General features: G+C 65.6%; 100 protein-coding genes and 5 pseudogenes (2 of these 105 only partly in view). 53 read left to right on the top strand and 52 right to left on the bottom strand.

Features of this window, described 5'->3' with window-relative positions; all coding sequences use genetic code 11:
• A protein-coding gene (locus tag HMPREF9710_RS17190; protein ID WP_005668403.1) for a S9 family peptidase crosses the window boundary here: on the top strand, positions 1 to 989 show its end. 1,396 nt of this gene lie to the left of the window's left edge; only the last 989 of its 2,385 coding nucleotides appear in the window; the start codon falls outside the window, past its left edge; it ends in the stop codon at positions 987 to 989.
• A gap of 154 nt (positions 990 to 1,143) precedes the next feature.
• Here HMPREF9710_RS17190 and HMPREF9710_RS17185 read toward each other — a convergent pair whose 3' ends face one another.
• Entirely contained in the window at positions 1,144 to 2,385 is a 1,242-nt protein-coding gene (locus HMPREF9710_RS17185) for a M20/M25/M40 family metallo-hydrolase (protein ID WP_005668401.1), read from the bottom strand.
• Positions 2,382 to 3,638: a urate hydroxylase PuuD gene (locus HMPREF9710_RS17180; protein ID WP_005668400.1), complete on the bottom strand. Its 1,257-nt coding sequence runs from the start codon at positions 3,636 to 3,638 to the stop codon at positions 2,382 to 2,384. Before HMPREF9710_RS17180 ends, HMPREF9710_RS17185 begins: the two co-directional genes overlap by 4 nt.
• 120 nt (positions 3,639 to 3,758) lie before the next feature.
• Between HMPREF9710_RS17180 and HMPREF9710_RS17175 the strand changes: the two genes are divergently transcribed.
• A complete protein-coding gene (locus tag HMPREF9710_RS17175; RefSeq protein ID WP_005668398.1) occupies positions 3,759 to 4,697 on the top strand; it encodes a LysR family transcriptional regulator in 939 nt (312 codons plus the stop codon).
• A 12-nt stretch (positions 4,698 to 4,709) separates the two neighbouring features.
• Positions 4,710 to 6,485 (top strand): allantoate amidohydrolase, encoded by a 1,776-nt coding sequence (locus HMPREF9710_RS17170; protein ID WP_005668396.1) that lies wholly within the window; start codon positions 4,710 to 4,712, stop codon positions 6,483 to 6,485.
• Here the strand turns inward: HMPREF9710_RS17170 and HMPREF9710_RS17165 are convergent.
• The 4 genes from HMPREF9710_RS17165 to aptA form a co-directional block, all read right to left on the bottom strand.
• On the bottom strand, positions 6,448 to 7,497 hold the full coding sequence (locus HMPREF9710_RS17165) for a serine hydrolase domain-containing protein (RefSeq protein ID WP_005668394.1): 1,050 nt from the start codon (positions 7,495 to 7,497) through the stop codon (positions 6,448 to 6,450). The genes HMPREF9710_RS17170 and HMPREF9710_RS17165 overlap by 38 nt on opposite strands.
• Before the next feature lie 30 nt (positions 7,498 to 7,527).
• Entirely contained in the window at positions 7,528 to 8,994 is a 1,467-nt protein-coding gene (locus HMPREF9710_RS17160) for an NCS1 family nucleobase:cation symporter-1 (RefSeq protein WP_005668392.1), read from the bottom strand.
• A 64-nt stretch (positions 8,995 to 9,058) separates the two neighbouring features.
• Positions 9,059 to 10,036 carry an FAD-dependent oxidoreductase gene (locus HMPREF9710_RS17155; protein WP_005668390.1) on the bottom strand — a complete coding sequence of 326 codons (978 nt, stop codon included), beginning with the start codon at positions 10,034 to 10,036 and terminating at the stop codon, positions 9,059 to 9,061.
• 61 nt (positions 10,037 to 10,097) lie between these two features.
• Entirely contained in the window at positions 10,098 to 11,414 is a 1,317-nt protein-coding gene (aptA, locus tag HMPREF9710_RS17150) for an omega-aminotransferase AptA (protein WP_005668389.1), read from the bottom strand.
• Positions 11,415 to 11,625: 211 nt separating this feature from the next.
• Here aptA and HMPREF9710_RS17145 point away from each other — a divergent pair, with 211 nt between their 5' ends.
• From HMPREF9710_RS17145 to HMPREF9710_RS17125, 5 genes are all read left to right on the top strand, one after another.
• Positions 11,626 to 12,189, top strand: coding sequence for a GNAT family N-acetyltransferase (locus tag HMPREF9710_RS17145; RefSeq protein WP_005668387.1), 564 nt, complete (start codon positions 11,626 to 11,628; stop codon positions 12,187 to 12,189).
• Positions 12,189 to 12,827: a TonB family protein gene (locus HMPREF9710_RS17140; protein WP_005668386.1), complete on the top strand. Its 639-nt coding sequence runs from the start codon at positions 12,189 to 12,191 to the stop codon at positions 12,825 to 12,827. Before HMPREF9710_RS17145 ends, HMPREF9710_RS17140 begins: the two co-directional genes overlap by 1 nt.
• Positions 12,828 to 12,986: 159 nt before the next feature.
• Entirely contained in the window at positions 12,987 to 13,265 is a 279-nt protein-coding gene (locus HMPREF9710_RS17135; protein WP_005668385.1) for a hypothetical protein, read from the top strand.
• A gap of 5 nt (positions 13,266 to 13,270) precedes the next feature.
• Positions 13,271 to 14,167: a sensor histidine kinase gene (locus HMPREF9710_RS17130; RefSeq protein ID WP_005668384.1), complete on the top strand. Its 897-nt coding sequence runs from the start codon at positions 13,271 to 13,273 to the stop codon at positions 14,165 to 14,167.
• Positions 14,167 to 14,961, top strand: a complete 795-nt coding sequence (locus tag HMPREF9710_RS17125; protein ID WP_005668383.1) for a LytR/AlgR family response regulator transcription factor — start codon at positions 14,167 to 14,169, stop codon at positions 14,959 to 14,961. Before HMPREF9710_RS17130 ends, HMPREF9710_RS17125 begins: the two co-directional genes overlap by 1 nt.
• A 7-nt stretch (positions 14,962 to 14,968) precedes the next feature.
• On the opposite strand, the gene HMPREF9710_RS17120 is transcribed toward HMPREF9710_RS17125, so the two are convergent.
• Positions 14,969 to 15,511 carry a gamma carbonic anhydrase family protein gene (locus HMPREF9710_RS17120; protein ID WP_005668382.1) on the bottom strand — a complete coding sequence of 181 codons (543 nt, stop codon included), beginning with the start codon at positions 15,509 to 15,511 and terminating at the stop codon, positions 14,969 to 14,971.
• An 87-nt stretch (positions 15,512 to 15,598) separates the two neighbouring features.
• Between HMPREF9710_RS17120 and chrA (HMPREF9710_RS17115) the strand changes: the two genes are divergently transcribed.
• Positions 15,599 to 16,807: a chromate efflux transporter gene (chrA, locus tag HMPREF9710_RS17115; protein WP_005668381.1), complete on the top strand. Its 1,209-nt coding sequence runs from the start codon at positions 15,599 to 15,601 to the stop codon at positions 16,805 to 16,807.
• On the opposite strand, the gene HMPREF9710_RS17110 is transcribed toward chrA (HMPREF9710_RS17115), so the two are convergent.
• On the bottom strand, positions 16,802 to 17,245 hold the full coding sequence (locus HMPREF9710_RS17110) for a hypothetical protein (protein ID WP_005668380.1): 444 nt from the start codon (positions 17,243 to 17,245) through the stop codon (positions 16,802 to 16,804). The two genes, chrA (HMPREF9710_RS17115) and HMPREF9710_RS17110, sit on opposite strands and share 6 nt — an antisense overlap.
• Before the next feature lie 146 nt (positions 17,246 to 17,391).
• Entirely contained in the window at positions 17,392 to 18,087 is a 696-nt protein-coding gene (locus tag HMPREF9710_RS17105) for a DUF2076 domain-containing protein (RefSeq protein WP_005668379.1), read from the bottom strand.
• Between the two features lie 188 nt (positions 18,088 to 18,275).
• Between HMPREF9710_RS17105 and HMPREF9710_RS17100 the strand changes: the two genes are divergently transcribed.
• On the top strand, positions 18,276 to 18,812 hold the full coding sequence (locus HMPREF9710_RS17100; protein ID WP_005668378.1) for a DUF2058 domain-containing protein: 537 nt from the start codon (positions 18,276 to 18,278) through the stop codon (positions 18,810 to 18,812).
• A 48-nt stretch (positions 18,813 to 18,860) separates the two neighbouring features.
• Here the strand turns inward: HMPREF9710_RS17100 and HMPREF9710_RS17095 are convergent, their stop codons facing one another.
• From HMPREF9710_RS17095 to xapA, 7 genes are all read right to left on the bottom strand, one after another.
• Positions 18,861 to 19,187, bottom strand: coding sequence for a hypothetical protein (locus tag HMPREF9710_RS17095; RefSeq protein WP_005668377.1), 327 nt, complete (start codon positions 19,185 to 19,187; stop codon positions 18,861 to 18,863).
• 77 nt (positions 19,188 to 19,264) lie between these two features.
• The gene (locus HMPREF9710_RS17090; protein WP_005668376.1) at positions 19,265 to 19,669 is read right to left on the bottom strand and encodes a cytidine deaminase; all 405 of its coding nucleotides are present in this window, start codon (positions 19,667 to 19,669) and stop codon (positions 19,265 to 19,267) included.
• A 14-nt stretch (positions 19,670 to 19,683) separates the two neighbouring features.
• Complete coding sequence (gene deoA / locus HMPREF9710_RS17085) at positions 19,684 to 21,006, bottom strand: thymidine phosphorylase (protein WP_005668374.1); 1,323 nt, start codon at positions 21,004 to 21,006, stop codon at positions 19,684 to 19,686.
• A 133-nt stretch (positions 21,007 to 21,139) separates the two neighbouring features.
• Complete coding sequence (locus HMPREF9710_RS17080) at positions 21,140 to 23,518, bottom strand: aldehyde dehydrogenase family protein (protein ID WP_005668372.1); 2,379 nt, start codon at positions 23,516 to 23,518, stop codon at positions 21,140 to 21,142.
• 14 nt (positions 23,519 to 23,532) lie between these two features.
• Positions 23,533 to 24,489 carry a deoxyribose-phosphate aldolase gene (gene deoC, locus HMPREF9710_RS17075; RefSeq protein WP_005668371.1) on the bottom strand — a complete coding sequence of 319 codons (957 nt, stop codon included), beginning with the start codon at positions 24,487 to 24,489 and terminating at the stop codon, positions 23,533 to 23,535.
• Positions 24,486 to 25,679: a phosphopentomutase gene (locus HMPREF9710_RS17070; protein WP_005668370.1), complete on the bottom strand. Its 1,194-nt coding sequence runs from the start codon at positions 25,677 to 25,679 to the stop codon at positions 24,486 to 24,488. Before HMPREF9710_RS17070 ends, deoC begins: the two co-directional genes overlap by 4 nt.
• Before the next feature lie 32 nt (positions 25,680 to 25,711).
• On the bottom strand, positions 25,712 to 26,548 hold the full coding sequence (xapA, locus tag HMPREF9710_RS17065) for a xanthosine phosphorylase (protein WP_005668368.1): 837 nt from the start codon (positions 26,546 to 26,548) through the stop codon (positions 25,712 to 25,714).
• Between the two features lie 288 nt (positions 26,549 to 26,836).
• Here xapA and HMPREF9710_RS17060 point away from each other — a divergent pair, with 288 nt between their 5' ends.
• From HMPREF9710_RS17060 to crtB, 8 genes are all read left to right on the top strand, one after another.
• Positions 26,837 to 27,952: a carbohydrate kinase gene (locus tag HMPREF9710_RS17060; RefSeq protein ID WP_005668367.1), complete on the top strand. Its 1,116-nt coding sequence runs from the start codon at positions 26,837 to 26,839 to the stop codon at positions 27,950 to 27,952.
• Between the two features lie 14 nt (positions 27,953 to 27,966).
• A complete protein-coding gene (locus HMPREF9710_RS17055) occupies positions 27,967 to 28,884 on the top strand; it encodes a pseudouridine-5'-phosphate glycosidase (protein ID WP_005668365.1) in 918 nt (305 codons plus the stop codon).
• A 22-nt stretch (positions 28,885 to 28,906) separates the two neighbouring features.
• Complete coding sequence (locus HMPREF9710_RS17050) at positions 28,907 to 29,815, top strand: LysR family transcriptional regulator (RefSeq protein ID WP_005668363.1); 909 nt, start codon at positions 28,907 to 28,909, stop codon at positions 29,813 to 29,815.
• A gap of 198 nt (positions 29,816 to 30,013) precedes the next feature.
• Complete coding sequence (locus HMPREF9710_RS17045; RefSeq protein WP_005668362.1) at positions 30,014 to 31,012, top strand: polyprenyl synthetase family protein; 999 nt, start codon at positions 30,014 to 30,016, stop codon at positions 31,010 to 31,012.
• 14 nt (positions 31,013 to 31,026) lie between these two features.
• Positions 31,027 to 32,349 (top strand): glycosyltransferase, encoded by a 1,323-nt coding sequence (locus HMPREF9710_RS17040; protein WP_005668360.1) that lies wholly within the window; start codon positions 31,027 to 31,029, stop codon positions 32,347 to 32,349.
• A complete protein-coding gene (crtY, locus tag HMPREF9710_RS17035) occupies positions 32,342 to 33,526 on the top strand; it encodes a lycopene beta-cyclase CrtY (RefSeq protein ID WP_005668358.1) in 1,185 nt (394 codons plus the stop codon). The genes HMPREF9710_RS17040 and crtY overlap by 8 nt, the downstream gene beginning before the upstream one ends.
• Positions 33,523 to 35,049 carry a phytoene desaturase gene (locus HMPREF9710_RS17030; RefSeq protein WP_005668357.1) on the top strand — a complete coding sequence of 509 codons (1,527 nt, stop codon included), beginning with the start codon at positions 33,523 to 33,525 and terminating at the stop codon, positions 35,047 to 35,049. Before crtY ends, HMPREF9710_RS17030 begins: the two co-directional genes overlap by 4 nt.
• Positions 35,046 to 36,041 (top strand): 15-cis-phytoene synthase CrtB, encoded by a 996-nt coding sequence (gene crtB, locus HMPREF9710_RS17025; RefSeq protein ID WP_005668355.1) that lies wholly within the window; start codon positions 35,046 to 35,048, stop codon positions 36,039 to 36,041. Before HMPREF9710_RS17030 ends, crtB begins: the two co-directional genes overlap by 4 nt.
• Here the strand turns inward: crtB and HMPREF9710_RS17020 are convergent.
• On the bottom strand, positions 35,935 to 36,471 hold the full coding sequence (locus HMPREF9710_RS17020) for a sterol desaturase family protein (protein ID WP_005668353.1): 537 nt from the start codon (positions 36,469 to 36,471) through the stop codon (positions 35,935 to 35,937). The two genes, crtB and HMPREF9710_RS17020, sit on opposite strands and share 107 nt — an antisense overlap.
• 135 nt (positions 36,472 to 36,606) lie before the next feature.
• On the opposite strand from HMPREF9710_RS17020, the gene HMPREF9710_RS17015 reads away from it, so the two are divergent.
• A complete protein-coding gene (locus HMPREF9710_RS17015) occupies positions 36,607 to 37,035 on the top strand; it encodes a DUF2141 domain-containing protein (protein ID WP_005668352.1) in 429 nt (142 codons plus the stop codon).
• Between the two features lie 489 nt (positions 37,036 to 37,524).
• Here HMPREF9710_RS17015 and HMPREF9710_RS17010 read toward each other — a convergent pair whose 3' ends face one another.
• The 5 genes from HMPREF9710_RS17010 to HMPREF9710_RS16990 all read right to left on the bottom strand — a co-directional run bounded on the left by HMPREF9710_RS17010 (position 37,525) and on the right by HMPREF9710_RS16990 (position 40,508).
• Positions 37,525 to 37,761: a hypothetical protein gene (locus HMPREF9710_RS17010; RefSeq protein WP_005668350.1), complete on the bottom strand. Its 237-nt coding sequence runs from the start codon at positions 37,759 to 37,761 to the stop codon at positions 37,525 to 37,527.
• 22 nt (positions 37,762 to 37,783) lie between these two features.
• Positions 37,784 to 38,446 carry a pyroglutamyl-peptidase I gene (pcp, locus tag HMPREF9710_RS17005; protein ID WP_040777297.1) on the bottom strand — a complete coding sequence of 221 codons (663 nt, stop codon included), beginning with the start codon at positions 38,444 to 38,446 and terminating at the stop codon, positions 37,784 to 37,786.
• Between the two features lie 10 nt (positions 38,447 to 38,456).
• Positions 38,457 to 39,413 carry a DUF979 domain-containing protein gene (locus HMPREF9710_RS17000; RefSeq protein WP_005668346.1) on the bottom strand — a complete coding sequence of 319 codons (957 nt, stop codon included), beginning with the start codon at positions 39,411 to 39,413 and terminating at the stop codon, positions 38,457 to 38,459.
• A complete protein-coding gene (locus HMPREF9710_RS16995) occupies positions 39,410 to 40,126 on the bottom strand; it encodes a DUF969 domain-containing protein (RefSeq protein ID WP_005668345.1) in 717 nt (238 codons plus the stop codon). The genes HMPREF9710_RS17000 and HMPREF9710_RS16995 overlap by 4 nt, the downstream gene beginning before the upstream one ends.
• A gap of 79 nt (positions 40,127 to 40,205) precedes the next feature.
• Positions 40,206 to 40,508 (bottom strand): YciI-like protein, encoded by a 303-nt coding sequence (locus tag HMPREF9710_RS16990; RefSeq protein WP_005668343.1) that lies wholly within the window; start codon positions 40,506 to 40,508, stop codon positions 40,206 to 40,208.
• A 189-nt stretch (positions 40,509 to 40,697) separates the two neighbouring features.
• Here HMPREF9710_RS16990 and HMPREF9710_RS16985 point away from each other — a divergent pair, with 189 nt between their 5' ends.
• The 6 genes from HMPREF9710_RS16985 (at position 40,698) to HMPREF9710_RS28845 (ending at position 48,573) form a co-directional block, all read left to right on the top strand.
• Positions 40,698 to 41,636 (top strand): alpha/beta hydrolase, encoded by a 939-nt coding sequence (locus HMPREF9710_RS16985; RefSeq protein ID WP_005668341.1) that lies wholly within the window; start codon positions 40,698 to 40,700, stop codon positions 41,634 to 41,636.
• Between the two features lie 365 nt (positions 41,637 to 42,001).
• Positions 42,002 to 43,018, top strand: a complete 1,017-nt coding sequence (locus HMPREF9710_RS16980; protein ID WP_005668339.1) for a BMP family lipoprotein — start codon at positions 42,002 to 42,004, stop codon at positions 43,016 to 43,018.
• A gap of 94 nt (positions 43,019 to 43,112) precedes the next feature.
• Positions 43,113 to 44,639 carry an ABC transporter ATP-binding protein gene (locus HMPREF9710_RS16975; RefSeq protein WP_005668337.1) on the top strand — a complete coding sequence of 509 codons (1,527 nt, stop codon included), beginning with the start codon at positions 43,113 to 43,115 and terminating at the stop codon, positions 44,637 to 44,639.
• The gene (locus HMPREF9710_RS16970; protein WP_005668335.1) at positions 44,636 to 45,730 is read left to right on the top strand and encodes an ABC transporter permease; all 1,095 of its coding nucleotides are present in this window, start codon (positions 44,636 to 44,638) and stop codon (positions 45,728 to 45,730) included. The genes HMPREF9710_RS16975 and HMPREF9710_RS16970 overlap by 4 nt, the downstream gene beginning before the upstream one ends.
• Before the next feature lie 3 nt (positions 45,731 to 45,733).
• On the top strand, positions 45,734 to 46,699 hold the full coding sequence (locus HMPREF9710_RS16965) for an ABC transporter permease (RefSeq protein ID WP_005668334.1): 966 nt from the start codon (positions 45,734 to 45,736) through the stop codon (positions 46,697 to 46,699).
• Between the two features lie 254 nt (positions 46,700 to 46,953).
• Entirely contained in the window at positions 46,954 to 48,573 is a 1,620-nt protein-coding gene (locus tag HMPREF9710_RS28845) for a methyl-accepting chemotaxis protein (protein ID WP_005668332.1), read from the top strand.
• Positions 48,574 to 48,623: 50 nt separating this feature from the next.
• On the opposite strand, the gene HMPREF9710_RS16955 is transcribed toward HMPREF9710_RS28845, so the two are convergent.
• The 11 genes and pseudogenes from HMPREF9710_RS16955 to puuE form a co-directional block, all read right to left on the bottom strand.
• A complete protein-coding gene (locus tag HMPREF9710_RS16955; RefSeq protein WP_005668331.1) occupies positions 48,624 to 49,499 on the bottom strand; it encodes a MipA/OmpV family protein in 876 nt (291 codons plus the stop codon).
• A 92-nt stretch (positions 49,500 to 49,591) separates the two neighbouring features.
• Positions 49,592 to 50,653, bottom strand: a complete 1,062-nt coding sequence (locus HMPREF9710_RS16950; RefSeq protein ID WP_005668328.1) for a S1/P1 nuclease — start codon at positions 50,651 to 50,653, stop codon at positions 49,592 to 49,594.
• A 17-nt stretch (positions 50,654 to 50,670) separates the two neighbouring features.
• On the bottom strand, positions 50,671 to 51,333 hold the full coding sequence (locus tag HMPREF9710_RS29035; protein WP_503826225.1) for a bifunctional metallophosphatase/5'-nucleotidase: 663 nt from the start codon (positions 51,331 to 51,333) through the stop codon (positions 50,671 to 50,673).
• 177 nt (positions 51,334 to 51,510) lie between these two features.
• Positions 51,511 to 52,308 (bottom strand): annotated as a pseudogene (locus tag HMPREF9710_RS29030) (metallophosphoesterase); the annotation flags it as partial.
• Between the two features lie 250 nt (positions 52,309 to 52,558).
• Positions 52,559 to 55,975 (bottom strand): TonB-dependent receptor, encoded by a 3,417-nt coding sequence (locus HMPREF9710_RS16940; protein ID WP_005668326.1) that lies wholly within the window; start codon positions 55,973 to 55,975, stop codon positions 52,559 to 52,561.
• A 511-nt stretch (positions 55,976 to 56,486) separates the two neighbouring features.
• Positions 56,487 to 57,980, bottom strand: coding sequence for an adenosine deaminase family protein (locus HMPREF9710_RS16935; RefSeq protein ID WP_005668324.1), 1,494 nt, complete (start codon positions 57,978 to 57,980; stop codon positions 56,487 to 56,489).
• A gap of 72 nt (positions 57,981 to 58,052) precedes the next feature.
• The gene (gene guaD / locus HMPREF9710_RS16930; protein ID WP_005668322.1) at positions 58,053 to 59,369 is read right to left on the bottom strand and encodes a guanine deaminase; all 1,317 of its coding nucleotides are present in this window, start codon (positions 59,367 to 59,369) and stop codon (positions 58,053 to 58,055) included.
• Entirely contained in the window at positions 59,369 to 60,370 is a 1,002-nt protein-coding gene (xdhC, locus tag HMPREF9710_RS16925; RefSeq protein WP_005668321.1) for a xanthine dehydrogenase accessory protein XdhC, read from the bottom strand. Before xdhC ends, guaD begins: the two co-directional genes overlap by 1 nt.
• Positions 60,367 to 62,691: a xanthine dehydrogenase molybdopterin binding subunit gene (xdhB, locus tag HMPREF9710_RS16920; RefSeq protein ID WP_005668319.1), complete on the bottom strand. Its 2,325-nt coding sequence runs from the start codon at positions 62,689 to 62,691 to the stop codon at positions 60,367 to 60,369. The genes xdhC and xdhB overlap by 4 nt, the downstream gene beginning before the upstream one ends.
• A gap of 10 nt (positions 62,692 to 62,701) precedes the next feature.
• Positions 62,702 to 64,165, bottom strand: coding sequence for a xanthine dehydrogenase small subunit (xdhA, locus tag HMPREF9710_RS16915; RefSeq protein ID WP_040776976.1), 1,464 nt, complete (start codon positions 64,163 to 64,165; stop codon positions 62,702 to 62,704).
• A 131-nt stretch (positions 64,166 to 64,296) separates the two neighbouring features.
• Complete coding sequence (puuE, locus tag HMPREF9710_RS16910; protein WP_005668316.1) at positions 64,297 to 65,244, bottom strand: allantoinase PuuE; 948 nt, start codon at positions 65,242 to 65,244, stop codon at positions 64,297 to 64,299.
• 193 nt (positions 65,245 to 65,437) lie between these two features.
• Between puuE and uraH the strand changes: the two genes are divergently transcribed.
• The 8 genes from uraH to HMPREF9710_RS16870 all read left to right on the top strand — a co-directional run bounded on the left by uraH (position 65,438) and on the right by HMPREF9710_RS16870 (position 75,010).
• Positions 65,438 to 65,791 carry a hydroxyisourate hydrolase gene (gene uraH / locus HMPREF9710_RS16905; protein WP_005668315.1) on the top strand — a complete coding sequence of 118 codons (354 nt, stop codon included), beginning with the start codon at positions 65,438 to 65,440 and terminating at the stop codon, positions 65,789 to 65,791.
• Between the two features lie 73 nt (positions 65,792 to 65,864).
• The gene (locus tag HMPREF9710_RS16900) at positions 65,865 to 67,703 is read left to right on the top strand and encodes a DUF4153 domain-containing protein (RefSeq protein WP_005668314.1); all 1,839 of its coding nucleotides are present in this window, start codon (positions 65,865 to 65,867) and stop codon (positions 67,701 to 67,703) included.
• 54 nt (positions 67,704 to 67,757) lie between these two features.
• On the top strand, positions 67,758 to 68,315 hold the full coding sequence (locus HMPREF9710_RS16895) for a ClpP family protease (RefSeq protein ID WP_005668312.1): 558 nt from the start codon (positions 67,758 to 67,760) through the stop codon (positions 68,313 to 68,315).
• 190 nt (positions 68,316 to 68,505) lie between these two features.
• A complete protein-coding gene (locus tag HMPREF9710_RS16890) occupies positions 68,506 to 69,747 on the top strand; it encodes a hypothetical protein (RefSeq protein ID WP_005668311.1) in 1,242 nt (413 codons plus the stop codon).
• A 10-nt stretch (positions 69,748 to 69,757) separates the two neighbouring features.
• Positions 69,758 to 70,162: a hypothetical protein gene (locus HMPREF9710_RS16885; protein WP_005668310.1), complete on the top strand. Its 405-nt coding sequence runs from the start codon at positions 69,758 to 69,760 to the stop codon at positions 70,160 to 70,162.
• Positions 70,163 to 70,256: 94 nt separating this feature from the next.
• A complete protein-coding gene (locus HMPREF9710_RS28840) occupies positions 70,257 to 71,825 on the top strand; it encodes a methyl-accepting chemotaxis protein (RefSeq protein ID WP_005668308.1) in 1,569 nt (522 codons plus the stop codon).
• 202 nt (positions 71,826 to 72,027) lie between these two features.
• Complete coding sequence (pilB, locus tag HMPREF9710_RS16875) at positions 72,028 to 73,755, top strand: type IV-A pilus assembly ATPase PilB (protein ID WP_005668307.1); 1,728 nt, start codon at positions 72,028 to 72,030, stop codon at positions 73,753 to 73,755.
• Positions 73,756 to 73,777: 22 nt separating this feature from the next.
• A complete protein-coding gene (locus HMPREF9710_RS16870) occupies positions 73,778 to 75,010 on the top strand; it encodes a type II secretion system F family protein (RefSeq protein WP_005668306.1) in 1,233 nt (410 codons plus the stop codon).
• Between the two features lie 170 nt (positions 75,011 to 75,180).
• Here the strand turns inward: HMPREF9710_RS16870 and HMPREF9710_RS16865 are convergent.
• The 9 genes and pseudogenes from HMPREF9710_RS16865 to HMPREF9710_RS16825 form a co-directional block, all read right to left on the bottom strand.
• Positions 75,181 to 76,089, bottom strand: a pseudogene (locus tag HMPREF9710_RS16865) (IS3 family transposase); the annotation flags it as partial.
• Positions 76,090 to 76,098: 9 nt separating this feature from the next.
• The gene (locus HMPREF9710_RS16860; RefSeq protein WP_005667535.1) at positions 76,099 to 77,460 is read right to left on the bottom strand and encodes an IS110 family RNA-guided transposase; all 1,362 of its coding nucleotides are present in this window, start codon (positions 77,458 to 77,460) and stop codon (positions 76,099 to 76,101) included.
• Positions 77,461 to 77,690: 230 nt separating this feature from the next.
• A pseudogene (locus HMPREF9710_RS16855) lies at positions 77,691 to 77,933 on the bottom strand (transposase); the annotation flags it as partial.
• Between the two features lie 60 nt (positions 77,934 to 77,993).
• A pseudogene (gene chrA / locus HMPREF9710_RS16850) lies at positions 77,994 to 78,845 on the bottom strand (chromate efflux transporter); the annotation flags it as partial.
• Entirely contained in the window at positions 78,842 to 79,507 is a 666-nt protein-coding gene (locus HMPREF9710_RS16845) for a chromate resistance protein ChrB domain-containing protein (protein ID WP_051205130.1), read from the bottom strand. The pseudogene chrA (HMPREF9710_RS16850) and the gene HMPREF9710_RS16845, both read right to left, overlap by 4 nt.
• Before the next feature lie 110 nt (positions 79,508 to 79,617).
• Positions 79,618 to 80,403, bottom strand: coding sequence for an IS21-like element helper ATPase IstB (gene istB / locus HMPREF9710_RS16840; protein WP_005663619.1), 786 nt, complete (start codon positions 80,401 to 80,403; stop codon positions 79,618 to 79,620).
• Positions 80,400 to 81,479 (bottom strand): IS21 family transposase, encoded by a 1,080-nt coding sequence (gene istA, locus HMPREF9710_RS16835; protein ID WP_005663623.1) that lies wholly within the window; start codon positions 81,477 to 81,479, stop codon positions 80,400 to 80,402. The genes istB and istA overlap by 4 nt, the downstream gene beginning before the upstream one ends.
• A 67-nt stretch (positions 81,480 to 81,546) precedes the next feature.
• Complete coding sequence (locus HMPREF9710_RS16830; RefSeq protein ID WP_157225633.1) at positions 81,547 to 81,816, bottom strand: Chromate resistance protein ChrB; 270 nt, start codon at positions 81,814 to 81,816, stop codon at positions 81,547 to 81,549.
• Positions 81,817 to 82,020: 204 nt separating this feature from the next.
• Positions 82,021 to 82,200: a hypothetical protein gene (locus HMPREF9710_RS16825; protein ID WP_005668299.1), complete on the bottom strand. Its 180-nt coding sequence runs from the start codon at positions 82,198 to 82,200 to the stop codon at positions 82,021 to 82,023.
• A gap of 259 nt (positions 82,201 to 82,459) precedes the next feature.
• Between HMPREF9710_RS16825 and HMPREF9710_RS16820 the strand changes: the two genes are divergently transcribed.
• From HMPREF9710_RS16820 to HMPREF9710_RS29025, 6 genes are read left to right on the top strand one after another with little or no spacing between them, the layout of a single operon-like run.
• The gene (locus HMPREF9710_RS16820; RefSeq protein WP_005668297.1) at positions 82,460 to 83,686 is read left to right on the top strand and encodes a TolC family protein; all 1,227 of its coding nucleotides are present in this window, start codon (positions 82,460 to 82,462) and stop codon (positions 83,684 to 83,686) included.
• On the top strand, positions 83,683 to 84,240 hold the full coding sequence (locus HMPREF9710_RS16815) for a hypothetical protein (protein ID WP_005668296.1): 558 nt from the start codon (positions 83,683 to 83,685) through the stop codon (positions 84,238 to 84,240). The genes HMPREF9710_RS16820 and HMPREF9710_RS16815 overlap by 4 nt, the downstream gene beginning before the upstream one ends.
• A gap of 1 nt (position 84,241) precedes the next feature.
• Positions 84,242 to 85,357: an efflux RND transporter periplasmic adaptor subunit gene (locus tag HMPREF9710_RS16810; RefSeq protein WP_005668294.1), complete on the top strand. Its 1,116-nt coding sequence runs from the start codon at positions 84,242 to 84,244 to the stop codon at positions 85,355 to 85,357.
• A 6-nt stretch (positions 85,358 to 85,363) separates the two neighbouring features.
• Positions 85,364 to 88,462: an efflux RND transporter permease subunit gene (locus HMPREF9710_RS16805; protein WP_005668293.1), complete on the top strand. Its 3,099-nt coding sequence runs from the start codon at positions 85,364 to 85,366 to the stop codon at positions 88,460 to 88,462.
• Between the two features lie 60 nt (positions 88,463 to 88,522).
• A complete protein-coding gene (locus HMPREF9710_RS16800; protein WP_005668292.1) occupies positions 88,523 to 88,897 on the top strand; it encodes a hypothetical protein in 375 nt (124 codons plus the stop codon).
• Between the two features lie 60 nt (positions 88,898 to 88,957).
• Positions 88,958 to 89,071, top strand: a complete 114-nt coding sequence (locus tag HMPREF9710_RS29025) for a hypothetical protein (RefSeq protein ID WP_503826223.1) — start codon at positions 88,958 to 88,960, stop codon at positions 89,069 to 89,071.
• Positions 89,072 to 89,107: 36 nt separating this feature from the next.
• On the opposite strand, the gene HMPREF9710_RS16795 is transcribed toward HMPREF9710_RS29025, so the two are convergent.
• Together HMPREF9710_RS16795 and HMPREF9710_RS16785 are read right to left on the bottom strand one after the other, a co-directional pair.
• Positions 89,108 to 90,357, bottom strand: a protein-coding gene (locus HMPREF9710_RS16795; protein ID WP_229409725.1) for an IS3 family transposase whose coding sequence is annotated in 2 segments (ribosomal slippage) — positions 89,108 to 90,072 and positions 90,072 to 90,357 — 1,251 coding nt in all. Because the reading frame shifts where the segments join, the coding sequence is not laid out codon by codon here.
• Positions 90,358 to 90,385: 28 nt separating this feature from the next.
• Positions 90,386 to 91,000, bottom strand: a complete 615-nt coding sequence (locus HMPREF9710_RS16785) for an RNA-guided endonuclease InsQ/TnpB family protein (RefSeq protein WP_005668290.1) — start codon at positions 90,998 to 91,000, stop codon at positions 90,386 to 90,388.
• 432 nt (positions 91,001 to 91,432) lie between these two features.
• On the opposite strand from HMPREF9710_RS16785, the gene HMPREF9710_RS16780 reads away from it, so the two are divergent.
• From HMPREF9710_RS16780 to HMPREF9710_RS16745, 8 genes are all read left to right on the top strand, one after another.
• Positions 91,433 to 92,314, top strand: coding sequence for a DMT family transporter (locus HMPREF9710_RS16780; RefSeq protein WP_005668289.1), 882 nt, complete (start codon positions 91,433 to 91,435; stop codon positions 92,312 to 92,314).
• Positions 92,315 to 92,340: 26 nt separating this feature from the next.
• Complete coding sequence (locus HMPREF9710_RS16775) at positions 92,341 to 93,630, top strand: D-tagatose-bisphosphate aldolase, class II, non-catalytic subunit (RefSeq protein ID WP_005668287.1); 1,290 nt, start codon at positions 92,341 to 92,343, stop codon at positions 93,628 to 93,630.
• Positions 93,631 to 93,632: 2 nt separating this feature from the next.
• Positions 93,633 to 94,850: an SIS domain-containing protein gene (locus HMPREF9710_RS16770; protein WP_005668285.1), complete on the top strand. Its 1,218-nt coding sequence runs from the start codon at positions 93,633 to 93,635 to the stop codon at positions 94,848 to 94,850.
• Positions 94,834 to 95,802 carry a BadF/BadG/BcrA/BcrD ATPase family protein gene (locus tag HMPREF9710_RS16765; RefSeq protein ID WP_005668284.1) on the top strand — a complete coding sequence of 323 codons (969 nt, stop codon included), beginning with the start codon at positions 94,834 to 94,836 and terminating at the stop codon, positions 95,800 to 95,802. The genes HMPREF9710_RS16770 and HMPREF9710_RS16765 overlap by 17 nt, the downstream gene beginning before the upstream one ends.
• A gap of 12 nt (positions 95,803 to 95,814) precedes the next feature.
• A complete protein-coding gene (locus HMPREF9710_RS16760; RefSeq protein ID WP_005668282.1) occupies positions 95,815 to 96,879 on the top strand; it encodes an amidohydrolase family protein in 1,065 nt (354 codons plus the stop codon).
• Positions 96,880 to 97,099: 220 nt separating this feature from the next.
• Entirely contained in the window at positions 97,100 to 97,879 is a 780-nt protein-coding gene (locus tag HMPREF9710_RS16755) for a DeoR/GlpR family DNA-binding transcription regulator (protein WP_040776964.1), read from the top strand.
• 54 nt (positions 97,880 to 97,933) lie between these two features.
• Positions 97,934 to 100,021 (top strand): glycoside hydrolase family 36 protein, encoded by a 2,088-nt coding sequence (locus HMPREF9710_RS16750; protein ID WP_005668279.1) that lies wholly within the window; start codon positions 97,934 to 97,936, stop codon positions 100,019 to 100,021.
• Positions 100,022 to 100,116: 95 nt separating this feature from the next.
• Positions 100,117 to 101,487 (top strand): hypothetical protein, encoded by a 1,371-nt coding sequence (locus HMPREF9710_RS16745; RefSeq protein WP_005668278.1) that lies wholly within the window; start codon positions 100,117 to 100,119, stop codon positions 101,485 to 101,487.
• Between the two features lie 140 nt (positions 101,488 to 101,627).
• Here HMPREF9710_RS16745 and HMPREF9710_RS28420 read toward each other — a convergent pair whose 3' ends face one another.
• From HMPREF9710_RS28420 to HMPREF9710_RS16725, 4 genes are all read right to left on the bottom strand, one after another.
• Positions 101,628 to 102,191, bottom strand: coding sequence for a PAS domain-containing protein (locus HMPREF9710_RS28420; RefSeq protein WP_040776961.1), 564 nt, complete (start codon positions 102,189 to 102,191; stop codon positions 101,628 to 101,630).
• A 159-nt stretch (positions 102,192 to 102,350) separates the two neighbouring features.
• A complete protein-coding gene (locus HMPREF9710_RS16735) occupies positions 102,351 to 103,568 on the bottom strand; it encodes an IS481 family transposase (protein WP_005668277.1) in 1,218 nt (405 codons plus the stop codon).
• A gap of 93 nt (positions 103,569 to 103,661) precedes the next feature.
• Positions 103,662 to 104,708 (bottom strand): IS256 family transposase, encoded by a 1,047-nt coding sequence (locus HMPREF9710_RS16730; protein WP_267871914.1) that lies wholly within the window; start codon positions 104,706 to 104,708, stop codon positions 103,662 to 103,664.
• 275 nt (positions 104,709 to 104,983) lie between these two features.
• Positions 104,984 to 105,226 carry a DUF3147 family protein gene (locus HMPREF9710_RS16725; protein WP_005668275.1) on the bottom strand — a complete coding sequence of 81 codons (243 nt, stop codon included), beginning with the start codon at positions 105,224 to 105,226 and terminating at the stop codon, positions 104,984 to 104,986.
• Positions 105,227 to 105,288: 62 nt separating this feature from the next.
• Here HMPREF9710_RS16725 and HMPREF9710_RS16715 point away from each other — a divergent pair.
• From HMPREF9710_RS16715 to HMPREF9710_RS16690, 6 genes and pseudogenes are all read left to right on the top strand, one after another.
• Positions 105,289 to 106,538, top strand: a protein-coding gene (locus HMPREF9710_RS16715; RefSeq protein ID WP_229409725.1) for an IS3 family transposase whose coding sequence is annotated in 2 segments (ribosomal slippage) — positions 105,289 to 105,574 and positions 105,574 to 106,538 — 1,251 coding nt in all. Because the reading frame shifts where the segments join, the coding sequence is not laid out codon by codon here.
• Between the two features lie 115 nt (positions 106,539 to 106,653).
• A pseudogene (locus tag HMPREF9710_RS27235) lies at positions 106,654 to 107,145 on the top strand (RNA-guided endonuclease InsQ/TnpB family protein); the annotation flags it as partial.
• Positions 107,146 to 107,318: 173 nt separating this feature from the next.
• Positions 107,319 to 108,194 carry a prepilin peptidase gene (locus HMPREF9710_RS16705; protein WP_005668274.1) on the top strand — a complete coding sequence of 292 codons (876 nt, stop codon included), beginning with the start codon at positions 107,319 to 107,321 and terminating at the stop codon, positions 108,192 to 108,194.
• Complete coding sequence (gene coaE / locus HMPREF9710_RS16700) at positions 108,191 to 108,808, top strand: dephospho-CoA kinase (RefSeq protein ID WP_005668272.1); 618 nt, start codon at positions 108,191 to 108,193, stop codon at positions 108,806 to 108,808. The genes HMPREF9710_RS16705 and coaE overlap by 4 nt, the downstream gene beginning before the upstream one ends.
• Before the next feature lie 87 nt (positions 108,809 to 108,895).
• Positions 108,896 to 109,651: a cell division protein ZapD gene (gene zapD / locus HMPREF9710_RS16695; RefSeq protein ID WP_005668270.1), complete on the top strand. Its 756-nt coding sequence runs from the start codon at positions 108,896 to 108,898 to the stop codon at positions 109,649 to 109,651.
• A 19-nt stretch (positions 109,652 to 109,670) separates the two neighbouring features.
• The gene (locus HMPREF9710_RS16690) at positions 109,671 to 109,853 is read left to right on the top strand and encodes a DNA gyrase inhibitor YacG (RefSeq protein ID WP_005668268.1); all 183 of its coding nucleotides are present in this window, start codon (positions 109,671 to 109,673) and stop codon (positions 109,851 to 109,853) included.
• On the opposite strand, the gene HMPREF9710_RS16685 is transcribed toward HMPREF9710_RS16690, so the two are convergent.
• The 4 genes in view from HMPREF9710_RS16685 to argJ are tightly spaced (at most 29 nt apart) and all read right to left on the bottom strand, a layout consistent with a single transcriptional unit that may run on beyond the window.
• A complete protein-coding gene (locus HMPREF9710_RS16685; RefSeq protein WP_005668265.1) occupies positions 109,850 to 111,145 on the bottom strand; it encodes a D-amino acid dehydrogenase in 1,296 nt (431 codons plus the stop codon). The genes HMPREF9710_RS16690 and HMPREF9710_RS16685 overlap by 4 nt on opposite strands.
• A gap of 29 nt (positions 111,146 to 111,174) precedes the next feature.
• The gene (locus HMPREF9710_RS16680) at positions 111,175 to 111,591 is read right to left on the bottom strand and encodes an NUDIX domain-containing protein (protein ID WP_005668264.1); all 417 of its coding nucleotides are present in this window, start codon (positions 111,589 to 111,591) and stop codon (positions 111,175 to 111,177) included.
• Positions 111,584 to 112,474, bottom strand: coding sequence for an ATP-binding protein (locus HMPREF9710_RS16675; RefSeq protein WP_005668261.1), 891 nt, complete (start codon positions 112,472 to 112,474; stop codon positions 111,584 to 111,586). The genes HMPREF9710_RS16680 and HMPREF9710_RS16675 overlap by 8 nt, the downstream gene beginning before the upstream one ends.
• Positions 112,474 to 113,427, bottom strand: the 3' portion of a protein-coding gene (gene argJ / locus HMPREF9710_RS16670; protein WP_005668258.1) for a bifunctional glutamate N-acetyltransferase/amino-acid acetyltransferase ArgJ. It continues 285 nt past the right edge of the window; only the last 954 of its 1,239 coding nucleotides appear in the window; its start codon lies off the right edge, out of view; its stop codon occupies positions 112,474 to 112,476. Before argJ ends, HMPREF9710_RS16675 begins: the two co-directional genes overlap by 1 nt.

Genomic DNA, 113,427 nt, shown 5'->3' with positions numbered 1-113,427 from the left:
GCGCGAATGGTGCGACCAAGGTACGCGAAGTGACGAAGCTCGATGGCGTCGAGAAGTTCGCCCTGTCGCCGGACGAGAAGAAGCTGCTGGTGCACTGGTCGTCCAGCTACACGCCGATCCAGATCGCGACCGTGCCGGTCTCGGGCGGCGAAGCGAGCAAGCTCACCGACACCCGCACGCCGGACTTCAAGGCGCGCGAGTGGATCCAGCCAGAGTACGTGGCCGTGCCTTCCAGCGCCGGCGGCGATCCGGTGTGGGCCAAGCTGTATCGTCCGGCCCAGCTCGAGCCGGGCAAGAAGTATCCGGTCGTGATGTTCGTGCACGGCGCCGGCTACCTGCAGAACGTGAGCAAGCGCTATCCGAACTACTTCCGCGAGCAGATGTTCCATAACCTGCTGGTGCAGAACGGCTACGTGGTGCTGGACATGGACTTCCGCGCCTCGAAAGGCTACGGCAGCAAGTGGCGCACCGCGATCTACCGCCAGATGGGCCATCCGGAACTGGAAGACTACGTCGACGGCGTCAAGTACATGGTGAACCAGCACCAGGGCGACGCCGCCAACGTCGGCATCTATGGCGGCAGCTACGGCGGCTTCATGACCTTCATGGCCCTGATGCGCGCGCCGGACACCTTCAAGGCCGGCGCCGCGCTGCGCCCGGTGACCGACTGGACCACCTACAACCACGAGTACACCGCCAACATCCTGAACACCCCGGACATCGATCCCGAGGCGTACAAGAAGTCGTCGCCGATCGAGTACGCGCAGAACCTGAAGGGCCACCTCTTGATCTCGCACGGCATGATCGACGATAACGTGTTCTACCAGGATTCGGTGCGCATGGCGCAGCGCCTGATCGAGATGAAGAAGGACAAGTGGGAACTGGCGAGCTATCCGCTGGAGCGTCACGGCTACGTGCAGCCGGAGGCGTGGTATGACCAGTACCGCCGGATCTATGAGCTGTTCGAGCGCTCGCTCAAGCAGAAATAATCCGCAACCTTGACCCGTCGTTCCCGCGCAGGCGGGAACCTCGTTCTTCAGCTTCGCCACTTCGCTTGACTATGTGGCGCGCTAAATAACTTAGGTTCCCGCCTCCGCGGGAACGACGTTTTTGGGCTAGCAATAGAATCGGGCCGGCGGTGTTTCAGGGCCGCGGACCGAGAAAATCGAGCAGGGTCAGCGCCACCACCTTGGTCGCGCGGCGCAAATCTTCCAGCAGCAGACGTTCGTCGGCCTTCTTGGCGTTCGATTCCTCCACCGTGCGCGGCCCTGCGCCATACAGCACCGCCGGGATGCCATGTTCACCATACAGCCGCGCATCCGCATACAGCGGCGTGCCATGCGCGGGAATCTCCTCGCCCATGACGGCGCGCCCATGGCGCTGCAAGCGCTCGACCAGCGGCGCCACGCCCGGCAAGGGCCGCAGCGCCTGCGACAGCAGCAGGCGCCGGATCTCGAGGCGGATGCCGGGCAGGCCGCGCACCGCGTTCTCGATCAGGGCGCGCACCTGCGCCTCCACCAGCGCCGGGTCTTCTTCCGGGATCATGCGCCGGTCCATCCGTAACACCACCTTCCCCGGCACCACATTGGTATTGGTCCCGCCATCGATGCGGCCGACGATCATGGTCGGCGAGCCGATGCCTGCTACGGCGCTGCGGATCTTCTTCAGCGCCGGCAGTTCGCCATAGATCGCGTTCAGCACTTGTGTGGCGGCCTGCAGGGCGTCGACCGCCGTCTCGGGCATCGCGCCATGGCCCGCCCTGCCGTGCACGGTCACTTCGAGCTGCAGGCAGGCGTTGTGGGCGGTGACGATGCCATGGCCGAAGCCGGCCGCGATCACGTAGTCGGGGCGGGTCAGGCCCTGCTCCAGCAGCCAGCCCGGTCCCAGCAGGCCGCCGACTTCCTCGTCGTAGGTGAAGTGCAGTTCGACCGCGCCCGACAAGGCCACGTCCATTGCCTCCAGCGCGCGGGTCGCGAACACATAGGTGGCGAAGTCGCTCTTGGAGACCGCCGCCGCGCGCCCGTACAGGTAACCATCGTCGATCACGGCGCCATACGGCGGTCGGGTCCAGCCTTCGCCCGGCGGCACCACGTCGCCGTGGGCGTTCAGCGCCAGCGTGGGGCCGTCCCCGCCATAGCGGCGGCGCACGATCAGGTTGGTGATGCTCTCCAGGCCATGGTCGCGCACCTGCTGCGCCGGCACCGCATGGCGCTCGACCGGCCAGCCGGCGCTTTCCAGCATTCCCGCGATTGCCTCGGCATGCGGCGCGTTATTGCCCGGAGGCGTATCGGTCGGGATGCGCACCACCTCCTGCAGGAAGGCGACCTGTTCGTCGAAGTGGGCGTCGATCCAGCCGGTGAGACGATCGTGCAAGGGATTGTTCATGGCGCCTTTCCTGTGTTTGTGCCGGTGACCGCGCCGGCCTCGAACCAGGCCCCCACCTGGGCGCGTTCGGCATCGGTCATGTGGGTGAGATTCGCCAGCGGCATGGCTTTCAGTTGCACCGTCTGCTGGTAGATGCGGGCCGCATGCTGGCTCACCAGCTCCGGCGTGTCGAGCATCACGCCGCCCGGCGCCGCCGCGAAACCGGGCTGGGTCGGCTGCTGCGCGTGGCAGGACACGCAGCGCTGGTCCATGATCGTGCGCACCGCCGCAAAGCGCGTGGCAGCGTCGACACCGGCGGCGGCCGCCGGATCGGCGCTTGCGCGCGGCCTTGGGGCCAGCACGACCGCCAGCGCCAGGAGCAGCGCCACGCCGGCGGCCGGATACCGCCATTCGATGCGGCCCTTGTGGCGCAGGTTGAAGAAGTGGCGGATCAAGACCCCGGCCAGCATGATCACGCCCAGCACGGCCCAGGCATGCGGATGGTTGTAGGTCATCGCATAGTGGTTGCTGATCATGATGAACAGCACCGGCAGCGTGAAATAATTGTTGTGGACGCTGCGCTGCTTGGCCTTGATGCCGTGGCTCGGGTCGGGCTTGGCGCCGGCCAGCATGGCATTGACCATCTTGCGCTGTCCCGGAATGATCAGCATCGCCACGTTCGCCACCATGATGGTGCCGATCATCGCGCCCACGTGCAGGTAGGCGGCGCGTCCGCTGAGCAGGTGGGTGAGCACCCAGCTGCTGCCGACCAGCAGCAGCCAGATGGTGGCGCCGAACGCCAGTTGGTGCTGCACCAGCTTCGACCGGCACAGCAGGTCGTACACGATCCAGCCGACCACCAGGCTGCCGATGCCGATGCCGACCGCCTGCCAGCCCGTGAGGTCGGCCACGCTGCGGTCGACCATCATCGCCTTCGCGTTCATGTAATAGACGACGGTCAGCAGCGCAAAGCCCGACAACCACGTGGAATAGGCTTCCCACTTGAACCAGTGCAGCTCCGGCGGCAGCTCGGCGGGCGCCACCAGGTATTTCTGCGGGTTGTAGAAGCCGCCGCCGTGCACCGCCCACAGCTCGCCGGACACGCCCTTGCGCTCCAGGTCGGAACCTGGGGCCGGCGGTTTGATGGTGTTGTCGAGCCAGACGAAATAGAACGAGGCCCCGATCCAGGCGATGCCGGTGATGATGTGCAGCCAGCGCAGCAGCAGATTGAACCACTCCAAAGCATATGGCGCCAGGTATCCGGTGTCGAACATGGGCTTCCTCGTGAACGCTGAGATGGATCGAAGATACGCCGATTCCAATTTCTCCGACATGAAATTTAGCGTATATTCAACATATCTTCATTGATATACGTGCCACCCCGCCCGCCCGCGATGTCCAGCCTGCCCCGCAACCTCGACCTGCACCTGATCCGCATCCTCTACCTGCTGCTGGTGGAGAAGAACGTCTCGCGGGTGGCGCTCAAGCTGAACCAGCCGCAACCCTCGATCTCGGCTTCGCTGCGTAAACTCCGCGAGCTGACCGGCGACCCGCTGCTGGTGCGCGGCGCGCGCGGCATGGTGCCGACCCAGCACGGCGAGAGCCTGCTCAAGCCGGCCAAGCGCATCCTCGACGAAGCCGAGAGCCTGTTCGTGCGCAAGGCGCCGTTCGTGCCCGAGCAGGCGACACGCACCTTCCACATCGCCGCCCCCGACTATCTCGACGCGCGCTTCCTGCCGAACGTGGTGGCGCTGCTGCGGCGCGGCTCGCCCGGCAGCAAGGTCGTCATCCACGCCCTCGGCCCCGGCCTGGACTACCTGCGCATGCTGTCCGACGGCGACATGGACCTGGTGATCGCCAACTGGGACGAACCGCCCGCCCACCTGCACATGTCCAAGCTGTTCGAAGATCCGATCATCTGCACCATGCGCGCCGACAGCCCCTACGCCAGGCGCACGGCGCCCGACGCGATGACGCTCGAGGATTACCTCGACCTGCCGCACGTGGCCCCGACCCAGATGCTGCCGGGCTACCACGGCGTGATCGACGCATACCTCGAGCGCCACGGCCTGCAGCGCCGGGTGGCGGTCGAGTCGCCCTATTTCGGCGTGATTCCGTATATGCTGACCCAGAGCGACCTGGTGCTGACCACCGGCCGCCAGTTCATCCGCGCCTTCGAAAAGACGCTGCCGCTGAAAAGCTTCACGGTGCCGCTCAAGTTTCCGCCGATGCGCTTCTACCAGCTGTGGCACCAGCGCGTGCACCAGTCCACCGAACACAAATGGCTGCGCGACCAGGTGAGCAGCGCGGCGCGGGCCCTCAATCAAGAATAGCCAGGAGCAGACATGCCGACGATCCAGGAGCTGAACCAACTCGACGCCGACGCTTTCACCAAGGCGCTGCATGGCATCTACGAGCATTCACCCTGGATCGCGCAGCGCGCCGCCGCGGCCCGCCCCTTTGCCACCCTGGCGGCGCTCAAGCTGGCCTTGCAGGCGGCGGTCGACGGCGCGACCGATGCGCAGCAGCTGTCGCTGCTGCGCGCCCACCCGGAGCTGGCCGGCAAGGCCGCCATCGCCGGCGAGCTGACGCCTGAATCGACCGGCGAACAGGCCGCATCAAACCTGGATCGCTGCACGCCCGAAGAATACGCCCGGCTGCACGCGCTCAACGCGCAGTACAACGAACGTTTCGGCTTTCCCTTCATCCTGGCCGTGAAAGGTCCGACCGGACGCGGCCTGGCGCGGCAAAGCATCATCGACACCTTCGTGCGCCGCCTCGACAACGCCCCTGGCGACGAGCTGCGCGAAGCGCTGCGCCAGGTGCACCGCATCGCCGAGATCCGGCTCAATGCCCTGCTCGGCATCGAACCCGCCATCGGCGTCACCGTGATGGACTGGTGCGAGACCCTCGGCGCCATCAGCGACAGCGACGCCGACCTGACCTGCGCCTACATGACGCCGGCCCACCGGCGCACCGCCGCCGCCATCGCCGGCTGGATGCGCGACGCCGGCATGGCGGTCCACATCGACGCCGTCGGCAACGTGGTCGGCCGCTACGCCGCCGCCCGGCCGGGCGCGCAGACCTTGATCACCGGCTCGCACTACGACACCGTGCGCAATGGCGGCAAGTACGACGGCCGGCTCGGCATCCTGCTGCCCATCGCGCTGGTCGGCCGGCTGCACGAACGCGACGAGCGCTTGCCCTATGACCTCGAAGTGATCGCCTTCGCCGAAGAAGAAGGCGTGCGCTTTCGCAGCACCTTCCTCGGCAGCAGCGCGGTGGCCGGCGGCTTCGACCCGGCCCTGCTCGATGCGCGCGACGCCGACGGCGTTCCGATGCGCGAGGCGCTGGCCGCCGCCGGCCACGATCCGGCCGCCATCCCCGCCATCGCGCGCGATCCCGCCGGCGTGCTCGGCTTCGTCGAGGTGCATATCGAGCAGGGGCCGGTGCTGCTCGAGCGCGGCCTGCCATTGGGCGTGGTGAGCGCGATCGCGGGCAGCTCGCGCTACCTGGTCGAACTGAAGGGCGTGGCCAGCCACGCCGGCACCACGCCGATGGGCATGCGGCGCGATGCGGCGGCGGCCGCTGCCGAGATCGTGCTGCTGGTGGAACGCCGCTGCAGCGGCCCGGCCTCCCTGGTGGGCACGGTCGGCCAGCTGGAAGTGCCGGCCGGCTCGGTCAACGTGGTGCCCGGCGCCTGCCGCCTGTCGCTCGACATCCGCGCCGCCGACGACGCAACCCGGCTGGCGGCGGTGGACGACATCCTGGCCGGCATTAGCGCCATCTGCGCGCGGCGCGGCATCCAGGAAAAACTGTACAAGCTGCTCGAGATCGACGCCGCGCCGTGCGCGCCGCGGCTGATGGCGCAGCTGGAAGCCGCGGTCGAACGCGCCGGCCTGCCATCCTTTGCATTACCCTCCGGCGCCGGCCACGACGCGATGCGCATGGCGCAGCTGACCGAGGTCGCGATGCTGTTCGTCCGCTGCGGCAACGGCGGCATCAGCCACAATCCGCTCGAGACCATGAGCGCCGACGATGCCGAAGTCGCCGGCGCGGTGATGCTCGACTTCCTGCGCAACTTTACTCCGGTGGCAGCGCCGGCAGGATCAGCGTCGTGAGCAGCTTCTCCGTCAGCGGATGCGGCCCCGGAACGCGGAAGTTGGTGGTGGTGATGACCACCACCGTGTTCCATTCCGGCAGCACGTAGACCTTGTTGCCGCCCAGGCCAGACATCGCATAGGTGGCCACCTTCCTGTCGCCCACGGTGAAAGGCTGCAGCCACCACAGGTAGCCGTAGTCGACGCCCTCGCGCACCCGCGCATGCGGCTTGATCGAGCGCTCGACCCAGCCTTGCGGCAGCACCTGCTTGCCGGCCCACTTGCCGCCGTTCAGGTAGAGCTGGCCCAGCTTCCAGAGGTCGCGGCTGCGCAGGCTCAGGCTACCGCCGGTCATCGCCGTCCCCGACGGCTGCAGCTGCCACTTGACCGGCTCGATGCCCAGCGGCTTGAACAACACCTCGTCGGCGAAGTCCTGCACGCTGCGTCCGGTCGCGCGCTCGAGCAGCGGCGCGATCAGGGCGGTGCCCGCAGTGCAGTAGCTGAAGGCGCGGCCATACGGCTGCTTGTCGGGCGGCGGCGTCCACTCCGGGAAGCCGCGCACCGGCAGGTCGAGGTAGAAGCGGCTCCAGTCCTCGATCAGGTACATGCGCTCTTCGTGCCCGCGCGAGAACTCGTTGAAATCGTCGCACTCGACGATGGAACTCATGGTGAGCAGGTCTTCGACCGTGATGCGGTCCTTGCGCGGATCGGGGTGCGCGACCGGCATCTTGTCCTTGAAGAAGGGCATGATCGGCGCATCGACCGTGAGCAGCTTGCGCTCGACGGCCGCCCCGACCAGCATGCCGCCCACGGTCTTGGTCACCGAACGCGTGTTGCGCAGCCCTTGCGCCCCTTCGCCGTCGAAGTACTGCTCGTAGAGCACCTTGCCGTGGCGCGCCACCAGCACGCTCGTGATCTGCTTGAAGTTGCCGGCCTTGATCTCGCCCGTCACGGCGTCGAAGCTCGCCGCGCCGGCGCCGCCCGCCGCCAGGGCGCAGGCCCCGGCAATCGCACATCGAAGATACTTGCGCATGCATTCCTCCTCGTCATGGAAACCGGCAATCTAGTGCGCGCCCCGCCCCTTCATCATGAGACCGTAGACCACGGCGGCGATCGCGACGCCGACGAACCAGGCATACGTATAGATCGTCTTGAAGGCCTCGCCGACATCGGGGAAGCTGGCCGGGAAGGCGGCGTTCAGGAAGCCCGGGATGTTGGGCAGCACGCCCAGCGCGAAGGCGGCCAGCGCCGCCTTGTTCCAGCCATTGCCATAGCCGTAGATGCCGTCGTGGCGGTACAGCTGGTCGACCTCCAGCACGGTCTTGCGCACCAGGTAGTAGTCGACCACCAGCACGCCGGCGATCGGTCCCAGCAAGGCCGAGTAGCCGACCAGCCAGGTCATGATGTAGTTCTGGGTCGACTCCAGGATCTTCCACGGCATCATGAGCAGCGCCAGCCCGGCCGTGATATAGCCGCCGGTCCGATAGCTGATGCGGCGCGGCGCCAGCGCCGAGAAATCGTAGGCCGGGCCGACCAGGTTGGCCGCCAGGTTCACGCTGACCGTATCGACCAGCAGCACGATCAGGGCCACCAGCACCGCGATGCCGGTCATGCGGCTGGCCAGGTCGACCGGGTCCCATAGCGCCTTGCCGTACAGGACCACGGTGGCCGAGGTGACGATCACCGCCAGCGCCGCCAGCAGGCCCATGGGCAGCGGCAGGCCGACGGTCTGGCCGACCACCTGGTCGCGCTGCGACTTGGCGAAGCGGGTGAAGTCGGGGATGTTCAGCGCGAGGGTCGCCCAGAAGCCGATCATGGCGGTCAGCGACGGCCAGAAAGTGGACCAGAACCGCCCTTCTTTCGGCCCGCCGGGCACGAACTGCGAACGCTGCTCGAGCAGCGGGCCGAAGCCGTCGGCCCCGACCTGCCTGTGCACCCACCACAAGAGCACGAAGCAGATCGCGATTTTCAAAGGGGCGGTCCAGGTCTCGAGCTGGCGGATCGATTCCATGCCGTGCACCACGAAGTACAGCTGGATCGCCCAGAACGCGAGGAAACAAACCAGCTGCGCCAGATTGATGCCGAGCCAGGCGAGCGGCTCGCCGCCGATCGGAGCGCCGTTCATTACGCCCAGCAAGGTATAGATCATGCTGCCGCCGAACCAGGTCTGGATGCCGTACCAGCCGCAGGCGACGATGGCGCGCATCAGCGCCGGCAGCCTGGCGCCCCGGGTGCCGAACGAGGTGCGCGCCAGCACCGCGTAGGGAATGCCGTACTTGGCGCCGGCATGGCCGATCAGCAGCATCGGCACCAGTACGATGGCGTTGGCCAGGAATACGGTGAGCACCGCCTGCCAGCCTGACATTCCCGCCTCCACCAGGCTGGCGGACAGCGTGTAGGCGGGGATGCACATCACCATGCCCACCCACAGGGCGGCGAAGTGGTACCAGCGCCAGGTGCGCTGCGCTGCGGTGGTGGGAGCGAGGTCGTCGTTCCAGAGGTCGTTGCTTGTAGAGGTCGGATGAGTCACGGTGCACGTCGGTTGAAATCGATGCGCGCGAGTGTAACGCAAACGTCAATACGACGCGAAGACCTCAGGCCTGCAGGTCGGCATGGATCGCCTGCGCCGCCTGCAGGCCATGGCGGCGCGCCTGCATCGATTCCAGGAGCGGGGCCACGCAGTCGCCGCCGGCATAGATGCCCGGCAGCGCGGTGCGGAAGCACCCGTCGACCTGGATGCGGTCGCCCTCGCGCGACTGCTGGCGCACGGACGGGTCGAGCTCGGCCCCGGCCGCGCGGCCCACCGCCTTGAACACGGCGTGGGCGGCGATCTCGGTGAAGCCGCCGGTGTCGACCACCCGGTCGCCCAGCAGGCGGGTCTGCTCGAAGCGCACCGACCCGACCGCGCCGCGTTCGTCGCGCAGCACCTCGAGCGGCGCGACCCAGCCGCGCACCCGCACGAAGCAGGCGCGCGCGACTTCTTCTTCGCGGCCGTCGGGCGCCAGGGCGTGGCGCAGCGCCAGGGTGACGTCCTGGGCGCCCAATTGCTTGAGGCGCGCCGCCATGCCGACCGCGCCGCGGCTGGCGCCGATCACGATCGCGCGTTGCGGCACCGGCAGCGCCAGCAGGTCGTCCAGCGCATACACGGCGGCCAGCCGGCGGCCGGCGTCGACCAGGCCCGCCGGATCGCTGCCGGACAGCGCCAGCACGCGGCTGGACGCCAGGCCGACGCCGATGAAGATCGCGTCGTGCCACAGGTGCAGGTCGGCCAGCTCGAGATCGACGCCCAGCTTGCGGCCGTATTCGCAGCGGATGCGGCCCTGCGCCACCAGGCGCTCGAACAGCGCCTGGTCGGATGCGCTTGCCGCCATGGCCTCGCCCATGCGCTCGCGCGAGCGCGCCTCGTACAGCACGACGCCATTGCCGAGCAGCGCCAGCCGGATGGCGCAGGCCATGCCGGCCATGCCGGCGCCGACCACGGCGACCTGCTTGCCGGTCGGCGGCGCCGGCTCGCCGGCCAGGAGGGAATGCTCTTCGGATGCGAGGTCCGGGGCGTCGGTGGTGGCGGTCATCAGTCTCTCTTTCCTTTCATGCGGGGCGTGGCGCGCCCTCTTTCTTGGTGTCAGCCAGGTATCAGGCCAGTTGCGTCAAGACCTTGGCCAGCTTGCCGAACAATTCGTCGACGTGCTGTTTTTCCAGCACCAGCGGGGGCGACAGCGCGATGATGTCGCCCGTGATGCGGATGAGCAGGCCGTCGGCGAAGGCCTGCTTGAGCGCCGCATAGCCGCGCGCGCCGGGCTGGCCCGCGATCGGCGCCAGCTCGATGCCGGCGATGATGCCGATCGAGCGCAGGTCGATCACGTGCGGCAGGCCGCGCAGCGATTGCAGCGCTTCCTCGAAATACGGCTGCATGCGCGCCGCGTTCTCCAGCACCCCCTGTTCGCGGAACACGTCCAGGGTGGCCAGCGCGGCGGCGCAGGCCAGCGGGTGCCCGGAATAGGTATATCCGTGGAACAGCTCGATCCCGGCCGGCCCCTCCATGAAGGCGTCATGGATGAAGGACTTGCTGAACACCGCGCCCATCGGCACCGCGCCGTTGGTGATGCCCTTGGCCGTGGCCATCAGGTCGGGCTCGACGCCGAACCAGTCGCCGGCGAACGGCGTCGTCAGGCGTCCGAAGCCGGTGATGACTTCGTCGAAGATCAAGAGGATGCCGTGGCGGTCGCACAGCTCGCGCAGGCGCTTGAGGTAGCCCTTGGGAGGAATCAAGACGCCGGTCGAGCCGGATACCGGCTCCACGATCACCGCCGCGATGGTCGACGGGTCGTGCAGGGTCACCAGCCGTTCCAGGTCGTCGGCCAGTTCGACGCCGTGTTCGGGTTCGCCGCGTGCGTAGGCATTGCGCTCCAGGTCATGCGTGTGGCGCAGGTGGTCGACGCCCGGCAGCAGGGGCCCGAAATGCTTGCGGTTGGCGCCGATGCCGCCCACCGAGATGCCGCCGAAGCCCACGCCATGGTAGCCGCGCTCGCGGCCGATCAGGCGCGTGCGTCCGCCCTCGCCGCGCGCGCGGTGGTAGGCCAGCGCGATCTTGAGCGCGGTGTCGACCGCTTCCGATCCCGACCCGGTATAGAACACGTGGCCGAAGCGGTGGCCGCTGAACTCCATCAGGCGTTCGGCCAGCTCGAAGGCGGCCGGGTGGCCCATCTGGAAAGTGGGCGCGTAGTCGAGCTGGCCGGCCATGGCGGCGATGGCTTCGGCGATCTTCGGCTGGCCGTGGCCGCAGGGCACGCACCACAGGCCAGCGGCGCCGTCGAGCAGCTCGCGGCCATCGACGTCGCGGTAATACATCCCCTTGGCGGAGACCAGCAGGCGCGGATCGCGCTTGAAGTCGCGGTTATTGGTGAATGGCATCCAGAAGGATGACATCGCGGCAGGCCTGGATTCGTACATATTGCGCTCCTCGTTCGATGGCGCCCTGAAGCATTTAAGTTTGAACAAGAATGGCGAGTCTGGCAACAGGCACGCGGCATCGGGCATGCGCCATCGCAAAACCATGCACGACGCATCGTGTTAGCGAGAAGAAATAATCGTGGTGCGCAGTCATGTCTACAGGCGTCACGGCAGTGGTATGCTAGCGCTTATCACACTGGCAATGCGAACCATGTCGACTTATATCACCCCTGTCCTGACCACCGAACGCCTGGTGCTGCGCCCGCTGGCCGCGAGCGACGCGCCGGCCCTGTACACCATCTTCTCCGACCCGGCCGTGGTGCGCTACTGGAGCGCCGAGCCGTGGACCGACATCTCCTTCGCCGAAGCCGCGATCGCCCGCGCACTCGAGGCCTACCGCGACGAGACCGAGCTGCGTTTCGCGATCGAACTGGCGTCGAACCGCGAGCTGATCGGCACCGTGGGCCTGCACCACTTCTTCAACCAGAACAATCGCTGCGAACTCGGCTACGCGCTGGGCAGCGCGCACTGGGGCAAAGGCTATGCCTTCGAAGCGCTGCAGGCGGCGCTGGACCATGGTTTCCGCGAGGTCGGCCTGAACCGGGTCGAGGCCGACATCGACCCGCGCAACGAAGCCTCCGGCCGCGTGCTGGAAAAACTGGGCTTTCGCAAGGAGGGCTTCATGCCGCAGCGCTGGCTGGTGCACGGCGAGTATGCCGACACCGTCTTTTACGGCCTGCTGCGCGACTATTGGAACGACAGGACGGCGCACTGATGGCAAGGCGCACTCCCACGATGAAGGCCCTGGCGGCATGTTCGAGCCTGGCGCTGTCCCTGCTGGCCATGGCGCCGCAATCGGCCGCGGCCCAGGCCACGGTGCCGACCTGGCGCGAGATCACGATCTATGCGAGCGACGCCGGCTATCCGCCGGCGCTCGCGCGGCGCGGCGTGCAGGGCAATGTGACGGTCGAACTGGCCCTCGACGACAAGGGCCGCAAAGCGGTGGTGGCGGTGCGCGATTCCTCGCGCTCGGCCGAACTCGACGCGCTGGCGCTGGCCATGGCCAGGCGGCTGGACATCCCCGCCAGCGGCGCGCACCGCACCGGCCTGGTGACCTTCAAGTTCAAGAAAGACCACAGCGCCACCATCGCCACCAAGAGCTGCGCCGATTTCAACGTCGACGCCGCCTGGCAGGCCGCCACCTTCCCGGAACGCAGCCTGCGCGAGTTGCCGGTGACCTATGAGAGCGTCGGCACGCTGATCTACAGCCTGCACCGCGAAGGCTCGGCGCGCCAGTCCTTCCCGGCGCTGGAACCGATCCTGAACGCCACGGTGGCCGCCTGCGCGCGCACGCCCGAGGCCGGCATGCTCGACGTGATGCGGCAAGAGGCGCTCAAGCTGATCGAGCAATAAAGCGCGTAAAACAGCGTATTGACGGGGTCGAAAGCGCCCCCGTTCATCCGCCCTCACGACCGTCCGTCGCCGAAATCGCACCGTTTATCGGATCGCTCTTGGCGTAACATGGGTGCATCCCTACAGTAGGGTCATCTTTGTTAGAAAGGACTTGCACGCATGAAAACCATTCATACGCCCACCAGTCGCTTCCAATCGATCCTGCGCAATATGGAAGTGGCCGGCCGCACTACCTGGCGCCTGGCGAAGTCCAGCGCCCGTTCGCTGCGCCGCATGCCGTGGCCGGTGCTGCTGGTGATCGCGATCGTGCTGGCGGCCCTGATCACCATCGTGCCGATCGTGCTGGCGCTGTTCGTCGGCCTGCTGCTGCTGAAATTCCTCGCCATCGCCATCTTCGGCCGCGAACCGCGCCGCATCAAGCACTACACCGGAGAATAACGCCGATGGCCGCCACCCAGATCAACCGCGCACTCGACTTCGTCCGCGACGCTTTCCGCGAAGCGGGCGTGCTGTGGTGGCGCTTCTTCGACTGGCTGGCGCTGATCGAGTGGCGCCAGTTGTACCTGGTCTGGTTCCTGGTGTTCGTGACCGGCATGTTCGTCAAGCTGACGGAGCCGGCGATCTGGTTCATCCTGATCTCGTTCGGGGTCAAGGTGCTGGCCGGCGGCAAGCGCCGCGCCGAGCTGCTGGCGCGCGACGCCTCGACCAAGGCCGACGTCGCCAATCTCGAGCGGCGCCTGACCGAGGCGCAGATGGCCACGCTCCAGGCCCAGGTCGAGCCGCACTTCCTGTTCAACACCCTGGCCCTGATCGGCCAGCTGATCGAGACCGACCCGAAGGAAGCGGCGCGCGTGCACGGCTACCTGATCGAATACCTGCGCGCCTCGCTGCCGCAGATGCGCGCCGCCAAGGGCGCCGGCGGAACCCTGGGCAAGCAGGTCGAATTGTCGCGCGCCTACCTGTCGATCATGCAGGCGCGCATGAAGGAAAGGCTGGCGGTGCGCTTCGAGGTGCCCGACTTCCTCGGCAGCTCGCCGTTCCCGCCGATGATGCTGCAGACGCTGATCGAGAACGCGATCAAGCACGGCCTGGAGCCGAAGGTCGCCGGCGGCACGATCACGGTGCGCGCGCGGGTCGAAGGCGCCACCCTGTGCGTCGACGTGTGCGACGACGGCGTCGGCTTCAACCTGCATGCCGGCAGCGGCGTCGGGCTGGCCAATATCCGCGAGCGGCTGGCGCTGTTGTATGGCAAGGATGCCGAACTCGTGATCGAAGCCCTGCCCGGCGGCGGCGCCTGCGTGTCGATCCGCCTGCCCTATCGCATGACGGAAGACGGCTGATGGCGCCCATGCACCCGACGGCCCTGATCGCCGACGACGAAGCGCCCATGCGCGACCAGCTGCGCGCGCGCCTGCACGAGGCGTGGCCGGCGCTGCGCATCGTGGCGGAGGCGGCCAACGGCGCCGAAGCGGTGGCGCTGGCGCGCGAACACAAGCCGGATATCGCCTTCCTCGACATCCGCATGCCGGGCATGGGCGGCATCGACGCGGCGCGCCAGATGTACGAGCGCTGCCACATCGTGTTCGCCACCGCCTATGACCAGTATGCGGTCGAGGCCTTCGAGCACGGCGCCATCGACTACCTGCTCAAGCCTGTCACCCTGGCGCGCCTGGAAACCACGGTGGCGCGCCTGCGCCGCCGGCTCGACCACACGCCGCAGGACATCGGCGCGCAACTGGCCCGCCTGGCGCAGCTGGGCGACCAGTTGCTGATGCAGAACGGGGCCGCCGCGGCCGCCGCCAGACCTGCTTATCTGCGCTGGATCCAGGCCCAGGCCGGCAACAGCCTGCGCATGGTGAGCACGCGCGAAGTGCTGTTCTTCCAGTCGGACGACAAGTACACGCGGGTGCAGACCGCCACCGGCGAGCACCTGATCCGCAAAACGCTCAAGGAACTGGAAGAAGAGCTGGACCCGGACGAGTTCTGGCGCATCCACCGCTCGACCCTGGTGCGCGTGGATGCGATCGCGGAAGTGCGGCGCGACCTGCGCGGACGCCAGATGCTGCGCCTGCGCGGCTACCCGGAAGAACTGGAAGTGAGCCGCAACCACGGCGCGCTGTTCCAGCAGATGTAAAGCGACGTCAACGCTGCGCCGGCGTATTCAGGTAGTTGTCCTTGACCCGCACGTAGTGCTCGGCCGAGTAGCGCAACCAGGCCTTTTCGGCATCCGTCAACGGACGCACCTTCTCGGCCGGCCGGCCCATGTATAAAAATCCGCTTTCGAGCCGCTTGCCCGGCGTGACCAGGCTGCCGGCGCCCAGCATCACCAGGTTCTCGATCACGGCGTCGTCCATCACGATGCTGCCCATCCCGACCAGGCAGTCGTTGCCGATGCGGCAGCCGTGCAGGATGACCGAGTGGCCGACCGTGACGTAGTCGCCAATGACCAGGGGCGAACCCTGCGGCTTGTGGGGCGTGCGGTGGGCGACATGGCCCATCGTCAGGTCCTGGATATTGGTGCAGCTGCCGATGACGATGTCGTTGACGTCGCCGCGCAGCACGGCGTTGCACCAGACCGAGGAATCGGCGCCGATGCGCACGTTGCCGATGACCTGGGCCGATTCGTGAAGATAAACGCCGTCGGCGAGTTGCGGCAGGGCGTCGAGGTAGGGGGCGATCGGCATGACGGTCTATTGGATGACAGGAATTCGTCATTTTAACTTGGGCATGTTTACTGCTATGCTGGGCCGGTCTCGCCCACGGTCCACGCCATGCCGCTCCAAGCCACCGCTACCGCCACCTTGCCCATCTGGTCCATCTTCCGGACCTTCCTGAAGCTCGGCCTGACCTCGTTCGGCGGCCCGATCGCCCATCTGGGCTACTACCGCAACGAGTTCGTCGTGCGCCGCCAGTGGCTCGACGATGCGCGCTACGGCGACCTGGTGGCGCTGTGCCAGTTCCTGCCCGGGCCGGCGTCGAGCCAGGTCGGCTTCGCGCTCGGCGTCCTGCGCGGCGGCGGCCTGGCCGGCGGCCTGGCGGCCTGGATCGGATTCACGCTGCCTTCGACGCTGCTGATGTTCGCGTTCGCGCTGGGCGCCGCGAGCCTTGTCGGCTTAGGGGCGGCGGGCGTCGTGCATGGCCTGAAGCTGGTGGCGGTGGCCGTGGTGGCCCAGGCGGTATGGGGCATGGCGCGCACGCTCACGCCGGACCGCCGGCGCATCGCGATCGCGCTCGGCGCCATCGCGATCGTGATCCTCGTCGATGGGCCGACCGGGCAATTGGCCGCCATCGCCGCGGGCGCCGGCGCCGGGTACTGGCTGTGCCGGGGACCGGTCGCGCAGTCCGGCCCGGAACTGTCGATGCCGGTCAGCCGCAGCGCCGGCATCGCGGCGCTCGTGCTGTTCGGCGTCCTGCTGCTCGGGCTTCCGCTATTGTCCGGCCTGACCGGGCATCGGCCGCTGGCGCTGTTCGATGCCTTCTACCGCTCCGGCGCGCTGGTCTTTGGCGGCGGCCACGTGGTGCTGCCATTATTGCAGGCCGAGACGGTGGCCACCGGCTGGATCCCGAACGAGACCTTCCTGGCCGGGTATGGACTGGCGCAGGCGCTGCCCGGCCCGCTGTTCGCCTTCGCCGCCTTCCTCGGCGCCCAGGCCGGCATGACGGCGGGCGCGCCCACGGGCGCCGCGCTCGCCCTGCTCGCGCTCTTTCTTCCCGGCCTGCTGCTCGTCTATGGAACCTTGCCGTTCTGGGACGGCTTGCGCCGTCACGCGGCCGCGCGCCACGCCATGATGGGCGCGAACGCGGCCGTGGTCGGCATCCTCGCCGCCGCCTTGTACCACCCGGTATGGACCGCCGCCGTGTTCGACATCCGCGACGCCGGCATCGCGCTGGGCGGCTTCATGCTGCTGACGCTGTGGAAGGCGCCATCGTGGATCGTCGTGATCCTGCTGGTGGCGCTGGGGGCTGTTGGCGCGTCATAGCTTCTTGTATATCTCTGGATTCAAACCTGCCGGCCCCGGCCCCTCGCTGCCGCGATTCAGGTCGATCAGCGTCCGTCCACGCAAGGGCAGCCCGGCGCCATGCAGTTCGACTTCGAGCGTGATGCCCGATTCGAACACGATCCGGTTGGTCTGGAACACCTTGGTCACGGTCACCGTTGCCCCCTTGGGCACCGGGGCTTCGAACACGACTTCGGACCCGCCGATGCCTGGGCGGGGAATCAAGGTGAGATAGTCGGCCGGCGCGCGCGAGTGCCGGCCGATGCCATAGGCGTCGACCTCGCCGATGATCTCGTACCGGGAGCCCACGACCTTCCTGAATTCCTCGTGGTGGCTGACATCGGCATAGGTGACCTCGCACGAACAGCCGGCAAGCATGGACGCGCAGGCACACAGGACAATGCAGGGAAGCGGACGCATGGGGTGGTCTCCTCGACGGCAAGGAAGCGGCTGGCGTGCCACAACCGGAAAGGCCATCCTGCCGCTTTCGCCGCGACGCTTCCACGAAAGCCGGCAAGGTGCCGTCATCTGCGCCTGCAAGGAGCGTGCGACGATCCCGGGTATCGTCAGCCGAACAGCCCTTCGTCGGAACCGTCGCCGTCGAAGAAGCCGCCCAGGCTATCCTCGCTGCTGTTGTCGGCCAGGCTGTCGTCGGCGCCGCCGCCTGGCTCGTCGATCGCCCCGATGCCGGCCTGGTCCGCCAGCGCCCCGCCCCCGGCCGCCTCGGCCGCGCCACCGTCGGCCGCGTTGTCCGCCAACAAGTGGTTCGAGGCGCCCTGCCCGTCATTGCCCAGCAGGTTGCCGATGCCGTGGAACAGGAAGCTGCCGGCCGCCACCCCGGCCGCCGTGGCCGCCATCGTGCCCAGCATGCTGCCGCCGGCGCCGCCCAGGAAGCCGCCGCTTCGCGCCGGCTGGGCCTGCGGTGCCAAGCCGGTCGGTCCGTTCTGCTGGTAAGCCCCCTGCTTGACTCCCGGGACCGGATTCGATGGCTGGCTCTGCGCGGAGTTTCCCCATTGGTTCGCGTCGAGGAATCCCCCGCTTCCTCTCCCGCCCTGGCTTTCGAGCTCGGCGATACGGGCCTTGGCATTGCCCAGCGCCTGCTCCACCAGCAGTGCGCGCTGCACCAGCAGGTAGGCGGCGTCCGGCTGCTGGGCCACGGCGCGCTGGATCAGTGCGTCGGCTTCCGGATCCTTGGCCACGCCACGGGCCTGCACCAGCTGGCCCAGGAAATCCTGCAACATCTTTTCGTCGGATGGGTTCATTGTCGAGCTCCTGTCTGATGGACGGTATTCCACTATGTTGTGGATCAGTCATCGCTATTTCAAGTCGTACGGCAGGCGCGAGTTCGCCTGCGCCATCCCGGCCGGCATGTGATCGCTTTCCGCCGCGCTTGTTGCTATGCTATCGGCTGGCGCCGCGAGCGGCATTCATCATTTCAAGGAAGCACAACATGGTCTCGCTGCAAGAGCAGTTATTGAAAGCCGGCCTGGTCGACAAGAAGAAGGTCAAGCAGGTCAACCAGGACAAGAGCAAGCAACACAAGGAAGTGTTGCGCACCGGCGTGGAAAAGGTCAACGAATCGCGCGAAGCCGCGCTCGAGATGCAGCGCAAGAACGCGGAACGGGCGCGCGAACTGAACGCCCAGCGCGACGCCGCGGCGACCCAGAAAGCCATCCTGGCGCAGATCGCCCAGCTGGTGCAGCAGAACAAGCAGTCGAAGGGCAAGGGCGACGTGCCCTACAACTTTACCTTCGGCACCAAGATCGAGCGCATCCACGTGACGTCGCAGATCGTCGAGCATCTGGTGGCGGGACGCCTGGTGATCGTCCACATGAATGGCAGCTTTGAACTGGTGCCGCGCGTGATCGGCGAAAAGATCGCCCAGCGCGATGCCTCGATCGTGGTGCAGATCAAGAAGAAGGTGCAGGAAGTGGAAGAAGACGATCCGTACGCGGATTACAAGATTCCGGACGACCTGATGTGGTGATCGAAGGCGGCCCCAACGCAGACCCCGATGGGGCCGCTGTGACGAAGCTTACTGTTTCGTCTTGTTTTCCACGTCCTGCACGTCCGAACCGCTCTTCTTCGAAGACCGCTCGCCTTCCTTCTTCGGCTGCCCCAGGCCGGATGCGGTGGTTTCCTGCTTGCTGCTGCCCTGGAAATCGGGGTCGACGATGTTCGCGCTTTCCGGCCCTTCCGCGGCCGGATTCTCCCGCTTGTCGCGGTCGGTATTGGCCGGAATCTGCCGATCGACGGTTCCCGTCCGTTCAGCCTGGGTTGTATTCGAACTGGTCTTGTCCGCCTGGGCCGCGGCGCTCGCCGCGATGATCACACCACTCAACAGCACGATGACTTTCTTCATGACTACCTCCAATTCCAGGTTAAAGCATATAAGGATGTCATCATGGTGGTGACCGAATCGCGGATCACAAGGCCTGTTTAATTGCCCAGGTCACGCCCGCCGAAGGCATTCGGCAACTGCGCCGCCGCAGTGGTCTCGAATACGTCGCCGCCCAGGTTGGTCAGCACCACCGGCAATTCGTTGCCGCCCAGCTCCAGGATCACCTGGCGGCAGGCGCCGCAAGGCGCGATCGGGCCCTCGGTCTGGCCGATCACGGCCAGGGCCGCGAAATCGCCCGGCTGGTAGCCGCTGGCGATGGCGCTGAACAAGGCGGTGCGCTCTGCGCAGTTGCACAGGCCGTAGGCGGCGTTCTCCACGTTACAGCCGCGGAAGATGCGGCCATCCTTGCACTCCAGCGCGGCGCCTACCTTGAACTTCGAGTAGGGGGCATAGGCCAGCTCGCGCGCGGCGCGCGCTTCATCGATCAGTTTCGCGTATTTCATGATTGGTCCTCAGCTCAGGGACGAACGGTGCGGTGGATCATCGGCTCGACGGCCGGCTTGTCAAGAGCGATGCGGTAGGCGGCCTGCACCTGGCGGATGGCCTGCTCGGCGGCTTCCCGGGTGCGCGCATGCACCATCGCCAGCGGCTGGCCGACGACGATCGCATCGCCCAGTTCCACCAGCCCGGTCAGGCCGACGGCGAAGTCGATCGCATCCTGCGGACGCACGCGGCCACCGCCCAGCGCCACCACGGCCAGGCCCAGTTCGCGGGTGTCGACCGCGCTCGCATAGCCGGCCTGCAGCGCAGGCGCGGGCACGATGACCGGCGCCGTTTCCAGGTAGGCATCGGGCTTGTCCATCAGGTCGGCCGGGCCGCCCAGGGCGGTCACCATGCGCGCGAAACGCTCGGCGGCTCCTCCCGAATCGAGAGCCGCCTGCAGCCTGGCGCGCGCTTCCTGCTCGCTCGACGCCAGGCCCGAGATGACGAGCATCTCGGCGCACAGCGCCATCGTCACCTCGTGCAGGCGCGCCGGGCGCGATTTGCCGCTCAGGTAGTCGATCGCGACGCGCACTTCGACGGCATTGCCGGCGGCGTGGCACAGCGATTCGTTCATGCCGGTGAGGATGGCCGAGGTGCGGGTGCCGGCGCCGTTGCCGACGCTGACGATCGATTCGGCCAGCTCCAGCGATTTGGCCGGAGTCGGCATGAAGGCGCCGCTGCCGACCTTCACGTCCATCACCAGCGCATCCAGGCCCGCCGACAGCTTCTTGGACAGGATCGAGCCGGTGATCATGGCCACCGATTCCACGGTCGCCGTGGTGTCGCGGATGCTGTAGAAACGCTTGTCGGCCGGCGCCAGCTGGGCGGTCTGGCCGATGATGGCCACGCCCACGTCCCGCACCACCTGGCGGAACTTTTCGGGTTCCGGCACGGTGCTGTAGCCCGGGATCGAATCGAACTTGTCGAGCGTGCCGCCGGTGTGGCCCAGGCCGCGCCCCGAGATCATCGGCACGAAGCCGCCGCAGGCCGCGATCATCGGTCCCAGCATCAGCGATACCACGTCGCCGACGCCGCCGGTCGAGTGCTTGTCGACCACCGGGCCGGGCAAATCCAGCGATTTCCATTCCATGACCTGGCCCGAGTCGCGCATCGCCAGCGTGAAGGCGACGCGTTCATCCATCGTCATGTCGTTGAAATAGACCGCCATGGCGAAGGCCGCGATCTGGCCTTCGGTGACGCTGCCGTCAGGGATGCCGCGCACGAAGAACTGGATCTCTTCGGCGGAAAGGACGCCGCCGTCGCGCTTCTTGCGGACGATTTCTTGGGGGAGGAACATGATTGTGTCCGTTTTCGCTAATAGCTTGAAAACGTCATTCCCGCGGAGGCGGGAATCCAAGTCGTTCGCGATACGCTAGCTTGCTTGGATTCCCGCCTGCGCGGGAATGACAGGGTTTGAGGTTCCGGGCTGATTACACGCCGTACGGAATCCAGACATTCTTGACCTGGCTCGCATGCTGCAGCACCGTGCGGCCGCAGGCCTGCTTCGGATCGAACCAGTCGCGGCCCTTGGCGCCGCCGGTCCAGGTGCGCTTGAGCGATTCGGCCGACAAACGCTCGACTTCGGCACAGCCTTCCGCCGAACCATCATGACGCCACACCGCATCGATATCGCCATGCGTCGCCAGTGTGCGCGCCAGCTCGTCGGCGGAGCCAGTGACGATGTTCAGCGCGCCGCCCGGCAGGTCCGAGGTATCCAGCACCTGGTACAGGTCGATGCTCGATAACGGATGCTGCTCCGACGGCACCGCCACCACGCGGTTGCCCAGCGCCAGCGCCGGCGCCACCAACGAGATGAAGCCCAGCAGCGGGTTCTCGTTCGGGCACACGATGCCGATCACGCCGACCGGCTCGTTGAGCGCGACGGTGATGCCGTGCATCGGCGGCTGGTGCGCCGCGCCGTCGTACTTGTCGGCCCACGCCGCCCAGTAGAACAGGCGCTCGATCGAGGCGGCCACTTCGCGCGCCGCATCCTTCGAACCGGTCTGCTGCGCGATGCGCTGCGCGAATTCGTCGGCGCGGATCGCCAGGTTCTCGGCGATGTAGTACAGCACCTGCGCGCGGTTGTGCGCGGTCGCCCTGGTCCAGCCGGCGGCCTTGTGCGCCGCTTCCACGGCGTTGCGGATGTCCTTGCGGCTGCCTTCGCCGATGTCCGCCAGGAAGTCGCCATTGGCGCCATGGATGGCGCGGCTGTAGGCGCCGTCAGGGCGGGCCTGCTTGCCGCCGATGTACAGCTTGGCGGTGCGGTCGACCGCGAACGGGCTGTCTTCCTGCGCCGGCCTGGCCTTGGCTTTGTCGGCCACGATTGGCGCCGCTGGACGCGCATCTTCCGCCAGCGGCGTCAGGTACTCGACCATGCCCTCCTTGCCGCCTTCGCGGCCATAGCCCGATTCCTTGTAGCCGCCAAAGCCGCAAGCCGCGTCGAACTGGTTGGCGGTGTTGATCCACACCACACCGGCCTTGATCTGCGGGACCACGTCCAGCGCCAGGCTGATCGACTCGCTCCACACGCAGGCCCCCAGGCCATACACGGTGTTGTTGGCCAACTGAACCGCCTCGGCCGGGGTGCGGAAGCTCATCGCCACCAGGACCGGTCCGAAGATCTCGGCCTGGGCCACGGCAGCCGAGGTCGACGCGCCCGTGATCAGGGTCGGCAGATACCACGAGCCGGTGGTCGCCAGCTCGACGTTCGGCTGCCACACTTCGCAACCCTCGGCGCGCGCCGATTCGACGAGGCCGTGGATGCGCTGCTGCTGCACCGGATCGACCAGTGCGCCGATATCGTTCGATTTGTCCAGCGGCGAGCCGACGCGCAGGTTCTGCATGCGCGCCTTCACCTTGGCGATGAAGCGGTCATAGACCGACTCCTGCACCAGCAGGCGCGAACCGGCGCAGCACACCTGGCCCTGATTGAACCAGATCGAATCGACCAAGCCTTCGACCGCCGCATCCAGGTCGGCGTCGTCGAACACGATGAACGGCGACTTGCCGCCCAGTTCCAGCGACAGCTTCTTGCCGCTGCCTGCGGTGGCCTTGCGGATCAGGCGGCCGACTTCGGTCGAGCCGGTGAAGGCGATCTTGTCGATGCCAGGGTGATTCACGATCGCTTCGCCCACGCGGCCGTCGCCGGTGACGATGTTGACCACGCCGCTTGGGACGCCGGCGCGCTGGCAGATCTCGGCGAACAGCAGCGCGCTCAAGGGCGTGTACTCGGCCGGCTTGAACACGACCGTGTTACCGGCGGCCAGCGCCGGCGCGATCTTCCATGCCAGCATCAGGAGCGGGAAATTCCACGGCACGATCTGGCCCACCACGCCGACGGCGCGGTAATCCGCGAATTCTTCGGACTGCAGCTGCGCCCAGCCGGCGTGATAATAGAAGTGCCTGCTTGCTAACGGCAGGTCGGCGTCGCGGGTTTCGCGGATGGTCTTGCCGTTGTCGAGCGTCTCGAGCACCGCGAACAGGCGCGCGTGCTTTTGCAGCAGGCGCGACAAGGCATACATGATCTTGGCGCGGCCATGGCCGCCGAGGGCGACCCAGCCCGGCTGCGCGCGGCGCGCGGCGGCGACGGCGCGTTCGACGTCGTCCTGCGTCGCCTGCGTCACCTGCGCCAGCTCGCTGCCGTCAGCCGGATTGTTGGTGGCGAAGGTCGCGCCGGCCTCGCTCCAGGCGTTGTCGATGAACAGGCCGAAGCGGCGGCCACGCTGGTCCAGCCACGCGAGCGCTTCCTTGGTACTCTCTGGTGCAGGACCGTAATCCATGGTGTTCAGAATCTCTTTGATTGTTGGCATGACGAAGTCCGGAATTAAGGTTGCGCGTGGCGATGGGCGGCCGAGTAGTTCCCGGTCACGTAGTGCTCCAGCTGGCGCTCGATGTCGGTCAGCAGGCTGGAAGCGCCGATGCGGAACAGGTGCGGCTGCAGCCAGTCGTTGCCCAGTTCTTCCTTCATCACGGTCAGGTATTGCAGCGCCGACTTCGCGGTCGACACGCCGCCGGCCGGCTTGTAGCCGATCTGGAAGCCGGTCTGTTCGTAGTAATCGCGGATCGCGCGCACCATCACCAGGGACACCGGAATGGTGGCGTTGACGCCTTCCTTGCCGGTCGAGGTCTTGATGAAGTCGGCGCCGCCCATCATGCACACCCAGGAGGCCTTGGCCACGTTTTCCAGGGTCACCAGGTCGCCGGTGGCCAGGATCGCCTTGACGTGCGCTTCGCCGCACGCCTGGCGATACGCCACCATCTCGTCGTACAGCGCTTGCCAGTTACCGGTCAACACGTGCTGGCGGGTGATGACGATGTCGATCTCGGTGGCGCCCGCGGCCACCGACAATTCGATTTCGCGCACCTTGGTTTCCATGCTCGACAGGCCGGCCGGGAAAGCGGTCGACACGGCGGCGATCGGCAGGCGGCCCTGGATCACTTTCACCGCGGGCTGGATCATCTCGTGGTACACGCACACGGCGCCGGTCGACAGGGTCTCGAGGCCGAGGGCCTGCATCAGATCGGCGCGCAGCGGACGCATCGCCTTCATGCACAGGCGCTCGACGCGGCCCGGCGTGTCGTCGCCGCTCAGCGTGGTCAGGTCCATGCACTCGATGGCGCGCACCAGCCAGGCGGCCTGGTATTCCTTCTTGACCGTGCGGCGGTTCGCCAGGCTGGCGGCGCGGCGGTCGGCCGCGTTGCGGTTGACCTTGAGGCTGTTCACCAGGCCCAGGTCCAGCGCAATGCCGGTATTACGTTTGAAATCCAGGGGCTGGCTCATAACAGTGCGGTTCCGTTCGAAAGTGGTTTGACGCCGAGGTGCTGCGCCAGCGTGGCGCCGATGCTCGAGAAGGTGTCGGCGGTCGGCAGTTCCTGCGCCTTCACGCCCGGGCCGAAGAAGATCATCGGGATGTGCTCGCGGGTGTGGTCCGAGCCAGGCGCGGTCGGGTCGCAGCCGTGGTCGGCGGTGATCACGACCAGGTCGCCATCCTTCAGCTTGGCCATGAATTCCGGCAGGCGCGCGTCCAGCTCGTGCAGCGCGTTCGCATAGCCGGCGACGTCGCGGCGGTGACCGAAGTGCATGTCGAAGTCGACGAAGTTGACGAAAGTGAGCGACTTGTCGCCCGCTTCGTCGGCCACTTCCAGCAGGCGGTCGAACAGCGCCATATTGTCCGGGCCCTTGACCAGGCGGGTGACGCCCTGGCCGGCGAAGATGTCGCTGATCTTGCCGAGCGCGATCATCTCGCCGCCCGCTTCCTTGACGTGGTCGAGCAGGGTCGGCGCGATCGGCGGCACGGCGTAGTCGTGGCGGTTCGACGTGCGCTTGTAGTCGCCGTTGGCGCCCACGAATGGACGCGCGATCACGCGGCCGATATTGTAGGGCTTGACCAGCTCGTAGGCCGCTTCGCAGACTTCGTACAGGCGCTCGAGGCCGAAGTGTTCTTCGTGGGCCGCGATCTGCAGCACCGAGTCGGCCGAGGTATACAGGATCGGCTTGCCTGTGGCGACGTGCTCGTCGCCCAGCTCGTTGATGACGGTGGTGCCCGAGGCGTGGCAGTTGCCCAGCCAGCCCGGCACGCCGGTCAGCGCTTGCAGCTTGTCGGTCAGCTCGGCCGGGAACGACGGCACGGTCTTGGGGAAGTAACCCCAGTCGAACAGCACCGGCACGCCGGCGATTTCCCAGTGGCCGCTCTGCGTGTCCTTGCCGGTCGACTGCTCGCGGGCGACGCCCCAGGCGCCAGTGAAGCCATCGCGCAGGTCGAAGCCGGGCGCCCACTCGCCGCTCGCCTTGTGCGCGGCAGCCGCGAGACCCAGTTTCTCCAGGTTCGGCAGCGACATCGGCTTGCCCTCTTTCGCCGCCCACTTGGCGATGTGGCCGAAGGTGTTGGCGCCCGCGTCGCCGTATTTGTCGGCGTCCGGCAATGCGCCGAGGCCGAAGGAATCAAGCAGGAGGATGAATGCGCGTGACATGGTCTTCGCTTTCAAAAAAGGATGGATTACGCTCAAACGCGCGGGGTCGAACCCAGGCGCTCGATGTACGCATGGATCAGCTTGACCATGTCCTGCGCCGCGACGGCGGCGTACTTCAGGGTCTGCTCGTGCGACAGCGCGAACGGCGACAGGCCTTCGGCCAGGTTGGTGATGGCCGAGACGGCGGCGACCTTCAGGCCGCAGTGGCGCGCGGCGATCACTTCCGGGATCAGCGACATGCCCACCACGTCGGCGCCCAGCGTCTTGAAGGCGCGGATTTCGGCGACGGTCTCGAAGTGCGGGCCGGCGGCGGCCAGGTACACGCCTTCGTGCAGGGTGATGCCCTTCTCGGCCGCGACAAGCTTGACCTGCTCGCGGATCTCCGCGTCATAGGCGTTGGACATGCTGAAGAAGCGCGGGCCGAAGCGCTCGTCGTTCGGGCCGGCCATCGGGCTGCCCGGCAGGAAGTTGATATGGTCGGTGATCGCGACCAGGCTGCCGGCGTCGGCTTCGACGCGCAGCGAACCGGCGGCATTGGTGACGAACAGCAGTTCGCAGCCGATTTCCTTGAGCGTGCGGATGGCCGAGGTCATCACGCCCGGACCGTAGCCTTCATAGAAGTGGCCGCGGCCCTTCATGCAGGCGACCGGGACGCCGGCCAGGGTACCCAGCACCAGTTCGCCGGCGTGGCCATGCACGGTGGAGATCGGGAAGCCCGGCAGGTCGGCATAGCTGATCGACACCGCGTCGACCAGCTGTTCGGCCAGCACGCCCAGTCCGGAACCGAGGATCAGCGCCACACGCGGGGCGAAACCCGGCTTGCGGGCGCGGATGATGTCGGCGGCTTCGAATGGGGTATTGCTGGACATGATATTCCTTGTTGAAAACTGGGTGATGTGGGATCGCGGATGAGAGAGGCAGCTGCCCAGCGCACACGAGTGCGGCGCATTTGGACAACTAGATATTATAACTATGCATGATTGGCGATATGTATGGCAAATACACTTTTTCTTCCCGATTTATATCTTTTATAGATAAATTATGCGAAGCGAGAGAGAGGTGCTTACACTGGGGGAAAGATTCGTTGACATGCTCCAAACAATTGTCTAGCATGATAAAACAATTGTCCTGGGCGCCTGACGGCGCATTTGAACGCGATGCCGAAAAAAGAACAGTTATACGAGCTGATCCGTTCTAACCCCTTCATCTCGCAACAAGACCTGGCCGGCCATCTCGGCCTGTCGCGCTCCGCGGTCGCGAACTACATCGCCACCCTGGTGCGCGAGCGCCGCATCCTCGGCCGCGCCTACGTGCTGCCCGACCATCGTCCGATCCTGTGCGTCGGCGCGGCCAACCTCGACCGCAAGCTGCGCACCATCGGCAAGCTGACCCTGAATACCTCGAACCCGGCGCGCCAGACCGAATCCTTCGGCGGCGTCGCGCGCAACATCGCCGAGAACCTGGCGCGCCTGGGCGCCCCCACGGCGCTGGTCACGGCGGTCGGCGGCGATTCGTCCGGCCGCGCCCTGCTCTCCTACGCCGACGAAGCCGGCATCGACACCCGCGGCGCGCTGCGCGTGGACGGCGCCGCCAGCGGCACCTATACCGCGGTGCTCGACGAGGACGGCGACATGCGCGTGGCGCTGGCCGACATGGAGATCAACGAGTCGCTCACGCCCGATTTCCTCGCCACCCGCGAACAGCAGCGCGCCGGCGCCGCCCTGATCGTCGCCGACCTGAACCTGCCGCGCGAGACGGTCGCCACGCTGCTGGAGGGCAGCCGGCGCGACGGTGTGCCAATGGTGATCGTCGCCGTCTCGGAACCGAAGATCGACCGCCTGCCGCGCGACCTGACCGGCCTGCGCCTGTTGATCCTGAACGTGGGCGAGCTGGCGGCCCGCGCCGGCCGCCCGCTGGCGACCGCTGCCGACATCGCCGCGGCCTGCGCCGAACTGCGGCGCGACGGCGTCCGGGACGTGATCGTCACGCGCGGCGCGCAAGGCGCCATGTTCACGACCGCGACCGGCATCGCGGCGCTCGAAGGCCAGCCTGTCGACGCGCCAGCCGTGGTCGACGTCACCGGCGCCGGCGACGCCTTCGGCGCCGCCGTCTGCTGGAGCCTGTACAACGGCCAGCCCGAGCTGGACCTGGAAACGGCCTGCCGCCGCGGCCAGCTGCTCGCCGCCATGACCATCGCCTGCGCGCAGACCGTCTGCCCGCAACTGGCGCCGGGGCTGTTCGACGCCCCGGTCCAGGACCTCGTTACCGACTGAATAAAGACCCGACCATGCAATCCTTCCTCCTGTTTTCGCCCGAAGTGGCGGCCGCCCGCGCCGCCGGCAAGCCGATCGTCGCCCTCGAATCGACCATCATCTCGCACGGCATGCCCTACCCGCAGAACGTGCACACCGCGCGCGAAGTCGAGCAGGTCATCCGCGACGCCGGCGCCGTGCCGGCCACCATCGCCATCATTGGCGGCAAGATCTGCGTCGGCCTGTCGGAAGACCAGCTCGAGACGCTGGGCTCCTCGCCCGACGCCATCAAGGTCAGCCGCCGCGACCTGCCATACGTGCTGGCGCAGGCCCGGCTGGGCGCGACCACCGTCGCCGCCACCATGATCTGCGCCGAACTGGCCGGCATCGAGGTCTTCGTCACCGGCGGCATCGGCGGCGTGCACCGCGGCGCCGAGACGAGCTTCGACATCTCGGCCGACCTGCAGGAGCTCGCCCAGACCAGCGTGGCCGTGGTGTGCGCCGGCGTGAAGTCGATCCTCGACATCGGCCTGACGCTCGAATACCTCGAGACCCACGGCGTGCCGGTGCTGGCCGTCGGCCAGCCGGGCTTCCCCGCCTTCTTCACGCGCGACAGCGGCTTCAAGGCCGACTTCCAGCTCGACTCGCCCGAGGAACAGGCCGCCTTCATCCGCACCAAGTGGCAGCTCGGCCTGAAGGGCGGCGTGGTGGTCAGCAACCCGGTGCCGGCGGAGTCGGCGATGGCGCCCGACGAGATCGACGCCATCATCCACCAGGCCCTGGGCGAAGCGCAGCAGCAGGCGGTGACCGGCAAGCAGGTCACGCCCTTCCTGCTGGCCCGCATCAAGGAGCTGACGGGCGGGCGCAGCCTGGCCACCAATATCGCGCTGGTCAAGCACAACGCCCTGGTCGGCGCGCGCCTGGCCGTGGCGCTGCACCACAAGGCTGCCTGATGAAAACGAAGAGCGGCGCGCCATGTCGATCGACCTGAAACAGCTCAAATACTTCCTGGCGGTGGCCGAAGAAAAAAGCTTCAGCCGCGCCGCCGAGCGCCTGCACATCTCGCAGCCGCCGCTGTCGCAGCAGATCATGAAGCTCGAGAGCGAGCTGGGGGTGAAGCTGTTCACCCGCACCACGCGCAGCTTCGAGCTGACCGTGGCCGGCCGCGCGCTGATGGTCGAGGCGGCCGAGCTGCTCGGCAAGATGCGCATGACGATCGACACGATCCGCCAGATCGACCGCGGCGAGGTCGGACGGCTACGGGTCGGCATCGTCGGCTCGGCGATGTGGGGCCCGATCCCCGGCCTGCTGGAGCAGTTCCAGAGCCAGTTTCCGCGCGTGAGCTGGACCATCCACGAGCTGGGCCCGAACGACCAGTGGGAAGCGCTGCGCAGCAAGCAGATCGACGTCGGCTTCTGGCGCGAGCCGCGCATCGAGCAGGACGTGCTCAAGCAGGCCAACCTGCGCCAGGAACTCTGTTTCAGGGAGCAGTTCTGCGTGGCGGTCAATGCCCGCCATCCGCTGGCCGCGCGCGACGCCATCGCCCTGCCCGAGATCGCGGGCGAACCCATGCTGTCCCTGCACCTGGACCAGTCGGCCGAGCCGCGCTACCTGCTCCAGTGCTGCGTGAACGCCGGGTTCCAGCCGACCATCTTCCAGGAGGCGGCCGAGCCGCAGACCCTGCTGGCCATGGTCGGCGCCGGCCTCGGCGTGGCGCTGATGCCCGAAACCACCAGCCGCATCGGCTGGCCGGGCGTGCGCTTCCTGCCGATCCACGCCCACGCGCCATCGGCCAACCTGTACATCAGCTACCCGGCCCAGGACGATGCGCCGGTGGTGCGCGCCTTCCTCAAGATCCTGTTTCCCGAAGAACAGCCGGCCTGACGACTTCCGGTTATCTTTTTCTGCTCGGCCCGCCATGTGCGGGCCGAACCGTTTTTGTACCGCCTTCCCATAAGTCCTAGCGTAAATTGCGCATTTTTTGCGCAAGAAACCCCCGCACGATTGAGTTCAATTAACTATTTCTCAACTTTGTCTCCGGTATGATGGTTATCAAGTTCATCAATTTCTACAGGATTCCGTATGACTACAGCGACGCGGCGGTACGATGGGATCGGCGTGGAAACGGGCGACGACGCCGCCTTCGATGACATCGCATCGCTGCGCCGGGCGGTGGACGAACGCATCGACCAGCTGCTCTCCGGCAGCCCCCACGACCAGCTCACCAGGGCCATGCGCTCGTCCGCGCTCAGCGCCGGCAAGCGCATGCGTCCCCTGCTCCTGATGCTGGTCGCGCGCGACCTCGGCTGCAATTCGCCGGCCCTGATCGACGTCGCCTGCGCGGTCGAGCTCGTGCACGCGGCCTCGCTGATCCTCGACGACCTGCCCTGCATGGACGACGCCAGCCTGCGGCGCGGCAAGCCCGCGATCCACATCCAGTATGGCGAAGACGTCGCCATCCTCGCTTCGGTGGCCCTGCTCAGCCGCGCCTTCGGCGTGCTGTCGCAGGCCCAGGACATCGCCCCCGCCACCCGCGCGCGCCTGGTCGCGACGCTGGCGCAGACGGTCGGCGACCAGGGCCTGGTGCGCGGCCAGTTCGAAGACCTGCACGGCGGCGCGCGTTCGCCCGAGGCGATCGCCACCACCAACGAACTCAAGACCGGCTTGCTGCTCGGCGTCGCGGTCGACATGGCCTGCATCGTCTGCCATGCCGACGAGCAGGTCGCGCAGCAGTTGCGCGCCTTCGCGCTGGCGGCTGGCCAGGCCTTCCAGATCAAGGATGACTTCCTCGACGGCGCCGGCAACGACAGCGCCGTCACGGGCAAGGACACCGGCAAGGACGTCGGCAAGGCCACCCTGATCAACACGCTGGGCCGCGACGAAGCGCAGCGCCGCCTGGCGGCCTGCCTGGTCGAAGCCGACCGCTGCCTCAGCGCCGCCGTCGGCGCCCACGGCCGCACGCGCCGCTTCGTGTCCGGCCTGTTCGCGAAAGAAGGCAAGGGAAAGCGCTTCGCCCCCGAGCTGGCCAAGGCGCGCGAGCTGCGTGCGGGCGCCCAACTGGCCGAGCTGCGCCTCTCCTGAAGCCGGCGGTCCGCATGGCGCATTTCGCGGTGGTGGCCCCGGCGCTCTACAGCCACTTCAATACGCTGACGGTGCTCGCGCGCGAACTGCTCGCGCGCGGGCACCGCGTCACCTTCGTGCACCGGCCGGATGCCGCCGCCTACGTGAAGGACGAACGCATCGGCTTCCATGCCGTCGGTCTCGACACCCACCCGGCCGGCTCGCTGCCGGCGATGCTGGCGCGGGTGGCCAATCCCGGCTCGCCGCTGGGCCTGCGCCGCGTGATCCTCGACATGGCGGCCAGCACCACGATGCTGTGCCGCGAACTGCCGGCCGCGCTGCGCCGGCTGCAGGTCGACTTCCTGGTCGCCGACCAGATGGAGGCGGCCGGCGGCCTGGTGGCCGAGGGCACCGGCATGCCGTTCGTCTCGGTCGCCTGCGCGCTGCCGGTCAACCGTGAACCCGGCATTCCGCTGCCCGTCATGCCGTTCATGTATGAAGACAGCGAGCGCGCCTTCAAGATCGTCGAAGGCAGCACCATGGTCTACGACTGGATGATGCGGCCGCACGAGCGCGCCATCTCCGCCGCGGCCCGGCAGCTCGGATTGGGGCCGCGCGGAAAACTGCACGACTGCCTGTCTCCGCTGGCCCAGGTCGGCCAGATCGTGCCGGGATTCGATTTTCCACGGCGCGCGCTGCCGCCGCATTTTCATCACGTCGGCCCGCTGCACAGCGGGGCCGCGGCGCCGGCCCAGACGCCGGCCGAACTGGCTGCCGAACTTGCCACGTTGCTGCCGCCCGCGTCGAACACGCGCCCCTTCGTCTACGCCTCGCTCGGCACCCTGGTCAGCCAGCGCTTCGGCCTGTTCAAGCGCATCGCGCAGGCCTGCGCGCGCCAGGACGCGCAACTGCTGGTCGCCCACTGCGGCGGCCTGGATCGATCCCAGGTGCGCGCGCTCGAACGCATCGGCGACACCCGCGTGCGCACCTATGTGCCCCAGCTGGCCGTGCTGGCGCGCGCCGACGCCGTCATCTCGCATGCCGGCGCCAACACCGTGATGGAAGCCGTCGCCAGCCGCACGCCGATCCTGGCGCTGCCGATCGCCTTCGACCATCCGGGCGCCGCCGCCCGCGTGGAATACGCCGGCGTCGGCCTGCGCGCCTCGCCGCGCTTCGCGACGGTGGCCGAACTGTCGCGCAAACTGCGCCGCCTGCTCGACGAGCCAGGCTTCCGGCAACGCATGGAACCGCTGGCCGACCAGATCCGCCAGGCCGGCGGCGCGCCGCGCGCGGCCGACGTCATCGAGGCCGCGCTCGGCCTGCAACCCGCGACCCGAGGCCTGGCCAGCCATGGATGAACGCGGCAAGCCCGACTACGACCTGATCCTGGCCGGCGGCGGCCTGGCCAACAGCTTGACCGCGTGGCGCCTGCGCAGCGCGCGCCCCGAACTGCGCATCCTGCTGCTCGAACAGGGCAAGCGCCTGGGCGGCAACCATACCTGGTCGTTCCACGACAGCGATCTCGATGCCGCGCAACTGCGCTGGATCGCGCCGCTGGTCACCCACCGCTGGCCGCGCTACGACGTGGTGTTTCCCGATCTGGCCCGCACACTGGCGGGGGGCTATGCCAGCATCGCCTCGCACGACCTGGCCCAGGTCGTCGCACCGGCACTTGGCGCGGCGCTGCGCACCGGCGTCTGGATCGACGAGGTGACGCCGACCACGGTGCGGCTGGCCGATGGCGAAACCCTGCACGCGCGCGCCGTCATCGACGGCCGCGGCATGCGCCCCAGCAGCCATCTCGCGCTCGGCTACCAGACCTTCCTCGGCCAGGAACTGCGGCTCGACGCCGCCCATGGCTTGACGGCGCCGGTGATCATGGACGCCAGCGTGGCCCAGCAAGGCGGCTACCGCTTCGTCTACCTGCTGCCTTTCGGGCCCGACCGGGTGCTGGTCGAGGACACGCACTACGTCGACAGCGCCGCCTGGGACCCGGAGCGGCTGCGCGCCAACATCGCCGCCTATGTGGGGGCGCGCGGCTGGCGCGTGCGCGACATGCTGCGCGAAGAACAGGGTTCGCTGCCGATCGTGCTGGCCGGCGACTTCGACCGCTTCTGGGACGAGCTTCACGGCCAGCCCAGCGTCGGCCTGCGCGCCGGCCTGTTCCACCCGACCACCGGCTACTCGCTGCCGCACGCAGTGCGGCTGGCCGAGCGCATTGCCGCGCTGCCAGCCCTGTCGGCCCCGACGCTGTTCGCCGCCATCCGCACGCTGGCGCGGCACGCCTGGGACGAACAGCGCTTCTTCCGCATGCTCAACCGCATGCTGTTTTTGGCCGGCAGCCCGGATCACCGCTGGCGCGTGATGCAGCGTTTCTATGGCCTGCCCGCGCCCTTGATCGCCCGCTTCTATGCCGGCCATCCGACCGTGGGCGACAAGGCGCGGCTGCTGACCGGCAAACCACCGGTGCCCGTCATGGAAGCCTTTCACGCCGTGCGCAAGACCCACCCCTATCAGATCAGGACCGCAGAATGAACCAGATGAATTTCAAGCCGAGACTCGAGCCAAAGCGCGCCGTCGTGATCGGCGCCGGATTCGGCGGCCTGGCGCTGGCCATCCGCCTGCAGGCCGCCGGCATGCAAACGACCCTGCTCGAACAGCGCGACAAGCCGGGCGGCCGCGCCTACGTCTACGAGGACCAGGGCTTCGTGTTCGACGCCGGCCCGACCGTCATCACCGATCCGTCGGCGATCGAAGAACTGTTCACCCTGTGCGGCAAGCGGATGGGCGACTACGTCGAGATGCTGCCGGTCACGCCCTTCTACCGCCTGTGCTGGGAAGACGGCAGCCACTTCGACTACGCCAACGACCAGGAGGCGCTGGACCGCCAGATCCATGCGCGCAACCCGCAAGACGTCGCCGGCTACCGGCGCTTTTTGGCGTATTCGAAGGCGGTGTTCGACGAGGGTTACCTGAAGCTGGGCGCGGTGCCGTTTCTCTCTTTCCGCGACATGATCCAGGCCGGCCCGCAGCTGGCGCGGCTGGAGGCGTGGAAGAGCGTGTACGGCATGGTGTCGCGCTTCGTGAAGGACGAGCAGCTGCGCCAGGCGTTTTCCTTCCATTCGCTGCTGGTGGGCGGCAACCCGTTCGCCACCTCGTCGATCTACACCCTTATTCATGCGCTCGAACGACGCTGGGGCGTGTGGTTCCCGCGCGGCGGCACCGGCGCGCTCGTGAAAGGCCTGGTGCGGCTGTTCGAGGACATGGGCGGCAAGCTGGAACTGAACGCATCGGTGGCGCGCATCGAGACCGCCGGCAATCTCGCCAGCGGCGTGCGGCTGGAAGACGGCCGCTGGTTCATGGCCGACGCCGTGGCGTCGAACGCCGACGTGGTGCACACTTATGCCGACCTGCTGAAGAACCATGGCCGCGGCAGCAGCCACGGCGAGGCGCTCAAGAAGAAACGCTTCAGCAATTCGCTGTTCGTGCTGTACTTCGGCCTGGACAAACACCACGAGCAGCTGCAGCACCACACGGTGTGCTTCGGCCCGCGCTACCGCGAGCTGATCAAGGACATCTTCCACGGCCAGCAACTGGCCGACGACTTCTCGCTCTACCTGCACGCGCCCTGCGTCACCGATCCCTCGCTCGCGCCGCCCGGCTGCGGCAGCCACTACGTGCTGGCGCCGGTGCCGCACCTGGGCAACGCGCCGATCGACTGGGAGACCGAAGGCCCGCGCTACCGCGACCGTATCTTCGACTATCTCGAGCGGCGCTACATGCCGGGCCTGCGCAGCCAGCTGGTGACGAGCCGCATCTTCACGCCGCACGATTTCCGCGACCAACTCAACGCCCACCTGGGTTCGGCCTTCTCGCTGGAGCCGATCCTCACGCAAAGCGCCTGGTTCCGCCCGCACAACCGCGACGCCGAGCTGCCCAACCTGTACCTGGTCGGCGCCGGCACCCATCCCGGCGCCGGCGTGCCGGGCGTGATCGGCTCGGCCAAGGCGACCGCCGGCCTGATGCTGGAAGGCGTGCATGCCGGGGTGCACTCATGAGCGCCTACGCCGGCACCAAGCTGATGGAACACGCGACCCAGACCATCGCGGTCGGGTCGAAGAGCTTCGCGGCGGCCGCCAGGCTGTTCCCGCCCGCCACCCGGCGCAGCGTGCTGATGCTGTACGCCTGGTGCCGCCATTGCGACGACGTGGTCGACGGCCAGGAACTGGGCTTCGCCGCCGCCGCGCCGAGCGCCTATGGCGCCAATTTCGAGCTCGACCGCCTGTACGACGACACCCGGCGCGCCTATTCGGGCGAACCGATGCGCACCCCGGCCTTCGCCGCCTTCCAGGAAGTGGCGCTGGGCCACGCGATCGCGCCGCGCTATGCCTTCGACCACCTGGCCGGCTTCGCGATGGACGTCAACGAGGCGCGCTACCGCACCATCGACGACACCATGCGCTACTGCTACCACGTGGCCGGCGTGGTGGGCCTGATGATGGCCTCGATCATGGGCGCCCGCGACGAGCTGGTACTGGACCGCGCCTGCGACCTGGGGCTGGCCTTCCAGCTGACGAACATCGCGCGCGACATCATCGACGATGCGAAGATCGGGCGCTGCTACGTGCCGTCCGAATGGCTGCTGGAGGCCGGCATACAGCCCGACCACGTGGCCCTGCCGCGCCATCGCGCGGCGCTGGCGACCGTCGCCGCGCGCCTGGTCGACCATGCCGAGCCGTATTACGCGTCCGCCACGCTCGGCATCGCCGCCCTGCCCCTGCGTTCGGCCTGGGCGATCGCCACCGCGCGCAATGTCTATCGGCAGATCGGGATCGAAGTCAAGCGGCGCGGCGCGCACGCCTGGGACGAACGGGTGGGCACCTCGAAGGCGGCCAAGCTGCGCCTGCTGGCCCTGGGCGGCGCCCAGGCGCTGGCCTCGCGCCTCAGCCCTGCTCGGGCAGCGAGGGCGCCGCGGCGGCGCGATCTGTGGCTGCGTCCTGGGCGCGCGGGCGGCGCACCTGGCCCTGCCGCGCCTGCAGCTGACGTTTAAGCCGGGCGACCGGCGGCGCGTACAGGAAGCCGAAGGACACGGCGCCCTCTTTACCTTCCACCGCATGGTGCATGCGGTGGGCCTGGTACAGGCGCTTGAGGTAGCCGCTCCGGGGGACGTAGCGGAATGGCCAGCGCTGGTGCACCAGGCCGTCGTGGGCGATGAAGTACAAGGCGCCGTAGGCGGTCATGCCGGCGCCGATCCATTCGAGGGGGTGGTAGCCGCGCGTGCCGAACCAGATCAGGGCGATGGCGACCCCGGCGAACACCACGGCGTACAGGTCGTTCTTTTCGAACCAGCCGGTGCGCGGCTCGTGGTGCGAGCGGTGCCAGCCCCACCCGAAGCCGTGCATCACGTACTTGTGCGCGACGATGGAAAACACTTCCATGAACGCGATGGTGGCCAGGACGATGAGCGCGTTGGAAAGCATAATGAGGGCTGCCGGAGCGGGTTGACGGGATATCAACAGCCTATCATGGCGGCCCGCGCGCACGGTTGCGCGGCGCTGCCGCAGACCGGTCAAACACGGTCAAACACGATTCACACTTAACCTTATGGAGTTTTCATGCAGTCGATCTTTCGCACCCTGGGTCTTTCCCTCCTGCTGGCGTCAGGCGTGGGCGCCGCCGGTCTTGCTTCGGCCGCGGCGATCGAGGTCAGGGTCCAGGGCGTCACCACTGCCAAGGGCACGGTGCGGGTCGCGATCTGCGACAAGGCGACCTTCCTGAAGGATTGCCCGTATGCGGCGTCGGCCGCGGCGCGCGTGGGCGAGACCGTGGTCACCGTCGACGACCTGCCGCCCGGCACCTGGGCCGTGCTGTCGTTCCAGGACGAGAACGACAACGGCAAGCTCGATCGCAATGCGCTGGGCATCCCGAAGGAGCGCTATGCCTTCAGCCGCGATGCGCGCGGGCGCTTCGGGCCGCCGAGCTTCGAGGATGCAGCCTTCGTGCTGCGTGACGAGAAGGCGGTCAGCTATATCAAATTGCGTTGATCGGCTTCAGTCCCGCAGCGGCGGCGTCGCAAGCCGCCATGCTGAGCTGGACGGCCACATTCGGCTGCTCGCTGTCGAGGCACGGATGTTGCGGCGACTTTCCGGATTGCTGAACGATTCTTCCGTGGCCGCCGGTAGCGTGATTCCAGACTGGATGTCATCCGCAACCGGACGCGGCGCCTGACCCGCTCTGTGTGCGACGGATTCTTCGGCACGCGATTTCCAGCTCGGCGCTTCCCGTGCCCGGAGGGTGACCGATGCAGGTCTTGCTGCGCACGTGCTTGCGCTGGCCGCTATGGGCGCTGCTTTGTCCACAGTAGCTGCCTTCCCTCTGCTTTCTTGATGTAATGAATATTTGGTCCGGCATCGTTTCTCGCTTGCACACGTAGTGAGATGATTTTATTCACTAAGTGCTCGACAATAGTGCCAGCGCAAAGACTGTTCGCTTGTCAGACTTCTCGTACTCTCGGCAAGGGCAGACCGCCACGCTCAGGCTCGATACTCGGTCGTGATCAGGAACACCCCGAAGCAGAAGACCGCCGCCGCAAGCAGCATCGGGATCGATGATAGTATCTTCGCGCCCATACTCGTGCGCGTCCGGCCATCGTGACGCCGCCGGTAGCCCTGGTAGCCATAGTAGAACGCCAGCGGCGGCAGGACGAAGACCGGAATGAGCAGCCAGGCCGTCAATACGGTGAGAGCGGTCAGTGCGAGCGACTTGAGCATGAGGGCCGGCCAGTAGGGAAGTTCAGTGCGTGGCGCCGCCCGTTTCGCGCACGTCGGCCTCGATGCTCACGGTCACCTCCACCGCCAGCTTGATGCCGGCGATGATGTCGTCCAGCGCCATCGACGGCGGCGCATCCGACCGCGCCGCGGCCTGCTCCGGCAGGAAAGGCACGTGGATGAAACCGGCCTTCATTGGCTGCGGCTGGCGCGCCGCATGGTGCATCAATCCATAGAACACATGGTTGCACACGAAGGTGCCGGCGGTCTGCGACACGCCGGCCACCAACCCCTTCTCGCGCAGCGCGCGCACGATGGCCTTGATCGGCAAGGTCGAGAAATAGGCGGCGGGACCGTCGGCCGCGATCGCCGCATCCACCGGCTGCTGGCCGCCGTTGTCGAGGATCGCCGCATCGTCGACGTTGATCGCCACGCGCTCGACCGAGATGTCGGGCCGTCCGCCGGCCTGGCCGACGGCGATCGCGACATCCGGATGCAGCTCGTCGACCATCGCCACCAGGTCTTCGATCGCCTGCCCGAACACGCAGGGCAACTGGCGCACCTCGACCCGGAAGCGATGTTCCCCCACCTCGCCTTCCCAGCCTTCGAGCGCGCGCACCGCTTCCCAGGCCGGGTTGATGCTGGCGCCATTGAACGGCTCGAAGCCGGTAAGCAGTACGGTCTTGATCATCGTGGCCTCACAGGTTCATCAAAAAATACAGCAGGAAGATATTCGCTATCAGGATCGGCAGCGCGCTCGGTATCTGGGCGCGGATCACCGCGTTCTTGTCGGGCAGGTCGAGCAGCGCCGCCGGCACGATATTGAAGTTGGCCGCCATCGGCGTCATCAGGGTGCCGCAATAGGCGCTGAACATGCCGATCGCCGCCATCACGGCCGGATTGGCGCCATACACGCCGATCAGCACCGGAATGCCGACGCCGCCCGCCATCACCGGGAAGGCGGCGAAGCCGTTGCCCATCACGATGGTGAACAGCGCCATGCCGATACAGTACACCGCCACCGCGACGAATGCCGAATCCATGCCGATATAGGTGGTCGTCAGGTGCGCCACCGCCTTGCCGACGCCGGCTTCCGAGAACAGCAGCCCCAGCACCGCCAGGATGTGCGGCAGCACCACCGCCCAGCTCATGGCGTCGACCAGGCGCCGCGCCTCGCGCACGCCCTGCAGCGGCGTCGCGCGCGTCAGCCAGCAGGCGGCAGCCAGGGCCACGACCGCGCCGCAGCCCATGCTGACCAGGGTCAGGTGGGCCGGGTCGAGCATGGGCAGGCCGCCAATGTGAACGTCCTTGAGCACGGTGGCGCCGATCACGGTCACCAGCGGCAGCAGCAAGGCCGGGATGAAGATGCGGTTGCCGAGCCGCGCGGCGCTGGCGCGGCGCGCCTCCGGCTCCAGCGCCTTCGGCGCGCCGGCCTTGACGCCGCCAAAGCCGGCCAGCAGCGCCATGCCTATCATCAGGGCGCCGACCGCCGCCGGCGGCATGCGCTCGCCGGCCAGGTACAGCAGGGCATACAGGCCCCAGAACAACGCGGTGGTATGGCGGCGCGGATTGCTGCGGTCCACCAGGTTCATGATGGCGACACTGGCGAGCAGGAGGCCGACCAGGATGTAGAAATGGTCGATGGTGAGGGTCATGCCGCCTCCTTCGCCGCCGACACGTCACGCCCGACCTCGCGCCTGATCTCGGCATCGAGCCGGCGCAGGTTCCAGGCATGGATCACGAAGGCGGTGATCGCGGTCGGGATGCCCCACAGCGCGATGTGCAGCGGATTGACCTCGATGCCCTCGGCCTGCAGGATCGTGTGCATCAGGACGATGGCGCCGAAGGCGACGAAGATGTCTTCGCCGAAGAACAGGCCGATATTGTCGGTGGCGGCCGACATGGCGCGGATGCGATGGCGCACGCGTGCGGGCAGGCTGCCGTGCTGCGCTTCCGCAGCCGCCTCGGCCATCGGCGCGACCAGTGGCCGCACCATCGTCGGATGGCCGCCCAGGCTGGTCAGCCCCATCGCGGCGGTGCTCTCGCGCGCGAACAGGTAGACGATCAACAGGCGGCCGGCGGTGGCAGAGCGCACCTTCGCGATCACCGATTGCGCCTGTTCGCGCAGGCCGAAGCGCTCCAGCAGACCGATCGCGGCCAGCGGCAGCAACAGGATCAACGGCAGGTTGCGCGTCTTGACGAAGGCGGCGCCGAGCGACTCGAGCAGGGCCATGACGGGCATGGCGGCCGCGACGCCCGTCACGCCGCAGGCGGCGACGGCGACCAGCACCGGATTGGCGCGCAGCAAAAAGCCGGCGACGACGACGACCACGCCGAGCAGTGGCCACAGATTGACAGCAGATTGCATGGATTCCCCGGCAATGTTCGACAAGCCGAGGATGTTACCCGATCTTGTGTGTTAATTCGGCAAGAACTCAGGCGGCGATTCAGGCAGGCCGTACGGGATTGCCCGCCAGGTCACCGACCACCGTATTCCACTGGCGCACGTGGAAGGCGCGCACCAGGCCATGGGTGACGTAGGGGTCGCGCGCCGCGAACAGCTGGACCGGTTCGGCCGTCTCGCAATCGAAGACCAGCACCGCATGATCGGCCGGCTCGGCCAGCGCGCCGGCCAGCACCAGTTCGCCGCGTTCCTGCGCTTCCCAGGCCAGCTTCAGGTGTTCGTCGCGGAATTCGCCGCGGCGTTCGAGGTAGTCGGGGGCGAGGTCATAGGTGAGCAGGTAATGCACGGCGTCTCCAGGATGGCTTGGATGAATGTGAACGTACATCGTACCCGCAATCGCCCGACGGCGGCACCAGCACGACGGCAGCGCTCGATGTTGGTTTAAAACAACTTCTTGACCCGTTTCGCATGGCCCGCCCGACAGTGAGAGGCATCACACAAAACAAAACTCAGCGGCTGGCGTAGACTGTCAGTCATGGATATGTCGAAGAAAATGGCGGCGGGGATCACGGGCTTTGCCAGCATGCTGTGGCTGGGGCTGACGGCGGCCGTCGCCGCCAACCAGCGCCGCCTGGTCTTCAATCCGACGCTCGAGCGCGAGGTGAAAAGCCCGCGCAGCAGCGGCCACCGCACCCGTCCCGTGGTCTTGCGCGCCAACGACGGCACCCGCCTCTCGGGTTGGCTGATGACCCCGACCATTCCCGGTCCGCGCCCGGCGGTGCTGTATTTCGGCGGCCGTTCCGAAGAAGTGTCCTGGGTCGTGCGCGATGCGGGCAAGCTGTTTCCCAACATGACCGTGCTGGCGATGAACTACCGCGGCTATGGCGAATCGCAGGGCGTGCCGGCCGAGATCCACATGATCGAAGACGGCTGCCTGCTGTACGACTGGCTCGCCACGCGCGGCCAGGTCGATCCGCACCGCATCGCCGTGGTCGGCCGCAGCCTGGGTTCGGGCGTCGCGGTGCAGGTCGCCAAGGAGCGGCCCGCCCATTCCGTGGTCCTGATCACGCCCTACGATTCGATCCTGGCGATCGCCAAGCGACGCTTCCGCGTGATGCCGATCGAGTACATGCTGCAGCACCGCTTCGAGTCGATCAAGTACGCGCCCTCGCTCAAGGCGCCGACCTATGTGCTGCGCGCGGCCAGCGACGACGTGGTGCCGCACACGCATACCGACCTGCTGGTGGCCAAGCTGGGCCAGCTGGTGGCGGACGACATCGTGCCCGACTCCGACCACATGAACATCCCCTACCTGGCATCGACCCAGGACATGATCGCGGGCTTTCTCACGCGCCAGTTCAGCCAGCCGGTGACGCCGGCCGCCGCGGCGGCCGTTGCCGACGCGGTCGCCACCGCCGAACCACCCGCCGAGGCGGTGCCGACGCCCGCCGATTTCGTCCTCGCGACAAAATAATTGCTGAAAGTTGTCAGCAGTTATATTTCCAACGAATAAATTGGCAAGTAAAATCGTATTTGTCATCAACTTGCAGGTTGATGCATATTTGACAGCTTGCGCTGAAATGGCGTGAGTTTGCTCATGATTTGCTCACTTCAGCCAGATCGACCCTCCCAGCCTGTTGTGGCCGTGCTACACGCATGCCCTTCTGCTGAGAAAATAGTCGCCAGATACAAACCGTAACTTCCTGCGGATCGCCGGACTGACACAATCGCACAGCGCGAAGTGCCGTCCCCGCCATGTCGCTCGAGGTCGCAATTGCGCAGCCCTTACCATCGGCCACCATGCCGCGGGTACAATATCGCTATTCCAGGAGCCCATTGATGAAATTTAAGCAACTCAGCATGACCATCGCGGCGCTGTGCGTCGCAGGCAGTGCATTGGCCGCGCCGGCAGCAGGTCCGATCGCGCAGCCGAAGCTCGGCATGGTCTACGATGCGGGCGGCAAATTCGACAAATCGTTCAACCAGTCGGCCTTCGAAGGCCTGCAGCGCTTCACCAAAGAGACCGGCGTCAAGGTGTTCGAAGTCCAGGCCAATAGCGATACCCAGGCCGAGCAGGTCATGCGCGGCCTGGCGCGCAAGAAGGTCGACATGATCGCCGCCATCGGTTTCTCGCAAACCCAGGCCGTGCAGAAGGTCGCCCGTGAATTCCCGAACGTGCGCTTCGTGCTGATCGACAGCGTCGCGCAAGGCCCGAACATCGAATCGGTGATGTTCAAGGAACAGGAAGGCTCCTACCTGGTCGGCGTGGCCGCCGCCATGGCCTCCAAGTCCAAGAAGCTCGGCTTCGTGGGCGGCATGGACATCCCGCTGATCCGCGCCTTCGCCTGCGGCTACGGCCAGGGCGCCAAGGCCCAGGCGCCGAAGATCGAGATCGTCCAGAACATGGTCGGCACCACCGCCGCCGCCTGGAACGACCCGGCCAAGGGCGGCGAGCTGGCGCGCGCGCAGTTCGCGCGCGGCGTCGACGTCGTGTTCGCGGTGGCCGGCGGCAGCGGCATGGGCACGCTGCAGGCCGCCAAGGAACGCGGCAAGCTGGCGATCGGCGTCGACTCGAACCAGAACTACATGCATCCGGGCACCATGCTGACCTCGATGGTCAAGCGCGTCGACGTGGCCGTGTACGACTCCTTCATGGCCGTCAAGAACGGCAGCTGGAAGGCTGGCGTGCACTACAAGGGCCTGAAGGAAGGCGGCGTGGACTGGGTGCTGGACAAGGACAACCGCAAGGTGGTCACGCCCGAGATCGAAAAGCGCGTCAACGCCGTGCGCCAGGACATCATCAACGGCAAGATCAAGGTCATCGATTACCGCGCAGGCAGCAGCTGCCCGGTCTGATCTTTTCATTCCCATTCAAAGCGCGCCGCGCCGGCTTCAACCGGCCCGGCGCGCTTTTGAATGATAAGCACACTCATATTTACGACAGATCGCAATGCAGCCAGCCGTAGAATTTCGCAACATCAGCAAGGCCTTCGGGCCTGTGCAGGCGAACGCCGACGTCAGCTTCTCGATCGCCAAGGGCTCGATCCATGGCGTGATCGGCGAAAATGGCGCCGGCAAATCCACCCTGATGAGCATCCTGTACGGCTACTACCATGCCGACAGCGGGCAGCTCGTCATCAACGGCGCCGAGCAGAAGATCCGCTCCAGCCAGGAGGCGATCGACCTGGGCATCGGCATGGTCCACCAGCACTTCATGCTGGTCGAGAACATGACCGTGCTCGATAACGTGATGCTCGGCGCCGAGGGCGGCTTCAAGCTGGCGAAGAAGCGTACCGAGCTTGAGGCCAAGCTGCGCGAGATCTGCGCCCGCTACCACCTCGACGTCGATCCGCTGGCGGTCATCTCGACCCTGTCGGTCGGCGCCCAGCAGCGGGTCGAGATCCTCAAGCAGATCTACCGCAGCGCCGAGATCCTGATCCTGGACGAGCCGACCGCGGTGCTTACCACGCAAGAGATCGCCTCGCTGTTCGACATCCTGCGACTGTTCAAGGAACAGGGCAAGACCATCATCCTGATCACCCACAAGCTGGGCGAGATCATGGAGATCACCGACCAGGTGACGGTGATGCGCGCTGGCCGCGTGGCCGGCGCCGTCGCCACCCGCGACACCTCGAAGGAGCAGCTCGCGAACATGATGGTGGGCCGCCCGATCGAGGGCAACCTGCCGCGCAAACCGCACGCCCCCGGCGCGCCGGTGCTGCAGGTGGAGAACCTGCAACTGAAGGACGCCAACGGCGTCCAGCTGCTGGCCGACATTGCCCTCAACGTGCGCGCCGGCGAGATCGTCGCCATCGCGGGCGTCTCGGGCAATGGCCAGAGCGAGCTGATGGAAATCCTGGCGGGCATGCGCCTGCCGACTTCCGGCAAGGTGACGATGGAAGGCGCGCCGCTGCCCTTCGCCGGCCGCGCCAACGCCGACGGCCTGCCCGCCCTATTTCGTGACCTCGGCATCGGCCACGTGCCGGAAGACCGCCTGCGCGACGGCGTGATCAAGGATTTCTCGGTCATGCAGAACACCGTGTTCGGCTACCAGGACCGCGTCACGAAGCGCGGCCTGTTCGACTTCGACGCCATCGCCAAACGCTGCGCCGGCTTGCTCGAGCAATTCGACGTGCGCCCGAAAGACCCCAATGTGCGCATCGGCCTGCTCTCGGGCGGCAACCAGCAGAAGGTCGTGATCGCGCGCGAAGTGTCGGCCGCGCCGAAGCTGATGCTGGTCGGCCAGCCGACCCGCGGCGTCGACATCGGCACCATCGAGAGCATCCACACCCAGCTGCTGCGCCTGCGCGACGAAGGCGTGGCCATCCTGCTGGTGTCGACCGAGCTGGAAGAAGTGCGCGCACTCAGCGACCGCATCGTCGTGATGTCGGGCGGCCGCGTCACCGGCGAACTCCATATTGACGAATTCGACACCACCCGCATCGGCCTCCTGATGGGCGGGATGCACAAATCATGAAAACGACTGAACTCCCACGCTGGGCCTCGGGCTTCGTCCTGCCGGTCCTGAACCTGCTGTCCGCGCTGCTGGTCGCCGCGCTGGTCATCCACCTGCTGGGCGAAAGCCCGGTCGAATCGCTGCAGATCCTCGTCAACAGCGCCGTCATCAATCCGGAAGGCCTGAGCTATACGCTGTTCTACGCCTCCACGTTCGTGTTCACCGGCCTGGCCGTGTCGATCGCGATGAAGGCGGGCCTGTTCAACATCGGCGCCGAAGGCCAGATGTACCTGGGCGGCCTGGGCCTGACCCTGGCGATGCTGGCGTTCGACGCCTCGCTCTCCGCCTGGCTCCTGATCCCGCTGGCGATCGTCGCCAGCGCCCTGTTCGGCGCGGCCTGGGCCTTCCTGCCCGGCTACCTGCAGGCCAGGCGCGGCAGCCACGTGGTGGTCACGACCATCATGTTCAACTTCATCGCCGCCGGCCTGATGAATTTCATCATCGTCAAGTACATGATCCCCGAGGGCGACCAGAACCCGGCCAGCCGCGTGTTCTCGGACGCCGCGGCGATCCCGCAGCTGTCGACCTGGCTGCCGTTCTTCGGCGAGAACACGCCGCTCAACCTGGCCTTCATCCTGGCCCTGGTCGCGCTGGTGGTCTATTGGGTGGCGGTGTCGCGTTCGAGCTGGGGCTACAAGCTGCAGGCGACCGGCCTGAACGCCCACGCCGCCCATTACGCCGGCGTGCGCATCAGCCGCACCATCATCGTCGCGATGCTGATCTCGGGCGCCCTGGCCGGCCTGGCGGCGGTGAACTCGATCCTCGGCTCGACCCACTACCTGAGCCTGAACTTCCCGGCCGGCGCCGGCTTCATCGGCATCGCGATCGCGCTGATGGGCCGCCAGCATCCGGTCGGCATCCTGCTGTCGTCGGTGCTGTTCGGCGCGCTGATCCAGGGCGGCTTCGACCTGTCGCTGGAAAAGCCGAACATCCCGCAAGAGACCTTCATTTTCATCCAGGGCCTGATCATCCTGTTCTGCGGCGCCATGGAAAACATGTATGGACCGGCGCTGCTGAAACTGATCAACGCCACTCGTCGTAGCAAGGGATAAGCCATGGAAGACTTCCAGTTCGCCAGCATCGTCGTCTCCACCATCCGCAACGCGCCGGTGCTGATCTTCGCGGCCATGGCCGGCCTGTTCGCCGAACGCAGCGGCGTGGTCGACATCGGCCTCGAGGGCAAGATCCTGGCCTCGGCCTTCGTCTCGGCCGGCGTCGCCTACACCTACCAGGACCCGTGGATCGGCATCGCCGCCGGCATCCTCGCATCAGTCGCACTGGCCCTGGTGCAGGCCTTCGTCTCGATCACCCAGAAGGGCAACCAGCTGGTGGCGGGCATCGCCATCAATATCGCGATGAGCGGCCTGACTTTTGTCGTGGCCCAGTACTTCTTCCAGCAGGGCGGCCGTACGCCGGACCTGGGCGAGGCGCGCCTGTCGACCGTGGTGCTGCCGGGTTCCGACCTGGTGGCCGACATCCCCGGCCTGGGCTGGGTCTGGACGCGCCTGATCGGCGGCCACTCGCCGCTGGTGTACTTCGCCTTCGCCCTGCTGCCGATCGTGCACTGGGTGCTGTTCCACAGCCGCTTCGGCCTGCGCCTGCGCGCCTGCGGAGAGAATCCGCACGCGGCCGACGCCGCCGGCATCTCGGTCCAGCGCACCCGCTACACGGCGATGATCATCGCCGGCGTGCTGTGCTCGTTCTCGGGCGCCTACCTGTCGATCGTCCAGAGCGGCTTCTTCCTGCGCGACATGTCGGCCGGCGCCGGCTACCTGGCGCTGACCGCCCTGGTGTTCGGCAACTGGCGTCCGCTGCACACGGTGCTCGGCTGCATGATGTTCGGCTTCTTCGCCGCGGTGCAGATCCAGATCGAAGGCGTCGACCTGCCGGTCGTGGGCCGCATCCCGGGCTCGCTGATTCAGATGATCCCGTACATCGTCACCGTGGTCGTGCTGGCTGGCCTGATGGCCAAGTCGGTGGCGCCGAAAGCGCTGGGCAAACCCTTCGTCAAGTCGCGCTGAGCAATACCTTCGCCTGCCCGCGTTCGCGGGCAGGCGTTTTCTCCTTCCCTGCCCCGCCTCGCAGCGCGAAATCAGCTATCACTTGTTGTGATGACAAGTGAACGTGACTGCATTGCCACACATATCAAGAAATTTGGCATACAAAATGCAATCTTGTTCGGAAATTGCTGTCCAGTCTGAGAAAATACCGACTTTCCGTATGGCAACGAACAGACCATGGTCGTTGACATGCAAATTTTCTCTATAGGAAACTTATGGCAATCGAGAACATCAAGCTGCGCAGCCTCCTGTTCGGCGGCTTCGCTACCCTGCTTGCGGCAATGCTGATCCTGGTCGGCATCGGCCTGATCCAGACCAAGAAGGCGGAAGACTTGACCGACAGGCTGACCACCGAAAGCATGGAGCGTCTGGCCATGCTGCAGGAATGGCAGGCCATCATCGAAACCAATGCGGCGCGCACGATCGCCGCCATCAAGATGGCTGACGCCGCCGACGAGAAATACTTCCTCGACGATATCGCCTCCTCGTCCAAGCGTTCGGACGTGCTGCACAAGGGCCTGATCGAAAGCCTGAAGGACGACGCCGCGGCGATGGCCCTGTTCGACAAGGTCGACGAGCAGCGCGAAGGCTACCGCGCCGCGCGCAAGAGCGTGCTGGAGAAAAAAGCGGCCGGCGACGACGAAGCGGTGCGCGAATTCCTGGCCAAGGACATGCTGCCGCGTGTGAAGTCGTACATCGAGAGCCTGCGCGCGATCGTCGAGTACCAGAAGAAGGTGGTCGAAGCCGATGCGCAGTCGATCGATGACGGCTTCAAGACCAGCCTGAACCTGCAGCTGACCCTGGCCGCGATCGCCCTGGTGGCCGGCGCCGCCTTCGCCTGGTGGATCGGCCGCCGCATCACCGCGCCGTTGGAAGAAGCCGTGGCCGTGGCCCAGACCGTCGCAACCGGTGACTTGAGCAGCCGCATCGTCGCCCAGGGCAGCAACGAAACCGGCGTGCTGATGGGCGCCCTGAAGGACATGAACGACAACCTGGTGGGCATCGTCGGCCAGGTGCGCAGCGGCACCGAGACCATCGTCGAAGCGGCCGACCAGATTTCGGCCGGCAACCTCGAACTGTCGTCGCGCACCGAGCAGCAGGCCGGCGCGCTGGAAGAGACCGCGTCGTCGATGGAAGAACTGACCTCGACCGTGAAGCAGAACGCCGACAATGCGCGCGAAGCCAATGCGCTGGCGCAGACCGCCTCGCAAGTGGCGGGCCGCGGCGGCGAGACCGTCGGCCGCGTGGTGCAGACCATGGACGCGATCAACGATTCGTCGAAGAAGATCGTCGACATCATCTCGGTCATCGACGGCATCGCCTTCCAGACCAATATCCTGGCGCTGAATGCGGCCGTGGAAGCGGCGCGCGCCGGCGAACAGGGCCGCGGCTTCGCGGTCGTGGCGAGCGAGGTGCGCAACCTGGCCCAGCGTTCGGCGGCGGCGGCCAAGGAAATCAAGACCCTGATCGGCGACTCGAGCGCCAAGGTCGAGGAAGGCAGCCGCCTGGTGTCGGATGCCGGCGCGACCATGCAGGAAATCGTGGACAGCATCGGCCGCGTCACCGCGATCATGTCGGGCATCGCCATGGCCAGCCAGGAGCAGTCGGCCGGCATCGAGCAGGTGAACCAGGCGATCGCCCAGATGGACCAGGTGACGCAGCAGAACGCGGCGCTGGTGGAAGAAGCGGCGGCTGCCTCGACCTCGATGCGCGAACAGGCGCAATTGCTGGCGCAGCTGGTGTCGACCTTCCGCTTCGAGCCCGAAGCGGCTGCCGGCCGTCCTGCGCTCAAGAACGCCGGCCGTCCGGCCCTGGCGATGCGCCAGGCGGCCTGACGCCGACGATTCGTGTCTTCGTTTGACGCCGGGCTGGTCCCGGCGTTTTTTTATCGCGTGACCGGATCGACCGGCTCATAGCCGGCCGCGCGGCGGCTCGAGCGCGCCAGGGTCCAGGCAAAGCCGATGCCGGCCGAGGTGCCGGTGTTCTTGAGGTGCAGCGGGCTGTCGCGGTTGGCGCTGCCCGCATACGATTCGAAGCGCACGAAGCCGAACAGGCGCACATCCGGATTCAATTGGCGCGTGGCGAACAGGCCGACGCGGGTCAGCATCAGGCCGGCGTCGGCGCCATAAGCGGCGCGCGACGCGTTCGCATACTGCGGCTGCACCTCGTAGAAATAGCGGTTGATGCGCTTGTCGCCGAACACGACCGAGACATTCCCCTCGACGCTCCACAGCCCGCGTTCGCCACGCGTCTCATACGCCAGCTTGGGCTCGAAGGTCCAGCCCTGGCGCCGCAGCCCTCCCCTTGCCTCGATCACGGCGCGCAGCGGCAGCTCCGCGCGCAGGCGGCTGCGCTCGTCGAAATCGGCCACCCGGATCTTCAGGCGTGGACCGAATTCGAACAGTGCTCCCAGGTCGGGCATGCCGGCGCGGATCTCGACGTCGTCGGAATCGGATGGCAAGGCGCCGGCCAGGCCGACGTCGAACTCGAGCCGGTCGGAACGGAACAGGCGCGCACCGATGCCCGACTGGTCGGCGCGCAGCACTTCGCCGCGGTACAGCAGGTAGGGCACGGGCAGGACGCGGTTGTTGCGATCGTCGGCGCCGGGATAGGCCGGCGCCGTGAGGCCGAAGGCCCCCACGCCGAATTCCCAGAGCGGCAAACCGGCCGAGGCGGGCGCCAGTTCGGGCGACTGCGCGCTGGCGTGGAGGGAGGGAATCAGGCATGCGGCCGCGATAGCGGCCTTGAGGGTGGGATGCATGTGGCCTCGGAATCTGGTCGGGATGACGCGATTCTAGCCGAGGCCACGAAAAAAATGCGCCATACGCGACCGGGGATCGGCGCGGCGCAAAATTACGGCCAGATCGCCTGCAGCATCGCCGCCAGGTTGTAGCCGCCCTTGATCAGCTGGGTCTTGGCGATCTCCGAACTCGGCACCGGGTAGTTCTGCGGCACTTCGAGCGCGAAGGTGTAATAGGTCTCGCCCTTCTTGCTGGTCTGCGGGGTCAGCTTTCCAGGTGTCACGTCCTTGTAGGCCAGCTTGGCCGACACCAGGCCGTCCTCGACCCACTGCACCGGCCAGGTCGAGACATCGCCCTGCGCCCGCTTGATCTGTGGCCGGCTGGCGACCGCGACGTCGGCGAACTGCTCCGGCGTGCGGGTCTTGATGCGGCGGAAGGCGTAATCGACCGTGGTGCTGTCCCAGTAGGAGTGGAACGGCTTGGTCAGCGCCGCCGGCACGCCTTCCTTGACGACGATTGGCTCGCCGGCCGGGATCACGCCGGCCGACAGGGCCGACAGGCGCTCGTTATCCAGCAGCAGGTTGTTGCCGCCGCGCGAGTCGAAGACCAGGGTCTCGTCGATCTCGGCGCGGTCTTTCGGCACCACGAACTGGCCGTCCTTGGAAACGAAAGCCGAACCCACGTGCAGCGGCTGGTGGATGTCGCCGGCGAAGTGGGTCAGCAGGATCAGGGCCTGGCGCTTGGTGAACTTGTGCGGGTTCAGGGCAGGGTCGGTATTGCCTTGCAGGACGGCGATGCACTGCTCCAGCGTCTGCACGATGTCGACCTCGCTCGTGCCCACGCCGTGTTCATGGTAGTGGTCCAGCTGGAACGGCACATTGGTGTAGTGGTATTCGCTGTGGCGCGGATTGGCGGCCACGTACTCGATCATCTCGGGCGTTTGCGGGCCGCAATAGGTGCCCTTGACGCAGTCGGCCCAGCTGGCCATCGACGCCAGCGATTCGCCCGGCTGCAAGAGCTGCGCGATTTCCTTTTGCGCGTTGCTGCCCTTGAGCAGGCGGTCGGCGATGGCGCCGATGGCGCGGTGGCCGTCGCGGCCCCAGGCGGCGGCGTCGGGCGCGGCCACCGATGCGAAGACGCCGGTCAGCGCCAGCGCGCATGCGAGTTTTTTCATGGTGATTCCTTGTTGATTCAGTTGACCTTGCGGATGCGCGGAGCCGCTGGCGCCATCGCGCCCTGCCCTTCGATCTTCTTCAGGTAAGCGATGAAGCCGTCCAGGTCGCGCATGCCGGTGTCGACGCGCGCCGTGCCCTTGCCGAACTCCGGATAACCGTCGCTGCCTTCGGCCAGGAAGTTGTTGGTGGCGATGCGGTAGGTGGCGTTGTCCTGCATCTCCTTGCCGTTCAGCCTGAGGCTGCCCGGGACCAGGCGGCTGCCCGCCGGACGCTTCGGGTCCCAGGCATAGCTGAAGCCCTCGGAAATCTGCAGCACCGACGAATTCGAATCGACGCCGTCGGCCCACTGGCGTTCCAGCAGGGCGCGGATCTGGGCGCCGGTCAGGTCCATCACGACCGTCGTGTTGCCGAATGGGAGCACCACCTGGACCTGGCCGAAGGCCACCGTACCGTCAGCGCCGGCCTCGAGGTCGCGGCGGATGCCGCCATTGTTCATGAAGGCCAGTTGCGCGCCCAGGTGACGGACCGAATCGAGGGCCGCATCGGCGATCATATTACCCAGCACCGATTCGCCTGCATCGTTGGTCCTGCGCAGCACGGGCGCCCCGACCACCCTGGCGATCGGGCGATTCAGGGCTTCCTTGCTGCGCTCCTTCACCTGCGCCACGAAGGCCGTCATCTTCGGGTCCGCCGGGTACTCGCCCGGCTTCATCACCACATTCTTCACGACCAGGTTGCTCACCGCGCCGGTCTTCGGCTCGACCTGCATCGACACGCGGGTGAGCAGGTGGCCGGCGGTGTCGGCCTGGGTCACGGTGCGGCCATCCACATTGCACAGATAGCCCTGGTGCGAGTGGCCGGTCAGCACCAGCTTAACCGACGGGTCGATCTTTTTCACCACGTCGACGATGTCGCCCTTGAGCTGCGAGCAGCCGGCCTGCAGCGGCGACTCCACCGTGCGGCCGCCCTGGTGCACCAGGGCCACGATGACTTGCGCGCCGGCGGCGCGCATGGCCGGCAGCGCGGCATTGATCGCCTCGGCCTCGTCGCCGAAGCGCAGGCCGGCGATGCCGGAAGCGACCACCATGTTCGGCGTGTCCTTCAGCACCACGCCGACCAGGCCGACCTTGATGCCCTTGACGTCTTCGATCCTGAAGCCCGGGATGACCGGCTTGCCGGTGGCCGAGTCGATCACGTTGGCGCCGAGGTAGGTGAACCTGGCGCCGCCGAAGTTCGGGGTGAGCTTGCAGGCGCGGGTCGGATGCGGCGAATCGCAGCCGCCGTTCTGCTGGCGCAGCAATTCCTTGCGGCCGCCGTCGAACTCATGGTTGCCGACCGCGCTGGCGCGCAGGTTCAGCATGTTCATCACTTCGATGGTCGGCTCGTCGGCCCACAGCGAAGACAGCGCCGGGCTGGCGCCGACGATGTCGCCGGTGGACACCAGCAGCAGGTCCTTGTCTTCCTTGCGCCAGGCCTGCAGGGCCGCGGCCACCGCTTCGGCGCCGCCGGCGCGCATGACTTCTTCCCTGCCGTCCGCATGCTTGAGGACGTAGCGGCTCGGCTCGAGGTTGCCGTGGAAGTCGTTCAGCGACACGAGGTTGAGGGTGACCGGCCCCTGGGGCGCGCTGACGCAGCCGGCCAGCAGCAGCGCCATGGTGAGGGTGGAAAGACTGGCGCATGCGCGGCGCGAAACGATCATGGGAACACCTTTAGTGGATGCGGACCGGCGCGAACGGCGGGTCCGGAAAAACGGAGTTCGAGCGAACTCGACAGCCAACATTATCCCACGCGGCTTGTGCGCAGGAAATCCTTACGGCGGCTGGGTTTCTCAATTTTTGAAAGAAAAACGGCCGGTGTTTCCACCGGCCGTTTCTTGACTAGCTCATGCTACGAATTCGACCTGCTTAGAATTCGTACTTGAGGGTTGCCTGGATCGCCCACTGCGACTCGCCCTTCGACTGCTTCAGGTCTTGACGCTCGACGTCGTTGCGCACGACGTAGATGTAACGACCCTGGCTGTCCAGACCGGCGTAGTCGACGAAGCTACGCGCCATGCCGCCCGACGACTGGAAGCTGATCTCTTCGGTACGGCCCCACTTCTTGTTCAGCAGGTTGCCGAAGTTCATGAAGTCCAGGGTGAAGGTCGCCTTGTTGCGCTTGAACAGGCCAGGGATTTCCTGGCTGATACGCACGTCGAAGGTGTTGACCCACTCAGCGGTGCTGTTGTTACGCTTCACGACGCCACCAGCCGAACCGTGCAGGCCCTTGTTGGCGTTGACGACGTCCCAGAAACGCTGCTCGTTCGAATGGTTGGTCGCGGTGTCGCCGTAGAACACGACTTCGCCGGAACCGAACGCGGTCGGGATGTACATCAGGTCGTTGCCCGACTCGCCGTCACCATTCAGGTCATTGTTGATGGTCCAGCTGTATGGACGACCTTCACGACCTTCGTAGAAGATGCCCAGGCGGGTGTTGTAGTTCGAGAAGAACTTCTTCTGGAAGTTGACCAGCGCATTGACGCGGTTCTTGATGGCGTAGCTCGACGCTGCAGCGACTTCTTCGTTCGGGTTGAACACCGAACGACCGCGCCAGTTCGAGTTGGCCACCGACGAGGTCAGCGGCGAGACTTCGGTTGCATCGGTGTAGGTGTAAGCCACCGACCAGCCGAAGCCCTTGGTCATTGGACGCGACAGCGACGCGGTCAGGACTTTTGCATCGCCCTTGTCGGTATCGCGCGCCACCAGCACGTTGCCGAAGCTGCGGTTGTTCAGCGAGCGAGTCTGTGCGCCGGCGCTGGTGATCACGTTGGCGGTGTTGTTCGACACGCCCCAGCTATTCTGGTTCAAGCCGGCCGCGTTCCAGTACAGCTCACGACCGTCGGTGCCGGTGCGGGTCGACGCGCCCAGGTTCAGGTGCTCGTAGTAGATGCCGTTCTTGTTCTTGGTGTACAGCGCTTCGGCGCCGAACACGATGCCGTACCAAGGCAGTTCGGTATCGAACGCCAGGTTGGCTTTCCAGATCGACGGCTGGCGGAAGTTCGGATCCAGGAAGTTCACGTCAGCAGCCGGAATCGCGCCGGAAATCGCCGGCTGGGCGTCCGGATCCAGGCTGGCCAGGCCGCCCGTGGTCGGGCAGCGGGTCGCGCCGGTGCCCGAGCAGCTGATGGTGGCGGTTGCCACGCCGGTGCCCGAGAACGGGTTCGACATCCAGACGGTCGCTGCCGCGCCCTGGAACAGGCCGACGCCGCCGCGCAGCTGGGTCGGACGCTCCGCCTTGTCGAAGCGGTAGTTGAAGCCCACGCGTGGCTGGACCAGGTCGGTGCCGTCGATGGTCTGGCGGTTGTCCAGACCGAAGCCGCCGCTCTGGCGGACGCCGGTGGCCGGGTTGCCGGCAACCATCGGTGCGGCGGCAGCGGCGTTGTACAGCGGGACGCCGCCGACATCGTTCCGGTCGTAACGCACGCCGTAGGTCAGGGTCAGCTGGTCGTTGACAGCCCAGGTGTCCTGCAGGAACAGGCCGGTGTTCTTGGTTTCGAACGTGGCGATCGCGTCGTTCAGCGATGCGCCCGGCAGCGCGCGCTGCTGGCTGAAGCTCAGCGGACGGCCGCGCTGGAAGTTCTCGAGCACGGCTTGCTGGATGCGCTCGGCCGAGGCGCCGGAGCAGGTCAGCGCGCCGAACGAGTAGAAGTTGGTATCGGCCGAATCCAGGCAGGCGAAGGTGTACGAGCCGTTAATGCCCTGCAGGAAGGCGTTATAGACTTCGTTCTTGGTCTGGTCGACGCCGAACTTCAGCTCATGGTCGCCCACGATCCAGTTGGCGCCCGCATACATGTCCTTGGTCTTGTTGCGCAGGACGTTGTTATGGCGGCTGAACTCGGTGCCGAAGTTCAGGAAACGGTTGGCGGTCGACAGGCCGGCCGGTGCGCCGGCTGGCAGCGCGCCCGAGAATTGCAGGCCGATCGATGGGGTGCGGGTCGCGTTGACCGGGACCGAATCATAGTCGCGGGTCGAGAACTTGAACTCGGTCGAGAAGGTCGGGGTCCAGTCCGAGAAGATCTGGCCGACGACGGTCTCGATCTCCTTGCCCTGGTTGTAGAAGCTCGACGACAGGCCGACGCCGGTGGCCGAGAAGCCCGGGTAGAACGGCTCGCCCTGGGTGGTCTTGGCGTAGCGCAGGTTGGCGCGGTGCTCGTCGGTGATGTTCCAGTCGAACTTCACCATGCGCTCTTTCGAGGTCAGCATCGAGCCGCTAGGAACGGTCGGGCTGCCGATGTCGACGCCGTAGACGCTCTGGGCGATGCGCTGGGCTTCGGAGATGGCTGCCGGGGTGATGGCGACGGTGGTGCCGGCGCCGCTGCCGATCGGTCCGAAGTCCGGGCTCGAACGCGAGCTTTCATAGTTTTCAGCCAGGGCGAAGATGAACAGCTTGTCCTGGATCAGGGGACCGGAAGCCCAGATACCCTTGGTGGTTTCCTTCGACTTCGGCGGCTCGCTGTAGACGTCGGTGATCGGGTTGTAACGGTCGCCCGACATGGTGTCGTTGCGGAACACGTAGTACACGCCACCCTTGTAGGTGTTGGTGCCCGACTTGGTCACGGCGTTGATGTTGGCGCCGGTGTAGCCCTTCTGGGTCACGTCGTAGTTGGCGACGTTGACCTGCACCGACTGGATCGCTTCGATCGAGATCGGCTGGCGTGCGGTCGGGCTGCCGTTCGCTTCCAGGCCGAAGGTGTCGTTGATCGCGACGCCGTCGATGGTCATCGAGTTGTAGCGCGAGTTCTGGCCGGCCACGGACAGTTCGCCGCGGTCCTTGTCGGTCTGCGACACGCGCGGGTCGGCACGTGCGTAATCTTGCAGGTTACGCTGGATCGATGCCTGGGTCTGCAGTTCGGTGTTGCTGATCGAGGTGCCCGAGCCCATGTTGTTGCTCGAGAAAATCTCCGAACGAACAGCCGAGCCGGCCACGGTCACGGTCTGGATGCCGACGGTCGCGTCGACGGTCGCGGTCTGCGCCAGCTCGACGTAGACGTCGTTGCGGGTCTGGGTGACGCCATCCTTGGTGATGGTAATGGTGTAAGGACCACCCACGCGCAGGCCGCGCGCGGTGTAGCGGCCTTCCGCGTCAGTGACGACATTGCTGACAGAACCCGACTCGACGTGCAGGATCTGCACTTGGGCGCCGGCGGCTGGTGCGCCCGCAGCGTTCGAGATACGGCCACCGATGGCGGACGTGGTGTTCTGTGCAAACGACGGCGACGCCGCCAGTGCAACCGACAAAGCCAGCGCCAATTTGGTGAGCCGGATCTGTTGTTGAGTGATCATTGATTACCCCAAAAAGAACTTCAATTTATTGTTGGACGCCCGGGCGGACGCCCTCCCCTACGATTTACTGCTTGAATTTTTTGCTTGGTGCGGCAGCGCTTCAGCCGGCAAGCGGCTGCGATTGTATCGTTACAATGTTTCAACAAAGTGACACGACGGAGTGATGAGATACAGCGGAATTCCGCCAATATGCATGAGCTTTGAACAAGCCGACAAATTCGTTTTGGCTTCGTTATTCAGAGCTTTTACGTATAAATCACCGCGTATGTGTTGTCTTTACGCGACATAATCGGAGTGCTGCCAGCCGGAATATGACAAGGCGGGATTATATGTGCGGCGTTCTCCAGCGGAATTTTTTTGATAAAAATTCAGTGGAAGTGCGTAGGGAACGAAGATTTTTGTAGCGAGAAGGCGACATAAGTTAATTTTATATTAACTTATTACCAAAGAGTCACCGGAGAATCATGACAAGGTAGTGGCCCGGCGGGCGCCGGGCCGTGGATGTCACACTTTATTTGGCACGGACGGCCGCGGCGTCCAGGGCAGCGATCTTTGCCTCGAATTCCGTGTAACGCTGATCCAGTTGTCGGGTCAGCCGTTGCTTTTCTGCCACGGGCAAGAAGGCATAGCGGATGCTGTTGTACGAGGCCTTCTTCACTTCCGCGTAGCTCGGCTTGAACTGGCTGGCGAACTGTACGTACTCATGCGACAGCGTGTGACGGGTCACGCCGGCATCGTCGGTCGAGATCACGTAAGGCACGCCATATTTACGGTACAGGTTGAGCGGATGGTTCGTGGTCGACACGCCGCTGATGAAGGCGTTCGAGGTCAGGTTGATCTCGACCGGGATGTCCTTCTCGCGCATGGTCTTCATGATGCCGGGGGCATTCGCCTCGTGCGCCAGGTCCAGGCCGTGGCCGATGCGGTCGGCGCCCGCCACCGCCAGCGCCTGGTCGATGTGGAACTTCAGGCCTTCCGGCGGCACGTCGCCCAGCGCCAGTTCGCCCGCATGCATCGCCACCTTCACGTCCGGGTAGACCGACTTCAGGAAGCGGAACATCTTCATGTGGAGAAGATAGTCGCGCATCGAGACGTGGGTGCTTTCCTGGCCCACGATGTTCAGGCCGACGACGCGCCCGCCCTTGGCTGCCGCCTTGAAGCTCGACACCATGGCCGAGAAGACCTGCGACGGGTTCAACAGGCGCAGCGTGTAGTTCTGGTAGCGCATGGTGAAACGCTCGTCGTCGATGCCTTCGGAGGCGGCATGGATCTGCTGGACGAAGTCGTCGATCGACTTGTTGAAGGCGGCGTCTTTATCCAGCGCAGCCAGTTTCGCGCGCAGCGCATCGTCGAGCGCCTTGTCGTCGTTCACCGTGGCCCAGGCCTGGCTGTCGAAATCCGGATTGGCGATGAAGGGCGACAGCAGGAACATCGTTTCGATGTAGCCGACGTTTTCCGCGATCGCGCGCTCCTTGATCTCCAGCAGGCCTTCGCGCAGGTTGTCGTTGGCCACCGGGCCGAAGTAGCCGAAGGTCTGGAAGAAGCGCTGGTCGGGCGCCGGCTGCAGGTTGGTGTGGTTGTAGAAATCCCTGTTCGACCAGCGCTTGGCCACTTCGCGCCAGGTGTCTTCGTCGGCGCGCACCTCGGCGCCCGAGCGGCAAGCACGCTGGGCTGCCGGCTTCGCGCGTTCGGCGGCGACGACTGCCTTGTCGGTCTCGATCCGATACGTCTGCGTGTTGATGCAGAAGCCCTGCTTGTCGACGAATTCGGTATAGGTCTCGGCATACACCGAACCCGAATAATGGTGGTGCAGGTCGCCGCCCTTCGGCATCTGCGTGAAGAACATCGTCAGCTCGGACAGCTTCGGCTGCTCGCCCGCGATCAGGCCCGCGTAGTGGCGGGCGGTGGCCGCTTCATTGGCGTTGGCGGCAGGCTCCTTGGCCCAGGCCGGAGCGCCGGCCACGGCCAGCGCCAGCAGCGCGCTGCCGGAGAGTAGCTTGTGCATAGTGTGCTTTCTGGATGAGATGGAATCGCGCCACTCTAACTGCTTAGTTCACCCTTGGCAATATTGCCAGACTCATTTGCCAAATGCGCGCTGATGCACCTTGCGTCCGCCCGAATACGTCGCGGCGATCGTGCGGTCGTCTCCCAGCAGCGCCAGCGCGAACAGCAGTTCTTCCAGCGAATCGGCGTAGCTGGTGCGGCGCGCCAGCAGCGGCGTCGCCTCGCGGTCGAGCACCACGAAGTCGGCTTCCAGGCCGGGCTGGAAGCTGCCGATCGTGTCGTCCAGGCGCATGCTGCGCGCCGCGCCCAGTGTGGCGAGGTAGAACATGCGCAGCGCCGGCAGGTAGCTGCCCTTCAGGCGCGCCACCTTGTAGGCTTCGTTCATGGTCTGCAGCATCGAGAACGAGGTGCCGGCGCCGACGTCGGTGCCCAGCGAGAGCAGCGCACGCGCGCTGTCGGCGCGTTCGAAGTCGAACAGGCCGCTGCCCAGGAACAGGTTCGAGGTCGGGCACACGGCGGCGGCCGACCCGGTGGCCGCCATGCGCGCGAAGTCTTCGTCGTCGAGCCAGATGCAGTGGCCGAACAATGCGCGCGGACGCATCAGGCCAAAGCGCTCGTACACGTCGAGGTAGCTGCGCGCCTGCGGGAACAGCTCGCTCACCCAGGTGCACTCGTCCTTGTTTTCCGAGACGTGGGTCTGGATGAAGGTGTCCGGGTGGCGCGCCGCCAGCTCGCCGGTCAGGCGCAGCTGGACGTCGGTCGACGTCGGGGCGAAGCGTGGCGTGATCGCGTACAGCGACCGTCCGCGCTTGTGCCATTTGTGGATCAGGTCTTCGCTCTGCCCCAGGTCGCCCTCGAGGTCGCGCAGGAAGTCCGGGCAGTTGCGGTCCATCAGCACCTTGCCGGCCACCATGCGCAGGTTGCGCGCCTCGCTCGCCTCAAAAAAGGCGTCGACCGATTGCGGATGCACGGTGCAATACACCACGGCGGTGGTGGTGCCGCAGCGCAGCAGTTCGTCGAGGAAGAACTCGGCGGTCGCGCGCGCATGCGCCGGGTCCTCGAAACGGCGCTCGCTCGGGAAGGTGTAGGTCTCCAGCCATGGCAACAGGCCCGGCGACGGCGAGGCGATCATGTCGGTCTGCGGGTAATGCAGGTGGGTGTCGATGAAGCCGGGGGCGATCACCTTGCCGCGGTAGTCGACCGGCTCCAGGCCGGGCGGCAAAGTGGAAACCAGCGCGGCATGGTCGCCGGCGGCCTTGACGCGGCCATCCTCGACGATCAGCAGGCCGTCTTCATGCCACAGCGCGGCCCCGTCGTCGAAGGCCGGATCGGCGCGAAAGTGCAGCAAGCTGGCACGGTAGGCTTGCACATTGGATGATGCGGTGGACATTACGAGAGTTCCGGTTGTTCTTCAGGGTAGTGGGCGGCTTCCCACACGGACAGCAGCTGGGCGGCGACGGAGGCGGCGATCACGGCCGGGGCCTTGCCGTCGATGCCAGGCAGGCCGATCGGGCAGGTCATATCGGCCAGGCGCGCGGCATCGATGCCGCGTTCGCGCAGGCGCGCCTCGAACTGGCTGCGTTTGGTACTCGATCCTATCAGGCCGAACCAATCCTTGCAGGAATCACTGCGCGCGCGTGACAGGATTGCATGGCACAGGCGCAGGTCGAGCGCGTGGCTGTGAGTCATGACCAGGAAGCTGGTCCCGGGGGCGGCGCGTTCGGCCAGTGCTTCCGGGGTGTCGGTCGCTTCCACCGTCACGTTGGCGGGGACGTCAAGCGGGAACAGGTCGTCGCGTTCGTCGACCCAGGTGACGCGGCACGGCAAGGGCGCCAGCGCGCGCACGATGGCGGCGCCGACATGGCCGGCGCCGAACAGCATCAGGTGCTCGCGCGGGGCGAGGACGGCGTCCAGCAGCCAGCGGCGGCGGCCCTCCCCCTCCACCACGCGCGTATCGCCTTGCGCTGCAAGGATTGGCGTCGTGACCGCACCGGCGAGGTGACGGCCCGCTTCGTCGAGCAGCGTCCATTCGCTGGCGCCGTCGAGGGCGACCAGGCGCCAGGTGTCCTGGTGGCGGCGCGCGCGCAGGATATCCATCTGTTCGGCTTCCATGCGCTCGAACGCAAGCCAGGCCACGCCGCCGCAGCACTGGCCCAGGCTCGGGCCAAGGGGAAAGCGCTCGAAGCGGCGCGCTTCGCCAAGCTGCAGCATCGCACGCGCGATGTCCAGTGCCCGGTGCTCGAGGTGGCCGCCGCCGATGGTGCCGTCGAAATCCCCGGCGCGCACCAGCATCTTCGCCCCCGGTTCGCGCGGCACCGAGCCCTTCACGGCCGCCACCGTCACCAGCACGGCGGCCGCGCCCGCGTGCGGGGCAAGCCAGTCGTTCGTCATGCGCGCGCCGCCTCGACGAAAGCGACCGCCTTCAGGATCTCTTCGGACGTCGCCGGCGCGTTCAAAGGCGGGTTGACACGGTGCCCGCCCACGCTCGAGACGGCGTCGCGGATCGCGAAGAAGACCGAGAACGGCAGCAGCAGCGGCGGCTCGCCGACCGCCTTCGAGCGGTGGATGCTGTCCTCGACGTTGGCGTTGTCGAACAGGCGCACGCGGAAGTCTTCGGGACAATCCGAGACGGCCGGAATCTTGTAGGTGGACGGCGCATGCGTCATCAGTTTGCCGGCCGGATTCCACCACAGTTCTTCCGTCGTCAGCCAACCCATGCCCTGGATGAAGGCGCCTTCGACCTGGCCGATGTCGATCGCCGGATTGAGCGAGCGGCCGGCGTCGTACAGCGCATCCACGCGCAGCAGCTTCCATTCGCCGGTGAGCGTGTCGACCACGACTTCGGACACCGCCGCGCCATAGGCGAAATACGAGAACGGCCGGCCGCTCATCGTCTTCGGATCCCAGTGCAGGCCGGGCGTCGCATAGAAACCGTCGGACCACAGCTGCACCCGCGCCAGATACGCTTTGGCCACCAGTTCCTCGAACGGCAGCGCCATGCCGGCGACGAACACGGTCCCGGCCGCGAAGCGCACCTCGCTGGCCGCGCCGCCGTACTGGCCGGCGGCGAAATCGGCAAGGCGCGCGCGGATGGTGCGCGCCGCATCCTGGGCCGCCTTGCCGTTCAGGTCAGCGCCGGTCGACGCCGCCGTGGCCGAGGTATTGGCGACCTTGGACGTATTGGTGGCGGTGGCGCGCACCCTTTCCAGTTCCACGCCCAGCTCGTGCGCCACCACCTGCATCACCTTGGTGTTGATGCCCTGCCCCATCTCGGTGCCGCCATGGTTGACCAGGACCGAGCCATCCACGTAGACGTGCACCAGCGCGCCGGCCTGGTTCAGGTGGGTGACGTTGAAGGCGATGCCGAACTTGAGCGGCGTGAGCGCCAGGCCCTTCTTGAGCACCGGGCTGGCGCGGTTGTACTCGAGGATGGCGGCGCGCCGGGCGCGATAATCGCTGTCGGCTTCGAGCTCGGCCACCAGTTCGGGGAGCACGTTGTCGACGATCTCCTGGCCGAAGGGCGTGACGTTGCGCTCGGTCTTGCCATAGAAATTCAGGCGCCGGATGTCGAGCGCATCGCGCCTCAGCTCGCGCGCGATCTCGTCGAGCACGTACTCGATGGCGATCGCGCCCTGCGGTCCGCCGAAGCCGCGAAATGCGGTGTTCGACTGGGTGTTGGTCTTGCCGCAGGCGGCCCGGATCTCGACGTCGGAAAGATAATACGCATTGTCGAAGTGGCAGACCGCGCGCGTGGCGACGGGGCCCGACAGGTCGGCCGAATAGCCGGCGCGGGTGACCATGTCGACCTTCGCCGCCAGGATGCGGCCGTCGTCGTCGTAGCCGACCTCGTACTCGTAGTGGAAGCAGTGGCGCTTGCCCGTGACCAGCATGTCGTCGTCGCGGTCGGCGCGCAATTTGACCGGGCGCCCGGTGCGCACGGCCGCGATCGACGCCGCCGCGGCCCACAGCGCCGACTGCGACTCCTTGCCGCCGAAGCCGCCGCCCATGCGGCGGCACTCGACCGTCACGTGATGCGAGTGCAGGCCCAGCGCATGCGCGACCACGTGCTGCATCTCGCTCGGGTGCTGGGTCGAGCAGTACACGTGCATGCCGCGGTCTTCGCCGGGGATCGCATAGGCGATCTGCCCTTCGAGGTAGAACTGTTCCTGGCCGCCGACGTGCAGCTCGCCCCTGACGACGTGCGGCGCGCGAGCAAAGGCCTGCGCCGCGTCGCCGCGGGCCAGGCGCATCGGCGGCAGCACGTAGGATGCGGCGGCGCGCGCCGCCTGCGGCGTGAGGATGGCCGGCAGGTCGTCGTAGTCGACCACGGCCAGGCGCGCCGCGCGGCGCGCGTTGTCATGGCTGTCGGCGACGACGATGAAGATCGGCTGGCCGACGTACTGGACCAGGCCATCGGCCAGGATCGGATCGTCGTGGACGATCGGGCCGCAATCGTTCAGGCCGGGGATGTCGCGCGCCGTCAGCACCGCGACCACGCCGCGGCTGGCGGACACCTTCGCCAGGTCGATCGCCTTGACGCGCGCATGCGCGCGCGCCGACAGGCCCAGTGCCGCGTGCAGGGTGCCGGCCAGCTCGAGGATGTCGTCGGTATAGGTGGCCTGGCCGCGCACGTGCAGCTCGGCGGATTCGTGCTTGCGTGCGCGGCCGACTTCGGCCCAGGCGTCCATGCGGTTCAAGCCTGCATCGTTCATGATCAATCCCTCACAAGCTTGCAAAGGCGTTGACGGCGCTGGCCGGCAGCGGATTTTCCGGGCGCGTCTCCAGCCAGAAGCGGTGCAGCAGGTTTTGCGCGGTGCGCATGCGGTAGCTGCTGGAGGCGCGCGCGTCGCTCAGCGGCGCGTAGTCGCGGGCGAGCGCCGCCATCGCCGCGCGCAGCGTGGCTTCGTTCCAGTCCTGGCCTCGCAGGACGGCTTCGGCCTCAAGCGCGCGCTTCGGCGTGGCCGCCATGCCTCCAAAGGCAATGCGCGCGTCGACGATGGTCGCGCCGTCGAGCGTCACGGCGAAGGCGGCGCACACCGCCGAGATGTCCTGGTCGAAGCGCTTGGCCAGCTTATAGGTACGGAAGCGCAGCCCGGGCAACGGCAGCGGCACGCGCACCGCTTGCACGAACTCGCCCGCGCGCAGGTCTTTCTGCTGGTAGCCCAGATAAAAATCTTCCAGCGCCAGCACGCGGCTGCCCTCGTTACCGCGCAAGACCACCTGGCTGCCCAGCGCGATCAGCCACGGCATCGAATCGCCGATCGGCGAACCGTTGGCGACGTTGCCGCCCAGGGTGCCCGCATTGCGGATCGGGAGCGAGGCAAAGCGCTGCCAGAGTTCGGACAACTCGGCCGGATAGCGCTCGCACAGCGCCGCGTAGGCATCCTGCAGCGAGACGCCGGCGCCGATCTCCAGCATGCCGGCATCCATACGCACGCTCTTGAGCGCCTCGACCTGGCCCAGGTAGATGACGTCGCCCAGATCGCGCAGCTGCTTGGTGACCCACAGGCCGACGTCGGTGGAACCGGCCAGCAGCACGGCGGCCGGGTGCGCGGCGCGCAAGGCCACCAGTTCGTCCAGCGTGCGCGGCACGTGGAAGCGCTGGCCGCCGGCCGTATAGCTGAAGCCGGTGCTGCGCTGCAGGCCGCGCAGGCGCTCGGCCAGGGCCGCCTTGTCGAAGGCGACCGGCGGCAGTTCGGTCATGCGGCGCGCGGCGTCGATGATGGGACGGTAGCCGGTGCAGCGGCACAGGTTGCCGGACAGCGCGTCAATGATCTCGCGGCGCGCCGGCGCGCGGCCCTCCTGCTTGAGGTACATGCCCCACAGCGACATGGCAAAGCCCGGCGTGCAGAAGCCGCACTGGGAACCATGGCACTCGACCAGCGCCTGCTGCACCGGGTGCAGCGCGCCGTCGGCCTGGGCCAGGTCTTCGACCGTGAACAGCGCCTTGCCGTCCAGCGTCGGGGTGAACTGGATGCAGGCGTTAATGGACTTGAGTGCAAGATGGCCGTCTTCCAGCGAACCGACCACCACCGTGCAGGCGCCGCAGTCGCCTTCGGCGCAGCCTTCCTTGGTGCCGGTGCAGCGCACGTCCTCCCGCAGGTGTTGCAGGATGGTTTGCGTCGGCGGCGTCTCGCGCAGTTCGCGCACCTCGCCACGGAAGAGGAATCGGATCGGTTCTGACATGCCTGTCTCGAAGTACAACTTTATTGTTCGCCAAGGGCGGAAGGCTACCATCCGGTGGCCATCCTCATATCATCAAATTCTGATATCGGTTATCATCAACTGCGAATATCTTGGACGCGCGTCCTTGCGCCTCATTCCACGTAAGGATGCACGGTTTTCCAGTGATTGGCGATATCGATGCGGCGCGTCACCCAGACCCGGTCATGCCGCATCACGTAATCGAGGAAGCGCGCCAGCGCCGCCGTGCGCCCCGGCCGCCCCGCCAGGCGGCAGTGCAGGCCGACCGAGAGCATCTTCGGCCGGTCCAGGCCGGCGGGGTCGCCTTCCGCGTAGAGCACGTCGAAAGCATCCTTCAGGTAGTCGAAGAACTGGGTTCCTGAGTTGAAGCCCTGGGCGGTGGCGAAGCGCATGTCGTTGGTGTCGAGCGTGTACGGCACCACCAGGTGCGGCGCCGCGCGCACGACGCCATCGGCGTCAAGCGCGTCGACCCGCTGCCAGAACGGCAGGTCGTCGCCATAGTGGTCGGCATCGTAGGCGAAGCCGCCATGCTCGACCACCAGCCGGCGCGTATTGGGCGAATCGCGTCCCGTATACCAGCCCTGCGGCGCGGCACCTAGCAGGCGGCGCATGATCTCGACGGCCTCTTTCATGTGCGCGCGCTCGATCGCCTCGTCGACGTTCTGGTACGAGATCCAGCGCAGGCCGTGGCAGGCGATCTCGTGCCCCAGTTCGCGAAACGCGGCGACGGCGTCGGGGTTGCGCTCGAGCGCCTGCGCCACGCCGAACACGGTCAGGGGCAGCCGGCGATCCTCGAACAGCCGCAGCAGGCGCCACAGGCCGGCGCGTGAACCGTATTCGTAGAGCGACTCCATGCTCATGTGGCGCGCCGGGAAGGCGCTGGCGCCGACGATCTCGGACAGGAAGGTCTCGGAGGCCGGATCGCCGTGCAGCACGCAATTCTCGGCGCCCTCCTCAAAGTTCAGCACGAACTGCAGGGCGATGCGCGCGCCGCCGGGCCAGCGCGCATGCGGCGGATTGCGGCCGTAGCCGGCCAGGTCGCGCGGATAGGAAGCTGCCATGGCGTCCCTCGACAAGGAAGAATACGCTTGATCATATATTGCAACGACCACAACAGTATATGACAGGACGCATATGCGGGCTCTTGGCGCCGATATACGTCACTCAGGCGCGCATGACGAATGGGTCGACGCTTGTATCCGTCCAGATCGGCGTTATGATGAGCTCCCCCCACATTCCCCGACAAGGACCACGATGGGAAAACTGACCACCCATGTGCTCGACACCGCCCACGGCTGCCCCGGCGCCGGCATCCGGGTCGAGCTGTACGCAACCGGCGCCGACGGTCGCACGCTGCTCAATAGCGCAGTAACGAACGACGACGGCCGCTGCGGCGCGCCCCTGCTGGAGGCGGCCGCGCTGCAGGCCGGCCAGTACGAACTGGTGTTCCACGCCGGCGACTACTACGCGGCGCGCGGCGTCGACCTTCCGTCTCCCCGCTTCCTGGACCGCATCACGCTCGCCTTCGGCATCGCCGATCCCGCCCAGAACTACCACGTGCCGCTGGTGATGACGCCGTGGTCGTATTCGACCTACCGCGGCAGCTAGCAGACTTGTGGGCATCATTCTGCGTTGATCGGAAGTAAGATACTCATCAAGACCACGATCAAGGATTGACGCCATGCAGCAGCCCGCGCCCGCCGCTTCTTCCGCGCTTTCGCCCGACGACGACCTGGTCCCGGCCTGGCTCGGCCCCACGCGCATCGGCATCGGCCTGGCCCAGGGCCTGCTGCTCTACCTGCTGTACACGGCGGCGCAAGACAAATCCTGGCCGGCCACCATGCCGCTGCTGTTCGGGCCGCTCGTCATGCTCGGCCTGCTGCTGCCGGTGATCCTGATCAGCGGCCTGGGCCACCTGTCGCGCCGCCAGCTGGCGTCATGGGCGGTGTCGGCGGCCATCGTCATCGCGCTGCTGGCCGCCTACGATATGTGGCGCCGGCTCGGCGGGCCCGATGGGGAGGGCGGCAAGCCGTCCGGCATGCTCACCTTCTGCCTGGCGGTCGGCTTCTTCATCGCCCATGCGCTGGTGCTGGCGGCCTGCCGCGAGGGGCGCCGCATCGCGGCCTATGCCAGCTACTTCGAGGTCGCCTGGAAGCTCAATCTGCAGATCCTGTTCTGCCTCGTGTTCGTGGGCGCGACCTGGATGGTGCTGCAGCTGGGCGCCGCGCTGTTCGACCTGGTCAAACTGAATTTCCTGAGCTGGGCCATCGGCAAGGCCTGGTTCTTCATTCCCGTCACCGCCTTCGCGTTCTCGGTGGCGATGCACCTGACCGACGTCAAGCCCGCCATCGTGCGCGGCATCCGCAACCTGCTGCACGTGCTGCTGTCCTGGATCTTGCCGGTGCTCACCCTGCTGGTGGGGGGCTTCCTGGCCAGCCTGCCGTTCACCGGTCTCGATCCGCTGTGGGCCACCCGCAGCGCCGGCGGCATGCTGCTCAGCGCGGCGGCTGCCTTCGTGGTGCTGATCAATGCCGCCTACCAGGACGGCGCCAGCCCGCCGGCGCGCGTGCTGGCCGCGTCGGCGCGCATCGCCTGCCTGCTGCTGGTGCCGCTGACGCTGCTCGCCGCCCATGCCCTCGCGCTGCGGGTCGCGGACCACGGCTGGTCGGCCGACCGCGTCATCGCCGCCGCCAGCCTGCTGGTCGCGGCCTGTTATGCCGGCGGCTATGCGGCGGCAGCACTGCGCCGCGGCTGGTTGCGTACCCTGGCCGGCGTCAATATCGCAGCCGCCTTCGTGGTGCTGGCCGTGCTGGTGCTGCTGCTGTCGCCCGTCCTCGATCCGGGCCGCATCGCGGTCAACAGCCAGCTGGCGCGCCTGGCGGCGGGCCAGATCACGCTGCGCCAGCTGGACGTCGCCTACCTTCATCACCACGGGGCGCGCCATGGCCGCGCGGCGCTGGCGCGGCTGGAGCAAGACGCCGCCGGCCCCGACGCCGACTGGCTGCGCGCCGAACTGGCGCGCCTGCGCCAGCCACGCCCACTCGGCGCCGACGCGCCGGCGCAGATCGCGCGCAACCTCAAGGTCTGGCCGGCCGGCGCCTCCCTGCCCGCCGGCTTCGCGCAATACGATTGGAAGAAAGTCGACGGGCAGTACAATCTGCCGCTATGCCTGCAACGCCAGCAGACGCCGTGCGACGCCTATGTGATCGATCTCGGCGGCGACGCCAGGCTGGAGGTCGTCGTGATCGGCGCCCGCGACCATGGCAATGCCGTGCTGCGCCAGGACGACCAGGGCGCTTGGGAAATCGCCGGCAGCCTGCCCGCGTCGCTGACCGGTTGCGCGCCCATGCTCGACGCCCTGCGCGCGGGCCGGGTGCGCGCGGTAGCGCCGCCGATGGCCGATCTCGAGATCGGCGGCCGGCATGTCGCGATCGAGCCGGCCGCGACATTACCCAATTGCGCAGCGACGTTCGGGCAAGGCCAGAGGGCCGGCGCCGTCCAGGAAGACGCGCCGCGCTGACGAATATTGCTATGCTCGGGGGCCGGATACTACCGCTGGAGGGGAGGCGCGCATATGGCATTGCACATCGTTCATTTCATCGGCCCGATCAACCACAACTCCGCCTGCACCGTACGTAATTGCTGCCTGGAGGCGCTGCAAAAAGGCGCGACCGAGATCGCGCTGCACATGTCGACCGAGGGCGGCAATATGACGGCCGGCTTCGCGCTCTACTTCTTCCTGAAATCCCTGCCGATCCCGCTCACCACCCACAATATCGGCAGCGTCGAATCGGTCGGCGTGGTGATCTTTTTGGCCGGCCAGAAGCGTTATGCCTGCCCCGGCACGCGCTTCCTGATCCACCCGCTGCACTGGGGTTTCGGCAATCTGGTGGCGGCCGACCATGCGCGCGTGTCGGAGTGGCGCGAGTGCCTGGATTTCGATGCCGAACGCTACGCCAGCATCTTTCGCGAGGCTACCCGCGAAGCCGGCCATGAAACCGACATCCGGCCGCACCTGACCGGCCAGGCCCGTATCTATACCGCCGAGGAGGCGGTTGGCGCCGGCATCGTCCACGAAGCGGTGCAGGCCAGATTGCCGACAGCAGGGCCGACTTGTCATTGGTGGAACTAAATCTGACAACGAAATGTGTCAATCCAGCCACAGAATATGGCAAAGCATCTCCAAATATCTCCAATTGTCATAAATTTGTTGCTGCGAAAATTACCTGCTGGATAGAATAATTTCCAGCGCCCATGCCTGCTGCCCTTGCGTGCGCATCTTCCCTAGCAGCTCACGTTACAAATCCGGTATCACCCCCGCAATGAACAAAAAGATTCTCGCCAGCCTGCTGGCGCTCCCCTTGGTCGTCCCTGCGATGGCCCAGGCGCAAGATAACGCCGTCAAGATCAGCGGTTTCGGCACCGCCGCCCTCACCTGGTCGGACGACGACCGCGCCCAGTTCGGCCGCCCGAACCAGGCCAGCGGCGCCGCCGACAATTTCCGCACCGGCGTCGATTCCAACCTCGGCTTGCAGGCCGACTACGCGGTCAACAACTGGCTGTCGCTGACTGCCCAGGGCCTGGTGCGCCAGGATGCCGAAGAACACTACGGCGCCGAACTGAGCTGGGCGTTCGCCAAGTTCCGCATCTCGGACGACCTGAGCGTGCGCGTCGGCCGCGTCGGCCTGCCGGTCTTTATGATCTCGGACTACCGCAACGTCGGCTACGCCAACACCATGCTGCGTCCGCCGTCGGAAGTGTATTCGCAAGTGCCGTTCAACAGCGTCGACGGCGCCGACATCACCTGGCGTCGCGACTACGGCAACACCACCATCACGTCGCAGCTGGCGGCCGGCGCCATCAAGTCGCCGCTCGACGGCTTCCACGTGCGCGGCAAGGACATCGTGGCGCTGAACGTGGTCGCCGAGAATGGCCCGTTCACGCTGCGCGTCGGCCATGCCCGCACCAGGATCACGGTGGACGACCTGGCCTCGCTCAACACCCTGGTCGGCTCGCTGCGCGCCGCCGGCGCCGGCTATCGCCTGCCACAGCTGACCGACCTGGCCGGCCAGATCGAAGCCAAGGATGCCAAGGGCACCTTCAATTCGATCGGCCTGACCGCCGACTGGAACAACTTCGTGCTGCAGACCGAGTTCGCCAAGCGCAAGACCGAGACCTATATCAACGACACCACCTCCTGGTACGTGATGGGCGGCTACCGCATCGGCAAGTTCTTGCCGTACTACACGCGGTCTGAACTGAAGATCGACGGGTCCATCAACAGCACCGTGCCTGCGGCCTGCCCGGCGGGCTATCCCGCGGCCTGCACCCCGACCCTGATGCAGCTGGACGGCGCCGTGCGCCGCATCCCGGTATCGGGCGTGGGCCAGGGCGAGCAGACCACCGACACCATCGGCGTGCGCTGGGATTTCGCCAGCTCGGTGGCGCTCAAGGTCCAGATCGACCGCATCAAGCCAAGCGGCAACGGCCTGTTCATCAACGCCCAGCCTGGCTTCTCCGGTCCGGTGACCGTGGGCGCCGTGGCCCTCGATTTCGTGTTCTGAAGGAGCGAACATGAAGAAATTGATTCTGGCCGCGTGCGCGGCATCGAGCTTCGCCGTCCTGCCGGCAATGGCCCAGGTGGTCGTGGTCGTCAATCCCAAGGCGGCCGAGAGCAGCATGACCAAGGAACAGGTCGCCCAGTTCTTCCTCGGTAAATCGACGGCCATGACCCCGATCGACCAGCCGGACGGCGCACCGATCCGCGCCGACTTCTACAAGAAGGTCGCGGACAAGGACGCGGCCCAGGCCAAGGCGCTGTGGTCCAAGCTGGTGTTCACCGGCAAGGCCACGATGCCGAAGGAAGTCGCCGACAGCGCGGCCGTGAAGGCGGCCGTGGCGGCCAACCCGAAAGCGATCGGCTATATCGAGAAGAGCGCGGTCGACGCGACGGTCAAGGTCGTCCACACCGCGCAGTAAATGGCATCTGCCAGGCGGCCGGCATTGCCGCGCCGCCTTGTCGATCCGCCGACGGCATTCGCCGCCCGGCGGGTCTCGCATATCTGGAGACATCATGAGCATCAAGCGCAGGATCTGGGCACTGCCCGTCATTTCCGCCATCATCTTCGGCCTCGGGGCCGGCGCCAGCGTGACGATCGCGAACGGCGCACTGGCGTCGATCACCACCACCGAAACCGTCGATTACCCGCTGATGGATGCCGTCAAGGCGGTGACGCTCGACATCGCCGCCGTCACCGAGGGCCTGACCGACGCCGTGACCGAGGGCGACAAGGCGCGCATCGAGCAGGTCGGCGCGCAGGCGAACAAGGTGCGCGCCGATCTCGACAAGCTTGGACAGATCCCGGGCCATGCAGCGACCGGCGCGCGCCTCAAGAACGAATTCGACGCCTACTACGCTCCCGCGCTGTCGTCGGCGCGCATCATGCTCGAAATGGAACAGGGCGACCCGCAGGCGACGGTCGGCAAGATGCAGGCGGCGCTGGCCTCCCTGAACGCCGACCTGGCCAAGACCGTCGACAGCGCCCAGCGCCAGTTCGCGGCCGGCATCGCCGCCAGCCAGGACAGCGTGCGCAACACGCTGGTGGCGATGGTCGCCAGCGCCCTGGCCGTGCTCGCCGCGCTGGCGATCACCTCGTGGTTCGTGGTGCGCACCATCTGGCGCCAGCTGGGCGGCGAGCCGGCCTATGCGCGCACGATCGCGCAGGCGGTGGCCGCCGGCGACCTGTCGATGGATATCCGGATCGAAGCGGGCGACAACGACAGCCTGCTGGTGGCGCTGAAGGACATGCGCGAACGCCTGGCGACGCTGGTGGCCGGCATCAAGGGTTCGGCCGACACCATCGCCAACGCCAGCACCGAGATCGCGAGCGGCAACGCCGACCTGGCGCGCCGCACCGAATCGCAGGCGGCGAGCCTGGACCGCACCACGCGCGCGATGGAAGAGCTGACCGGCGCCGTGCGCCAGAACGCCGCCAACGCCAGCCAGGCCAACGCCCTGGTGGCCTCGGCCACCGACATCGCCACCCGCGGCGGCGCCGTGGTGGGCGGCGTGGTGACCACGATGGGCGACATCGACGCCTCGTCCAGGAAGATCGTCGAGATCATCGCCACCATCGATGGCATTGCCTTCCAGACCAATATCCTGGCGCTGAACGCGGCGGTGGAAGCGGCGCGCGCCGGCGAACAGGGCCGCGGCTTCGCGGTCGTGGCCAGCGAGGTGCGCACGCTGGCCCACCGCTCGGCGGCGGCGGCCAAGGAAATCAAGCAACTGATCGGCGATTCGGTGTCCAAGGTGAACGCCGGCAGCGCGCTGGTCGACGAAGCGGGAGCGACGATGGAACAGCTCGTGGACGCGGTGCGCAAGGTGCAGACCATCATGGTCGAAATCCGCGACGCCGGCGCGCGCCAGCACGCGGGCATCGAAGACATCGGCCGCGCGATCGGCAGCATCGACGAGATGACGCAGCAGAACGCGGCCCTGGTCGAAGAGGCATCGGCGGCGGCGGAGTCGCTGACCGACCAGACCGGGCAGCTGACCGAGGCGCTGGCGGTGTTCAGGCTGCAGGTTTCCGAACCGACCACGACCGTGAAAGCTTTGCCAAGACTGTTTCATCAAGCTTAACGCGCCGCACGCGAAGCAGCGCAATACCAGCCCATCCATTCCGGGCGATCCTGCCCGGAATGCCAATTCGTCCACGTGGTACGGACGCATCTCATGCACACCAAATCCTTTACAAATTTAGTGCCTGTAGGCATGATCCTTTGATCCGCCGGCTCGCCCGGCGCCCTTGTCGCTTCCCTTGAGGTTCCCACACACGGCGCATATGGCAGCAGTCCTCCCCAACACGACCACCGGCACCGCGCTGTCGGGCCTGGCGCGCGCGCTGGTGCAGGCCAATCGCCTGAGCGCCGCACAGGCGGACATGCTGCACAAGAAGGCCATCCAGGAAAAGACCGCCTTCATCGACGCCGTGCTCGCCAGCGGCGCGATCGAGCCGCGCGCGCTGGCCGCCTTCTGCGCCGAGACCTTCGGCTATCCGCTGTTCGACCTGTCGGCCTTCGCGCCGGAGTTCCTGCCCACCAGCGCCATCGACGCCAGGCTGATGCAGGCCCAGCGCGTGATCGCGCTGGCCAAGCGCGGCAACAAGCTGTCGGTCGCGCTGTCCGACCCGACCAATAACCAGGCCCTGGACCAGATCAAGTTCCAGAGCGAGGCGACGGTCGAGCCGGTGATCGTGCCGCACGACGCGCTGCTCAATCTGCTGGCTGCGATCGCCAAGGGCGCCGAACAGGATTTGAGCGAGCTGGCCGGCGACGACGCCGAGATCGAATTCGCCGAAGAAGACCAGCAGGCGGCCACGAACCCGGAGGCCGCCAGCGACGTCGAGGACGCGCCGATCGTGCGCTTCCTGAACAAGATCCTGATGGACGCGGTACAGATGGGCGCGTCGGACATCCATTTCGAGCCCTACGAAAAGTATTACCGGATCCGCCTGCGGGTCGACGGGGTGCTGCGCGACCACGCCTCGCCGCCGCTGTCGATCCGCGAAAAACTGGTGTCGCGCATCAAGGTGCTGGCGCGGCTGGACATCGCCGAAAAACGCGTGCCACAAGACGGCCGCATGCGGCTGATCATGTCGGCCACCCGCACCATCGATTTCCGTGTCAGCACCCTGCCCACGCTGTTCGGCGAAAAGACCGTGATGCGTATCCTGGACGCGACCCAGGCGCAGATGGGCATCGACGCGCTCGGCTACGATCCGGACCAGAAGGCGCTGCTGCTGGAAGCGATCACCCGCCCCTACGGCATGGTGCTGGTGACGGGCCCGACCGGCTCCGGCAAGACCGTGTCACTGTACAGCTGCCTGAATCTGCTGAACAAGCCAGGCATTAACATTTCGACCGCCGAAGACCCGGCCGAGATCAACCTGCCGGGCGTGAACCAGGTCAACGTCAACGAAAAGGCCGGCCTGACCTTCCCGGTGGCGCTGAAATCCTTCCTGCGCCAGGATCCCGACATCATCATGGTCGGCGAGATCCGCGACCTGGAAACCGCCGACATCGCGGTCAAGGCCGCCCAGACCGGCCACATGGTGTTCTCGACGCTGCACACCAACGATGCGCCGTCGACCCTGACGCGCCTGATGAACATGGGCGTGGCGCCGTTCAACATCGCCTCGTCGGTGATCCTGATCACGGCCCAGCGCCTGGCGCGGCGCCTGTGCGGCTGCAAGCAGCCGCTCGAGATCAGCCGCGAGGCCCTGCTGGCCGCCGGCTACCGCGACAGCGACCTGGACGGCGACTGGCGGCCCTACGGCCCGGTCGGCTGCGACCGCTGCCTGGGCTCGGGCTACAAGGGCCGGGTCGGCATCTACCAGATCATGCCGATCTCCCCCAGTATCGAGGCGCTGATCCTGGCCAATGGCAATTCCATGGAAATCGCGGCCCAGGCCGAGAAGGAAGGCGTCAACTCGTTGCGCCGCTCGGGTTTGCTGAAAGTAAAACAGGGGCTGACCAGCCTTGAAGAAGTGCTTGGCTGCACCAACGAATAAGACCCGGACAGGAAGACGAACAATGGCAACATCCCCCCAACCCAAGAGCCGTGGCGCGCAGGTCAAGGAAAACGTGTACGCCTGGGAGGGCAAGGACAAGACCGGCCGCGTGGTGCGCGGCGAAGTGCGCGCCGGCGGCGAGGCGATCGTCAACGTGACCCTGCGCCGCCAGGGCATCATGGTCACCAAGGTCAAGAAGAAGGTCTACCGCAGCGGCCGCAAGATCACGGACAAGGACTTGACCATGTTCACGCGCCAGCTCGCGACCATGATGAAGGCCGGCGTGCCCCTGCTGCAATCGTTCGATATCGTCGGCAAGGGCCACAGCAACCCGTCGATGGCCAAGCTGATCCAGGACCTGCGCAACGACGTCGAGACCGGCACCAGCCTGAACCGCGCCTTCCGCAAGTTCCCGCTGTACTTCGATCCGCTGTTCTGCAACCTGGTCGGCGCCGGCGAACAGGCCGGCATCCTGGAAGACCTGCTCACGCGCCTGGCGATCTACAAGGAAAAGACGCTGGCACTCAAGGGCAAGATCAAGTCGGCCCTGACCTATCCGATCGCGATCCTGGCGGTGGCCCTGGTCGTCACCGCCGTGATCATGATCTGGGTGGTGCCGGCCTTCAAGCAGGTGTTCTCGAGCTTCGGCGCCGACTTGCCGACCCCGACCGTGGTGGTGATGGCGATCTCCGACTTCGTCGTGGAATGGTGGTACGTGATCTTCGGCTCGCTGTTCGCCGGGCTGTACCTGTTCTTCCAGGCCTGGCGCCGCTCGCTCAGGATGCAGCAGGTGATGGACCGCCTGCTGCTGCGCCTGCCGATCTTCGGCAGCGTGATCCGCAAGGCCACCATCGCGCGCTGGACGCGCACGCTATCGACCATGTTCGCGGCCGGCGTGCCGCTGGTCGAAGCGCTCGATTCGGTCGGCGGGGCGTCGGGCAATGCGGTCTACCTGGAAGCCACGCGCAAGATCCAGAACGAGGTCAGCACCGGCACCAGCCTGACCGCCTCGATGCAGAATGCGGACGTGTTCCCGAACCTCGTGATCCAGATGGTGCAGATCGGCGAAGAATCGGGTTCGCTCGACGCGATGCTGGGCAAGGTGGCGGATTTCTTCGAGGATGAGGTCGATGAGGCGGTGGCGGCGTTGTCGTCGCTGATGGAGCCGCTGATCATGGTCATTCTTGGGGTGTTGATCGGCGGGCTGGTGATTGCGATGTATTTGCCGATCTTCAAGCTGGGGTCGGTGGTCTGAAGCGGGTAGTTGTAGGTTCTCAGAATACTTCGCAGCGTCTCAGAAAACTTCGCAGCGAATTCGCAGCGTTCTCACGTAGTTCGCAGTAGCTCTACCTCTATCTGACATAAAGCTACTGCTTAATACTATAGCAGGCGCAGGCAAGCACGATGTGAATCGCCACAGCTTTTCTAGACACTCGAGAGCCGCTGGAAATACTGCTTTTCATACTCGACCGGCGACAAGTCATTGCTGAAACTGTGCCGGCGCTTCGGATTGTAGAACATCTCGATATAGTCGAAGATGTCCTGCCTGGCCTCATCGCGAGTAATGTAGATCCGCCGGCGAACACGTTCCCGCTTCAGTAGCTGGAAAAAGCTCTCGGCGACCGCATTGTCGTGACAATTGCCGCGTCGGCTCATGCTCTGTTCGAGGTTGTGCGCTCTCAGAAAATCGCGCCAGTCGTAGCTGCTGAACTGGCTGCCCTGATCCGAGTGAACCATGACGGTCTGCTTAGGCTGGCGACGCCAGACAGCCATCAGCAAAGCGTTCAGAGCCAACTCGCGATCCATCCTCGAACCCATCGACCAGCCGATGACCTGGCGTGAAAACAGGTCGAGCACTGCGGCCAGGTACAACCAACCCTCATGCGTGCGGATGTACGTGATGTCCGTGACCCAAACCTTGTTTGGTTCAGTCACATCGAATTGCCGCTGCAGGTGGTTTGGTGCTACTACCGATGGAATGCCGCCGCGTTTGAAGCGGCGCTTGCCATAGCCTGTTTGCGAGTGCAGGCCGGCGGCGCGCATGATTCGGTGAACGCGGTTGATCCCACATTGCTCGCCCAGGTCGCGCAAGTCGTCCGAGACTTTCCTGTAGCCGTACACTGCGCCGCTTTCCAACCACGACTGCTTAATGTGCCCGAGCAGGCGCCGGTCTTCCTGGGTTCGCTGGCTTTCCGGCTCGGCACACCAGGCGTAGAAACCGCTGGGATGCACTGTCATCATCTTGCAAAGCCTTCGGATCGAATGTTCGTTACGGGCATCGCGAATGAAGGCGTACCTTACCCGGACATCTTGGCAAAGTACGCGGCGGCCTTCCTAAGAAACTCACCCGCTAGCCATTGATTCCTGAGGCTGCAGAGCAAATCCGAACTGCGCTGCGCGCCGATGCAGCTGCTTGACCACGCGATCGCGATACTGCTGTTCATAGTGGTCGGCACCGGGGTCCCGGTAATCCATACCATACCGCATAGCGTTGTAAAACAGGACCGCAATCTTGCGGGCTGTGGCGGTCACTGCTTTGGCCGTGCCGATGCGTCCTGCAAGACGTCGGTAGAACGCGCCGAGCGCGGTGTCGCTCCGTCCAACGGTGACGGCTGCCAGTCGAATCGCGACGGTCAGCCGGCTGCTGGTCTTGCGCGTATGCGCCGACAGCACCTTGCCGCCGCTGATTTTGCAGCCGGGTGACAACGTCAACCATGACGTGAAGTGTTTCGCGCTACGCCATCGACCCATGTCCGTACCACATTCGCCGATAAACCGTAATGCCAGGAATGGGCCGACGCCGTGGATTTGCGTGAGATCGGTGCCGGTTAGCTGATACAGGGCAGCGCGCACGTCAAACTTAGGATCGCTCGGCATTTTGCTGCGATGTTTGGCCTTCGGGAGCGGCGCGTCCGGCATCGTCTTGCCAATGTTCAGCCCCGCCACCGTACGTTCGATTTCCACGTCGCATTCGTCGATGCAGCGCTGATAAAAATCGTAAAGGGCAAGCGCCTGCTTGAGCGCAAACACGTGTTCGGGCTGGTAATTACCAACCAGCGCACTGCGGATGGTTTCCAGGCTTTCCTTGCAGCGCACATCGCGCATCGCCGCCAACGTATCGGGATTGCGCTCGCCGGCAACGATGGCACGGATGATCCTCATGCCCGTGACGCCGGTGATCGTGGCGATAACGTGATGGAGCTGAATGTTCATGAACGTCAGCGCCTTCTGCATGTGCTGGATATGTGCGGCAGCGTAGTCGGTGTGCTTCTCGCGGGCGCGAAGATAGGCCCGCAACTCTGCGATATCGCGGCCAGGACGGAAGCTAGCACGCAGCAGGCCGCAGGCATGCAAACGCTGCAGCCACTGGGCATCGTTGACGTCGCTTTTTCTACCTGGGACGGCCCGCGCTTCGCGGGCGTTGGCCAGGATGACTTCGAGCCCGTGCGACTCGAGCACTTCAAAGGCGGCGACCCAGTAGACGCCTGTCGATTCCATCACGACCGTTTTCGTTCCGGTTGCAACCAGCCAATTGGCCATGCGTTCCAGATCACTGGTAAAAGCCTGAAACGTCTGGACTGGTTCGTCGCACAGATCCGGGCTGACGGCGGCGACGTGGAATCGTGCACCGATATCGATGCCGGCCGCGAATGGATGAATGATCGGCAGCCCGCTGGGCTTGGATCGTGAACGCTCTCTGGACATGGGCCACCTCCTGGATAGTCAGGTGCAGGACGGGGACTCGGAATTGATCAACTTCCTAAACGGGGTCGCCAGATGGCGCCGCCACATATGAGTCCGCAGCTTCCCCTGGACCAGGTTTTTTGACGGGGTCTATGCCTCCAAAAAGCGTTCGGTCACAGTCCTGCGTGCAACCAGTGTACTCTTCTGGAGTTTCTATTCATGAGGGCCACGGGCGACCGTGCGGGGCGGTTTTTTAAAATATCGCGCTCCTCGGTAACGCGTTTCAGCTCGGCCTTCAGGCGCTTCATCTCAGCCTGCTGATCGTCCACCTTCTGCCGCTCGGCCGGCGGTGCGCTGTAGCGCTTTACCCACTGGTACAGGCTGTGCGAGCTGACGCCCAACCGTGTAGCAACTTCCGTCGCCGCGTGCCCACGCTCCGTCACTTGCTTGACCGCTTCGATCTTGAATTCTTCGGGATACCGTTTGCCGCTCATACTTTTTTCCTTGACCCTACAATTATAGGCTCAGGAGTGTCTATGGAAGTCGTGGCGATTCAGATACCCGATGAAGCCCACGGTAATAACCACCGGCCCCGGTGTGATCATGGCAACTGCAACGGCGTCGACGAACTGCTTCTCCGTCAGCCACGCGTGTTCGGTAACTACGCCCCCGTACAGGAAGGGCACGATCGCCAGCCCGGAACCGAAGACGAAGGCGCCGGCTTTCGCAAAAAACAGCGCGATCTGCACCAGCAGCGACACGTCCGCCGCTGCATACAGGCTCGAGACCATCCGCAGTTGGGTGGCGGCAAGCGCGTTGACGCTGCCACGGTTAAGCCACTTCGGTGGCGCGCGCCAAAACCACACCAGGACACCGGCCGCAATGAAGAGCCAGGCGATTTCCGACTCGGTGGCGATGGTGACGGCCGCCAATACTAGATAGATGGCCCAGAGCAGCTTGTCCTTGCCGACACTTTTCTCGGTGAGCTTTTTTGCGCTCATCACGATGATGCCCACGACAGCTGCGCCAACCCCGTAAAACACTGCCTGCATCCACGATAGTCCACCAAAACGGACATAGGCCCAGCCAAGCACGACCACAATAATGAATGACGGGATAACGAAGGCGATGCCGACCAGCGTCGCACCCCATATCCGGTAATGCACATAACCGAGGTAAATCGCCAGCTGGGCAGCCAGAGGGCCGGGGGCCAATTGCGACAGCGCCAGTCCCTCCTTATAGTCAGCTTCCGATACCCATTTACGTGACTCCACCAAGTCGCGATGCATGTATCCGACCAATGCTACCGGGCCGCCAAACCCAAGCGCACCCAAACGCAGCATGTAGGCGATCATCTGCCACAAGGTATAGGCAGGCCTGCCGCCACTGTTTGCTGGATCGTTCATGCAGGGACTCCATCGTCTTTAGAAAAATAGGCGTACAGCGAATCCAGTACGCCGCTGACCTCGCTGAGCAGGGCATCGTCATCGGCAGCCCGCTGGCGGGCGCCATCCAGGATGGCCTCGAAACCGCTCGCCTCCGGCACAAAGCCGTCACCCACATCGAGAAATCGGACCATGGCGCCCAGCCGCAACAAGCCTGTATCGCTATCCAGACCGAAGCTCGCCAACAGGACTTCGAAAGAGACACGTTTGCCGACATGCGTGAACTCGGCTCCGTCGTAATCGAAGCCAAGCGCATTTGCAGGACACTCCTGCGGCGACGCAAGCCATACGAACGACGCCTCCTTGTCAATGAAGCGACGGATCAGCCAGGCACAGGCAACGCGATCGACCCATAGCCGGCGGCGGGTAGCCCAGACGCGGTGCCGATACTTGGTGATGTCCCGTTTTGCGATGCTTGCCTCGACTGGAACCGGTTCTCCCGTAGATAAGCTGCGTTCGCTGAGGCTGACAAATTCCGTCCAGGCGATTTCGGCCTGGCTGCTTGCCTGACCGGGAAAATAGTCCGTAGTCCGCAAGGTCTCATACTCGCGCTGAAGCTTTCTCCTGACCCGTGTGATGGCTTGGGGAGTGGCATTAGCTAACGCAGCGCTCGCATCGGCCACAGCGCTCAGGAAGACTGCGTAGTTGTCAACGGCGATTGAAAACTGATACAGATTTCGTCGTCCCAGCGATTTAAAACTGATACACCGCCGTCGCCGAACACCGTCCGTGTTCAGCCCATTTCTGCAACATCGCTCCCCCTCATCATCCCGGCCTGTCGCTGGTGCTTCAGCCGGTAGCTCTCACCTGCAATCGGCACGATATGCGCATGGTGCAGCAGCCGGTCGAGCAGGGCCGCGGTGAGCGTCGTATCCTGCGCAAAGGTCGTGTCCCATTGTCCGAACGGCAGGTTACTGGTCACGATCAGGCTGCTGCGCTCATACAAGGCCGCGATCACCTGGAAGAACAGGTTGGCCTGTTCCCGGTTCATCGGCAAGTAACCTATCTCGTCGATGATCAAGAGCCGATATGCCTTGATCGCGCGGTGCATCACCGCTTTCAAATTGTTCTGCGTATGCGCCGTCGTCAGTGCCAGCATGAGGTCGGCCGCCGTCGTGAAGCGCGTCTTGATGCCGGCCTGCGTGGCCTTGTAACCCAGTGCCATCGCCAGGTGCGTTTTGCCTACACCGCTCGGCCCGACCAGTACCACGTTCTCATGCCGCTCGACGAATCCCAGGCCGGCCAGCTCCTCGACTTGGCTGCGCTTTACGCCTTTGGCGAAGTCATAGTTAAATTCGTCCAGCGTCTTCACCACGGGGAATCCTGCCAGACGGGTCATCGTGTTTTGCTTGCGCACGTTGCGCCCAGCTGCTTCCTCCCTCAGCAGCCCCTCCAGGAAGTCGCTGTAGGCCATCTCCTGTTTCGCTGCTTTCTGGGTTGCGGCGCCGTAGCCCTGTGCCACGAACGGCAGGTTCAGGCTCTCGCACAACGCCGCGATACGCTCATGCTGCAGGTTCATGCCGCCACCCCTTCCGATACCCGCACCAGCAGCGCGTCATACACCTGCAACGGATGCTGTACCGGAGAAGGTTGCGCGATCCGCTCCACCACTGCTGCCGGCCGCGGCGCCGCAGGTGCTGCAGCAGCCGGCTGCGGCCTGGCTGCCGCGATGTCCGCCCGCCACGGTGCCGGCAGCGCTTGCAGGTGCTCCACTTCCCGCTTCAAGGCTTCGGCTGGCGGTTCTCCGGTCGTGCCGTGGATGCGCGCATTGGCCACTTCGCGCAGCCAGTGGGCCACCTCGACGTTGGCCGTCACGACGTCGAGCTTCTGGCCGCTCTGTGCCAGCCGGCTCGCCAGCGGCACATAGAACGATCGGCGCAGGTAGCCGTTGAACCGCTCGACCTTACCCTTGGTCTTGGCCCGGTACGGCTGGCACAGCTTGATCACGAAGCCGCTATGCCTGGCATAGTCCAGGAAGCCGGCGTGGAAGCGGTGCTCGCCCTCACCGTACGCATCGCGCTCCAGTACCACCGTCTTCATATTGTCGTACAGGACCCGCCGCGTCACGCCGCCGAACGCTGCAAAGGCGCGCTCGTGGCAGGCGATCAGGGTATCCACCTTCATGTTGTTGACGAACTCCACGTAGCTGGCCCGGCTAAAGCCGAGCGTCGCGCAGAACGCGTGCAATGGCGCGCTGCCTTTACGAAATTCGACCCAGTCCACCTGCAGCTGCTCACCCATCGCCGTCTCGAAACGCACCACCGGATCGGCGGGAGGCGCCGGGCGCAAGGTGCGCACGAAGGCCCTCAACTGGCTCATGCCGCCCTCGTAGCCGCGCGCGGCAATCTCGCGGTACAGCACGGTGGCTGGAATCACGTCGGGCTGAGCAGCTTGCTGCCGATCCCTCAGGTACTGCTCGAACTGCGCCAGCTTCGTCTGGCGTTTGACTTTGCGTTCGTACTTCGGCACGGCCTCCAGGGCCAGGTGCCGGCGCACCGTGTTCACTGCACAGCCTACCTCGGCGGCGATCTGCCGAAGGCTTAACCCATGCTTCTTCAGTAGTTGGATTTCCACGTACACCTCTTTGGGTTTCAAGGCCGCTCCGCAAAGCGGCCATCTTCTCAAAATGGTGTATCAGTTTTCAATCGCTGCCTGTATCAGTTTACAACCGCTGCTGACAGTAGTCGGCGCTGCGGTCGAAGAGCGAACGGTAGGCGGCGCTGTCGACTTCCGATTGAGGCTGAACGACCAGAAGCCACGCGCTACCGCTTTCCCGAAGACACTCGTCGGCTAACGTTCGCAACTGATGTTCCAGCTGGACGGTATGCGGCAACAGATAAGCGCCGTCTCGTAGCGGCACACAACCAAGCGCCTTGAGGGCGCGCCATATCCGGATACGAGCGGTCGCATTGTTACTCGGCAGGGTCAGCACGAGTAACTGCCATTCTGGGGGGCTTGTCATCCTGCTAGCTTATCATTTAGTAATTGCAATTACAATTATTGATACGACAGCGACAAAATAGTTCCTTAACTTCCCGAACATTTTGGATAGGAACCAATGGCGGCAGACAGGCTGTTATAATTTCGCGAAATTTACCTGGTGATTCCCTTGCGTCGGATTGTTCACATCCTCCTGCTATTGTGCTTGCCCCTGTATGGTTTCGCCATGCAAGGCAGCCTGCCGCCTGTCGCGGACGCGGTCTCGCTCGTCCACGAGCTGGAGCACGATGAGGGCATCCATCACCACCATCATGAGGACGACGGCTCCGTTCACTATGACGACTCGGATGAATCCCTCGATCACGCGCAGGAACATTCCTCGCCTTCACAACCGGTAGGCTTCGGTCTCCCGCGCCTGGTACTCCCTCCAGAACAGCCAGTGTCCGAACTGGGGCCATATGTTGCCCAGGCAGTTCCTGAACCGTTCCTCGACGGACCACACAGACCCCCAGCTTTCTCCCTCGGCCACACTGCCGGGGGAACGCTGCACGCATAATCGAAAGATGCAGGCGCAACGCAAGCTGCGCTGACGTGCTCGCCCTCGGTGATTCTGAATATCACCCGATGGAGAACACATGCGCACCTGCCGCCTGTCCCTTTACCTTATTGGTGCCGCCCTGGTCCTGCCATGTCAGGCCATCGCAGCACCGCCTCCGCCGACTGTAATCGGCACCACATTGAAGCAAGCCGTAGAGAGTGCATGGCAGCGAGCACCCGCCGCCCGCACGATCGAAGCGCGCCAGGACGAAGCGCATGCTGCGCGCGACAACGCACGCTCCTGGCTCGCCTCCAACCCGACCTTCGGCTTGTCCCAGCGCGCAGACCAGGGTTCGTCCGAGCGCGACCAGCGAGAATCCGAGATATCGGTCTCGTCCTCATTCTTCCTGCCGGGCCAGAAGAGCGCCCGCGAAGCGCTGGCCGCGCGCAGCACTGAAGAAGTCGCCGCTCACATCGGCGCCACCCGCCTCGCTGTTGCCGGCGTAGTGCGCAACCGCATGTGGGAAGCGGCGGCCGCCCAAGTCCGGCTCGAGGAGAAGCAGGACCACCTGGAACATCTTGAGGGGCTCCGTGACGAGGTGCAGCAACGCGTCAAGGCCGGCGACCTGGCACGCAGCGACGGGCTGCTCGCCGAACAGGAAGTCCTGGCGGCCCGGATCGCCGTCACGGATGCCCGCACTGCGACCCTCGAAGCGCTCGCACGCTACCGCGTCCTGACCGGCCAGTCCGACTTGCCTCCGCTCGAACCCGAAGCGCTCGCTGAAGGCAAGGCCCTTGCCAATCCACGCCTGGCAGCCGCGCAGGCGTCCGAACAACGTGCACAGGCGGCGCTACGCCTGGCCGCGGCTTCCCGCTCAGCGCCGCCGACCATTGCCTTGTCGGTTCGCCGCGAGGACGAGAGGCTGCTGCAAAAGCCTGTCAACAGCATCGGCGTAGCCCTGCAGATCCCGATCGGCACTGCCGCACGCAATCGTAGCGTTGAAGCCCAGGCGCAAACCGTGATCGCAACGGCTGCTGCGGAGGCGGCCGAGGTCCAGGCCAATGCTGAGGCCGACATCGAGATCGCGAAAGAACGGCTTGCGAATGCACGTGCTGCCCTGGAGACCGCCACCGCACGCGCAACCGCCCTGCACGAACACACTGCGCTGTTCGAAAAGGCGTTTCGCCAGGGTGAAAAAGGTCTTGCCGACCTGCTCCGTTCACGGGCGCTCACCCACGAAGCCGATGTCGCCGTCGCCCAGCAAAAAGTCGCGCTCGGGCTCGCCCATGCCCAACTCAATCAAGCCTTAGGAATCCTTCCATGAAATACCTGCACCTGTTGTTTGCCGCCATGCTCGTCATGTCGTCGGCATTCGCAAGCCCTGGCGCCCACGGGCCCAATGGCGAACACCTCGATGGCCAGGCGGCTGCCACTGGCACCGCATCAATCGTCCCCCGCATCGAGACCTTCACCGAAGCTTTCGAGCTGCTCGGCCATCTTTCTGGCGGCGAGCTGTCGATCATGATCGACCGCTACGAAACGAACGAGCCGGTACTGGGCGGCGTCCTTGAGGTCCAGTACAAGGACCTCAAGGCAAAAGCCAAATTCCACGCCGACCTCGGTGACTATGCAGTCGACGATCCGAAGTTTCTTGCCGCAATCTCCAAGCCGGGCACCCATGCGCTGCTATTCACCCTGGTCGCAGGCGAGGAAAGCGATCTGCTCGAAGGCACGCTGACGGTTACCGAAGCGCTTGATGACCACGGACACGAGCACGGTTTCAACCGCCGCTGGCTGCTGGCCGCGGCCGCAGCGCTTGTCTTGGCTGCTGCCGCAATTTTCGTTGTACGACGCCGGCGCCACGCGAAGGAAATCTAATATGAAAATGACACAACGCCTTATCGCTGGCCTGATCGCCGGCTTATTTGCAAGCTCCCTGTTGGCCTCGCCCGGCGCGCACGGACCGAACGGGGAGCACCTGGACGGCCAAGCAACTGCCACCGTCGGCGGACTGGCGCGCCTGCCCGATGGCAGCGTCAACGTTCCAAAACTGGCGCAGCGCCGTATGGGCGTGCGCACGCTGATGGTCAAGGAAGGAGAATTTGCCCGCACCGTGCAATTGAATGGCCGTGCGAGCATCGATCCGAACGCCGGGGGGCGGGTGCAGGCGCCTTTCGCTGGCCAGATCGCGCCGGGGCCAAACGGTCTGCCTGTTGCCGGCCAGCGCGTCGTCAAAGGGCAGGTGCTGGCACGCCTGCGACCGACAGGCGCCGCCATCGAGCGGGGCAATCAGGCAGCCCAGCTGGCGGAGCTGCGAGCCAACCGAGCCCTGCTGGCAAAGCGGGTAGAACGCCTGAAGTCGCTCGAAGGCGTGGTGCCAGCGAAGGAAATCGAAGCTGCCCAGGCCGAACTGACGGCGACCATTGGCCAGGAACGCGCGGTCGCTGGTTCGATTAATGGCGTCGAGACGATCGTCGCCCCTGCGAGCGGCATCATTGCCAGTGCATCGGTACTCAACGGGCAGATTGTCGAGTCGCGCGACGTCCTGTTCGAGATCGTCGATCCGCAGCGCATGGTCATCGAGGCCTTGTCGGCCGACGCGGGAATCGCCCGCAAGATCAGCGCTGCCACCCTCGTAAACGTGCCGGATGTCGAGCTGACGCTGCTGGGCGGCGCCCGCACCTTGCGCGACGGCGCCGTGCCGATCAATTTCCGTGCACGCAGCGCGACCCTCGACCTGGCCGTCGGCCAACCGGTGACGGTCCTGGCCAAGCTCGACACGAAGGTCAAGGGCATTGCCCTCCCGGCCGCGGCCCTAGCCCGCAACCCGGCCAACGAGACGGTGGTCTGGATCAAGTCCGGCGCTCAGCGTTTCATTGCCCTGCCCGTGGAGACAACCCCGCTGGATTCGCGCACAGTCATCGTTACCAAGGGGCTCAGCCCCGATAACAGGGTGGTGGTCATCGGGACCTCCCTGATCAACCAGATCAGGTGACCATCCATGTTTAATTCGATAGTTCGCTTCAGCCTGCACAACCGTCTCTTCGTTCTGGCGGCGGCGCTGATGCTGATGGCCTACGGTGCCATGACCGCATGGCGTACCCCGGTGGATGTCTTCCCCGACCTGAACAAGCCAGTCGTGACCGTGCTGACCGAAGCCGGCGGCATGGCCCCGGAAGAGGTCGAGCAGCTGGTGTCCTTTCCGATCGAGACTTCACTCAACGGCATGCCCGGCGTCACGCGCGTCCGCTCGGTGTCGGGCGTTGGCCTGTCCATCGTGTATGCCGAGTTCGACTGGGAAACCGACATCTACCGCAACCGGCAGCTCGTGTCCGAGCGGATCACGCTGGTCAAGGAACAGCTGCCCGGGAACATCTCGCCAGTGATGGGACCGGTATCTTCGATCATGGGCGAGATCATGCTGATCGCACTGCCGATCGATGTCGCGAAAACCGACCCGATGAAGGCGCGCGAGTATGCCGACTTCGTACTGCGGCCGCGTTTGCTCTCAATCCCGGGGGTGTCGCAGGTCATTCCGATCGGTGGCGAAGTTCGCCAGTTGCGCGTCGAGCCGGATACGGCGCGCATGGCGCAATTTAATGTTTCCTTGGAACAGGTGACGACGGCGGTGCGCGGCTTTGCGTCCAACACCAGTGGCGGATTCGTCGACCTGAACAACCGCGAATACCTGATCCGCAACCTGGGCCGCACCAACCGCCTGAACGACGTCAAGGGCCTGGCGATTACCTACCGCAATGGCACGCCTGTGCTGCTCGAGCAGGTTGCCAGCGTGAGCTACGCACCTGCCTTCAAGCGCGGCGACGCCGGCCTGAACAGCAAGCCGGCGGTGATCGTCAGCGTGCAAAAGCAGCCCGCCGGCGACACTGTACGCCTGACGCGCGATATCGAGACCGCCCTGGCAGAACTGAAACAGGGGCTCCCGGCTGGCATCTCGCAGCCGGTAGTCCTGTTCCGGCAGGCTAATTTCATCGACGCTTCCATCGGCAACGTGGTCGAGGCCCTGCGCGACGGCGCGATCCTGGTCGCGATCGTCCTGTTCGCCTTCCTGCTGAGCGTGCGCACGACCGTGATCTCGCTGATCGCCATTCCGCTGTCGCTGGCAGTGACGGCGCTTGCCTTCCACCTGCTCGGCCAGTCGATCAACGTGATGACGCTGGGCGGCCTGGCCATTGCAATCGGCGAACTGGTCGACGATGCCGTGGTGGACGTCGAGAACATCGTACGCAGGCTCAAGCAGCGCGGCGAAACCGGCCAGTCGGTGCTGGAAACCATCTGGCATGCCTCGGTCGAGGTACGTTCGGGCATTGTCTACGCGACGGTGATCGTCGTGCTCGTGTTCGTGCCGCTGTTCGCCTTGCCCGGCATCGAGGGCCGGCTGTTCGCGCCGCTGGGCATTGCCTACATCGCCTCGATCCTGGCGTCGATGCTGGTGTCCATGACCGTGACCCCGGCACTGGCCTACTACCTGCTGCCGAAGATGAAGCGCCTGCACCGCGGCGACAGCCCGATCGTGCGCCGCATGAAAGCATGGGATACCGCCGCGTTGAACTGGTCGTTTCCGCGCATCCGCATGATGCTGGCGGTGGCCTTGATCGCGGTGCTGGCGGCAGCGGCATCCGTGCCGTTCTTCCCGCGCGCGTTCCTGCCAGCCTTCAACGAGGGCTCGCTGGTGATGGGAATGACCTTTACGCCGGGTACCTCATTGGCGGAAGCGAACCGGATGGGCTCTCTTGCCGAGACCCTGATCGCGCAAGTGCCGGAAGTGACCAAGGTCGGGCGCCGAACCGGACGTGCCGAACTGGATGAGCATGCGGAGGGTGTGCACTCGGCAGAGATCGATGTTGACCTGAAACCGTCCGAGCGCTCGCGCGAAGAAATCATGGCAAGCATCCGCAACCAGCTGTCCGTGATTCCCGCCTCTGTCGCGATCGGGCAGCCGATCTCGCACCGCCTCGACCACCTGCTCTCTGGCGTGCGCGCCCAGATCGCCCTGAAGATCTATGGCGACGACATCGACACGCTGCGCGGCCTGGCCGACGGCCTGCAGGGCCGCTTGCGCGCGGTGCCGGGCCTGGTCGACCTGTCGGTCGAGCGGCAGGTGCTGATCCCGCAGATCAAGGTGCGGATCGATTACCGCAAGGCGGCGCAGTACGGCCTGGCGGCGGGCGATGTGCTGCAGGCGCTACAGGCCCTGGCCGAAGGTACGCGCGTCACCCAGGTCATCGACGGTCCGCGTCGTTTTGACCTGGTCGTGCGCCTGGCCGACGTCGACCGTTCGCCGCAGGATCTGGCACGGGTGATGCTCACCAGCCCTGCAGGACAGATTCCGCTCTCGAGTGTCGCCACCGTCGAGGAAGGCGACGGCCCGAACCAGATCGGCCGTGAGAACGGGCGCCGCCGGATCGTCGTCTACGCAAATACGGACGGCTCCAACATGTCCCGCATTATCGACGACGTGCGCAAGACGGTTGCCGCCAGCCAGCTCCCGGGCGGCTACTTCGTCAGTGTCGAAGGCCAGTTCCAGGCCCAGGAACAGGCGCAGCAGCTGATCGTGGGCCTGTCGCTGGCCTCGCTCGTGCTGATCTTCCTTGTGCTCTATTCGCGCTATCGCTCGTCGACGCTGGCACTCGTCATCATGGGGAATATTCCCTTCGCCCTGGTCGGCAGCGTGGTCGCCATGTGGATTGCCGGCGTGTCGCTGTCGGTCGCGTCGATGGTCGGTTTCATCACGCTGGCCGGCATCGCAACCCGTAACGGCATCCTCAAGGTGAGCCATTACATCAACCTCTGCAAGTTCGAGGGCGAGACCTTCGGCTGGCCGATGATCGTGCGCGGTTCGATCGAACGCCTGACGCCGGTCCTGATGACGGCGCTCGTCGCGGCTTTCGCACTGACGCCGCTGCTGCTGGCCGCGGACGCGCCGGGCAAGGAGATCCTGCATCCGGTCGCGGTCGTGATCTTCGGCGGCTTGATCAGTTCCACGCTGCTCGATTCGCTGCTCACGCCGCTCATCTTCTGGAAGGTCGGGCGCCACCCACTTGAGCGGCTGCTGGCTGACGAAGGCAAGGATAGCTATTGACAGATACGGGCCAAGTGGCGGCGCCCGTCCCAAGCCGCCACACCTCATTGGAGTCTGAACATGAAGAAGTATTTTGCGGTAGCAGCCCTCGCAGCTGGCGTCATCCTTTCGGGTAGCGCACTCGCGCATGGCGCCAAGCCCAAACACGGTGGGATCGTGCAGAGCGCAGGCGACCTGGCATTCGAACTGGTGACCAAAGACGACGGCGCCACGATCTATGTTGATGATCATGGCAAGGATCTGCCGACCACTGGCGCAACCGGCACCCTGACCGTGCTGAAAGGTACGGAAAAGACCGAAGTACCACTCGAGTCCGGTGGCGGCAATACGCTGGTCGCCAAAGGGACTGCAAAGCTGGAACCAGGCAGCAAAGCCGTTGCGGCCGTGACGTTTGCGGACAAAAAGACCGTCAGCGTCCGCTTCTCGGTCAAGTAATACCGGTCCGGTGGCCGCTGCGGTGGCCACCGGAAGACTCAGCACAACAGAGGATAGACGATGAAATGGCTTATCACGAAATACCTGATCACCGCAGCCGTTGTCGTACTGGTTTCTGAGGCCGCAAAGCGCAGTGATCGCTTCGGTGGGTTCGTCGCGGCCCTACCGATGTAAAGTGGACCCATCAGTCAAGACACTCAGCCGGCTAGTTTAAGCTGTGTCCATTTCCACTTCAGCAGCTGCCCGGCGCTGCCCCGTTCCGCCGTTTTTCTCCGGCTCTTGGTCCGCGTCGCCGAACTTGTCGACGATCAACGCACCTCCTCCAACACCGGCACGGTAGACATGATCTGGCGTCTCGTAGCCCAGCGCCTGGTGTGGACGCTCGGCGTTGTAAAACGCGAAGTACTGTGCCAGGCCGACTGTCAGCTCGGCCATGTTGGCGTAGCCCTTCAGGTACACGTCCTCGTACTTCACGTTGCGCCACAGGCGCTCGACGAAGATGTTGTCCAGCGCCCGTCCTCGCCCATCCATGCTGATGGCCACGCCTTCGCGCTTGAGCACGCTGGTAAAGGCGTCACTGGTGAACTGCGAGCCCTGGTCGCTGTTGAATACCTCGGGCTTGCCGTGGTGGCGCAATGCCTCCTCCAGACAGTCCACGCAGAACGACGCGTCCATGCTGTTGCTGATGCGCCAGGCCAGCACACGACGCGAGTACCAATCGATGACCGCCACCAGGTAGGCAAAGCCGCGCGCCAGCCGAATGTACGTCAGGTCCGTACTCCACACCTGGTTCGGCCGCGTGACCGCCACCCCGCGCAGCAGATAGGGATAGACCTTGTGCTGCGGGTGCGGCTTGCTCGTGGACGGCCCCGGCGCCATGCCCGCCAAGCCCATTTCCCGCATCAGGCGCTGCACGCGCTTGCGGTTGACGCGGTGCTCTCGGCCTCGCAGGAAGACCGCCATGCGCCGGCTGCCGTAGAACGGGCGGCTGGTGTACTCCTCGTCGATCAGGGCGCGCAGCTGGCCGTCCTCCTCCTCGATGCATTCCTGTCGGGCCGCCGCCTCCAGCCGCCGATACACGGTCGAACGCGGCACGCCGGCCAGCTCGCACTGCATCGTCAGCGGTATCTTGTCCTCGCGCTCGATCCACCGTGCCCGCTCGGCCGGACTCATTCCCCAAGCTTTTTTTTGAGCCAATCCACCTGCATCTTCAGCTTGCCGATCTCGCTGTACAGCTTGTCCTCCGGGCTGCTTTCGTCCACCGGCTTCGGCCCGCGCTTGACGTCGAACAGGGCGCCGGCGTTCTCCAGGATCTCCTTCTTCCACTGGCCCACCAGTACTGGATGCACGCCGAATTCCTGCGCAATCTCCGTCACCGTCTTCACCCCACGCACCGCTTCCAACCCAACCTTGGCCTTGAACTCGGCGCTGTGCACCCTGCGTTTTTTACCTTCACTCATTCGCTGTCATCCTTTCGCGGACGACAGCTTAAACCACCGTCTCAGATTCGGGGTCCACTATAAATGTCGCGAGCGTGGTGACACCCAGATCGACTCCGACCACGCCTTGGTTTTCAGCTGAAGGCAAGAGAGGCTCTGAGGTATCGACGGTGATGCTGGCATACCAATGATCGGCAACGCGTGAGATCGATGCAGAAACGCACCTGCCTGCAAACCGCAACGATTCCCACATCCTGACCCATCCAAGGCGAGGGATCCAGATGCGTTTTTCCTTGATGCGAAACTGGTCGTTCGTTAAAGTAAATCGATCGTCACGCCCTTTACGCCGACAGGTGGGGTAGCGTGCTCTTCCCTTGAAGAAGTTCGTGAAGGCGCGATCCAGCTCCATGATTGCCATTTGCGGCGCATTCTTCGTCACCGCCAGCATCCAGGGGTACTGCACGCGCTTGATCGCATTGAGCTGGCGCCTTAGCGCTCTCTCGTTCGGTTTTGGCAAATCTGGATCGGTCTTGCACGCCTCATACTGTCGCTGCCACTCGGTCAGTGCCCAGTTATAGGAGAATCGGGCGGTGCCTGCCGCGCGGGCAAGGTACGTGGCCTGCACGTTGTTGGGATCGAGGCGAATGCGATGACCGCGGAACATGATGGGTCCCCAGAGTCGTGGCCCGCGTTGGCGACGAACCCGGCTAGAGCCAATCAGCCGGGTCTTGTCAGAGCTGGTGAGGCACCGGATAGTTCCCAATAACGCACCCTAAACCACAGTTCCAGACTTCCAGCCCATCTTCAGCAGATGCAAACCATCGCACTTCCGCAGCGGGCATCTATTTCCTCCATAACGACCAGGGTTCCCCAGCATTCAGGTCCGTCTGGCTATCGTCGAACCAAACTTTCTCGCAGTGGATAAGTTTGAGCTTCAACTAGCTTTCGTACTAACTGTTATCAACCCTACGCTGCTGCATCGCAAAAAACACACGGTTGTTTCGTTAAATCGAAAGATTTCGAAAGTTATTTGATATTTCGAAAGCCTTCCATTACTATCTGCTTATAACGAGGAAACCTGAGGAGGACGACGACGATGAAAACCCACTGGCTTGGCTACGCCCTGGTGACCACCCTGCTGTGGGGCGTGTGGGGCGCCTTCGCCGGGCGCCCGGTGCAGAACGGCTTTCCCGAGACCCTGGTGTATGCGGTGTGGGCGCTGACCATGATTCCGCCGGCGCTGTTCGCGCTGGCGCGCATCGACTGGCGCGTGCGGCGCGATGGCCCCGCGATCGCTCATGGCCTGGCCATCGGCCTGCTGGGCGCCGGTGGACAGATGATCCTGTTCCACGCGGTCAAGGAAGGACCGACGTACCTGATCTTCCCCCTGATCTCGCTGTCGCCGGTGATCACGATCGCCCTGTCGTATGCCTTCCTGCGCGAACGCACCGGCGCCATGGGCGTGACCGGCATCGTGCTGGCGCTGTGCGCGTTGCCGCTGTTCGACTACGCGCCGGAACAGGGCGGCGTGGCCTACGGCTGGTGGTTCGTGCTGGCGCTTGGCGTGCTGGTGGCCTGGGGCTTGCAGGCCTACTTCATCAAGCGCGCCAACGCCATCATGGATGCCGAAAGCATCTTCTTCTACATGACCGTCAGCGCATTGGCCTTCATTCCGGTCGCGCTGGCCATGACCGACTTCTCGCAGCCGATCAACTATGGCCTGGACGGTCCGTGGCTGGCCGCGATCACGCAGGTGCTCAATGCGGTCGGCGCGCTGACCCTGGTGTACGCCTTCCGGCATGGCAAGGCGCTGGTGGTGTCGCCCCTGGTCAACGCTGGCGCGCCGCTCCTGACCACCATCGTTTCGGTGGCGATGGCGGCGACGCTGCCCAACGGTTTCAAGCTGGCCGGCATCGGCCTCTCGCTGGCGGCGGCGCTGTTCCTGGCGTTGCAGCCCGACGAGCCGAGCGCCGCCTGAAGTCCCTCTTTCTGGAGTCAACGACAATGCAAGTGCTTCTCGATCTCGTCCAACGCCATCACGCGGGCCAGCCCGTGGGCATCCATTCAGTGTGTTCGGCGCACCCGCTGGTGATCGAGGCCGCCTTTGAGACCGGCCTGGAAAGTGACGGGCAAGTGTTGATCGAGGCGACCTCGAACCAGGTCAACCAGGACGGCGGCTATACCGGAATGACGCCCGCCGCCTTCCGCGACTTCGTGTTCGGCATCGCCGACAAGGTCGGCTTTCCACGCGGGCGCATCCTGCTGGGGGGAGACCACCTGGGGCCGAACTGCTGGCAGGGCGAGCCTGCCGCCGACGCGATGGCCAAGTCCGAGGTGCTGATCGACCAGTACGTGGCCGCGGGTTTCCGCAAGATCCACCTCGATTGCTCGATGTCGTGCGCGGGCGATCCGGTGCCGCTGCCGGACGAAGTCGTGGCCGAACGCGCCGCGCGCCTGGCGGTGGTGGCCGAGCGCGCCTGGCAGCGCGCGGGCGGCGAGGCGCCGGTGTATATCGTCGGCACCGAGGTTCCGGTGCCGGGCGGCGCCCACGAAGAGCTGGACGAGCTGGCCGTGACCACGCCGGATGCGGCGGCGCTGACCATTGCCGCGCATCGCGCTGCGTTCAACGCGGCCGGCCTGGAAGCCGCGTGGCCGCGCGTGATCGGCCTGGTGGTGCAGCCGGGCGTGGAATTCGACCACCACAAGGTGATCGACTACCGCCCGGAAAAGGCGCAGGCGCTGAGCCGCTTCATCGAGGGCGAGCCGACCATGGTGTTCGAGGCCCACTCGACCGACTACCAGACGCCCGGCCTGCTGCAGGCGCTGGTGCGCGACCACTTCGCCATACTGAAAGTCGGCCCCGGCCTGACCTTCGCGCTGCGCGAAACGCTGTGGGCACTGGCCGACATCGAGGCTGAAATGGGAATGCAAGGAGAGCGCGGCTTCAAGGAAGTTGTGCTGGACGTGATGCGCGCCGAGCCGGATTACTGGCGCAAGTACTACCACGACGCCGGCAGCCTGCTGTTCGACCAGCAGTACAGCCTCTCCGACCGGATCCGCTACTACTGGCCGCATCCGCGCATCCAGGCCGCGCAGGCGGCCCTGGTCGCGAACCTGGAACGCCAGCCGGCGCCGCTCACCTTGCTGAGCCAGTACCTGCCATTCCATTACGAAGCCGTGCGCGAGGGCCGCGTGCGCAACACGCCGCTCGCGCTATTGAAAGAAGGGGTAGCCCGCGTGCTGCGCCAGTACATGCGCGCCTGCCAGCCGGGCGCCGAACCTAGGGAGCAGTGAACATGCAAGCAGTACAGGATGCCGCGCAAGGCGGCAGTGAGTTATTTGGACAGGATGTGGGCCGCCTCGATGCGCTGGGCGGCGGCGTGACGGCGCGCGAGATCGCGCAGCAGCCGGCCGTGTGGCCGCAGATCGATGCGCTGGTGACCGCGCAGCGCGCGCAGATCGACGCCTTCCTGGCGCCGCTGCTGGCGCGCCCGGCGCTGCGCATCGTGATGGCCGGCGCCGGCACCTCGGCCTTCATCGGCGAATGCCTGGCGCCAGGCCTGCTGCGCCAGGGGCGGCGCGCCGAAGCGGTGCCGACCACCGACCTGGTGTCGGGCCCGGACCGCTATTTCCAGCGCGGCGCGCCGACCCTGGTGGTGTCGTTCGCCCGTTCCGGCAGCAGCCCGGAAAGCGTGGCGGCGGTGCAGCTGGCCGACCAGCTGGTGGATGACGTCTACCACCTGGTCATCACCTGCAATGAAGAGGGGCAGCTGTACCGCATGACCCAGGACCGCGCCAATGCGCTGGCGATCCTGCTGCCCGACGCCACCCACGACCGCGGCTTCGCGATGACGACCAGCTTCACCTCGATGCTGCTGGCCGCGGCGCTGGCCTTCCGGCTGCTGGCGCCGGGCGCCGCCGCGCGCGTGGCGCCGGCGGCAACGCAGGTGGGCGAGCGCGCGCTGGCGCTGCTGGCGCAGTTGGTGGCGCAGGACTTCAGGCGCGTGGTCTACCTCGGCAGCAACGAGCTGCGCGCCCTGGCGCGCGAAGCCGCGCTGAAGCTGCTGGAGCTGACCGACGGCCAGGTGGTGGCGATCCACGATTCGCCGCTGGGCTTCCGCCACGGTCCCAAGACCATCGTCGACGACCGGACCCTGGTGGTGGTGCTGCTGTCGAACGATCCGCAGGCGCGCCGCTACGACCTCGACCTGCTGCGCGAGCTGCGCGGCGACCGCCGCGCCGGCCGCGTGCTGGCCCTGGACGCCCAGGCGGATGCCGCGCCCGGTGACGATGCGTTCACCTTTACCGGCGCCGAGGGTGCGCAAGACCTCGAGCTGGCGCTGCCCTTTATCGTGTTCTGCCAGGCCTTTTCCTTCCTGCGCTCGCTGTCGCTGGGCGTGCGCCCGGATACGCCGAGCATGTCCGGCACCGTCAACCGGGTGGTGCGCGGGGTGACCATCTATTCGTTCGTTTCCCACGTCGACAGCGAGGCCGCCCATGTTCCTCGGGGTTGACGGCGGCGGCACCAAGACCGCGTTCGCGCTGATCGACGCGCACGGCGGCGTGCTGGCGCGCCACGAAGAAGGCAGCACCTACCACGTCGACGCCGGCATGCCAGCCGTGGCCGCGACCTTGCAGCGCGGCGTGCAGGCGCTACTGGCAACGGCCGGCGTCGATGGCGGCGCGGTCGACTACGCTTTCTTTGGCCTGCCGGCCTATGGCGAGGACCGCGCGGCCCAGCGCGAGCTGGATGCGGCGGCCGGCGCCATCCTTGGCCCTGAACGCACGCTGTGCGGCAACGACATGGTGTGCAGCTGGGCCGGTTCGTTGGCCTGCATGGACGGCATCAGCGTGATCGCCGGCACCGGCTCGATGGCCTATGGCGAAGTCGCCGGCCGCCAGGCGCGCGCCGGCGGCTGGGGAGAGCTGTTCAGCGACGAGGGTTCGGCCCACTGGATCGCGCGCGCCGGCCTGACCCTGTTCTCGCGCATGAGCGACGGCCGCGCGCCCAAGGGAGGCCTGTACGGCCTGGTGCGCGAGCGGCTGGCGCTGGAGGACGACCTCGACCTGTGCGCCGTGGTGTACGGCGAGCTCGGCGCCGACCGCAGCCGCATCGCCCAGCTGGCGCGCCTGGCGTCCGAGGCGGCGGTCCAGGGCGACGAACAGGCGCGCGCCATCTTCGTCGACGCCGCGCGCGAACTGGCCGCGATGGTCGACGCGGTGCGCGACCGGCTCGACGTCGCTGCCGACCTGCCGCTGCCGGTGTCCTATACGGGCGGGCTGTTCGGCGACGGCGGACTGCTGCGCGCGCCATTCGAGCAGGCGCTGGCCGCCTGCGCCAGGCCCTACCGCCTGCAGGCGCCGCGGCTGGCGCCGGTGCTCGGCGCCGCCTTGTACGCCGCCCGCAGCGCCGGGCAGCCATTGAGCGAGGCCGCGCTGGATCGCCTCGCATCCCAGACCCGATAGACAGGAGCATATATGCGCGTCCGCCTTCTTTGCACCATCCTCGCCGCGCTGGCTGCCGACAGCTACACCATGCAGGATTACGAGAGCGTGCCCAAGATCGACGCCCACCTGCACCTGCACGGCCTGGAGCAGGGGCCGTTCCTGGAACTGGCGCGCAAGGCCAATTTCCGCGCGCTGACGATCAACGTCGACTATCCGGTGTTCCCGGCGCTGGAGCAGCAGCAGCGCGTGGCCAGCAAGCTGCACCGCGAGCATCCGGCCACCGTGGGCTGGATCGCCAGCTTCAGCGCCGACAACCTGCTGCAGCCGGCCTGGATCCCGGCGACCCTGCACCGGCTGGATGCGGCGCTGCAGGATGGCGCGGTGGGCGTCAAGGTCTGGAAGAACATCGGCATGTCGGAGCGCGATGCGCAGGGCCGGCTGGTGATGGTCGACGACGCCCGCATCAAGCCGCTGTTCGACGCGTTCGAAGCGCGCGACGTGCTGCTGGTCGGGCACCAGGGCGAGCCGCACAACTGCTGGCTGCCGCTCGAGAAGATGACGACGAAGAACGACCGCGAATACTTCAGGAACCATCCGCAGTACCACATGTACCGGCAGCCGAAGATGCCGAGCTACGCAGACCAGATGGGCGCGCGCGACCGCCTGCTGGCCAGCCATCCGCGCCTGCGCTTCGTCGGCGTGCACATGGCCTCGCTGGAGTGGAACGTGGACGAGCTGGCGCGCTTCCTGGACCGCAATCCGACGGCCAATGTGGATATCGCGGCGCGCATCGGCCAGATCCAGCACCAGTCGCAGCGCGACCGCGAGCGGGTGCGCCGGTTCTTCATCGATTACCAGGATCGCCTGATGTATGGCTCCGACCTGGCCCAGTCGACGGCGCAGAGTCAGGCCGACTTCGTGGCCGACCTGGACGGCGTGTGGCGGCGCGACTGGCGCTACTTCAATACCGACGACGAACTCACCACGCCGGATCTGGACGGCGTGGTGCGCGGCCTGGCGCTGCCGAAGGTGGTGGCCGACAAGCTGTTCCGCCTGAACGCCGAGCGCGTGTTCCGGGGCGCCTGGAAGGCATGATCATGCTGGCTTCATACGTAAGCGAGAAGGGGAGCAAAAAATAGTCTGAACTTTCGTTTCTTGCATTTTCATCCTGTATCATCAAACCGTTAATGACACGGATACACGCCTACACACGGAGCCGCGACGGCGAACCGGCGCGGATGGACAAGGAATGAAGCGAGAAAAAAATTTAGAAACGAAAGTTTCGAACGGTAACGGTGGCAAGCCTGCGGAAACGGTGCCCGACCAGGATCTGCTGGTGGCGGAACGGCGCCGCAAGATCCGCGAAATGGTGGCCGAGCGCGGGCGGGTGACGGTGGCCGAGCTGTCCGAGATGTTCGGCATCTCGCTGGTGACGGTGCGCGCCGATCTGAACGTGCTGGCCGAGATCGGCGCGGTGGTGCGCACCCGCGGCGGGGCGCTGGCCCAGCGCGCCGACGAGGACTTGCCGATCGGCGTCAAGCAGTCGCTGCACCGCGCGGAGAAGGTCCGCATCGCGGAAGAAGCGGTCAAGCTGATCGGGGAAGGGCAGACCATCGTGCTCGACTCGGGCACGACGACCGCCGAAATCGCCAAGCAGATCCGCGGCCTGAAGCTGCAGTCGGTGAACGTGATCACCAATGCGCTCAACATCGCCGTGCTGCTGGCCGGCGCGCCGCACGTGACCCTGATCATGCTCGGCGGCGTGCTGCGTCCCAGCTCGTATTCGCTGGGCGGCCCGCAGGCCGAGCAGGGGCTGGAAGGCCTGCATGCCGACATCCTGTTCCTGGGCTTCGACGGCCTGGATCCGGAGATCGGCGTGATGACGCCGCACCTGCTCGAAGCGCGCCTGAATGCGCGCATGCTGGGCATCGCGCGCCGCGTGGTGGCGGTGGGCGACTCGTCGAAGATCGGACGGCGCAGCCTGTCCATGATCGCGACGATCGAACAGATCGACCAGATCATCACCGATGCCGGCGTGCCGGCGGAGATGGTCGAAGCGCTGCGCTCGCGCGGCGCGCAAGTGGTGCTGGTGTAGGGCGGCGCGGCCGGCCGGCGCCGGCTGTGTAGTCCTACCAAGCAAGGAGACAAGATGACCGAAGTGCATAGCGAGCGGCGCCGCACCCTGTTGCAGTGGCTGGCCGGATCGGCCGTGGCAAGCGGCATGGGCGCCGGCGTGGCCGTGGCCGCGCCCGAGGCTAAAAACGTGGCGCGCATCGGCGACGCCGCCCTGGGACTCGAATTCGACGGCCAGATGCGCACCCGCCTGCTGGCGCGCCAGGGCGGCGCGACGGTCGCGGTCACGGGCTTTCACGCCAGCGAACGGCTGCGCGTGACGGGCGGGCGCTGGATCGACGGCTTCGCCCTCGGCGAGCAGGCGGTCGACCGCGTCGACGGCCCGCACGGCGCGGGCGTGCGCCATCGCCTGAAAGGCGTGTCGAAGGACGGCGTCGAAAAGACCGTGACGGTCACCTTCTACGAACGCCATCCGGGCCTGGCCCTGCTGCGCGTGAGCTATCGCAACAACGGCCAGGCGGCGCTGCCGGTGGAGGCCTGGTCGAACAGCGGCTACACGCTGCTGCCGGCCAGGCGCGCACCTGGCCGCGGCTTCTGGACCTTCTCCGGTTCGTCGCACGCCGACCGGCGCGACTGGGTGCAGCCGCTCAAGGACGGCTTCGAACAGCGCAACTTCATGGGCATGAATTCGTCCGACTATGGCGGCGGCACGCCGGTGGCCGACGTCTGGCAGCCCGAGCACGGCATCGCCGTGGGCCATCTCGACACCGTGCCGCGCCTGGTGGCGCTGCCGGTGCGGCAGGTGAAGGCCGGCGCCGCGCTGGCGATCGAATTCGATCAAGCCGTCGTGCTGCAGCCGGGCCAGGAGCTGGCGACCCTGGACACCTTCGTCACCGTGCACACCGGCGACTACTTCGCCGCCCTGGACCGCTACCGCCTGCTGATGGCCGAGCGCGGCCTGGCGGCGCCGCAGGCGGGCGAGGAATCGTACGAGCCGATCTGGTGCGCCTGGGGCTATGAGCGCGATTTCACGATCCCCCTGATGACCGGCACCCTGGCCAAGGCCAGGGAGCTGGGCCTGGAATGGGCGGTGCTGGACGATGGCTGGCAAACCAATGAAGGCGACTGGAAGATCGACCGCAAGAAGTTCGCGCGCGGCGACGAGGACATGAAGAAGCTGGTGGACGACATCCACGGCGCCGGCCTGAAGGCGCGCCTGTGGCTGGCGCCGCTGGCGGCCGATCCGGGCACGGACCTGCTGCACCAGCACACCGACCAGCTGCTGCTGGACGAGAACGGCGCGCCGCAATTCGTCACCTGGTGGAATGCCCTGACCCTGTGCCCGGCCTACGGACCGGTGATCGAGCAGACCCGCGCGCTGGTGCGCAAGATCATCGGCGAGTGGGGCTACGAGGGCCTGAAGCTCGACGGCCAGCACCTGAACGGCGTGGCGCCATGCCACAACCCGGCGCACAAGCATGCGCGTCCGGAAGAATCCTTCGAAAAACTGCAGGACTTCTGGAAAATGGTGTACGACACCGCGCGCGAGATCAATCCCCAGGCCGTGGTCGAGTTCTGCCCCTGTGGCACCTCGTACGCCTTCCATACGCTGCCGTATACGAACCAGGCGCCGTCGTCCGACCCGCTGTCCTCGTGGCAGGTGCGGCACAAGGGCAAGACCCTGAAAGCCCTGATGGGGCCGAGCGCGGCCTACGCGGGCGACCACGTCGAGCTCAGCGACGGTGGCGACGATTTCGCGTCGACCGTGGGCATCGGCGCGGTGGTCTCGACCAAGTTCACCTGGCCCGAAGATCCGAAGCCGAAGGACAGCTACCTGCTGACGGCGGTCAAGGAAGCGAAGTGGCGCAAGTGGATCGGCATCTACAAGGACAAGATGCTGCCCAAGGGCCAGTATCGCGGGGAACTGTACGACATCGGTTTCGACAAGCCGGAAACCCATGCGGTCGAGAAAGATGGCCGTCTGTACTATGCCTTTTATGCGAAGGCGTGGTCGGGCCAGGTCGAATTGCGCGGGCTCGGAAACGGTCGCTACCGCGTGCGCGATTACGTCGAAGACCGCGACCTGGGCGAAGTGAGCGCGGCCAGCAACAAGCTCACGATTGGATTTGAACGGGCGCTCTTGCTCGAGGCAATCCCGGTATAAGGCGTGGAAAGGCACCGCAACACGATTGCGGTGCCTCATGGATGGCGCGCGACGTGGCGATAGGCTGAAGCCGAGCCTACCCCCGCCATGCCGCTATGCCGAGCCCGACCTTCACCTTCCTGAACCACGCCGGTTTCCTGCTGCGCACCGACCATGCGCTGCTGCTGGCCGACCCCTGGCTGGACGGCACGGTGCTGAACGATGCATGGAGCCTGCTCGACCGTTCCACCCATACCGCCGGGCTGATCGCCGAGCTGAATGCGAGCGGCTTGCCGGTGTTTGTCTGGTGTTCGCGCGCCCAGCCCGACCGCCTGTCGGGGCCTTTCCTGCGCCGCTTTCGCGCCGAGTTTCGCGGCATCGCCACCTTCCTGTATCGCCAGGGCCGCGACTGGCGCCTGCACGCCGAACTGCGGCGCAACCGCTTTGCCATGGCCGAGTGCCCCGAGGGGCAGGCGCGGACCCTGGCGCGCGACCTGCGCCTGACGGCGTTCGCGAACGGCGAGGGCGACTCCTGGTGCCTGATCCGGTGCGGCCGGCGCACGCTGCTGCACCTGGGCGAGCGCGCGCTCGCCACCCGCGCCGCCTGCCACGCCGCCGCCGAGCGACTGCGCAGGGCCAACGTCCGCGTCGATGTATTGTTGACGGGCTTCGCCGACATGGCCTGGTGCGGCAACCCCGACAACTTTGTCCAGCGCGAAGCGGCGGCCGAGCGGGGCATCGAGCGCCTGGCCCTGCAGGCCGAAACCTTCAAGCCGCGGCTGATCGTGCCGGTCGCGTCCTTTGCCCGCTTCAGCCGGGTCGACAATGCCTGGCTCAATCACGGCCGCCGCACACCGCTGGGCGTGCTGGAGGCGTCGCGGCTGGAAGCGCAGCGCGGCCTCATCCGCTTTTTGCAGCCGGGTGCGCGCTTCGACCTCGAGTTCGACAGCCCGGCCAGCCTGGCGGCCCAGCACGAACAGGCGCTGGCGCACTGGATGCGCTGCTGGCGCGACCGGCCCGAGCCGCTGCCGCGTCCGGCCCAGGCGACGGTGGCGGAGTTGAAAGAGGCGTTCCTCAGGTATCGCGAGCGGGCGGGGGAGCGGTTGCACGGCTTGCCGCGCCTGCTGGAGCGTTTGCGTTTGCTGCGCCCGCTGGTGCTCGCGTTGCCCGATCTGCGCCAGACGCTCGAGTTGTCTTATCTTCGCGGCCTGCGCCTGCTGGCGCGCGATGCGCAGGCCGACGTGGCGATGTGTTCGGGGACGGCGCTGTATCTGCTGCGGGCGGAGGATGGGTTCGATACGACGTATGCTGGCGGGTGTTTCTGGGTCATGCGTGGGAGTGGGTTGTCGGCGTTCGGGCGGTTTTTCCTGCCGCAGCGGATGGGGCGGCGCGGGCTGGACCGGCAGCGGCCATGGGCGATGGGCAATGCGCTGCTGAGGGCGACCCTGGAATGGGCGGCGCGGGGAATCAGAACAGCGCTGAGATAGTGCGAACAGGTCGCGGCGGTTCAGGGCTGCGCCGGAAGGGCATCGCTGATTGGATCAAGCGCCCGGATTCGCCTGAGCGCGGCTGGCGCATTCCTCGCGGGCGAGCAGCGATGCGTTGTTGGGTAAAGTAAGGGCATCGACTATGAGGCCCATTGCCGAAGCGGATACGCTGCTGCTGACCGCGTCGAATCAGCTCGGCGAGGACTGCAACGTTCGCCTGCCGTCGTCGTTGCTCGAGCATGTGGCGCCGGCGCTTGGATGGCGCTGACAGATGCGTCCCTACCGCCCCTTTCAGAGCACAGTCGGAACATATCGTGAGTGATCGCGATCGAACGCCTACGAATCTGGAGCAGATAAGGAGGCGCGACCATGGCATCGCACACCACCCAGTAGCGCTCCTCGAAACGAACGCCTTCCGGACTGTTGACCTGGATGTCATATTTCTGGATGGCCATCGTGTCGGCGCATTGCGTCTGCAGGACGCGATGGAGTGAAGCACGCAGGTTCGGGACGCCGCTGGCTGCCGGGTCGTCGGGATTTTCCGGGAAGACGTTGAAAATCTCCCGGCCGATGATCTGGTCGTATACCGTGCTGGTCGCCTGCAAATAGGCTTGATTGACCGACACGATACGCAAATCAGGGTCAAGTACCAGATAGGGAGACGGTGTTGCGTCGAACAAGACTCTGAAGTCGGGTGCCGGCATCGCTAAGTTGGTTGTATATGACTAATAACAGAAAAACGGAGGTGCGAACAAATCCAATGCCAGGCTGAACAGTCGCGGGCAAGGAACATCCGGTCCTTCGAGTACAACGGGCACAGCGGGACCTGTCAGAAATTCTGTGTGCGGGGCCAGAATTCAGAGTTAGATAATTGCGTTCGTGAAGCGCTCGCCGAACATGATAGCGAACTGGTTGGCAGCCTGCTTCCAGGTACGCTGCGGCATCTTCCAATCTTTCTCGATATTGCGCAAGGCCAGGAACAATAACTTGGTCGCGGCTTCGTCGCTGGGGAAGTGGCCGCGGTTCTTGACGATCTTCCGTAGGCGCATATGCAGGCTCTCGATGGCGTTGGTCGTGTAGATAATCGTGCGCACTTCAGGCGGGTAGGTGTCAAGTCCCGCCTGTTCATAAACCCGCTTAACGAATAATTCCGGCCGTTTTTGCTGCCATTCTTTGAGCGCGAGGATGGGCGTCTTTGCATCGAGTGCACGCTGCGGAATGTGGTGGTTGTATAGCTTCAAATAGTTCATCAATGTGGTCTGCAAATCGGCACGGCTGTCGAAGCGGGTCTGCTGCAGCAATTCATTGATGCGACCGTTGAAACGCTCGACCATGCCGTTCGTCTGCGGGTGCCGCGGCGGCGCCAGACGGTGCTCGGCAGGCAGTGCGGCACAAGCCACGTCGAAGGCGTGCTGGCCGCTTGGCTTTTTGTCTTTGGTGGCGAAACGGTCGGTAAATTGCGAGCCGTTGTCGGTCAGGATCTTGCTGATCTTGATGGGCGAGGCCAGCTTCAAGCGGCGCAGGAAATCGACGCTGCTCTTGTCGGTCATGTCGCCGTAGATGTGCATGAAGACCCAGCGGGTAGCGCGGTCGATGGCGACGAACAGGTAGCGGCGCGAGGTCTCGTCCGGCATCTGCGGCAGGTACTTGATGTCGATATGAATAAAGCCTGGTTCGTAGTCTTTGAAGGTCTTCTTGGGAGCGATCGTTTCGCCCTCGGCCTTCGGGATCACGTCTTCAAGACGCGACATGCCTTCGCGCTTGAGCAGGCGTGCAATGCCTGATCGAGAAACGTCGGGATTGATGTACTGCCGCGTGATGAACAGCAGATCATCGAGGGGCAAGTAGAGCGACTGGCGCAGCGCGAGCACGATGGCTTCCTGCGCTGCGCTCAAGGTCGTATGCAGCGTGTGGGCACGGTGCGAGCGGTCCTGCACGTCGTCCCGCTTGAGCCATTTCCGGGCGGTCGGGCGGCTGATGTTGAAAACCTTCGCGGCCTGTCGGTCGGATAGGCCCGAATCCTTGATCTCCTGTCGGATTTTCGGGGTGGTACGGGCTTGCGGGTGAATGCGTGAACTCATGCTGCCAACTCCTCCTGGTGCGATTGAATGCCGGGACTGCTGAATCCAGCAATCAAGTCGTCGAGCATAGCCTTTGCACGGAACAAAGGCCAGCTACGACGAGGAAAATGATCGCACGGAACTAAACAGGTAGGCAAAGAAGGGAATCACCTGCTGCCACTGGCGCCGCCACATTGCAGCCACGGTCGGAAACTTAGTGCCCCATGGACCTTCCGCAAACGCGTCCAGCGCCGCTTCTGCCAGGTCGGCATTGGCAGCGTGGTAAATCGGCTTGAGCGCCGCTGCCAGCTCTTTACGGTCCTTCCAGGCCGCAAGCGTCGTCGAGTTGCGGATCAGGTGCACGATGCACGTCTGGATCTGCGCCTGCGGATAAACGGCTTCAATGGCCTCGGGGAAGCCACGCAGGCCATCGACGACAGCGATCAGGATATCGTCCAGCCCACGATTCTTGAGCTCGTTGAAAACCTTCAGCCAGAACTTGGCGCCTTCGGTCTGCTCGATCCACAGACCCAGCACTTCCTTGCGGCCGTCGGCACGAATGCCCAGAGCCAAATACACAGCCTTGTTCTTGACTGTACCTTCGTCCCGGATCTTCAGGCGCAACGCGTCGAAATAGACGATTGGATACATCGCTTCAAGCGGCCGTTGTTGCCACTGTGCGACCTCGTCGAGCACCTCGTCGGTGATGGTCGAAATCAGGTCCGGCGACACCTCGGTACCGTACAACTCCAGCAGATGCGCCTGGATCTCACGCACGCTCATCCCACGCGCGTACATGCTGATGACGTGATCATCAAAGCCAGACATCCGGCGCTGATGTTTGGCCACCAGCTTGGGCTCAAAGCTCGACAGGCGATCGCGCGGCACGTCCAGGTGGAGCTCGCCGCCGGGCGTGAGCACCTTCTTAGGGCTGCTGCCGTTACGGTGGTTTTTAGTGCCTTCTTCCTCGTTGGCCAAGTGATGGTTCAACTCGGCCGACAACATACGTTCGGCCAGCATCTTCTTGAGTTGCCCGGCCAGGCCCGATTCGCCAAGGATCGACTCAGCGTCCTTGTTCTCAACCTGGGCCAGCAACTGGTCGATCAGCTCGACGGGGAATGGGTATGCTGCTTTTTGCTTCTTGAGCTTCTTAGTGGTCATCACTTCGGTCATGGAACAGTCCTTTCGGGATTATTTCATGACCCCGGTTCCACACAGAAATTCTGACAGGCTCGCACAGCGTTTATCAAGACTGCTTCTATTTTTACATTCTCGCACGACATCAAATTCGCGGGCGGACGTCTCGCGTTGTGGCTGTTTGTTGATATCGCAGTCTCCGCTTTTAATGCCTTTTTACACCTATTTCTCGAGGCTCATCCCTGCATCATGTCAGGCTATTCTTGTCTCGCTGCTCCTGCTGCGTATCAGGAGCATGCTTAAAGAAGAACGACGCCGAATTGTTTCATTACGAGTGCAAACGCGCCAAAACAAGCCATCGTGATCAGTGCGCAGGCGCCCAAGGTCCACCAGAACCCCAAGCGCGGCAGCAGCCACGGAAACGCAAGGAACATCGGCAGAGTCGGCACCACGTACCAGAACGTGTACCAGGCGTGGTTCGCCAGCTTGGCCTCTGGCTGGTTTTCGACATGCAGCCACACCAAGGTGAGCAGTGTGATCATTATAGTGGACCCCGAATCTGAGACGGTGGTTTAAGCTGTCGTCCGCGAAAGGATGACAGCGAATGAGTGAAGGTAAAAAACGCAGGGTGCACAGCGCCGAGTTCAAGGCCAAGGTTGGGTTGGAAGCGGTGCGTGGGGTGAAGACGGTGACGGAGATTGCGCAGGAATTCGGCGTGCATCCAGTACTGGTGGGCCAGTGGAAGAAGGAGATCCTGGAGAACGCCGGCGCCCTGTTCGACGTCAAGCGCGGGCCGAAGCCGGTGGACGAAAGCAGCCCGGAGGACAAGCTGTACAGCGAGATCGGCAAGCTGAAGATGCAGGTGGATTGGCTCAAAAAAAAGCTTGGGGAATGAGTCCGGCCGAGCGGGCACGGTGGATCGAGCGCGAGGACAAGATACCGCTGACGATGCAGTGCGAGCTGGCCGGCGTGCCGCGTTCGACCGTGTATCGGCGGCTGGAGGCGGCGGCCCGACAGGAATGCATCGAGGAGGAGGACGGCCAGCTGCGCGCCCTGATCGACGAGGAGTACACCAGCCGCCCGTTCTACGGCAGCCGGCGCATGGCGGTCTTCCTGCGAGGCCGAGAGCACCGCGTCAACCGCAAGCGCGTGCAGCGCCTGATGCGGGAAATGGGCTTGGCGGGCATGGCGCCGGGGCCGTCCACGAGCAAGCCGCACCCGCAGCACAAGGTCTATCCCTATCTGCTGCGCGGGGTGGCGGTCACGCGGCCGAACCAGGTGTGGAGTACGGACCTGACGTACATTCGGCTGGCGCGCGGCTTTGCCTACCTGGTGGCGGTCATCGATTGGTACTCGCGTCGTGTGCTGGCCTGGCGCATCAGCAACAGCATGGACGCGTCGTTCTGCGTGGACTGTCTGGAGGAGGCATTGCGCCACCACGGCAAGCCCGAGGTATTCAACAGCGACCAGGGCTCGCAGTTCACCAGTGACGCCTTTACCAGCGTGCTCAAGCGCGAAGGCGTGGCCATCAGCATGGATGGGCGAGGACGGGCGCTGGACAACATCTTCGTCGAGCGCCTGTGGCGCAACGTGAAGTACGAGGACGTGTACCTGAAGGGCTACGCCAACATGGCCGAGCTGACAGTCGGCCTGGCACAGTACTTCGCGTTTTACAACGCCGAGCGTCCACACCAGGCGCTGGGCTACGAGACGCCAGATCATGTCTACCGTGCCGGTGTTGGAGGAGGTGCGTTGATCGTCGACAAGTTCGGCGACGCGGACCAAGAGCCGGAGAAAAACGGCGGAACGGGGCAGCGCCGGGCAGCTGCTGAAGTGGAAATGGACACAGCTTAAACTAGCCGGCTGAGTGTCTTGACTGATGGGTCCACTTTAATTGTCGAATGGTGAAACCTTTGTTGGACCAAAAGCGCTGGCAATGCTCCTGGATCGGGTGTGACGGTTATCGCGCGACTTGTCCCGGCAGGTGAAGGGTTCGCGCAACCGTGGCAAAGCGAAAAAGAAACTAGCCAAGTTGTATGCCAGGATTGCCAGCCTGCGGCGCGACAGCCTCCACAAGCTCAGCACGAATATCACGCACCGATTCCACACCATCGGCATCGAAGATCTGCATGTCAAAGGCATGCTTGCCAACCGGTGCTTGTCGCGCGCCATTGCCGACATGGGTTTTGGTGAGTTGCGCAGGCAGCTGGAGTACAAGGCGGCGCAACGTGGTGGGCAGGTAGTGGTAGTCGACCGTTGGTATCCGAGCAGTAAAACGTGTTCATGCTGCGGTTACCTGCTTGCTGTACTCGATCTGGGCACTCGCCGCTGGGTTTGCCCGGGCTGTGGGACAAACCATGATCGCGACGTGAACGCGGCGATCAACTTGAAAAATCTAGCGGCGAGTTCCGCCGTAGCTGCCTGTGGAGGGGAGGGCGCTGGCCTCGCACATCAAGTGTGAGGCGAAACCGTCCCCTATGAAGCAGGAATTCAACAGCAAAGTTAAATATAAATAGCTTTGCGTAAGTTTGAAGGAACGGAAAACCCCTACAATGAGCTTGATGTAAGGAATTACTCTGCGGCAGACCGTCGATCATCGGACGGCGCCGCCTTTTCGTCTCGGACCGGATCGACATGCCCCTGGAATCGTTGTTGTTTGCGCCCCCTGCCCTGCTGGGCCCCACCCTCGTGGCCGCGCTGCTCGGCCTGCTGGTGGGCAGCTTCCTGAACGTGGTCATCTACCGCATCCCGAAGATGATGCAGCGCGAGTCCGACAACTACGTGGCGCAGGAAAGCGGCAAGGAGCCGCCGCATACCGACCGCTTCAACCTGATGGTGCCGCGCTCGCGCTGCCCCTGCTGCGGCCACCAGATCACGGCCATCGAGAACATCCCGGTCATCAGCTGGCTCGCCCTCGGCGGCAAGTGCCGCAAGTGCAAGACGCCGATCCCGGCCCGCTATCCGGCGATCGAACTATTCACGGCCGTCGTCTCGGGCCTGATGGTGTGGACCTTCGGCAGCGGCGCGGCGGGCATGAGTAGCCTGCTGTTCGCCTGGCTGCTCATCGCCATGACCTTCATCGATTTCGACACCCAGCTGCTGCCGGACGACCTGACCTACCCGCTGCTGTGGGCGGGCCTGCTCATGAACATCAACGCCACCTTCGTGCCGCTGCAGGACGCCGTGATCGGCGCCGCCGCGGGCTACCTGGTGCTGTGGGCCGTGTATTGGGTGTTCAAGCTCGCCACCGGCAAGGAGGGCATGGGGTATGGCGACTTCAAGCTGCTGGCGGCGCTCGGCGCCTGGCTCGGATGGACCGCCCTGCCGACCATCATCCTGCTGTCGTCGGTGGTGGGTGCGTTAGTGGGCATCAGCCTGATCGTGTTCGCCCGGCGCGGACGCGACAAGCCGATCCCCTTCGGCCCCTACCTGGCGGCGGCCGGCCTGATCGCCATGCTGTATGGCGCAGAGCTGGGCCGTTTCAGCGCCGGCCTGCTGGGCGGCGCATGAACACGGCGGATGGCATGGCGTTCTCGGTCGGTCTCACCGGCGGCATCGGCTGCGGCAAGAGCACCGTGGCCGAGCTGTTCGCCGGCCTGGGCGCCACGATCGTCGACACCGACGCCATCGCCCACTCTCTCACCGCCGCGCACGGCGCGGCGATGCCGGCCATCCTGGCCGAATTCGGCCCCGACTTCGCCACGCCTGACGGCGCCCTGGACCGCGCGCGCATGCGCAGCCTGGTGTTTACGGATGCCGGCGCGCGCGGCCGGCTGGAAGCGATCCTGCATCCGCGCATCCGCGACGCCACCGCCGCTGCGGCGGCCATCGCCACCGGACCGTACGTGATCTTCGCGGTGCCGCTCCTGATCGAGTCGGGAACATGGCGCGAGCGGGTGTCGCGCGTGCTGGCCGTGGACTGCTCGGAAGACACCCAGGTGGCCCGTGTCATGCAGCGCAGTGGCCTGTCGGCCGACCAGGTGCGCGCCATCATGGCGACCCAGGTCACGCGGGCCCAGCGCCTGGCGGCGGCCGACGACGTGATCGACAACGACGACGGCCTGGAGGCCCTGTTACCCCAGGTAATACGCTTGCACGAGCGGTATCTGGCATTGAGTATGTAACAAGGTTGATGCAGTGTTTGTAATTTCGCTTCGTATGGTTCAGAATCACCAAGTTGCTTGCCAGCCTACATTCAGAGGAATGTCATTTTGATCGTCTACGAATACCCTTTCAACGAGAGGATTCGCACGTTGTTGCGGCTGGAGGACCTGTACGAGAAGTTCAAGTTCTTCGTGCAGCAGGAACACCCGATGCAGCACCATGTCGCCCTCGCGACGATCTTCGACATGCTGGAAGTGGCCGGCCGCGCCGACCTGAAATCGGACCTGCTGCAGGAACTCGAACGGCAGAAGCAATCGCTGCTGGCCTACCGCAGCAATCCCGCCGTTGCCGCCGACACGCTCGACGCCGTCCTGGCCGAACTGGACAAGGCCAGCAGCGCGCTGGTCACCAGCCAGGGCAAGACCGGCCAGAACGTGCGCGACAACGAATGGCTGATGAGCATCCGCGGCCGCACCATCATCCCGGGCGGCGCCTGCGAATTCGACCTGCCCTCCTACTACGCCTGGCAGAAGCGCCCGGCCGAGCAGCGCCATGCCGACATCATGGGCTGGTTCGGCCCGCTCGCCCCGCTGCTCGAGGCGCTGGCCCTGGTGCTGCGCCTGCTGCGCAATTCGGGCGCGCCGGTCAAGATGATCGCCGTAGCGGGCAGCTATCAACAGATGTTACAGGGTAAAATCTACCAGATGCTGCGCTTGACCCTGGACGAGTCGACGGGAGCGATCCCCGAGATCTCGGCCAACAAGTACATGCTGTGGGTACGCTTCACCACCCAGGACGGCGATTGCAAGCCCAAGCCGCTGGAAGAAGACGTGCCGTTCGACCTGACCCTCTGCAATTTCTGATTTTTGATTGGTAGTACCGATGACCGTAGTCGCCTGCCCCACCTGCGGCAAACAAGTCGAATGGATCGAAGCGAACAAGTTTCGTCCGTTCTGTTCCGAGCGTTGCAAGAAGATCGACCTGGGCGCCTGGGCCGAAGAGAAGTTCGTGATTCCGGGCGGCGCGCCGAGCGACCCGCTCGATGAACCGCCGACCGAACGTTAAACGGCGATCCCCGCCGGCGCCACCACCGGCCTGTTGCGCCGCCCATAGCGGTCCATGAACAGCCCTTCCAGCCCGATCTCGGGCTGGCGTCCCGACAGGATATCCGCCAGCACCCGGCCCGAGCCGCACGACATGGTCCAGCCCAGCGTGCCATGCCCGGTGTTCAGGAACAGGTTGCGATACGGCGTCGGTCCGATCACCGGCGTGCCGTCCGGCGTCATCGGCCGCAGGCCGCACCAGAACGAGGCCTGGCGCACGTCGCCGCCGTCCGGGAACAGGTTCGTCACCGAATGCTCGAGCGTGTCGCGCCGCGCCTGGTGCAGGCGCAGGTCGTAGCCGCACAGCTCCGCCGTGCCGCCGACGCGGATGCGGTCGCCCAGGCGCGTGATCGCCACTTTATAGGTCTCGTCCATCACCGTCGATTCGGGCGCGCCGGATGCGTCCGTGATCGGCACCGTGATCGAGTAGCCCTTCACCGGATAGACCGGGATATGGATGCCGATCTGCCTGAGCATCAGCGGAGAGTAGCTGCCCAGCGCCAGCACGAAGGCCTCGGACTTCAGTTCGCCTTTATTCGTGACGACGCCGGTCACGCGGTCGCCCTCGACGTTCAGGCGCTCGATTTTCACCTCGTGCCGGAACTTGACGCCCAGGCCCTTGGCCAGTTCGGCCAGCGCCTGGGTGAACTTGAAGCAGTCGCCGGTCTCGTCGTTCGGCAGCAGCAGGCCGCCCACGTAGTTGCCGGGCACGCGCGCCAGCGCCGGTTCGTACCGCGTGCAGCCTTCCCGGTCGAGCAGCTTGTAAGGCACGCCGGAACGCTCCAGCACCTCGGTATCGGTGTGCGCGCCATCGAGCTGCTTCTGGGTGCGAAACAGCTGCAGGGTGCCCTTGCTGCGTTCGTCGTAGGCGATGCCGGTGTCACGCCGCAGCTGGACCAGCACGTCGCGGCTGTACTCGGCCAGGCGCACCATGCGGCCCTTGTTGACCTGGTAGCTGCGGGTATTGCAGTTGGCCAGCATCTGCAGGATCCAGCGCCACTGCTGCGGATCCATCCGCGGCCGGATCACCAGGGGGCTGTGGCGCATCGCCAGCCATCGGAGGGCCTTGAGCGGCACGCCGGGGCCGGCCCAGGGCGTGGCATAGCCGGGCGAGATCTCGCCGGCATTGCCGAAGCTGGTCTCCATCCCGGCGCCGCTCTGGCGTTCGATCACGGTGACGTCATGCCCGGCCTTGGCCAGGAAATACGCCGATGCGGTTCCGATGACGCCACTGCCGAGGATGATGACCTTCACACGTTCTCCTTGAGATTGATGGTCCGCGCTTAGCGTTCCGGATACCGGACCCGGTCGAGCCACGCGAGCAGCGGAATGGTGGCCGGCAGCAGCGGGCTCACGCCGAAAGCGCCCTGCCAGGCGAAGGCCTGGCCTTCCAGGCTTTGCGGCTCCCCTAACCACTCGCGGCAGATGTAGAAATACAGGCGCACGTGGGCGTGTTCGTACACGTGCTCGACGCAGCACCAGGCGTCCCCGCTCACCACCTGCACCCCGAGTTCTTCCATGAACTCGCGCTGCAGGGCGGCGAAGATGTCTTCACCCGCCTCGACCTTCCCGCCCGGGAATTCCCAGTAGCCGGCATACGGTTTGCCGTCGGGACGCTGGCCGAGCAGGACGTCGCCGTCGGGCCGCATCAGGATGCCGACGGCGACGTCGACCGGCGCTTGATTGCTTGTTTCAGTCATTCGATGATGCATCCGGCAGCTTGCCGGCATAGTCCTTCGCGAATTGCCAGGCCACGCGGCCCGAGCGCGAGCCGCGCTGCAAGGCCCATTGCAGGGCCTCCGGGCGCGCGGCCTCGATCTGCTGGGGCGTGCAGCCGAAGTCGGCCAGCCAGTGGCCGACGATGTCCAGGTAGTCGTCCTGGCGGAACGGGTAGAACGACAGCCACAATCCGAACCGTTCGGACAGCGAGATCTTTTCTTCGACCGTCTCGCCCGGATGCAGATCGCCGTCCTCGCCGTGACGGTAGCTGGCGTTGTCCGACATTTTCTCGGGCATCAGGTGGCGCCGGTTCGAGGTGGCGTAGATCAGCACATTGTCCGACTGCGCCGTGATGCTGCCGTCGAGCGCCACCTTCAGCGCCTTGTAGCCGGCCTCGCCCTCTTCGAACGACAGGTCGTCGCAAAACACCACGAAGCGCTCCGGCCGGCCGGCGACCAGGTCGATGATGTCGGGCAGGTCGGCCAGGTCGGCCTTGTCGACTTCGATCAGGCGCAGGCCCTGATCGGCAAAGGCGTTCAGGCAGGCCTTGATCAGGGAAGACTTGCCGGTGCCGCGCGCGCCGGTGAGCAGCACGTTGTTGGCCGGGCGGCGCGCCACGAACTGGCGCGTGTTCTGTTCGATCTGGCGCTTCTGGGCCGCGACGTGCTGCAGGTCCTCGAGCTTGATGGTCGATGCGTGCAGCACCGGCTGCAGGTAGTTGCCACCGCCGGCCGGGCGCCGGCGCCAGCGGAAGGCGAAGCTGCGCTTCCAATCCGGCTCGCGCGCGCTGGCCGGCGGCAGCACCGCCTCCAGGCGCTCGAGCAGGCCTTCGGCGCGGCGCAGAAACTGGTCGAGCGGCGTCATTACGAACGATAGTCGGCGTTGATCGAGACATAGTCGTGCGACAGGTCGCACGTCCAGACGGTGGCCGTGGCGTCGCCGCGCGCCAGCTTGACGCGCACCGTGATCTCGGATTGCTTCATCACGCGCTGGCCGTCTTCTTCCTTGTAATCCGGATTGCGGCCGCCGCTCTTGGCCACCCAGACGTCGTCCAGGTAGAGGTCGAGTTTGGTCACGTCGAGGTCGTCGACGCCGGCATAGCCGACCGCGGCCAGGATGCGGCCCAGGTTCGGGTCGGACGCGAAGAAGGCGGTCTTGACCAGCGGCGAGTGCGCGATCGCATAGGCGATCTTGCGGCACTCGGCCACATCAACGCCTTCGTCGACGGTGATGGTCATGAACTTGGTCGCGCCTTCGCCGTCGCGGATGATCTGCTGCGCCAGGTTGCGCGAGATGTCGGTCACGGCTTCCTTCAGCGCCTCATAGTCGGCGCCGCTGGCAGCGTCGATCGACAGGCCGCCGGTGCCGGTCGCGATCACGATGAAGGAATCGTTGGTCGAGGTGTCGCCATCGATGGTGATGGCGTTGAACGAGTGGTCGGCCGCGTGTTTCACCAGTTCATCCAGCACCGGCTGGGCGACTTTGGCGTCGATCGCCAGGTAGCCGAGCATGGTCGCCATATTCGGCTTGATCATGCCGGCGCCCTTGCTGATGCCGGTCATCGTCACGGCATGGCCGCCGATGGTGACGGTGCGCGAGGCAGCCTTCGGCTGGGTGTCGGTGGTCATGATCGCCTCGGCGGCGTTGAACCAGTTGTCCGCCTTCAGGCTACCCGCGGCGGCGGGCAGGCCGGCCAGCAGCTTGGGCATCGGCAGCTGTTCCAGGATCACGCCGGTCGAGAACGGCAACACCTGGCCGGCCTCGAGGCCCAGTAACTTGGCCACTTCGGCGCAGGTGGCGTTGGCGTTGGCCAGGCC

The organism is Massilia timonae CCUG 45783 (genome assembly GCF_000315425.1).
Taxonomy (GTDB): domain Bacteria; phylum Pseudomonadota; class Gammaproteobacteria; order Burkholderiales; family Burkholderiaceae_D; genus Telluria; species Telluria timonae.
This window is presented reverse-complemented; position numbering and strand designations above follow the sequence as displayed.

Excerpts from the sequence above, each read along its gene's own strand:
- HMPREF9710_RS17165 (WP_005668394.1), bottom strand. The coding sequence starts at position 7,497 with ATGCGCAAGTATCTTCGATGTGCGATTGCCGGGGCCTGCGCCCTGGCG.
- HMPREF9710_RS17100 (WP_005668378.1), top strand. The coding sequence starts at position 18,276 with ATGGTCTCGCTGCAAGAGCAGTTATTGAAAGCCGGCCTGGTCGACAAG.
- HMPREF9710_RS17135 (WP_005668385.1), top strand. The coding sequence starts at position 12,987 with ATGAAAACCATTCATACGCCCACCAGTCGCTTCCAATCGATCCTGCGC.
- HMPREF9710_RS16955 (WP_005668331.1), bottom strand. The coding sequence starts at position 49,499 with ATGCATCCCACCCTCAAGGCCGCTATCGCGGCCGCATGCCTGATTCCC.
- HMPREF9710_RS16680 (WP_005668264.1), bottom strand. The coding sequence starts at position 111,591 with ATGACTGAAACAAGCAATCAAGCGCCGGTCGACGTCGCCGTCGGCATC.
- HMPREF9710_RS17155 (WP_005668390.1), bottom strand. The coding sequence starts at position 10,036 with ATGACCGCCACCACCGACGCCCCGGACCTCGCATCCGAAGAGCATTCC.
- HMPREF9710_RS16735 (WP_005668277.1), bottom strand. The coding sequence starts at position 103,568 with ATGAGTTCACGCATTCACCCGCAAGCCCGTACCACCCCGAAAATCCGA.
- HMPREF9710_RS16805 (WP_005668293.1), top strand. The coding sequence starts at position 85,364 with ATGTTTAATTCGATAGTTCGCTTCAGCCTGCACAACCGTCTCTTCGTT.
- HMPREF9710_RS17040 (WP_005668360.1), top strand. The coding sequence starts at position 31,027 with ATGGCGCATTTCGCGGTGGTGGCCCCGGCGCTCTACAGCCACTTCAAT.
- HMPREF9710_RS28845 (WP_005668332.1), top strand. The coding sequence starts at position 46,954 with ATGGCAATCGAGAACATCAAGCTGCGCAGCCTCCTGTTCGGCGGCTTC.
- HMPREF9710_RS16885 (WP_005668310.1), top strand. The coding sequence starts at position 69,758 with ATGAAGAAATTGATTCTGGCCGCGTGCGCGGCATCGAGCTTCGCCGTC.
- HMPREF9710_RS17080 (WP_005668372.1), bottom strand. The coding sequence starts at position 23,518 with ATGCCAACAATCAAAGAGATTCTGAACACCATGGATTACGGTCCTGCA.
- HMPREF9710_RS16675 (WP_005668261.1), bottom strand. The coding sequence starts at position 112,474 with ATGACGCCGCTCGACCAGTTTCTGCGCCGCGCCGAAGGCCTGCTCGAG.
- chrA (WP_005668381.1), top strand. The coding sequence starts at position 15,599 with ATGCCGCTCCAAGCCACCGCTACCGCCACCTTGCCCATCTGGTCCATC.
- HMPREF9710_RS17070 (WP_005668370.1), bottom strand. The coding sequence starts at position 25,679 with ATGTCACGCGCATTCATCCTCCTGCTTGATTCCTTCGGCCTCGGCGCA.
- puuE (WP_005668316.1), bottom strand. The coding sequence starts at position 65,244 with ATGGCAGCTTCCTATCCGCGCGACCTGGCCGGCTACGGCCGCAATCCG.
- HMPREF9710_RS29025 (WP_503826223.1), top strand. The coding sequence starts at position 88,958 with ATGAAATGGCTTATCACGAAATACCTGATCACCGCAGCCGTTGTCGTA.
- HMPREF9710_RS16725 (WP_005668275.1), bottom strand. The coding sequence starts at position 105,226 with ATGATCACACTGCTCACCTTGGTGTGGCTGCATGTCGAAAACCAGCCA.
- deoC (WP_005668371.1), bottom strand. The coding sequence starts at position 24,489 with ATGAGCCAGCCCCTGGATTTCAAACGTAATACCGGCATTGCGCTGGAC.
- HMPREF9710_RS16745 (WP_005668278.1), top strand. The coding sequence starts at position 100,117 with ATGCCGAGCCCGACCTTCACCTTCCTGAACCACGCCGGTTTCCTGCTG.
- HMPREF9710_RS16770 (WP_005668285.1), top strand. The coding sequence starts at position 93,633 with ATGCAAGCAGTACAGGATGCCGCGCAAGGCGGCAGTGAGTTATTTGGA.
- HMPREF9710_RS28840 (WP_005668308.1), top strand. The coding sequence starts at position 70,257 with ATGAGCATCAAGCGCAGGATCTGGGCACTGCCCGTCATTTCCGCCATC.
- HMPREF9710_RS17095 (WP_005668377.1), bottom strand. The coding sequence starts at position 19,187 with ATGAAGAAAGTCATCGTGCTGTTGAGTGGTGTGATCATCGCGGCGAGC.
- HMPREF9710_RS16965 (WP_005668334.1), top strand. The coding sequence starts at position 45,734 with ATGGAAGACTTCCAGTTCGCCAGCATCGTCGTCTCCACCATCCGCAAC.
- HMPREF9710_RS16980 (WP_005668339.1), top strand. The coding sequence starts at position 42,002 with ATGAAATTTAAGCAACTCAGCATGACCATCGCGGCGCTGTGCGTCGCA.
- HMPREF9710_RS17050 (WP_005668363.1), top strand. The coding sequence starts at position 28,907 with ATGTCGATCGACCTGAAACAGCTCAAATACTTCCTGGCGGTGGCCGAA.
- HMPREF9710_RS28420 (WP_040776961.1), bottom strand. The coding sequence starts at position 102,191 with ATGCCGGCACCCGACTTCAGAGTCTTGTTCGACGCAACACCGTCTCCC.
- uraH (WP_005668315.1), top strand. The coding sequence starts at position 65,438 with ATGGGAAAACTGACCACCCATGTGCTCGACACCGCCCACGGCTGCCCC.
- HMPREF9710_RS17185 (WP_005668401.1), bottom strand. The coding sequence starts at position 2,385 with ATGAACAATCCCTTGCACGATCGTCTCACCGGCTGGATCGACGCCCAC.
- pilB (WP_005668307.1), top strand. The coding sequence starts at position 72,028 with ATGGCAGCAGTCCTCCCCAACACGACCACCGGCACCGCGCTGTCGGGC.
- guaD (WP_005668322.1), bottom strand. The coding sequence starts at position 59,369 with ATGTCCACCGCATCATCCAATGTGCAAGCCTACCGTGCCAGCTTGCTG.
- HMPREF9710_RS16825 (WP_005668299.1), bottom strand. The coding sequence starts at position 82,200 with ATGTTCCTGCGCGTGATCGAGGGATTCATCCGAGTCGTCATAGTGAAC.
- HMPREF9710_RS16780 (WP_005668289.1), top strand. The coding sequence starts at position 91,433 with ATGAAAACCCACTGGCTTGGCTACGCCCTGGTGACCACCCTGCTGTGG.
- HMPREF9710_RS16750 (WP_005668279.1), top strand. The coding sequence starts at position 97,934 with ATGACCGAAGTGCATAGCGAGCGGCGCCGCACCCTGTTGCAGTGGCTG.
- HMPREF9710_RS17110 (WP_005668380.1), bottom strand. The coding sequence starts at position 17,245 with ATGCGTCCGCTTCCCTGCATTGTCCTGTGTGCCTGCGCGTCCATGCTT.
- HMPREF9710_RS16815 (WP_005668296.1), top strand. The coding sequence starts at position 83,683 with ATGAAATACCTGCACCTGTTGTTTGCCGCCATGCTCGTCATGTCGTCG.
- HMPREF9710_RS17170 (WP_005668396.1), top strand. The coding sequence starts at position 4,710 with ATGCCGACGATCCAGGAGCTGAACCAACTCGACGCCGACGCTTTCACC.
- HMPREF9710_RS17125 (WP_005668383.1), top strand. The coding sequence starts at position 14,167 with ATGGCGCCCATGCACCCGACGGCCCTGATCGCCGACGACGAAGCGCCC.
- HMPREF9710_RS17010 (WP_005668350.1), bottom strand. The coding sequence starts at position 37,761 with ATGCTCAAGTCGCTCGCACTGACCGCTCTCACCGTATTGACGGCCTGG.
- HMPREF9710_RS17015 (WP_005668352.1), top strand. The coding sequence starts at position 36,607 with ATGCAGTCGATCTTTCGCACCCTGGGTCTTTCCCTCCTGCTGGCGTCA.
- HMPREF9710_RS17180 (WP_005668400.1), bottom strand. The coding sequence starts at position 3,638 with ATGTTCGACACCGGATACCTGGCGCCATATGCTTTGGAGTGGTTCAAT.
- istB (WP_005663619.1), bottom strand. The coding sequence starts at position 80,403 with ATGAACCTGCAGCATGAGCGTATCGCGGCGTTGTGCGAGAGCCTGAAC.
- HMPREF9710_RS16950 (WP_005668328.1), bottom strand. The coding sequence starts at position 50,653 with ATGAAAAAACTCGCATGCGCGCTGGCGCTGACCGGCGTCTTCGCATCG.
- HMPREF9710_RS16705 (WP_005668274.1), top strand. The coding sequence starts at position 107,319 with ATGCCCCTGGAATCGTTGTTGTTTGCGCCCCCTGCCCTGCTGGGCCCC.
- HMPREF9710_RS16870 (WP_005668306.1), top strand. The coding sequence starts at position 73,778 with ATGGCAACATCCCCCCAACCCAAGAGCCGTGGCGCGCAGGTCAAGGAA.
- HMPREF9710_RS16785 (WP_005668290.1), bottom strand. The coding sequence starts at position 91,000 with ATGTTCCGCGGTCATCGCATTCGCCTCGATCCCAACAACGTGCAGGCC.
- xdhA (WP_040776976.1), bottom strand. The coding sequence starts at position 64,165 with ATGTCAGAACCGATCCGATTCCTCTTCCGTGGCGAGGTGCGCGAACTG.
- HMPREF9710_RS17060 (WP_005668367.1), top strand. The coding sequence starts at position 26,837 with ATGCCGAAAAAAGAACAGTTATACGAGCTGATCCGTTCTAACCCCTTC.
- HMPREF9710_RS17175 (WP_005668398.1), top strand. The coding sequence starts at position 3,759 with ATGTCCAGCCTGCCCCGCAACCTCGACCTGCACCTGATCCGCATCCTC.
- crtY (WP_005668358.1), top strand. The coding sequence starts at position 32,342 with ATGGATGAACGCGGCAAGCCCGACTACGACCTGATCCTGGCCGGCGGC.
- HMPREF9710_RS17030 (WP_005668357.1), top strand. The coding sequence starts at position 33,523 with ATGAACCAGATGAATTTCAAGCCGAGACTCGAGCCAAAGCGCGCCGTC.
- HMPREF9710_RS16690 (WP_005668268.1), top strand. The coding sequence starts at position 109,671 with ATGACCGTAGTCGCCTGCCCCACCTGCGGCAAACAAGTCGAATGGATC.
- HMPREF9710_RS16765 (WP_005668284.1), top strand. The coding sequence starts at position 94,834 with ATGTTCCTCGGGGTTGACGGCGGCGGCACCAAGACCGCGTTCGCGCTG.
- HMPREF9710_RS16860 (WP_005667535.1), bottom strand. The coding sequence starts at position 77,460 with ATGTCCAGAGAGCGTTCACGATCCAAGCCCAGCGGGCTGCCGATCATT.
- HMPREF9710_RS17045 (WP_005668362.1), top strand. The coding sequence starts at position 30,014 with ATGACTACAGCGACGCGGCGGTACGATGGGATCGGCGTGGAAACGGGC.
- HMPREF9710_RS16730 (WP_267871914.1), bottom strand. The coding sequence starts at position 104,708 with ATGACCACTAAGAAGCTCAAGAAGCAAAAAGCAGCATACCCATTCCCC.
- HMPREF9710_RS17145 (WP_005668387.1), top strand. The coding sequence starts at position 11,626 with ATGTCGACTTATATCACCCCTGTCCTGACCACCGAACGCCTGGTGCTG.
- coaE (WP_005668272.1), top strand. The coding sequence starts at position 108,191 with ATGAACACGGCGGATGGCATGGCGTTCTCGGTCGGTCTCACCGGCGGC.
- crtB (WP_005668355.1), top strand. The coding sequence starts at position 35,046 with ATGAGCGCCTACGCCGGCACCAAGCTGATGGAACACGCGACCCAGACC.
- HMPREF9710_RS16760 (WP_005668282.1), top strand. The coding sequence starts at position 95,815 with ATGCGCGTCCGCCTTCTTTGCACCATCCTCGCCGCGCTGGCTGCCGAC.
- HMPREF9710_RS17090 (WP_005668376.1), bottom strand. The coding sequence starts at position 19,669 with ATGAAATACGCGAAACTGATCGATGAAGCGCGCGCCGCGCGCGAGCTG.
- HMPREF9710_RS17120 (WP_005668382.1), bottom strand. The coding sequence starts at position 15,511 with ATGCCGATCGCCCCCTACCTCGACGCCCTGCCGCAACTCGCCGACGGC.
- HMPREF9710_RS16800 (WP_005668292.1), top strand. The coding sequence starts at position 88,523 with ATGAAGAAGTATTTTGCGGTAGCAGCCCTCGCAGCTGGCGTCATCCTT.
- HMPREF9710_RS16970 (WP_005668335.1), top strand. The coding sequence starts at position 44,636 with ATGAAAACGACTGAACTCCCACGCTGGGCCTCGGGCTTCGTCCTGCCG.
- HMPREF9710_RS29035 (WP_503826225.1), bottom strand. The coding sequence starts at position 51,333 with ATGACGGCCTTCGTGGCGCAGGTGAAGGAGCGCAGCAAGGAAGCCCTG.
- HMPREF9710_RS16895 (WP_005668312.1), top strand. The coding sequence starts at position 67,758 with ATGGCATTGCACATCGTTCATTTCATCGGCCCGATCAACCACAACTCC.
- aptA (WP_005668389.1), bottom strand. The coding sequence starts at position 11,414 with ATGTACGAATCCAGGCCTGCCGCGATGTCATCCTTCTGGATGCCATTC.
- HMPREF9710_RS16900 (WP_005668314.1), top strand. The coding sequence starts at position 65,865 with ATGCAGCAGCCCGCGCCCGCCGCTTCTTCCGCGCTTTCGCCCGACGAC.
- xdhB (WP_005668319.1), bottom strand. The coding sequence starts at position 62,691 with ATGAACGATGCAGGCTTGAACCGCATGGACGCCTGGGCCGAAGTCGGC.
- HMPREF9710_RS16940 (WP_005668326.1), bottom strand. The coding sequence starts at position 55,975 with ATGATCACTCAACAACAGATCCGGCTCACCAAATTGGCGCTGGCTTTG.
- HMPREF9710_RS16995 (WP_005668345.1), bottom strand. The coding sequence starts at position 40,126 with ATGCAATCTGCTGTCAATCTGTGGCCACTGCTCGGCGTGGTCGTCGTC.
- xdhC (WP_005668321.1), bottom strand. The coding sequence starts at position 60,370 with ATGACGAACGACTGGCTTGCCCCGCACGCGGGCGCGGCCGCCGTGCTG.
- HMPREF9710_RS17105 (WP_005668379.1), bottom strand. The coding sequence starts at position 18,087 with ATGAACCCATCCGACGAAAAGATGTTGCAGGATTTCCTGGGCCAGCTG.
- HMPREF9710_RS16775 (WP_005668287.1), top strand. The coding sequence starts at position 92,341 with ATGCAAGTGCTTCTCGATCTCGTCCAACGCCATCACGCGGGCCAGCCC.
- HMPREF9710_RS17000 (WP_005668346.1), bottom strand. The coding sequence starts at position 39,413 with ATGACCCTCACCATCGACCATTTCTACATCCTGGTCGGCCTCCTGCTC.
- HMPREF9710_RS17055 (WP_005668365.1), top strand. The coding sequence starts at position 27,967 with ATGCAATCCTTCCTCCTGTTTTCGCCCGAAGTGGCGGCCGCCCGCGCC.
- HMPREF9710_RS16810 (WP_005668294.1), top strand. The coding sequence starts at position 84,242 with ATGAAAATGACACAACGCCTTATCGCTGGCCTGATCGCCGGCTTATTT.
- HMPREF9710_RS16890 (WP_005668311.1), top strand. The coding sequence starts at position 68,506 with ATGAACAAAAAGATTCTCGCCAGCCTGCTGGCGCTCCCCTTGGTCGTC.
- deoA (WP_005668374.1), bottom strand. The coding sequence starts at position 21,006 with ATGTTCCTCCCCCAAGAAATCGTCCGCAAGAAGCGCGACGGCGGCGTC.
- HMPREF9710_RS17130 (WP_005668384.1), top strand. The coding sequence starts at position 13,271 with ATGGCCGCCACCCAGATCAACCGCGCACTCGACTTCGTCCGCGACGCT.
- HMPREF9710_RS17140 (WP_005668386.1), top strand. The coding sequence starts at position 12,189 with ATGGCAAGGCGCACTCCCACGATGAAGGCCCTGGCGGCATGTTCGAGC.
- HMPREF9710_RS16820 (WP_005668297.1), top strand. The coding sequence starts at position 82,460 with ATGCGCACCTGCCGCCTGTCCCTTTACCTTATTGGTGCCGCCCTGGTC.
- xapA (WP_005668368.1), bottom strand. The coding sequence starts at position 26,548 with ATGTCCAGCAATACCCCATTCGAAGCCGCCGACATCATCCGCGCCCGC.
- HMPREF9710_RS17020 (WP_005668353.1), bottom strand. The coding sequence starts at position 36,471 with ATGCTTTCCAACGCGCTCATCGTCCTGGCCACCATCGCGTTCATGGAA.
- HMPREF9710_RS16935 (WP_005668324.1), bottom strand. The coding sequence starts at position 57,980 with ATGCACAAGCTACTCTCCGGCAGCGCGCTGCTGGCGCTGGCCGTGGCC.
- HMPREF9710_RS16975 (WP_005668337.1), top strand. The coding sequence starts at position 43,113 with ATGCAGCCAGCCGTAGAATTTCGCAACATCAGCAAGGCCTTCGGGCCT.
- HMPREF9710_RS16985 (WP_005668341.1), top strand. The coding sequence starts at position 40,698 with ATGGATATGTCGAAGAAAATGGCGGCGGGGATCACGGGCTTTGCCAGC.